Annotated in this window: 91 protein-coding genes (1 of these 91 running past the window's edge); 57 read left to right on the top strand and 34 right to left on the bottom strand. The window is 66.7% G+C overall.

The features are described 5' to 3' along the window. Nucleotides 1–1,528: the 3' portion of a tetratricopeptide repeat protein gene (locus AAF604_06115; protein MEM7049213.1), read on the top strand. Its footprint begins 1,562 nt before the window's first position; only the last 1,528 of its 3,090 coding nucleotides appear in the window; its start codon lies beyond the left edge, outside the window; its stop codon occupies nt 1,526–1,528. Here the strand turns inward: AAF604_06115 and AAF604_06110 are convergent. Then, nucleotides 1,499–1,999: an ECF-type sigma factor gene (locus tag AAF604_06110; protein MEM7049212.1), complete on the bottom strand. Its 501-nt coding sequence runs from the start codon at nt 1,997–1,999 to the stop codon at nt 1,499–1,501. The genes AAF604_06115 and AAF604_06110 overlap by 30 nt on opposite strands. A 1,242-nt stretch (nt 2,000–3,241) precedes the next feature. Next, entirely contained in the window at nt 3,242–3,433 is a 192-nt protein-coding gene (locus AAF604_06105; protein MEM7049211.1) for a hypothetical protein, read from the bottom strand. Nucleotides 3,434–3,752: 319 nt separating this feature from the next. Here AAF604_06105 and AAF604_06100 point away from each other — a divergent pair, with 319 nt between their 5' ends. The 3 genes from AAF604_06100 to AAF604_06090 all read left to right on the top strand — a co-directional run bounded on the left by AAF604_06100 (nt 3,753) and on the right by AAF604_06090 (nt 6,737). After that, nucleotides 3,753–4,997, top strand: a complete 1,245-nt coding sequence (locus tag AAF604_06100) for a HEAT repeat domain-containing protein (GenBank protein MEM7049210.1) — start codon at nt 3,753–3,755, stop codon at nt 4,995–4,997. 85 nt (nt 4,998–5,082) lie between these two features. Then, the gene (locus AAF604_06095) at nt 5,083–6,237 is read left to right on the top strand and encodes a hypothetical protein (GenBank protein MEM7049209.1); all 1,155 of its coding nucleotides are present in this window, start codon (nt 5,083–5,085) and stop codon (nt 6,235–6,237) included. A 17-nt stretch (nt 6,238–6,254) separates the two neighbouring features. Then, nucleotides 6,255–6,737, top strand: a complete 483-nt coding sequence (locus tag AAF604_06090; GenBank protein MEM7049208.1) for an SRPBCC domain-containing protein — start codon at nt 6,255–6,257, stop codon at nt 6,735–6,737. Nucleotides 6,738–6,769: 32 nt separating this feature from the next. Here AAF604_06090 and AAF604_06085 read toward each other — a convergent pair whose 3' ends face one another. After that, nucleotides 6,770–8,098 (bottom strand): cytochrome c peroxidase, encoded by a 1,329-nt coding sequence (locus AAF604_06085; protein ID MEM7049207.1) that lies wholly within the window; start codon nt 8,096–8,098, stop codon nt 6,770–6,772. Between the two features lie 129 nt (nt 8,099–8,227). On the opposite strand from AAF604_06085, the gene AAF604_06080 reads away from it, so the two are divergent. After that, on the top strand, nt 8,228–10,453 hold the full coding sequence (locus AAF604_06080) for a DUF5916 domain-containing protein (protein ID MEM7049206.1): 2,226 nt from the start codon (nt 8,228–8,230) through the stop codon (nt 10,451–10,453). Nucleotides 10,454–10,455: 2 nt separating this feature from the next. Then, entirely contained in the window at nt 10,456–10,842 is a 387-nt protein-coding gene (locus AAF604_06075; GenBank protein MEM7049205.1) for a cupredoxin domain-containing protein, read from the top strand. A 23-nt stretch (nt 10,843–10,865) separates the two neighbouring features. On the opposite strand, the gene AAF604_06070 is transcribed toward AAF604_06075, so the two are convergent. After that, nucleotides 10,866–11,648, bottom strand: coding sequence for a phytanoyl-CoA dioxygenase family protein (locus AAF604_06070; protein ID MEM7049204.1), 783 nt, complete (start codon nt 11,646–11,648; stop codon nt 10,866–10,868). Between the two features lie 122 nt (nt 11,649–11,770). Between AAF604_06070 and AAF604_06065 the strand changes: the two genes are divergently transcribed. Next, nucleotides 11,771–12,211 carry a hypothetical protein gene (locus AAF604_06065; protein ID MEM7049203.1) on the top strand — a complete coding sequence of 147 codons (441 nt, stop codon included), beginning with the start codon at nt 11,771–11,773 and terminating at the stop codon, nt 12,209–12,211. 18 nt (nt 12,212–12,229) lie between these two features. On the opposite strand, the gene AAF604_06060 is transcribed toward AAF604_06065, so the two are convergent. After that, nucleotides 12,230–13,507, bottom strand: a complete 1,278-nt coding sequence (locus AAF604_06060; GenBank protein ID MEM7049202.1) for an AarF/UbiB family protein — start codon at nt 13,505–13,507, stop codon at nt 12,230–12,232. A gap of 215 nt (nt 13,508–13,722) precedes the next feature. Beyond that, a complete protein-coding gene (locus AAF604_06055; GenBank protein ID MEM7049201.1) occupies nt 13,723–14,640 on the bottom strand; it encodes an SMP-30/gluconolactonase/LRE family protein in 918 nt (305 codons plus the stop codon). Nucleotides 14,641–14,769: 129 nt separating this feature from the next. On the opposite strand from AAF604_06055, the gene AAF604_06050 reads away from it, so the two are divergent. Then, nucleotides 14,770–15,627 carry an AraC family transcriptional regulator gene (locus AAF604_06050; protein ID MEM7049200.1) on the top strand — a complete coding sequence of 286 codons (858 nt, stop codon included), beginning with the start codon at nt 14,770–14,772 and terminating at the stop codon, nt 15,625–15,627. A 287-nt stretch (nt 15,628–15,914) separates the two neighbouring features. On the opposite strand, the gene AAF604_06045 is transcribed toward AAF604_06050, so the two are convergent. Further along, nucleotides 15,915–19,019: a hypothetical protein gene (locus AAF604_06045; protein ID MEM7049199.1), complete on the bottom strand. Its 3,105-nt coding sequence runs from the start codon at nt 19,017–19,019 to the stop codon at nt 15,915–15,917. A 161-nt stretch (nt 19,020–19,180) separates the two neighbouring features. Between AAF604_06045 and AAF604_06040 the strand changes: the two genes are divergently transcribed. Continuing rightward, nucleotides 19,181–19,666, top strand: coding sequence for a nuclear transport factor 2 family protein (locus AAF604_06040; GenBank protein MEM7049198.1), 486 nt, complete (start codon nt 19,181–19,183; stop codon nt 19,664–19,666). Between the two features lie 108 nt (nt 19,667–19,774). On the opposite strand, the gene AAF604_06035 is transcribed toward AAF604_06040, so the two are convergent. Together AAF604_06035 and AAF604_06030 are read right to left on the bottom strand one after the other, a co-directional pair. Then, complete coding sequence (locus tag AAF604_06035; protein MEM7049197.1) at nt 19,775–20,785, bottom strand: S41 family peptidase; 1,011 nt, start codon at nt 20,783–20,785, stop codon at nt 19,775–19,777. Between the two features lie 94 nt (nt 20,786–20,879). After that, on the bottom strand, nt 20,880–21,578 hold the full coding sequence (locus tag AAF604_06030) for a hypothetical protein (GenBank protein MEM7049196.1): 699 nt from the start codon (nt 21,576–21,578) through the stop codon (nt 20,880–20,882). Nucleotides 21,579–22,004: 426 nt separating this feature from the next. On the opposite strand from AAF604_06030, the gene AAF604_06025 reads away from it, so the two are divergent. Then, entirely contained in the window at nt 22,005–22,223 is a 219-nt protein-coding gene (locus AAF604_06025) for an amidohydrolase family protein (GenBank protein ID MEM7049195.1), read from the top strand. A gap of 1,115 nt (nt 22,224–23,338) precedes the next feature. After that, nucleotides 23,339–24,013, top strand: coding sequence for a tetratricopeptide repeat protein (locus AAF604_06020; protein MEM7049194.1), 675 nt, complete (start codon nt 23,339–23,341; stop codon nt 24,011–24,013). Nucleotides 24,014–24,031: 18 nt separating this feature from the next. Here AAF604_06020 and AAF604_06015 read toward each other — a convergent pair whose 3' ends face one another. From AAF604_06015 to polA, 4 genes are all read right to left on the bottom strand, one after another. After that, the gene (locus AAF604_06015) at nt 24,032–24,421 is read right to left on the bottom strand and encodes a type II toxin-antitoxin system VapC family toxin (GenBank protein ID MEM7049193.1); all 390 of its coding nucleotides are present in this window, start codon (nt 24,419–24,421) and stop codon (nt 24,032–24,034) included. Beyond that, nucleotides 24,418–24,657, bottom strand: a complete 240-nt coding sequence (locus AAF604_06010) for a hypothetical protein (protein MEM7049192.1) — start codon at nt 24,655–24,657, stop codon at nt 24,418–24,420. The genes AAF604_06015 and AAF604_06010 overlap by 4 nt, the downstream gene beginning before the upstream one ends. Nucleotides 24,658–24,838: 181 nt before the next feature. After that, complete coding sequence (locus tag AAF604_06005) at nt 24,839–27,664, bottom strand: TrlF family AAA-like ATPase (GenBank protein ID MEM7049191.1); 2,826 nt, start codon at nt 27,662–27,664, stop codon at nt 24,839–24,841. A 260-nt stretch (nt 27,665–27,924) separates the two neighbouring features. Beyond that, nucleotides 27,925–30,573 (bottom strand): DNA polymerase I, encoded by a 2,649-nt coding sequence (polA, locus tag AAF604_06000; protein ID MEM7049190.1) that lies wholly within the window; start codon nt 30,571–30,573, stop codon nt 27,925–27,927. A 335-nt stretch (nt 30,574–30,908) separates the two neighbouring features. On the opposite strand from polA, the gene AAF604_05995 reads away from it, so the two are divergent. The 7 genes from AAF604_05995 to AAF604_05965 all read left to right on the top strand — a co-directional run bounded on the left by AAF604_05995 (nt 30,909) and on the right by AAF604_05965 (nt 38,384). Continuing rightward, complete coding sequence (locus AAF604_05995; protein ID MEM7049189.1) at nt 30,909–31,163, top strand: GlsB/YeaQ/YmgE family stress response membrane protein; 255 nt, start codon at nt 30,909–30,911, stop codon at nt 31,161–31,163. A 19-nt stretch (nt 31,164–31,182) separates the two neighbouring features. Further along, a complete protein-coding gene (locus AAF604_05990; GenBank protein MEM7049188.1) occupies nt 31,183–31,422 on the top strand; it encodes a SelT/SelW/SelH family (seleno)protein in 240 nt (79 codons plus the stop codon). Between the two features lie 22 nt (nt 31,423–31,444). Then, nucleotides 31,445–34,006: a M1 family aminopeptidase gene (locus AAF604_05985; GenBank protein MEM7049187.1), complete on the top strand. Its 2,562-nt coding sequence runs from the start codon at nt 31,445–31,447 to the stop codon at nt 34,004–34,006. Then, nucleotides 34,003–35,490 (top strand): aminopeptidase P family protein, encoded by a 1,488-nt coding sequence (locus tag AAF604_05980; protein MEM7049186.1) that lies wholly within the window; start codon nt 34,003–34,005, stop codon nt 35,488–35,490. The genes AAF604_05985 and AAF604_05980 overlap by 4 nt, the downstream gene beginning before the upstream one ends. Before the next feature lie 111 nt (nt 35,491–35,601). After that, complete coding sequence (locus AAF604_05975) at nt 35,602–35,958, top strand: VOC family protein (GenBank protein MEM7049185.1); 357 nt, start codon at nt 35,602–35,604, stop codon at nt 35,956–35,958. Nucleotides 35,959–36,011: 53 nt separating this feature from the next. After that, nucleotides 36,012–36,701 (top strand): YafY family protein, encoded by a 690-nt coding sequence (locus AAF604_05970; protein ID MEM7049184.1) that lies wholly within the window; start codon nt 36,012–36,014, stop codon nt 36,699–36,701. A 156-nt stretch (nt 36,702–36,857) separates the two neighbouring features. Further along, nucleotides 36,858–38,384, top strand: coding sequence for a hypothetical protein (locus AAF604_05965; protein MEM7049183.1), 1,527 nt, complete (start codon nt 36,858–36,860; stop codon nt 38,382–38,384). A gap of 44 nt (nt 38,385–38,428) precedes the next feature. On the opposite strand, the gene AAF604_05960 is transcribed toward AAF604_05965, so the two are convergent. The 4 genes from AAF604_05960 to AAF604_05945 all read right to left on the bottom strand — a co-directional run bounded on the left by AAF604_05960 (nt 38,429) and on the right by AAF604_05945 (nt 45,395). Further along, nucleotides 38,429–40,969: a carboxypeptidase-like regulatory domain-containing protein gene (locus AAF604_05960; GenBank protein ID MEM7049182.1), complete on the bottom strand. Its 2,541-nt coding sequence runs from the start codon at nt 40,967–40,969 to the stop codon at nt 38,429–38,431. Between the two features lie 183 nt (nt 40,970–41,152). Beyond that, on the bottom strand, nt 41,153–42,214 hold the full coding sequence (locus AAF604_05955; protein ID MEM7049181.1) for a peptidoglycan DD-metalloendopeptidase family protein: 1,062 nt from the start codon (nt 42,212–42,214) through the stop codon (nt 41,153–41,155). 194 nt (nt 42,215–42,408) lie between these two features. Next, nucleotides 42,409–44,856: a von Willebrand factor type A domain-containing protein gene (locus tag AAF604_05950; GenBank protein ID MEM7049180.1), complete on the bottom strand. Its 2,448-nt coding sequence runs from the start codon at nt 44,854–44,856 to the stop codon at nt 42,409–42,411. Further along, nucleotides 44,853–45,395 carry a sigma-70 family RNA polymerase sigma factor gene (locus AAF604_05945; GenBank protein ID MEM7049179.1) on the bottom strand — a complete coding sequence of 181 codons (543 nt, stop codon included), beginning with the start codon at nt 45,393–45,395 and terminating at the stop codon, nt 44,853–44,855. Before AAF604_05945 ends, AAF604_05950 begins: the two co-directional genes overlap by 4 nt. 154 nt (nt 45,396–45,549) lie before the next feature. Between AAF604_05945 and AAF604_05940 the strand changes: the two genes are divergently transcribed. Then, on the top strand, nt 45,550–46,203 hold the full coding sequence (locus tag AAF604_05940; protein ID MEM7049178.1) for a hypothetical protein: 654 nt from the start codon (nt 45,550–45,552) through the stop codon (nt 46,201–46,203). Here the strand turns inward: AAF604_05940 and AAF604_05935 are convergent. From AAF604_05935 to AAF604_05920, 4 genes are all read right to left on the bottom strand, one after another. Further along, entirely contained in the window at nt 46,172–47,422 is a 1,251-nt protein-coding gene (locus AAF604_05935) for a class I SAM-dependent RNA methyltransferase (GenBank protein MEM7049177.1), read from the bottom strand. The two genes, AAF604_05940 and AAF604_05935, sit on opposite strands and share 32 nt — an antisense overlap. A 16-nt stretch (nt 47,423–47,438) precedes the next feature. Further along, nucleotides 47,439–48,278 carry an MBL fold metallo-hydrolase gene (locus tag AAF604_05930; GenBank protein MEM7049176.1) on the bottom strand — a complete coding sequence of 280 codons (840 nt, stop codon included), beginning with the start codon at nt 48,276–48,278 and terminating at the stop codon, nt 47,439–47,441. Between the two features lie 106 nt (nt 48,279–48,384). Continuing rightward, nucleotides 48,385–49,449 (bottom strand): hypothetical protein, encoded by a 1,065-nt coding sequence (locus AAF604_05925; protein ID MEM7049175.1) that lies wholly within the window; start codon nt 49,447–49,449, stop codon nt 48,385–48,387. Between the two features lie 143 nt (nt 49,450–49,592). Beyond that, nucleotides 49,593–50,048, bottom strand: a complete 456-nt coding sequence (locus AAF604_05920; GenBank protein ID MEM7049174.1) for a hypothetical protein — start codon at nt 50,046–50,048, stop codon at nt 49,593–49,595. 70 nt (nt 50,049–50,118) lie between these two features. Between AAF604_05920 and AAF604_05915 the strand changes: the two genes are divergently transcribed. Together AAF604_05915 and AAF604_05910 are read left to right on the top strand one after the other, a co-directional pair. Continuing rightward, entirely contained in the window at nt 50,119–51,027 is a 909-nt protein-coding gene (locus tag AAF604_05915) for a VWA domain-containing protein (GenBank protein MEM7049173.1), read from the top strand. A gap of 93 nt (nt 51,028–51,120) precedes the next feature. Beyond that, nucleotides 51,121–51,750, top strand: a complete 630-nt coding sequence (locus AAF604_05910) for an OmpA family protein (protein MEM7049172.1) — start codon at nt 51,121–51,123, stop codon at nt 51,748–51,750. 281 nt (nt 51,751–52,031) lie between these two features. On the opposite strand, the gene AAF604_05905 is transcribed toward AAF604_05910, so the two are convergent. After that, nucleotides 52,032–52,562 carry a TlpA disulfide reductase family protein gene (locus tag AAF604_05905; protein MEM7049171.1) on the bottom strand — a complete coding sequence of 177 codons (531 nt, stop codon included), beginning with the start codon at nt 52,560–52,562 and terminating at the stop codon, nt 52,032–52,034. Nucleotides 52,563–53,084: 522 nt separating this feature from the next. Continuing rightward, entirely contained in the window at nt 53,085–55,898 is a 2,814-nt protein-coding gene (locus tag AAF604_05900) for a vitamin B12-dependent ribonucleotide reductase (protein ID MEM7049170.1), read from the bottom strand. A 354-nt stretch (nt 55,899–56,252) separates the two neighbouring features. On the opposite strand from AAF604_05900, the gene AAF604_05895 reads away from it, so the two are divergent. The 3 genes from AAF604_05895 (at nt 56,253) to AAF604_05885 (ending at nt 60,832) form a co-directional block, all read left to right on the top strand. After that, the gene (locus tag AAF604_05895; protein MEM7049169.1) at nt 56,253–57,836 is read left to right on the top strand and encodes a methylmalonyl-CoA mutase family protein; all 1,584 of its coding nucleotides are present in this window, start codon (nt 56,253–56,255) and stop codon (nt 57,834–57,836) included. A gap of 96 nt (nt 57,837–57,932) precedes the next feature. After that, on the top strand, nt 57,933–59,063 hold the full coding sequence (locus tag AAF604_05890) for an FIST N-terminal domain-containing protein (protein MEM7049168.1): 1,131 nt from the start codon (nt 57,933–57,935) through the stop codon (nt 59,061–59,063). Further along, nucleotides 59,060–60,832, top strand: coding sequence for an EAL domain-containing protein (locus AAF604_05885; GenBank protein ID MEM7049167.1), 1,773 nt, complete (start codon nt 59,060–59,062; stop codon nt 60,830–60,832). Before AAF604_05890 ends, AAF604_05885 begins: the two co-directional genes overlap by 4 nt. A 19-nt stretch (nt 60,833–60,851) precedes the next feature. Here AAF604_05885 and AAF604_05880 read toward each other — a convergent pair whose 3' ends face one another. Next, nucleotides 60,852–63,191 (bottom strand): hypothetical protein, encoded by a 2,340-nt coding sequence (locus tag AAF604_05880; protein MEM7049166.1) that lies wholly within the window; start codon nt 63,189–63,191, stop codon nt 60,852–60,854. 206 nt (nt 63,192–63,397) lie between these two features. On the opposite strand from AAF604_05880, the gene AAF604_05875 reads away from it, so the two are divergent. Together AAF604_05875 and AAF604_05870 are read left to right on the top strand one after the other, a co-directional pair. After that, nucleotides 63,398–63,688 carry a putative quinol monooxygenase gene (locus AAF604_05875; GenBank protein MEM7049165.1) on the top strand — a complete coding sequence of 97 codons (291 nt, stop codon included), beginning with the start codon at nt 63,398–63,400 and terminating at the stop codon, nt 63,686–63,688. Between the two features lie 174 nt (nt 63,689–63,862). Next, a complete protein-coding gene (locus tag AAF604_05870; protein MEM7049164.1) occupies nt 63,863–64,252 on the top strand; it encodes a hypothetical protein in 390 nt (129 codons plus the stop codon). Between the two features lie 14 nt (nt 64,253–64,266). Here AAF604_05870 and AAF604_05865 read toward each other — a convergent pair whose 3' ends face one another. Together AAF604_05865 and AAF604_05860 are read right to left on the bottom strand one after the other, a co-directional pair. Then, nucleotides 64,267–64,713 carry a Dps family protein gene (locus tag AAF604_05865; protein ID MEM7049163.1) on the bottom strand — a complete coding sequence of 149 codons (447 nt, stop codon included), beginning with the start codon at nt 64,711–64,713 and terminating at the stop codon, nt 64,267–64,269. Between the two features lie 198 nt (nt 64,714–64,911). Beyond that, on the bottom strand, nt 64,912–68,634 hold the full coding sequence (locus AAF604_05860; protein MEM7049162.1) for a choice-of-anchor D domain-containing protein: 3,723 nt from the start codon (nt 68,632–68,634) through the stop codon (nt 64,912–64,914). A gap of 249 nt (nt 68,635–68,883) precedes the next feature. Here AAF604_05860 and AAF604_05855 point away from each other — a divergent pair, with 249 nt between their 5' ends. Continuing rightward, the gene (locus AAF604_05855) at nt 68,884–71,175 is read left to right on the top strand and encodes a winged helix-turn-helix domain-containing protein (GenBank protein MEM7049161.1); all 2,292 of its coding nucleotides are present in this window, start codon (nt 68,884–68,886) and stop codon (nt 71,173–71,175) included. Nucleotides 71,176–71,744: 569 nt separating this feature from the next. On the opposite strand, the gene AAF604_05850 is transcribed toward AAF604_05855, so the two are convergent. From AAF604_05850 to AAF604_05835, 4 genes are read right to left on the bottom strand one after another with little or no spacing between them, the layout of a single operon-like run. Further along, nucleotides 71,745–73,172 (bottom strand): DUF4340 domain-containing protein, encoded by a 1,428-nt coding sequence (locus tag AAF604_05850; GenBank protein ID MEM7049160.1) that lies wholly within the window; start codon nt 73,170–73,172, stop codon nt 71,745–71,747. A gap of 3 nt (nt 73,173–73,175) precedes the next feature. Beyond that, the gene (locus tag AAF604_05845) at nt 73,176–74,708 is read right to left on the bottom strand and encodes a GldG family protein (GenBank protein ID MEM7049159.1); all 1,533 of its coding nucleotides are present in this window, start codon (nt 74,706–74,708) and stop codon (nt 73,176–73,178) included. Between the two features lie 4 nt (nt 74,709–74,712). Continuing rightward, a complete protein-coding gene (locus AAF604_05840; protein ID MEM7049158.1) occupies nt 74,713–75,453 on the bottom strand; it encodes an ABC transporter permease subunit in 741 nt (246 codons plus the stop codon). Then, nucleotides 75,450–76,484, bottom strand: a complete 1,035-nt coding sequence (locus tag AAF604_05835; GenBank protein ID MEM7049157.1) for an ABC transporter ATP-binding protein — start codon at nt 76,482–76,484, stop codon at nt 75,450–75,452. The genes AAF604_05840 and AAF604_05835 overlap by 4 nt, the downstream gene beginning before the upstream one ends. A 182-nt stretch (nt 76,485–76,666) precedes the next feature. Between AAF604_05835 and AAF604_05830 the strand changes: the two genes are divergently transcribed. Continuing rightward, a complete protein-coding gene (locus AAF604_05830; GenBank protein MEM7049156.1) occupies nt 76,667–76,972 on the top strand; it encodes a hypothetical protein in 306 nt (101 codons plus the stop codon). 3 nt (nt 76,973–76,975) lie between these two features. Here the strand turns inward: AAF604_05830 and AAF604_05825 are convergent, their stop codons facing one another. Both AAF604_05825 and AAF604_05820 read right to left on the bottom strand, forming a co-directional pair. Further along, a complete protein-coding gene (locus AAF604_05825) occupies nt 76,976–78,574 on the bottom strand; it encodes an NAD-binding protein (protein ID MEM7049155.1) in 1,599 nt (532 codons plus the stop codon). After that, the gene (locus tag AAF604_05820; protein ID MEM7049154.1) at nt 78,571–79,905 is read right to left on the bottom strand and encodes an O-antigen ligase family protein; all 1,335 of its coding nucleotides are present in this window, start codon (nt 79,903–79,905) and stop codon (nt 78,571–78,573) included. Before AAF604_05820 ends, AAF604_05825 begins: the two co-directional genes overlap by 4 nt. Before the next feature lie 103 nt (nt 79,906–80,008). Between AAF604_05820 and AAF604_05815 the strand changes: the two genes are divergently transcribed. The 29 genes from AAF604_05815 to AAF604_05675 all read left to right on the top strand — a co-directional run bounded on the left by AAF604_05815 (nt 80,009) and on the right by AAF604_05675 (nt 112,815). Then, entirely contained in the window at nt 80,009–81,301 is a 1,293-nt protein-coding gene (locus tag AAF604_05815) for a hypothetical protein (protein MEM7049153.1), read from the top strand. Nucleotides 81,302–81,437: 136 nt separating this feature from the next. Then, on the top strand, nt 81,438–82,292 hold the full coding sequence (locus tag AAF604_05810) for a polysaccharide biosynthesis/export family protein (GenBank protein ID MEM7049152.1): 855 nt from the start codon (nt 81,438–81,440) through the stop codon (nt 82,290–82,292). Further along, nucleotides 82,289–84,628, top strand: coding sequence for a polysaccharide biosynthesis tyrosine autokinase (locus AAF604_05805; protein ID MEM7049151.1), 2,340 nt, complete (start codon nt 82,289–82,291; stop codon nt 84,626–84,628). Before AAF604_05810 ends, AAF604_05805 begins: the two co-directional genes overlap by 4 nt. Beyond that, the gene (locus tag AAF604_05800; GenBank protein ID MEM7049150.1) at nt 84,628–85,365 is read left to right on the top strand and encodes a CpsB/CapC family capsule biosynthesis tyrosine phosphatase; all 738 of its coding nucleotides are present in this window, start codon (nt 84,628–84,630) and stop codon (nt 85,363–85,365) included. Before AAF604_05805 ends, AAF604_05800 begins: the two co-directional genes overlap by 1 nt. Nucleotides 85,366–85,385: 20 nt before the next feature. Beyond that, entirely contained in the window at nt 85,386–86,711 is a 1,326-nt protein-coding gene (locus AAF604_05795) for a hypothetical protein (protein ID MEM7049149.1), read from the top strand. 103 nt (nt 86,712–86,814) lie between these two features. Next, nucleotides 86,815–87,714, top strand: a complete 900-nt coding sequence (locus AAF604_05790) for a hypothetical protein (protein MEM7049148.1) — start codon at nt 86,815–86,817, stop codon at nt 87,712–87,714. Nucleotides 87,715–88,027: 313 nt separating this feature from the next. Then, nucleotides 88,028–89,368, top strand: a complete 1,341-nt coding sequence (locus AAF604_05785; GenBank protein ID MEM7049147.1) for a nucleotide sugar dehydrogenase — start codon at nt 88,028–88,030, stop codon at nt 89,366–89,368. A gap of 34 nt (nt 89,369–89,402) precedes the next feature. Continuing rightward, a complete protein-coding gene (locus tag AAF604_05780; GenBank protein MEM7049146.1) occupies nt 89,403–90,317 on the top strand; it encodes a phosphoglycerate dehydrogenase in 915 nt (304 codons plus the stop codon). Continuing rightward, a complete protein-coding gene (locus AAF604_05775; protein ID MEM7049145.1) occupies nt 90,314–91,231 on the top strand; it encodes an NAD(P)-dependent oxidoreductase in 918 nt (305 codons plus the stop codon). The genes AAF604_05780 and AAF604_05775 overlap by 4 nt, the downstream gene beginning before the upstream one ends. After that, entirely contained in the window at nt 91,228–91,971 is a 744-nt protein-coding gene (locus AAF604_05770) for an NTP transferase domain-containing protein (protein ID MEM7049144.1), read from the top strand. The genes AAF604_05775 and AAF604_05770 overlap by 4 nt, the downstream gene beginning before the upstream one ends. 7 nt (nt 91,972–91,978) lie before the next feature. Continuing rightward, nucleotides 91,979–92,638, top strand: coding sequence for an HAD family hydrolase (locus tag AAF604_05765; GenBank protein ID MEM7049143.1), 660 nt, complete (start codon nt 91,979–91,981; stop codon nt 92,636–92,638). Beyond that, on the top strand, nt 92,635–93,759 hold the full coding sequence (locus tag AAF604_05760; GenBank protein ID MEM7049142.1) for a hypothetical protein: 1,125 nt from the start codon (nt 92,635–92,637) through the stop codon (nt 93,757–93,759). The genes AAF604_05765 and AAF604_05760 overlap by 4 nt, the downstream gene beginning before the upstream one ends. Continuing rightward, nucleotides 93,756–95,114 carry an oligosaccharide flippase family protein gene (locus tag AAF604_05755; protein MEM7049141.1) on the top strand — a complete coding sequence of 453 codons (1,359 nt, stop codon included), beginning with the start codon at nt 93,756–93,758 and terminating at the stop codon, nt 95,112–95,114. Before AAF604_05760 ends, AAF604_05755 begins: the two co-directional genes overlap by 4 nt. 166 nt (nt 95,115–95,280) lie before the next feature. Then, nucleotides 95,281–96,012 (top strand): class I SAM-dependent methyltransferase, encoded by a 732-nt coding sequence (locus AAF604_05750; GenBank protein ID MEM7049140.1) that lies wholly within the window; start codon nt 95,281–95,283, stop codon nt 96,010–96,012. A gap of 10 nt (nt 96,013–96,022) precedes the next feature. Further along, the gene (locus AAF604_05745; protein ID MEM7049139.1) at nt 96,023–96,760 is read left to right on the top strand and encodes a class I SAM-dependent methyltransferase; all 738 of its coding nucleotides are present in this window, start codon (nt 96,023–96,025) and stop codon (nt 96,758–96,760) included. Between the two features lie 31 nt (nt 96,761–96,791). Further along, nucleotides 96,792–97,916: an NAD-dependent epimerase/dehydratase family protein gene (locus AAF604_05740; protein ID MEM7049138.1), complete on the top strand. Its 1,125-nt coding sequence runs from the start codon at nt 96,792–96,794 to the stop codon at nt 97,914–97,916. A gap of 10 nt (nt 97,917–97,926) precedes the next feature. After that, the gene (locus AAF604_05735) at nt 97,927–98,958 is read left to right on the top strand and encodes a glycosyltransferase family 4 protein (GenBank protein ID MEM7049137.1); all 1,032 of its coding nucleotides are present in this window, start codon (nt 97,927–97,929) and stop codon (nt 98,956–98,958) included. Between the two features lie 21 nt (nt 98,959–98,979). Next, complete coding sequence (locus AAF604_05730) at nt 98,980–100,125, top strand: glycosyltransferase family 4 protein (GenBank protein ID MEM7049136.1); 1,146 nt, start codon at nt 98,980–98,982, stop codon at nt 100,123–100,125. Beyond that, complete coding sequence (locus AAF604_05725) at nt 100,122–101,312, top strand: glycosyltransferase (protein ID MEM7049135.1); 1,191 nt, start codon at nt 100,122–100,124, stop codon at nt 101,310–101,312. The genes AAF604_05730 and AAF604_05725 overlap by 4 nt, the downstream gene beginning before the upstream one ends. Further along, complete coding sequence (locus AAF604_05720; protein ID MEM7049134.1) at nt 101,300–102,367, top strand: Gfo/Idh/MocA family oxidoreductase; 1,068 nt, start codon at nt 101,300–101,302, stop codon at nt 102,365–102,367. The genes AAF604_05725 and AAF604_05720 overlap by 13 nt, the downstream gene beginning before the upstream one ends. Beyond that, a complete protein-coding gene (locus AAF604_05715; GenBank protein ID MEM7049133.1) occupies nt 102,354–103,523 on the top strand; it encodes a hypothetical protein in 1,170 nt (389 codons plus the stop codon). Before AAF604_05720 ends, AAF604_05715 begins: the two co-directional genes overlap by 14 nt. After that, the gene (locus tag AAF604_05710) at nt 103,516–104,901 is read left to right on the top strand and encodes an O-antigen ligase family protein (GenBank protein MEM7049132.1); all 1,386 of its coding nucleotides are present in this window, start codon (nt 103,516–103,518) and stop codon (nt 104,899–104,901) included. Before AAF604_05715 ends, AAF604_05710 begins: the two co-directional genes overlap by 8 nt. Beyond that, nucleotides 104,879–106,153: a glycosyltransferase family 4 protein gene (locus AAF604_05705; protein MEM7049131.1), complete on the top strand. Its 1,275-nt coding sequence runs from the start codon at nt 104,879–104,881 to the stop codon at nt 106,151–106,153. Before AAF604_05710 ends, AAF604_05705 begins: the two co-directional genes overlap by 23 nt. Beyond that, nucleotides 106,146–106,766, top strand: coding sequence for a sugar transferase (locus tag AAF604_05700; GenBank protein ID MEM7049130.1), 621 nt, complete (start codon nt 106,146–106,148; stop codon nt 106,764–106,766). Before AAF604_05705 ends, AAF604_05700 begins: the two co-directional genes overlap by 8 nt. Continuing rightward, nucleotides 106,763–107,416, top strand: a complete 654-nt coding sequence (locus AAF604_05695; GenBank protein MEM7049129.1) for a transferase — start codon at nt 106,763–106,765, stop codon at nt 107,414–107,416. Before AAF604_05700 ends, AAF604_05695 begins: the two co-directional genes overlap by 4 nt. Next, nucleotides 107,417–108,547: an aminotransferase class I/II-fold pyridoxal phosphate-dependent enzyme gene (locus AAF604_05690; protein ID MEM7049128.1), complete on the top strand. Its 1,131-nt coding sequence runs from the start codon at nt 107,417–107,419 to the stop codon at nt 108,545–108,547. Nucleotides 108,548–108,550: 3 nt separating this feature from the next. Next, a complete protein-coding gene (locus AAF604_05685) occupies nt 108,551–109,702 on the top strand; it encodes a nucleotidyltransferase family protein (protein MEM7049127.1) in 1,152 nt (383 codons plus the stop codon). Between the two features lie 83 nt (nt 109,703–109,785). Then, nucleotides 109,786–110,754: an NAD-dependent epimerase/dehydratase family protein gene (locus AAF604_05680; GenBank protein ID MEM7049126.1), complete on the top strand. Its 969-nt coding sequence runs from the start codon at nt 109,786–109,788 to the stop codon at nt 110,752–110,754. 132 nt (nt 110,755–110,886) lie between these two features. Then, a complete protein-coding gene (locus AAF604_05675) occupies nt 110,887–112,815 on the top strand; it encodes a nucleoside-diphosphate sugar epimerase/dehydratase (protein ID MEM7049125.1) in 1,929 nt (642 codons plus the stop codon). 834 nt (nt 112,816–113,649) lie between these two features. On the opposite strand, the gene AAF604_05670 is transcribed toward AAF604_05675, so the two are convergent. Together AAF604_05670 and groEL are read right to left on the bottom strand one after the other, a co-directional pair. Beyond that, nucleotides 113,650–113,946 (bottom strand): CPCC family cysteine-rich protein, encoded by a 297-nt coding sequence (locus tag AAF604_05670; GenBank protein MEM7049124.1) that lies wholly within the window; start codon nt 113,944–113,946, stop codon nt 113,650–113,652. Between the two features lie 162 nt (nt 113,947–114,108). Next, nucleotides 114,109–115,343 (bottom strand): chaperonin GroEL (gene groEL, locus AAF604_05665; protein MEM7049123.1); only part of this gene is annotated, 1,235 nt, incomplete at its 5' end.

Raw genomic sequence — 115,343 nt, 5'->3', positions numbered from 1 at the left:
TGAGCTCGATCACGCCGAACAGCGCCTTCGACAAGCCATCGCAGGTCTTCGGCAGTCCAGCCCAAAGCACCGAACCGAGCTCGCCTACTGCCTCAACGAGCTGGCCAACGTCCACGAGCGCCGGTCCGACCTGGAGGCCGCCAACGAGGCCTACCGAGAAGCCTTCGACCTCGCATCCCGCGAGCTCGGCCCCGATGACAAGCAAACCTTGACCTACGGCATCAACCGGGCCCACCTGTTGACGCAGCGGGACCGGCACGACTCCGCCGAGAGTCTCCTCCTGGAGATGATCGACCAACTCGAAGGCGCCTCGATCGGCACCGTCATGCACGGCTTGGCGCTCTCCAATCTCGCAGTGTTGCGCTTTGAGAACGGCCGCCGGGAGGGCGCCGAGAAGTCCTTCCGCGAGGCTCTCGAGATCTACCGCCGAGTGCTCGGACCCTCCCATCCCAAAACCCTGGTCGCCCTCGCCAACCTGAGCACGGTGCTGCGCGATGCGGGCGACTTCGAAGAGGCCCGGGGACTGCTCGAGGAACGGCTCGAACTCGCCGGGGCCGGTGCGGGAGAGGCTTCCCCCGCCGTTGCCGACGCACTCGAGGATCTCGGCGCCTTCGAGCAGCGGCGAGGACGCCTGGAGGCGGCGCGAGAACACCTGACGAGAAGCCTGGAGCTCTACCGCCAGCATCATGGGGACGATCACCTGTCGGTCGCCCGAACCGCCAACAGCCTCGGCAGCGTGCTGCTGACCTCCAACCTTCCGGCAGAAGCGCTGCTCCTCTTCGAGCAGGCCGCGAAGGTGCGGTCCGAAATCCTCGGCGAGAGCCACCCGAGAAGCGCGATCAGCCTCGGCAATCGCGGCCGGGCCAGGCTATCCGTCGGCAGGAGCCAGGCCGCCGTCGCGGACCTCGAGAAAGCCCTCGCCACCCTCGACTCAGGGCTCGGAGAGGAGCATTGGCTCACCGCCGTGGTCACCTCCTGGCGAGCCCGCTCCCTCCGTCTGACGGGCGACCTCGACCGCGCCCGAGATTCTTTGGCGCCAGCCATCCGGCGGCTCGAGGCATCGCCCTCGTGGTCTCCGGTGGCGGAGCAGATCCGCATCGAGTGGGCGACTCAGCAGCTCGAGATGGGAGATCTCGCGGCCGCCGGAAAGGCCCTCGAGAAAGCCCTCGAACGCCTCGCGACGACCTATGGCGAGAGCCACCCCTGGCCAACCCAGGTCGGCTTGCTTCTCGCCGAGACAAAGGCGACGGCAGCTCCCGAGGAGACTCGCCTCCTTCTCGCCCAGATTCGCCGCCACTGGCCACCCCTGTGGCACTCCACCCACTGGCGACATTCACAGAGAGACGCCATCGAATCCCTGACGACGAAGCCGGGAGCGGCAGCCCCCAAGGGTCTGATCCCAAAGCTCGAAGCGCTGACCTCCAACTCCGACCCGTCGGTAGCCGCCACCGGGCGTCGACTGCTGTCACGGGTCAGCGCTCGCTACGACTCTCCGCGTTCATCGGCGACCCGCCAGATCGCTCGCTAGCCAACGCCGCGCGACTCGCCAATCGCGTTCGACGGTCGGTACCGACACCTCCAGCTCGACGGCGATCTCCGGGATCGTCAAGCCAGCGAAGTAGCGCAGCTCCACCACCCGTCCGCGCCGCGGATCGATCTCCTCGAGGCGGCGCAGGGCAGCGTGCAACGTGAGCACCTTCTCAGGGTCGAGCATCGTCGGTTCCGGCACCGCCCCCAGCAGCTCCGGCGGCAGGCGCACGGCGTCGCCGCCGCGCTTGGCAGACGATCGAGCCCGCAGGTGATCCACCAGCACACCTCGCAACACCCGAGCCGCCAAAGCAAAGAACTGACCGCGCCCCGAAAAGCCGCTAAGCGGTGAGCCCACCAGACGAAGGTAGGCCTCGTTCACCATCGCCGTCGGACTGAGGGTGAAGTCCGCCGGCGCATCGACGAGCTGTCGCCGGGCCAACCCCTTGAGCTCGTCGATCAACCTCGGCATGAGCTGATCGAGGGCGCCTCGGTCGCCTTGTGCCCAGCGTCGAAGCAGGGCCGTGACCTCTCCGTAAGAGCCCGAAGGCTTCGGCGCGGGAGATTCCACAGCCTGGTTTTCCGATGGCGAGAGGTCGGGCGGTTCGTCTTGATGGGTTTCGCTCACGGGTTCCGATCTACCCCATGAAGCCACGTCTTGCAGCGGCATCGAATGGACTCGAGCCGTCCCGGATCGCCGGCATCTCCGGCGGCCTGAACGGCCCAGATGACAAGCTGATCTGTGCCTGAACTCTATCGAAGGATCGCGACCGATCTCCCCCTCCCCTGCTCGCTGGCCGCCAGCGCGCCCCGAGTCACTTCAAGCCAGAAGCATCGAAAAGTCCCCCGAGACGAGGACTCCGATCTGTCCTCGTCATCCTGCAGCAGTCTGACAACCGAGTAGGAGTAAGAGATGAAAAAGTACTGGATTTTCGCAGTCTTCGCTCTTCTTGCAACCGCGAGCGTCCTGGCAGGAACTCGCGAGAAAGGTCGATGCGTCGGCGGGCCTGCGGAGGACCTGACACCGGGCATGTCAGCCCGCTTCGCGTCGGCACAAGAGGTGAAGAGAATGGGCCCGGAGGAGGTCTCCAAACCACGAGACGGCGTTCAAATTTCGACCGCGATCTTCCAAGTAAGGGAAGCCGACGGCAACACTTTCTTCGCAACGACCTCGTGTACAGGAGTCTGCACCGGCCTCTCTTGCCAGCTGAGAGGCTGCAAGGTAGACGGTGCCGGAGACTGCACTGGTTACAGCTGCACTGGCAGTGATTGTGTCTCAGGATCTTGTACCTCGGTTTCTTCGCCCTCACTCGAATAAGAGGAAGCAACTGCGCAAAGTCGTGGCCCATCCAAGAACTCTGGAGAGCAAGATGACCAAACACACCTACGCAATTGCATTGACCTGCGCTCTGCTGACAACGATGAGCGTCTCGGCGGACTCGGATTCTCAGAAGAACCGTCGATGCGCGAGCGGACCGGCGCAGGACTTGACCCCTGAAGTCTCCGCTCGGATCGCGTCCGCGGATGAGGTAAAGCAAGTGACGCCGATCGAGGTCTACTATCCTCGGGACGGCGTCAAGATCTCGACGGCGGTCTTCAAAGCCCGGGACGCAAATGGCGAGATTTTTATGGCTCGAACAACCTGCACCTTGACCTGCACAGGACTCTCCTGCTTGCTGACGGGCTGCAAACTCGATGGCGCCGAGTGTAGCGCCTACAGCTGCTCTGGAAGCCAGTGTGAGTCGGGGTCCTGCACCTCGGTGTCCACGCCGTCGATCGAATAGGCTCCCAGGGTGCATGGGGCTGGTGAGCCGAGAACGATGCCACCGGCCGAGGTCGCCTCGCCAGCCCCGTCTTCAAGACTCCAAGGGAGAGTGCCGAGAGCCGCCAAGCTCAAAATACTCATCGGTCCATCTTCATCCCTATTAATTTGGTTATGTGTATTTAACTTGATTTTTTTTTAAACGTGCGTACAATTGTCAACATTCGAACGTTTCGACCTCCACTGTCGGGGCGTGGCTGATCGCTGACCAGGTCGGCGCCTTCGAGAGTGGGGGAAAGCTCGCAAGAATGCGAGTGGTCTCGAACCCTCAAGGTCGCCGACCGCACCACGCGGATGGCCACAGGGTTTTCTGTACCCCCTCAACGGTGGAGCGCCGAATCGCCGCGCGCCTCGATGTGAGGAGCGCCCCATCGGAACTCCACAGAAAGGAGTCACGATGGCAATGAGAAAGACCGATTCGGTCAGGGCATCGTCTGCGATCGCGATTCGCGACGAGCGGATCTACACCGCACCGACTGGCCGCCTGTCCTTCACCGACCCGGCAGATTACCTGGATTTCGCTCGTCCCTTCGCGGCGCCGGACGCCGCTCGATTCGACAACCGCTCGGACCAACGCCTCGAAGAGGCGGCATTCTCGGACGCGACCGCTCTGCTGCGAGAGCGCGCCCTTTGGGAGCTGGTCGATCGCCGCGGCTCCGAGGCCCACCCGGTGGTGGAACGGTTCTTGGCCGAGGAGGAAGACCGAGCCTGCCGGGCGCACGCCCTCTGGCTGCTGCAGAAGACCGCCGATCGCGACACCACGGACCGCCTCGCCGGCTATTTCTCCGATGACGATCCGGAGGTCGCCGAATGGTCCCGCCTGCTGGTCGAGGAGCTCAGCGGCGAAGCCGTCGATCCGGGTCCGCAGCGCGACGTGATCGTGCACGAAGACCGCACCTTCGACCAGACTCTGCCGCTCTTGATCTCGGGTCACACCCTGATCACGGTGCCGCAGCTCGGGCGCATCAAGGTGACCCTCTCACCGCTCTGGTTCGAGCAGATCCTGGGGCGGGTGATGGCCTGCACCAACAAGGCGACCTTCGACAACACGCTGGTCATCGAGAAGGCTCTCGACAACCTGCACCCGGACGGCACCCAGCATTACGAGGCCTTCCTGTTCAAGGGGATCTCCTACGCGCTGGTGCCCGGAAAGCTCTTCGAGCACCACTACGAGTCCGTGCAGATGCGCCCCTTCTACCCGAGCGGCACGGTCGAGGTCGGCAAGTCGATCCCGGTCGCGGTGCCCCTGGCGCGCGTCGCCGGCACCACCATCGACACCGGCCGCGGCGGTGGCGACAAGGACGTTCGCAACTGCATCGGCGACGGCGAGCGGGCCGACCGCATCCGGGAGCAGGGCTTCGTGTCCAGCGTCCGGGGCCGGTACTCGGGCTGGGCAGCGGTCAATCTCGAGACCGTGCTCGAAACCAACTTCGTGCCGCCGGGTGCGGTCCAGCTCTCCAATCCGACCCATCCGGAAGCCGGACCGATGACCAACGCGGTGCTCTTCGGTACCTTCCGCGGCAAGATCTCCGACCACACCGGCGACGGCTTGCGCGACGTCAACACCATCCCCAGCCACTGCACGCTCGATGGCGAGCACGACCTGTACGCGGACGGCACCGGCGTTCCGGACCCGTTCCTGCAGTAATGAGCGAACCAAAGACCGAACCGAGGCAAATCCGCGAGGTCCGGTGGCGCCATGGCGACCGGAGCCTCTCGAGAAAGGGGACCCCATGACCGATTCGAAGAAACCCACCACCAATTCCACCCTCAGCCGGCGGAGCATCGTTCGCTCGATTGTCGGCTTGGCAGCGGGCGGCGCTGCGGCCAAGTTCGTCCCTGCCGCAGCGGCCTCGGGCCTGGGCAGCGATGAGACCTGTTACGACAACGGCCGGCAAGCCCCGGTCGTGCGGGAGCCGCTGGCCCTCGACGTCACCCCGCGGCGACTGCGCAGCGGCGACATGCTGGTCACCGACCAGTACAACGCCCGCATCTACCTGATGCGGAACAAGCAGGTGCTACCGTTCATCGACGTCAACAGCTGGGGCCGCTCCCACGTCTGGGACGCCATCGCCAGCCCCGACCGCAAGCGGGTCTACCTGTCGATGAGCGGCCTGCGCGGACCGAGCCTCGACTACGTCGGCATCAAGGGCATGGCGATGATCATCGAGGTCAATCCGACCACCGGTGAGGTGCTGCGCACCTTCTCGTCCGTCAACGACGCCGGCTGGCCGCGCCATCGCGAGTTCATCGACGTCACCGGCATGGTGCTGACAGCGGATGGCAAACGCCTGCTCGCCAACGACTTCATCGGCTTTGCCCATCGCGGCATGCTGCTCGCCTTCGATCTCGAGAAGGATGGCGAGATGAGCGTGTTCAGCGATGGCCTGATGGAGCCCTCGGGCTTGTCCGCGGATGGCCCCGATCACGTGCTGATCGGCAACGCCCGGATGCCGGGAGGCTCGGAGCTGGGTGGCGAAGTGGTCCGCCTCAACGTCCACAGCGGCGAACGCGAGACACTGTTCAACATCAACCGCACCACTGGGGCGATGATCGGAGTCATCCGGCTCGCCGACGGCACGCTGATCGGTTCGATCAGCGACTGGCCGGACCAGGTGAAGAGCGAGGTGATTCGCATCGACGGTGCGAGCAAGCACACCACGCTGATTCAACCGGACCTGGCCTTCTTCAGTGCTCAGATGGCGCCGGATCCGGAAGAGGGATTCTGGGTCGCCGAGTCGGTCAGCCGAACCCTGCTGCGCCTCAACACCGATGGCAAGGTTCTCGACCGGATCGCCGTCGACGGCTGTGACGACCGCCAACGCGCCGCCACTCAGCCGCTCGCTCGCGCCTTCGATACACTGGAGAGTGTCCGCTTGGTTGCGTAATTTCGAGGAGATCCAGAATGCATCCCGTGGTCGAACACAGCACCTACATCGCCGCCTCGCCCACCGACGTCTATGACGCCCTCGCCACCGGCCAAGGCCTCGACGGCTGGTTCACCAGCGGCGCCGAAGTCGACGCCCGCGAGGGAGGCAAGATCCGCTTGCGCTGGCGCAACTTCGGAGTCGATGGTATCGACGCCGAAGACGGCGGCCCGGTGCTCGAGGCCGAGCCCGGTCGGGTCTTTTCCTTTCAGTGGTTTCCTGCCGGCGAGGGCAGCGCGAGCACGGTTCGCTTCGTGCTGCAACCCTTTGCCGACGGAACTCGGGTGGATGTCACCGAAAGCGGCTTCGATGCCGCCGCCGAGAAAAGCCTGGAAGCGGCGATGATGTGTGCGGTCGGCTGGGGAGAAGCTCTGACCCTGCTGAAATACCATCTCGAAGCGCCGGCGGCCTTTCGCCATCCGTGCGCTTGGAAGCCAAAGCCGGAGACGGCTTCCGCTTAGCAGCCCTATCGCCCGCGCTCGCCGTCGGTCCCTCAGCGGCCGGCGGCGGCGCCGGGCGCCTTGCCGGGCTCCGCCCGAACACCCTCCCGAGCACCTCGGCGATGGCGCTCCTCCTGTTCCGCCAGTGCTCGAGCCGCCGCCGCCTCATAGCGCGCGTCGGTGAGCGCCGACAGAAAAGCGACCAGTTGATCGACCTCCTGAGCATCGAGCTCGAGGGGCGTCAGGATCTCGCTGAGATGAGGATTGGGGTTACCTCCCTCGACGTAGAACTCCACCACCTCACGCAGGGTCGCCATCGATCCGTCATGCATGTATGGAGCGGTCAAAGCGACGTTGCGCAGGGACGGCGTCCGGAAGGCTCCGAGATCCTCACTGCGGCGCGTGACCACGAAACGACCGAGCCCCGACAGCGCCGTTCCGAGAGCGCGACCATCGAGGCCGGTGAGGGAGACGATCCGGTTCAGCGACCGCGGCGCCCGCTGGACCAGGGAGGGAAAACCGTCTTCCCGCGCCGCCACCCCGAGGTTGTGGAATTGCTGGTCGGTGGCGAGGGGATAGCCCTCACCGAGGACATGACAGGCACCGCACAGGGCACGACCCCGAAACAGCTCCCAACCGGCCCGCTGCTCGGCCGTGAGGGCATCCTCATCGCCGGCCAGAAAGTCGTCGATGGGAGCCTCGAAAAACGCCAGCGAGCGCTGGAACTCGGCCAGCGCGCGACGCAGGTGATACGGCGTCGGGGCGCGGCCGAAGAGCTTTCGGAACCGGCCGTCGTAATCGGCGGCGAGCCGTTCGATCGCGGTGTCGAGATCGGGCAAGGCCATCTCGGAAGGCGCCAGAATCGGCATCGCCGCCTGCTGTTCCAGGCTGCGCACCCGGCCGTCCCAGAAAAGCTCTTCGAGATAGCCCGTGTAGAGGACACTCGGCGTATTGCGCCGGCCCGATCGACCGTGCATCCCCGACGCCAGGGCGCGACCATCGGTGAAGGCAAGGCGAGCGTCATGGCAGCTGGCGCAGGCCAACGAGCCATCGGCCGACAGACGAGGCTCGAAGAACAGGTCTCGCCCGAGATCGACGAGAGCACGGCGGGTCGCCTCGTCCAGGGTTTCGTCATCCACCGCCCGTTGCAAGCTCGGCGGAGCGACTCGAGGCGCCGCCGGAGTCGCCAGCAGCCGATCGAGGGCAGCTCGCTGGCTCTTCAGCTCCTCGGCGCCTCGTTCCGCTTCCCTCGGCGCCCCGTAGACAGCCAAGGCCAACAGGCCCAACAGGAAGCAGAGAACCCCGCGACCGTAGGAGCGTGCCCGACCGGCGAGTCGCCGCGGAACCCGTTCACCTCGCCCCGCCGCGGCGGCCGAGCCCACCGGCCCTCGGTCCGCGGAAGGGACCCCGGCATCGAGGCGGCGCATAAGTTTCGGACGTATCACTATTTATTATTCAGTATACTCGATCTCTAATGATTCCTCATGCAGCTCCCGGCCAAGGCAAGCCCCTTGAAAGCTGAGCGCACCGCCTCGGGCGGTGACCGGAGTCCTGCCGCCGACCGCCTGGTCGTCGCCGTCCTGGGCCTCGCGGTCCTGGCCTTTCCGACCCTCGCCGAAAGCCCGGCGCCGGACACCGCCGTCCCGGACCTCGTCGCCCTCGCCGACACCGTCGGCGTGCGCGTCGACGGCGTCCTCGACGACCCCCTGTGGCAGCGCGCCCGGCGCGCCGAGACCTTCGTCCAGCGGGAACCCGAGGTCGGCGCTCCGGCGAGCGAAAGTACTTTTCTCCAAGCCGGCTACGACGACTCGACCCTCTACCTCGCCGTGACCTGCAACGACTCCGAGCCGGATCGCATCATCGCCCAAGAGATGCGTCGTGAGATCTCCCTCGGCGGCGACGATTCCGTCGCCATCCTGCTCGACACCTTCCACGACCACCGCAACGGCTACCTCTTCGAGCTCAACGCCAACGGCGCCCGGCGCGACCTGCTGATCACCGACGAGGGCCAGGATATCCAGGCCTCCTGGGACGGTGTCTGGTTCGTCGCCACCCGCCGAACCGCCACCGGCTGGACCGCCGAGCTGGCGATCCCCTTCACCACCCTGCTCTTCGACCCCACGGCCGACACCTGGGGTCTGAACGTGCGGCGGATCATCCGACGGAAGAACGAAGAGGTCTACTGGTCGCCGTTACCCCTCGACGCCGGCATCACCCGCGTCTCCCTCGCCGGCCACCTGAGCGGCCTCGAGCTGCCGAAACCGGGTGTCGACCTCCAGCTCAAGCCCTTCGCCGTCGCCGACTCGCGAGACGATCGCTTCGCCGAGGGGCAGCCCGACGAGGAAGGTGAGATCGGCCTCGACGCCAAGTGGGGCATCACCCGCAGCCTGACCCTCAATGCCACCGTCAACACCGACTTCGCCGAGACCGAAGTCGATGCTCTGCAGGTCAACCTGACCCGTTTCTCGCTCTTTTTCCCCGAGAAGCGCGAGTTCTTCCTCGAGAACGCCGGCCTCTTCGACTTTGGATTCGGCTCCTCGGCCCTCGGGCCACCGCTTCTCAAGGTCTTCCACTCGCGCCGGATCGGCATCGGCCCGGGAGGCCGTGAGATCCCTCTGGAATGGGGCACTCGGCTCACCGGCCGGGTCGGGCCCTGGGGTATCGGGGCGCTGCACGTCGCCAGCGAGGGTCTCGACCTCGACGGCCAACAGCTGGCCTCACCGGACCGCTCCTCGGTGTTGCGCCTCACCCGCAACGTCGGGGAACGCTCGCGCCTCGGCATTCTCGCCACCGAACGTGATCCGGAGGGACGCGGTAGCAGCCGAACCTACGGCATCGACGCCTATGCCAACCCGCTGCGCCAGCTCCGCCTGAGCGGCTTCGCCACCCGCAGCGAATCCGCCGACGGTCGCGGCGACGGCGAAGCCTGGGGAGCCTCGGCGAGCTGGACCGGCTCCCGCTGGTTGGCGAGCCTGTCGACGACGGAGGTCGACGAAGACTTCCGGCCCGAGCTCGGCTTTCTGCTGCGCCAAGGAGTCCGGCAATACCTGCCGAACGTTCAGTTTCTGCCCCGCCCCGACTGGCGCGGCGTGCGCAGCCTCGACTTCCAGATTTTGGGGGAGATCGTCACCGACCTCGAGGGCGAGATCGAAACCGTGTCCTCTTCGGCCACCCTCTTCGGCACTCGCTGGCAAAGCGGCGCCTACACCTCGGTGTTCTACGACTGGAACTTCGAAGACCTCAGCGGTCCCTTCGAAATCGCTGCGGGAGTTGAGATTCCGGCCGGCGACTACGTTTTTCCAGCCGCCGGCGTGTTCTTCATCACCAGCTCCCGGCGGCGCCTCTCGGCGGACGGCTTCGTGCGCTATGGCGACTTCTACAACGGCGACCGCTACGACCACGAGCTGCGCCTGATCACCCGTCCGAGCCGCTTCGTCGGCACCGAAACGGTGTGGAGCTACAACGACATCTCGCTGCCCAGCGGCGACGTCGAGGTGTCGCTCATCCGCCAGCGTGTGAGCCTCTCCCTGCGACCGGATTTCACCATCGACACCTACCTGCAGTTCAACGCCTTCGCGGACCGCGCCACCGCCAATGTCCGTCTGCGCTGGACCTACCGCCCGGGCGCCGACCTCTTCCTGGTCTACAACCACAACTGGGACGCCCCGTCGGTCGGTGACCTCAGCTCCCGAGACTCTCAGATCCTGGCCAAAGTCACCTACCGGTGGGACGTCTAGCCATGAGCTCCCTGTTCGTCCTCTGGCTTCTGCTGACCGTCCCCGTCTCACCGGCCGATGACGGCGCTACCGCACCGCAAATCGTCACCATCGACACCGCCGACTTTCAGTTCACTCCGTCGGAAGTCACCGTCGAGCGCAGTCGCCCGGTGCTCTTCCGGGTGATCGCGCGCATCTCACCGCACGCCTTCCAGATTCCCGACCTCGAGCTCGAGCAGGTGATCTTTCCGCCCGAAACCGGTGAGCTCCTGGCCACCTTCGACGAGGAGGGCGAGGTTCTCTTTCGCTGCCGCTTCCACCACAAGCAAGGCATGGTGGGGACGGTGCGAGTGGTCGAGCCTGGAAGCCTCCTGGAGGGCGCCGAAGACAAGGTTCGCGGGCCGCGATGAACAGAGCGGCCGGCAACCGTCTCTCAGTCGTCGCCGCGCGGATGAAGTCCGTACAGGCGACGGCGCCGCGGGCTCGAGCGCTCCAAGATCTCCGTCGGCAGACGGTAGTTCATGAACGGATAGAAACGCTGCGCGATAAAGCGCGAGCCATAAGCCGCATGCAGGGTGACGCGAGTTCCGGCGCTGTTCGGGCCGCCGCGATGCCAAACCGCGTGGTGGTAGAAGACCAGGTCGCCGGCACGCCCGACGGCCGAAACCGGACCCTGGCCTTTGTAGCTCGGCTCTTCGTAGGGCGCGGGCTCGAACCCGGAGCGATGACTGCCCGGAACCAGTTGCGTCGGCCCCAGCTCCAGCGGCACGTCGACCAGGTAATAGATCAGGTGGACTCCGGTGCAGGGCATCGGAATCTCAGGCGGCAGCTCGTAGCCCGACGGCAGCGGGAAGCGCACATCGTCGTCCACGTGCCACTCGCCGATGGTATTTCCGGGACTGGTCTTGGCCGCGGCCTGAGCACAGAGGTGGCAGTTGGTGCCGAGGATCGCCTCCAAGAGATCGATCACCCCCGGGAAGTCCACCATGTCCTCGAAGATCGGATCGCGCTCGAACATCTGAACCCGGATGATCGAGCCATAGCCGTCGTCGGGCTCGTCGAAGGCGGCGAGCACACCCTGCTTCAAAACCTCGATCTGATCGGCATCGAGCACGTTGCGCAACACCAGATATCCCTGGCGATGAAATTGCGCCAGCAACTCGTCGCGGTGGCGATCAACCTGCTGAGAAAATCCCACTCCTTCTTTAATCGACATATTCAAATTCTATCAGATGTTATTTCCCGCGCCGGCTCGCCGGATCGGCTGTGCCGCGAGCCATTGATGCACTCGATCGGTGAGCTTCCCTCGCGCTCGCCACTTCCCGAAAGGAGCACCCCATGAGCCCGAAGTTCGCGCCCTCCGTCCGGATCGTCTTGACCTCTATCCTCGTCGCGATGACTGCCATCGCCGGTGCCGCGGCAAGCGACGCCGGCCTCTCCGCCGAGGAAGGCGCCGCGGCGGTGCGCAAGCACATCGAGACCCAGAGCGCCAAGCACGGCAGCTTCTGGGTCTACGACGCCGTCGCCAACGAGTCGCTGCGCCTGAGCTTCAAATCCCTCGACCAGGAACGTTTCGGGCTGACCGAATCCACCACCTACTTCGCCAGTGCCCACATGACCGACGAGTCCGGATCACCCTTCATCGTCGACGTGTTTCTTCGCGGAACCGATCCCGAGAAGCTCGAAGTGCTCGAGGTGACGATTCAGGAGCGCGACGGAGCCGCACGCTACGACTGGCAACGCGAAGACGGGCTCTGGTCTCGCAGCGGCCAAGACTAGCGCCGCGGGCCCGCGGTCTCATGGATCGCGGTTCAACCGATGGCGCACCAGAAAGGCCATCGCCTGACGCTGAAAATCGAGGGTTGGGTGAGTTTGCTTGACGATGCCTTCGTACACCGCCAGCGACAGAATCGTCATGGTGAAGGCCGTCGAGCCCCGCAGATCGTGACGACGCTGGAGCTCGAAGAGCTGGGCGACGAAGGCGGCGACCTCGAAGTCGTCGGTCACCAGCCGTGAGTGATGCGCGATCAAGGCCACCATGGCTTGCGTAAACCGTTGCGAATCGAAGGCCGGGCCCTTGAAGACCGCCATTCGCTCCACCACCGCGGCGCAGCGCCGACCGTCGTTGGCGACCATGCCGGAGAAGAAGGTCTTGAACTCGCGCCGATCGGGGTCGGGCAAGAGCGCGACCAGCCCGGTGTCGACCAGAACCACCTCACCCCGGTGGCGAAAGAAGACGTTGCCGGGATGGAGATCCGCATGCACGAAACCATCGATGAAGATCATGCGGAAGAGGGTCCGAAGGCCGGTGAGGGTCGCCTCTTCGAGGGCGGATCGATCGAGAGACGAGCGGTCGAGGCGCTCGAGGTCCGGGAGATACTCCATGGTCAAAGCTCGTCGGTTCGACCACGGCGCGATCACTTTCGGCAGGCACACCGCCTGGTGCTCGAGGTTGGCACGAAAGCGGCCGTTGCTACGCGCCTCGCCCTCCAGGTCGAGCTGCTGCTCGACAGCGGCGCCGACTTCGGCGACCGCCTCGCGCAGCGGCAGCGGCCGCAACGGCGGCAGCCAGTCGATGGCCCGAACCATCAACCCCAACAGGCGCAGGTCGCTGCGAATCTGCCACTCGACCTTGGGACGAAGGAGCTTGACGGCGACCTCCCGCACCCCATCGACGGGCTCCCTCAAAGTGGCGCGATGAACCTGCGCCAAGCTGGCGCTACCGACCGGCCGGAGATCGAAGTCAGCAAAGATCTCACTGGGATCGCGCTCGAAGGCGTTCTGTAAGAGAGCCGGTATGCGGTGAGCGGGGATCGGCGCCACTTCATCCTGCAGCCGCCGCAGCTCGCGAACCAAATCGGCCGAAAGAAGATCCGGCCGGGCGCTCGCCACCTGTCCGATCTTGACGAAGGCGGCACCGAGTCCCTCGCACAGCTCGACCAGCGTGCGCCCGATCAGTCGCGCCGAAGGCGTGGCAGCACTTCGCCCTCTGAAAGGCCGCCGAGCGGCGAGCAGCCGCCCACCGCAGCGCAGACTGTGCCAGGCAAGGAGTCCGGCGACTTCGGCCGCGCGCAAAATCGCACTCGAAAGGCCCAATCGGCTCATGCGATGGTCAAGGAAGACTTGCTCCAAGGCTTCGAATCGAGGCTGGCGCGGATCCGGTGATGCAAATCGTCCAACTGCTCGTCAATCAGCTTATAGCATAACTAAAATTACTTCTTCCTCGAAAACGATCCGCCGCCGACCGCCTCGCCGCGGAGAAACAGAGAGGATCAGGTCGACCCGAGCTCTCAGCGTTCGAGGATGCGGATGCGGGTCGGCGCGAGTTTGCGACCCTCTGAGGTTTCATCGGCGACCTCGTTGACGTAGAGGCGGCGGCCGTCGGGGCTGACGGCGATGTCGTTCGGGAAACAGAAGCTCGCCTCCAGGAGCGCGCCGTCGGCACCGCCCTTCTCGCCGCTGCCGGCGAACAGGGTCACCTCGCCCTCGAGACTGACGGTGTAGATCTGGTGGGCCTTGCGAGCCACGACGTAGAGCACTCCGTGGGCGAAGACGATGTGGCCGTTGTTGCCCCCCGGCAGGGTCGCCAGCACCGTCGCTTCGCCCCCGGGCGTGATCTTGATCACGTCACCGCTGTAGAAGTTGGCGACGTAGAGGTTGCCGCGCGGGTCGAGAGTGATGCCGTTGGGACACTTGAACAACGGGCTCTCGACGAAGCGAGACGAGGATCCGTCGGCGGTTATTTTCTGAATCGAGTTGCCGCCGCAGTTGGCGATCCAGAGAACCCCCTGGTCGTCGACCACCACGCCCACCGGCCCGCTCACCCCTTCCTTCACGAAGGTCGTGACCTGACCGTCCGGGGCGACGCGACTGATGAAGCCGCCCCGGATGTTCGACTGGTAGAAGCTGCCGTCGGCACCGAGGGCGACTCCCGAGGCACCATCGAAGCCGCGAGCGAAGACCGAAGTCTCGCCGTCCGGAGCAATTCGGAAGAGACGTGTCCCGGCGGTTTTCGGATCCCCCAGGATGGCGCCGAAGTCGGCAGAGTAAACGAAGCCATCGCGGTCCACCACCAAACCACCGGTGCCGCCCGGCACCTCCGCCAGGGTGGACACTCGACCGGCGCCGGCATCGCCAGCCGCCGTGTCGGAACCCGATACCAAACCGGCGACCAGAACCATCGGCAAGAGAAAATCCCGCTGCTTCATGCTGAACCTCCCTCCTCCATTCATCCTCGGACGGCGAGAACGCTACGCGGATCGGCAGGGACTTTCTATCGAGATCTTGACCTCCATCCATGCAACCCGGTCGTCGGAGCCGCCGTACTCTTCCCCAGCGTGAAGGCTGAATCCGACGTCCAGACGGTGGTGTTCACAGGCCCGGGCCTGACCCTCTGCCGATTCCGCTGCCCGCAGGGGCATGAACGGTGGCGGCGAGAGAACCGCATCGTCGATGGCCACAACATCGCCTTCGCCGAGGTGCCGGTCGAGATCCGCCATGCCGACCAACCGGCCGTCCGGATCGACCCGAGCGTCGCGGCCTATTACAACCACGGCGATCCCTTTCGACGCCGACAGCTCCATCCGGCCGGGGACTCGGGCAACATCTTCCTCTTCGACACCGAGACCCTTCTCCCGGCCCTGGCCCGGCATGACCCGGAGCCGGACCGGGACCGACCGCTGTCGCTGCAAGCGGGCCCCGTCGACTCTGGCACCTATCTCAAGCAGCGACTGCTGCTGGCGACCGTCGAGGGGCGGTCGACAGTGGATCCTGATTGGGTTCTCGAGCAAGCCCTCGAGATCCTCGAAGAGGTTCTCGCCACGAGCTACGAGGCGCGAAGCGTTCCGCCTTCCGAGGATCGGCGAGGGCGCGACCGGATCGAGGCGGTCAAGGATCGCCTGGCCTTCGAATGGCACCGACCGTTGACCCTCGCCGAGCTGGCCACCGAGGTCGGAACGTCGGTGTTCCATCTCTGCCGCAGCTTCAAGCGCTACACCGGAGTCACGGTGCACACCTATCGCCAATGCCTGCGCCTGCGAGCCGGGCTGGTGCGGCTCGAGCAGAGCGACACATCGCTTGCGGACCTCGCCCTCGACCTCGGCTTCTCGCATCAGAGCCACTTCACCGAGACCTTTCGGAGAGCCTTCGGCGCTCCCCCGGGCAAGGTCCGGAAGATCCTCCGCGAGGCGGACTAGCCCGGGATCCCAGACTCCGGCACGCTGGCGGCGGCGTCCCGACATCAGAGCTCCCGGAGGTTCCCTCAACTTGACCGGCGACACCCTGTTGCGAAACCCATTGGTTTTCGCCGAAGGCTTCGAAACCGGCGACACGGGACAGTGGAGCACGGTGGCACAGTAGAAGCATGCCGTCGAGCCTCGACCCAGAGCGAGACGGCTGCTCCTGGGCCTCGGCTCGAAGCACCAAACCGCCGGCCTGCATTCGCAGAACCGGCGGTTCGGTAGCTCACGAAACTCCTGACGTCCTAGAGATCCGTCACCTCGACATCGGTGTTGTTGACCGGATTGGGGTCATCCCCAGCACTGGTCAGGAAGACCGTGTTGACCACCGTCGAAGGCGCCTGACTCAAGTGGCGTGCGCCAATCGTCCAGAAGCCGATACCGGTAGTCTCGCCAGCCCCGAGGGAAGGAATCTCGCCGGTCAACTCGAAGGTTCCCGACGACCAGGGAATCGGAGTCCACTGATCGAGGGTCAGGGTGCCGCCGTTGCCGGCGACGAAGGTGTCTTCGACCGGAACGACGACGAAGGCACCGTCCCAGGCGAGGAAATCCTTGACCACGAGATCGTAGGCCTCGGAGTCGCCGAGATTGGTCACCGTCACCCAATAACCGACAAAGAAGTACTCCCACTCATCCGCGGCGAAGATCGACGGCAGTCGGAAAGCCTGCTTGGTGATCGCGAGGTCGGTGGGCTCGATGCGATCCCGCTCGGAGACCTCTTCGACATCGATCGAAGCGTTGTCCCCGGCAAGACGCGAAGCGTCGAGAGCGGCGCTCGAGTACACGGCAGTGACATCCAGCGGATGGGTGCTCTGGAGCACCAGAAAGCCCTCGAAGAAGTCCGCCGCCTGGGCGCCAGATTCATCGTTCGGGTCGGCCGCGGCGAGACGCTGCCGCAGATCCTCACAGTCCGAGGCCAGCGCCTCGTCATAGTCGAGGGAATCGAAGGACAGCGGCACGATCGGCCCCGGCTGCTGGAATCCGGGCGGAATCGACAGCGCGAGCTTCTTGCGGAAGCGCGACCGTTCCCGGCCCGGGCTGTGGACGTTCACCGTGGTGGCGTAAGCACCACGCGCCAGCACCAGCTCCTCCGCCTCGGGCTGCTCGCCGCACACCACCTTGGTGGCATACTCGTAGCGAAAATCGACCAGCGATTCGCCCAGCTTGGTGACCACGGCGTCGATTTCGCCCAGCAGCTCACCCTGGTAGGGATCGCGAACCGGATAATCGTCCGAGAAGGTGAAGCCAGTGAGGTAAGTCGAGCCCTCGTGGTCCACCGCCACATCGGTGCCGACCTCTTCCGAAGTCCCTCCGAGATAGGTCGAGAACAACAACGCGTCGGCCTCCGTGGTCAGCTTGGCGACAAAGGCATCGCGCAGGCCAGCGGGGGTGTCCTGGATCGGAGAAGCGAGCGGCAGCTCGCCCCCCGAGGACTCGCCGGCGATGACCGCCGCACCGTAGGCGTCGACGGCAATTCCCCGCGCCTCTTCGAAGTTTGGGCCTCCGAAGTAGGTCGAATAGAGAACGGTCTGCCCGGCGCCATCGAGCTTGACCACGTAGGAGTCGGAAGAGCCACCGAAGCCCGGCTGGAAAGCATCGGGGGAAGGCTCCGGGAAGAGATCTCCACCGGTCGTCCCGGTGGCGAAGATCTGACCTTGATTGTTGACCGCAACCGCCAGGCCGTCGTCGGTCTCGGGTCCACCGAGCAAGGTGACGAACACCGGCTGACCGGTGGACTCGAAGCTCGCCAGGAAGGCATCCTGGAGGAAGTTGTCGTTGACCGCCTTGAGGGCGTTGACGGTGGGCAGAAGGTCGGGCCCCAAGGCCGGACTGAGGGTCGTGCCGATCACCACCACCCGACCGAACAGGTCGATCGCGACGTCCTCGGCAGAGTCATCCATCGCGGAGGCCAGGAGAGTCGAAAAGACCAGGCCCGAAAAATCTGGCGCGATGACGGTGACGAAAGCGTCCTCGGCATCGATGTAGGTCTGGAACGGCTCCTCCAGCGGGAAGTCCTCGGAGTTGGTGTCGCCGACGACGGCGATCTCACCCTCGGGCCCAATGGCAACGCCCAGACCGCGCTCGTGGTCGCTACCGCCGAGATAGGTCGAGAACTCCAGGGTGTCGCCGCTGGCATTGAACACGGTGACGAAGGCATCCTCGGCGGTGGTGCCCATCGAAAGCTCGTTGAAGAGCTCGTCCTCGAGGGGGAAATCCTCCGAGACCGTGCTGCCAGCCACGGTCACGAAGTCTCCAGGGCCGATCGCAACCGCATTGACCACGTCGTAGTCCGCACCGCCGAGGTAGGTCGAAAACTCCAGGGTCTGACCGTCGGGGGCGAAGCGGGTCACGAAACCATCGGTGTGAGACTCGAAGGTAACGCTGGCGAGGTCGCTCTGAAAGGGATTCTCCACCGGAAAATCGATGGCACAGGTGCGCCCGCCGATCACCGCCCGGCTCTGCCCATCGACCGCAATCGACTGGGCACTGTCGAGCTCGCCACCGACCGAAGGGCAGGTGGTGCGATCGACGGTCTGACTGCCGCCGAGATAAGTGGAGTAAAGGATCTCGGGATCGATCACCAGCGCGCGATCCGGGTTCCGGCCTTCCACCACGAAGCCCACCGAGCCGTCGGCCAACAGAAGATAGGCCACCTCGACCTCTCGCCGGCTATCGTCCATCGACTCGAAGGCAAAGGGCCTCTGGTGCACCACCTCGCGACCTGGCACCGCGACGATCAACTCGCCGTCCTCACCGAGGCGAACGTTCTCGGCCCCTTGGAATCGCATGCGAATGACCGACGGGTCGACGCCCGCCGCGACCAAGAAGTCGTACTTCAAATCGCCGTCTCCGCCGCGATCCCGGTAGACCAAGTCGATCCCCGGATAGACCTCATCAAAGAGCACCTCGCGGTAGCGCGAAACACCGGTGATCGACTCCGATCCTCGGAGATAGTTGAAATGACCGGCCGCCGGCCGGCGACCCTCCGTCCGCGCCTGCCGCGAGCCAACGAGCTCCATACGCAGAAAATCGGCCTCGAAGCGGCCTTCGACCGAGGTCGGCTCGGCGTCCAGGAGCACTACACTCGAACCGTCTTCAAGAATCAGCGTCTCGCCATTCCAGAGGTAGGCGATGTAGGCGGGATACTGGCCCCGGTTCTCCTCGAAAGTCCGTTCCGCGTGCTGCGGCTGAGGAACGAGAGGAGGGAGATTGGCCCCGGCCGCGACCTCTTCCAGCGGGATCGGCGGCTCGAGATCCGACAGAGGACTGGGGCTGCCCGGTGGCTGGGCCAAGGCAGCGCCGGCCAACAGGAACAAACTGAGGAATACTGCGCTTCTCGATATCGACATCACACACCTCCGTGCGAGATTGGTTTGCTTGAAGGCCGCGAAGCGCCATCGCTTCTCAGGCCCACTCGCCAAGCAACGAAACTCGGCATGGGAATGTCTCAATCGGGGGTAGCAGTGCGCTCCCGTGGACGAAACCGCCGTCTCCGGGATAGGGTCACTGCATGAGCATTGGAAAGAAAGGTCAGATCTTGCTTGCCGCGCTGCTCGTCGCAGCGCTGTCCACCATCCCGAGTTTTTCTGCCCCTTCGTCCTCGAGCACGGACACGGCGATTGATCAGGCACCCGCGACCGTCGACCTGCCGCCAGAGCTGGCGCGTGTCCTGACCGACTACGAGGCCGCCTGGCGAGCCCGCGACCCACAGGGCCTGGCGGCCCTGTTCACCGAGGATGGCTACGTCCTATCCCACGGACGGCCCCCGGTCGTCGGCCGCAAAGCGATCACCGAACGGTACAAAGGCAGCGGCGGTGATCTCTACCTGCGTGCCTTCCGCTATCAAACGTCGGGAGATATCGGTTACATCCTCGGCGGCTACACCTACACCGAAGGCGGCGAGGACAACGGCAAGTTCACGCTCACCCTGGAGCGTGATTCCGACGGTCACTGGCTGATCGTCTCGGACATGGACAACTCGAACCGGAGCCGGTAAGCCGACAGCTCGGCATCGTCCGTCAAGGCCGCCCCGGTCCCAGTCCAGCACATCTCCCAAGAGGTCGAATCCCATGGCCTCTCCCGGCCTGAATCCCGTGCCTGCCGATCACTCCAGACTGGCCAAGACCTTCTTCAGAGTCTTCTTTTCGGCGGGCTGCGTCGCTTGTTCGAGCAAGGTTTCGACGGCAAGGCGATGAGCGGTGCTCAAGGCGCGATCGGCCGGGACCTTTTCGTCCGGCTCGACGCCCACTCCTTCCCAGTTCGTGCCGGTGCGAGGATTGATCGCCCGGGCGGTGGGAATCGCCACCCGGAAGCGCTCCCCGAGCGGAAAGATCTGAATCGGATGAGCCGCCCCGGCCGTGGTCTCGCCAACCAGGGTAGCGCGCTCGAAATGCTTGAGGTGATAGCTGAAGCCTTCCGCCGCCGAGGGAGTGGCAGCGCTCGTCAGCACGAAGACGGGACGATCGTTGTAATGGGGAGACGGAAGGTCAGAGCGAGTGCGGAACTCCATCATCTCGTCGCGGTTGCGCCAGTAGATGCGGCTCAAGACGAACGGCTCGCCGGTGAAGAGGTAGCTGGCCAAGTAGGCAACCATCGCCGGGTGGCCGCCCCGGCTGGCGCGAACGTCGATCACCAGTGCGTCAGTCCCGGCCAGCTCAGCGAAGGCACCGTCGACCGCGTCGGCACCGACCGCCGGATCCACAAAGGCGGCGATCTCGAGATAGCCGACGTTGCCCGCCAGAACCTCGGTCCGCCTTATCCCGCCCGGCGCGCCGGAGGAAGGAGCCGCAACGAGGCCGCCGGCGGTTGCCAGCGGCCGCACCTGAACCCCGAAATGTAGATCCGAGCTCGCCGCCCGCAGATCCCGAGTCAGACCGAAGGCGACGCCCGAGTCCGGTCCCTGGTAAGCGTTGTTCTCCAGTTGCTCCCGGAGCGCTCGCTCGATCTCGGGAATCCGCTGCTCGAGGATGTAGTGCTCCTGAATCAAGCCGATCAGCTCCGCGACCAGCGGCGCCGCTGTCGCGTCGCTGTGCGCTTCCTCGCCCGCGAAAGCCGTCGGCGAGCAGATCAAGACCGCGAGGAGGGCCGCCGCAGCGCCGCGTCGAAGCCACGCCACGAGGGCACCGCCTGGAGTCCGAGCCCCTTTGCAAACTGTCGAGCTCGCCGATCGAGTGTCAGGAGCGTCCGGCATCTTGGCTTCTACTGAGGAGTCATGGGTCTTTGCTGCAGAAGAACTTCTGCTCGCTCCCGTCGCGGATCGTTCGAGGGTCGACACTTTCACCATTGCCTTCTGACCGCAGCTCATGGCTACCGCCAGCGGGATCCAGGTTCTCGCAGTTCCCTGAGCCAACCCAAATCCAGGCATGCCCTTCGACGTCCGGGACCCGCAAGATAGACTGCTTGCTGTCGCTGGGGTCCTCCGACGGCTGATGGCTCCAGCAGTCATCAAAGGTGCTGCTCTCCCCCTTCTTCCAGGGGCCCTGGGCGTCCGGGCGCGAGCCTCTGAGATCGGAAACCAGGGGACCTGACTCGCGGACATGGAGAGTGTCCGATCCGCTGCAGCAGGAGTAGACCCTCGGCAGGGTAGTCGGGTCGTTCTCGTCAACGACGTCCCCGATCACCTTGGTGAGAGTTCGACGCGGGTGATCGCGGGCCACGATGGACATCTTCCAATCCCCCTGCGCAGGCCAGAGGGATTGCGAGGCTTCATCGTCCTGCTGCCGCCAGTAGTCGCCAATGTTGGTGGATTCCGTCTTCCATTCACCCTTCGGATCCAACAGGTGGTTGGCGAAGGGCTCGCTGGTGAGAACCTCGAAACAGTCGATCGGCTGGGCATCGACAGGCTGGGCCCACGCCATGCCGAGCATCATGCAGGTAACCGCGACAAGCAGTATTTGGACTCGATTCATCTTCGAATGGCTCCCTCTCCGCAGATCAAAATACGACCTCCGCCATGGCCTCGGGAGCTCAAAGGAACCTACCGCTGCTGCTCGCAGGCGCCCTCGACGCTCTCAGGGGTTGGGGGAAATCAAATAGTGCAGTCGATAATTTTCGACCGTTAAGGAAATAATCTTCTCGACTATATATGAGCTCAGGACTGCTTTGGCGCAGAAGAGAGGGCGGTTGGGGGGCAATCGCTTGGTGAGCCGTGGGGACGGGCTTCGCAGCCTCCACGGCCGCGCGAAGCCGCTCCCTCTTCGAGCGATCCCGACGCACCCGAGAGCAGGTCGGCGGGCAAGACGGGCGCCGAGCCACCGCCGCGGACGTGCCCCTCGCCCTCTGCACCGACACCAACTATCCGCGGGTCTTCCCGGGCTACTCGGCCCATCAAGAAAATGACGCTGATGGTCGCCGCCGGCCTGACGTCGGCCCAAGTCCTCACCGCTACCACCGTCGGCAGCGCGTCCCTTCTCGAAGAGGGAGAGCGCCTGGGTCAACTCCAGCCGGGCTATCGAGCCGACCTTCTACTGCTCGCAGGCAATCCCCTCGAAGACATCCAGCACACCCGATCGCTGCGTCATGTCGTGATCGGCGGCGTCGTGCACGAGCGGTGATCCGGGAGGCGGCCAGGGGCACCTCGCGGAGTGCCAGCCTCCCGTGCGGTTCGAATCGCCCTCCTGAGGCGAACCGCCTTCAAAGCTCGAAATCGCTCCGCCTTCGTCAGGCTGTCGCCTCGGAGAGTCCCTTCTCGCCCCACTCGGCAGCCAGCGGCCCCCGAGGGATCCTTCCCATGCCACCTTAAATCATTGCAAAAATTACGCTTGCCTCTTGATGTTCGGCTACTACGCCCTCGGTGGTGAGCGCTCGAGTCGTCGCTTGCCTTGCCAGGAACCAGCCTCTAACATATTCACAATGTCTAACTCTCTAAGATCCCAAAGCCTGTGGCTGATATCAATCGCCATGGCGACTTGCCTAACGGGCTTGCCCTGTCATGGAGGAATCTCGATCAGCTTTTGTGGCCCGGAATGCCTCTGCATCGACTATTCGACAGGGTTTGGCAGCACGATCGAAGTTCGTTGCAATTCCGGCGGCGAGGGAGGCTGGGCGACCGAACCTTCGGAGGATCTTGAGAACGTGCCCGATGGGCCCGGCAGCTTTGGTGGAGATGGAGAGCCCGGCGAGGGATCAGAGGCGAATGCGCCGTGTAGTAGTGTCGTCCTAGAAAACAAGATCCGTTTAGGGCAAGCCCTCTCTCGAGCCCGCTCGAAGCTTTCCTGGAAGGGCCGCGGTGTCAATCGCTCCCCGACTACCTGCACGACGCTCTTTAGGAATTCTCCGCTCAGACTCGTTCCTAAAGATGTTCTCGCCGATAGTGGATCTGGGTTTCGGGCAGTCTTTCGAGAGGCGGAGAACTGCAGTCTGCCTGGTGGTCAAGCCAATCCTTGCAGCACCGGCTCCGCAGCATTCACTACTTGCTGCACTCACAGCCCCTACATCTACCTGTGCAGCGAGTTCTTCGAGATGGATGCAACGGAGGCCTCGGAAACCCTCATCCACGAGCTCCTTCATGTCTTCGGTCAGCGAGAAGACAATACAACCGACACGGGCCCTGGGAACCCTCCAACCACTCACCAGCTCAACGATGTCGTACGCGCAGCATGCCGCAACCCCACCGTGATCCCACGACCCTAGATCAGGACGGCAACCCATGATCCTAAGAATCTCTCTGATGCTGCTAGCCCTCGCCATCTCACAACCGGCGATCGGGGATTCGACCACTCCTTCTCAGGACCAGGTCTGCGAGACCCTCGTCAGCAAAGCCAAGGCCTTGAAGGGCCTCTCGCGGCAAGAAACACTTCAGCACGCATTGGCTCGATGCCAGCAGCCCGAGGTCTCGCCGGAGGTCCGAGCCAAGGCGGTTGTCGAGGCTGGATGGATCCTCGACCTAAATGAGCAGATCCGGCTCTACTCGAGCTCCGTCCAGCTTCTAAGGGAAGAAGCGCCGAACAGCGAGTTCATTCCGAAAACCCTCGTCAAGCTGGCAACCGCCGTCACCAAGCAAGGACGCGCACAAGAAGGTCTTGAATACGCCGAAGAGTCTCTCGCCGAACGCGAGCGCCTCTTCGGCGAGGCCAGCCGCGAGTACCTTCGCGGCCTCATCGTCGTAGGAGTCGCCCACTCCACGTCTGATGGCGATGCTCCAACAAAGCCTCACTTAACCACAGGCTACGACTATCTCCAGGAAGCCGTCCGTAGCGCCACAGAGCACTTCGGTCCCAAAGACCCCACAACGGTCAGCGCCAAGATCCAACTCGCCCTAATCCTGCGCGAGATGGGGCGGTACGCCGATGCCGAGGCGTTGGACGACGAGATTCTCGACCTGGAGTTCGACGAGGGTTGGTAGAAAGGAAGTCCTGAACCCTCAGCCCTCAGCCATGGGCTCGAGGCGAAGACCCGCGATCCGGCCGAAGTGCTGGTGATTCCTCGTCAGCAGCGACGCTCGCCGGGCAACGCAGCAGCCGGCGATCAAGTAGTCCGCCATTCCGATACCACGACCGGAGGACTCGAGCTGCGTACGAACCGAAGCGGCAGCCTCCATCGAAGCCGTGTCGAAAGGAATCACCGTCAGTGCGGCGAGGAGACTCGCAATCGCCTGGAGCTGCTTCTCGCTCCGCCCACCGCTGCATAGCTCGAAAGCGATCACCGCCGTCGTCGCCAAGCCGTCTCCAACAAGCAGTTCCCGAACCTTGGCCGCTCCTGGATCACGGCCCCTCAAGGCATCGATCAAAACATCCGTGTCGACGACGATCACCGCCAGGTCCGCCGCAGCTTCCGCACGTCCCGCTCCAAGGCCTCCGCCTCCTCGGCGGCCAGGCTTCCCAGCGCTTCGAGCGCAGCGGCGACCCGTTCCCTACGATCCAGCTCCGCCTCGAAGTAATGGTCCAGAGCCTCCTGAACCACTCCAGAGAACCCCTTCTCCCTCCGCTCGGCCGCCAGCTTCAAGAGCTTCGCGCGCTGCTCGTCCGTGATCTCGACTGTCGTTCGCATGGCCCCATCATGACCTGCATGCACATGCATGTCAATCTTAGTCCTACCCCAGAAACACCCTGGCGAGTTAACTTAAGTACCAATAAACAGGACACTTGCCAAATGGGCGGCACCTCTATCGGCCGGCCGGAGGGTTGCCAAGTGGGTGGCACCTCTACCCGGCACATCTACCGGTTTGGCATCAGAATCGGTACTTTGCTCTTCGCAACTCGAACGCCGCCTGACCACCATCCATGATCTCGACCACAGCACTTCTCAATCGAGGTGTCTCCAGTGCACCATCAACCCAAACGCTAACCCTAGGTACTCCACCGTCACCACCGGCCAACACTGAAGACCGAAGGGCTATTACTTTATCCGCATCACCATTGACCACGACATTTGGGTTATGAGTTGCAAATATCACCTGCCTCTTCTGCTTAGTCTTCCTTAGCAGCGAGACAATCCGCATTATCACTCCGCTATCCAGATCCTCTTCTGGCTGATCAACAATTAGGGTACCGGCTTCCTGGATGAGCAGAAGCTGTAGTAGAGCACCCGCTTGCTGGCCGGGGCTCGCAGCCTCAAATTGGATATAGGCGTCGCCATCCAAATACTCAAATTCAACGACTTCCCTTGGATCGGCAGCCAATACTGCCACGACTTTCTCCTCCGACATCCTGAGGAACATCTGCTCAACCTGCCGCTCTGTCAGGCCAGAGAGATTGGCTCCAAGGCACTCCTGAAGGACTCTGACGTCAACAGCACCCCTTTGATCTCCTTCCACAACATGAAGCCGGAAGAGTCTCAACAACCGATTCCCGAGCGCTTGCCATTCATCCCTCTCAACTAGTCGCCGAGTCCACTCGTCAACCTTAAACTCTAAATCGTGCACCATCGCTCCAGCCAGCAAACCCTTCAGCGCCTCAGAATAGGCACGGGGAACATCTGGACTAACGACAGTTGCTCTCAGCACCCCCTCTGACACATCAGAAGTCTTCGCCGCCGCCTCACTCAGAACTGTCCTTCGCTTCGCGAACTCCGAGCTCAGAGCCTCGCGTGCCGCCAAGAGCTCCTCCCCTGCACCGCCCAACTTTGCGATCCTGCCGCGGACCTCCTTACCTTCCCGCTCGGCATCCTCCAAGGCTTTCTGCAATTTCGCCTGCTCATCTACTAGCCTTGCGAGTCCGGCCTGGCGTTGCCCTGCCGCCTTTCGATGCCCCTCAAATGCTGACTTTAGAATCTCAAACCGCTGAGCCCCAGAGTTCAGGCCCTGAGTCAGTTCATCAAGGATTCGACCAGCATCTTCCAGAGAGTTCTTCACAGCCTCTTTCGAGTTAGTCACCTCTCTTGCTATCGACTTGATAATTTCAAAGTCCTGATCATCAGGAATATCACCTGTTCCAATTGAAACAGATGAAACTCTCTTGACCAAATCATCAACCTGCCGCCCTAGACCAACTAGGTCAGCCCTTAACTCAGCGAGCAGCGAGCCACCCCGAAGGAAGTACTGAGCACGAGACAGGATCTCGCTATCGGCCTCCGACACCCCCTGCTGCACCAATTGATCGCTGATTGACTTCAATCGCCTCCTCAGATCCCTGTAGCGTGCTGCAACCACGTTGCGGCCGGATTCAAGGGCCCAAAGATCAACAACCTTACCGAGAATTCGACGAATGCTTCTCCGGTGCTCCTCGACACTTGCCTCTACTGCATGCCGCTTCTCCCACAGCTCAGCAGCTGCGATACTCGACACTTGCCTCATCGCGTCAAGGCGAGAAGGTTTAATCGTCGACAGCTCTTTCTGCTCGTAGGCACGAGCGCGGAACCTTTCTTGGGCAACGGGGACTGAAATCTCCTCCTTAGGTTCTTCTGCAACCTGCACCTGAATGGTCTCGCGATCACGGAGGGTTCGGCGCCACGTCTCGAATACCCCGTCTCGATCGAGATCGACTTCTACATAACCGTTTGCCAGGGTAGTTTCCAGAAGACTCTTAAGTCTCGACTTCTCAGGAGACTCGCCGGGAACATCTAGACTGCTGCGCCCCAATCCGAACCGAAGAAACTCAAGGAGAGAAGATTTTCCCGATCCCCGCCCGCCAATTATCGCCGTGAAGCCGTCATTGAAGGTGATTCCCGTTAGACAAGTCAGCGTCGAATCGACCCTGACCGCCAGAACTCTCTGCGATGGGACTGTTGGTCGCTCAAAGCGAATGCGCGCCTCGTCAGCCAAGAAGGCCTGTCTAAGTGACTCAGCCGTCGGCTCACCCAATCGAATCCAGCAAGGATTGACACCGAGATCGGAAAAATCAGCCCTGCGATTATCTCCAGTAACGACGAGGCCCCGTCGCCGACCACCCCATTCCTTGTCCTCGCCATAGATCTTCCGTCTCGCACTTTGGCTAAGCCTTGAGAAGGCTGTTTCAACATAGAAACCGACGCAGTTCAGGTTCCTAAACCTGGAATGGAACTCACGACGCAAGACACTCTTATGAGCCCCATCGCCACCAGCGTGCGGAACTACGACGCAAATCGGATCGAGGACTGCGTCAAGACCGATTTCATCGACCAACTCTTCGACTCTTAGCCCAGCATTCGAGGCCGGCGATGCCACTAGCTGATCATCACCAATCTGGTCGACCTTCTTGAGTTTTCCAAGCAATCTATGCAGACGGGCGGGTTCGACTCCAACATCAAAGATCACCAATGCTTGGCAAGCATCATCACAGGTCACCTCAATCCCAGGAAACAACCAGAGGTCTTCTTCCAAGTTAAGTCTCTTGATTGCATCGACCACATAGGGAATCATGCAAACATCATGATGATCAGTCAAAGCGATCGCAGAGAGGCCTATCGCACGACATTCCAGGACAAACTTCTCAGACCATTCCTTGCGGGCCTGCTCTAGATCCGTTACCTCACGCCCCTCAAAACGGCGGCCTTTCCAATTCGGATCGCGAATACTGTGAACCTGTAGATCGACTCGGCGCCAAGTAGCACCTGGATGTTCACCGGGTGAAAGTGTCATCAATTCGCAGACCCCAAACGATGGCTGAGCTCCAACCTTAAGCCTTTCATAGCACAATCACTTTACCAACCGAGGCAGCGCTCTTCAAATCCAAGTCTTCACTCGACAGGGCCAGAATCGAAGCCGGGAGTTAGCGTAGAGTCAACCTAATCACTACAGGGCGACCGAAGCGTCCTGTGTACGCTTCGCCTCAATCCAGGAAGTGGTTCCGACCGAGAGGCGTTGCTGAGTTTTGGTTGAGGGTCAGAGGAGCTGCCCCCTCACCCCTTAGCCCCATACCAACTCCCCCCCACCCCGAGATCCACCACCAGCGGCACGGCCAGCTTGGCCACTCCGCTCATCTCTTCTTTCACCAGCGCCCCCACCGCTTCACTCTCGCCCTCCCCTGCTTCGAGCACTAGCTCGTCGTGGACGGTGAGGAGCAACCTCGCATCGGGTTGCTCTTTCTCCAGCCGATCGGCGACGCGGATCATGGCCATTTTCATGAGGTCTGCGGCGGTGCCTTGGATGCGGGCGTTAATTGCCATGCGCTTGGCGTTTTCGCGTAGGTTGCGGTTTTTGCTGGTGATGTCTGGGAGCCAGCGGACACGGCCGTAGAGGGTCTCGACGTTGCCTTGGGATTTGGCCGATTCGAGGGTGTCGTCCATGTACTGCTTCACGCCGGGGTAGCGGCTCATGTAGGCGTCGATGAACTCCCCGGCTTCTTTGGTGGAGATGTGGAGGTTCTTGGCGAGGCCGAAGGGGCTCATGCCGTAGAGGATGCCGAAGTTGATGACTTTGGCGGCTCGGCGCTGGTCGGCAGAGACCAGGCCGGGGTCGACGCCGAAGACGGTGGCGGCGGTGGATTGGTGGATGTCTTCACCGCCCAGGAAGGCGTCGATGAGGGCCTGCTCTTCGGCGATGTGGGCCAGGATGCGCAGCTCGATCTGGCTGTAGTCGGCGACCAGAAGCTGGCGGCCCGGCGGCGCGACGAAGGCCTTGCGGATGCGCTGCCCCATCTCGGTTCGAATGGGGATGTTCTGCAGATTGGGATTGGCCGAGGACAGACGTCCGGTGGCGGCCACCGCCTGGTTGAAGCGGGTGTGAAGACGGCGGTCTTCCCCCACCAGGGTGGGCAGGGCGTCGACGTAGGTCGACTTGAGCTTCGACAGCTCGCGGTACTTGAGGATGTGCTCGGGCAACGGGTAGCCACGGTTGGCGAGCTCTTCGAGGATGTCCGCCCCGGTGGCGTAGCTCTTGGTCTTGCGGGTACGGCGGATCACCGGGTAGCCGAGCTTCTCGAACATCAGCACGCCGAGCTGGCTGGGCGAGTTGATGTTGAAGGTCTCGCCGGCGATCTCGTAGATGGTGCTCTCGAGGGTCGAGAGCTCGCCCTCGATCTCCTGCGACATTTTGGCGAGGAAGTCCGTATCGAGCAGGACGCCGGTTTCTTCCATCGCCACCAGCACCGCCATCAGCGGCTCTTCGATCTCGTGGTAGATGCGAGCGAGATCGCCGCGATCGGCGGCGGCCTCGGCGTCCCCCAGCTCTTTTCGCATGGCCGACGCCAGGCGCGGCACCAGAGCGGCCCGTTCACCGGCCAGGGCGAGGAGGCGTTCATCCCCCGGCGGTGGCTGGTGGCCGCGGTCGAAGCCGCAGTCCTTGGCGGTCAGGGCGCGGTGGCCGCGGCGCTCGAGGGCGAGGTCTTCGAAGTGATGGGCGTGGGCCGCCGGCCGCAGCAGGTAGGAGGCCAGCATGGTGTCGAAGAGGTGAGCCTTGGCGGGCGTGCCAAGGGGTAGCAGGCGAAGGGCCTCCTTGAGATCGTGACCCAGCAGCTCGCAATCGGCGTCCTGCACCCAGCCCTCGAGGCTGACCAAGACGGCCTCTCGCAGGCCGTCGCGGCGGAAGTCGGCATAGACCGACTCTTCGCCGGTCCACAGCGACAACCCCAGCGGTTCTCCGAAGCCCACCAGGGCCAGCTCGACGGACGCGCCGACCGCCTCGGCAACGGCCTGCCACTCGGCGGCATCAGCCAGCTCGCGGGCCGGTTCCGGCGCCTCGCCGGCAGCTCCGCTGCCCAGCTCCTCGGCGAGGGAGAAGAACTCGAGCTCAGTGAAGAGGGTGCGCAGCGCCTCGTCGTCCGGTGGATCGCGGCGCAGGCTCTCCGGCTCGAAGGGGATCGGCAGATCGCGGTGAATAGTGACCAGCTCTTTAGAGAGACGCGCCTTGTCGGCGTGCTCCTGCAGGCCTTCGCGGTAGCTCTTGCGCTTGAGGTCCGGCGCCACCTCGATGAGCTTCTCGACGCTGCCGTGCTCCTTGACCAGCCCGACAGCGCCCTTGGCGCCAATGCCCGGCACGCCGGGCACGTTGTCGCTGGCGTCGCCCATCAGGGCCAGCACGTCGATCACCTGCTCGGGGGGAACGCCGAAGTCCTCGCTGACGAGGGCGGGATCGTAGGTCTTGTCGCGCCCGGTGTGGAACATCGAAACGTTCTCACCGATGAGCTGGAAGAGATCCTTGTCGGCGCTCACCAGGACGACGTCGAAACCCTCTCCGGAGGCGCGGTCGGCGAGGCTACCGAGAACGTCGTCGGCTTCGTAGCCCTCAGCTTCCAGAATGGGGATCTGGTAGGCCTCGAGCACTCGCCGAATGTTGGGAAGCTGGGCCTTGAGATCCTCCGGCATGGGTGCCCGGTTGGCCTTGTACTCGGCGTATTTCTCGGTGCGCACCGTCTTCTTGCCAACATCGAGGGCGACGCCGATGTACTCCGGATCGTGATCCGCCAGCAGCTTGCGCAGCATGTTGACGAAGCCGAAGACCGCATTGGTTGGCTCGCCCTTCGAGCTCGACAGATTGCGGATGGCGTAGAAGGCGCGGAAGATGTTCGAGTAGCCGTCGACGAGGAACAGGCGGGGGCGCGATTCGGGCATGATGGCGGCATTCTATCGGCAGGAAACGGCCTCAGGGAGGGGGGACTCCGGGCCACCGGTCGCCGGTCGGCGAAGGTCCCGAAGGTGCCTCGATTCGGGGGCATCCCGGCTCAAATCGGGACCGAGGGGGAGGTTCGGCGGTGGCTTTTCCGTCCCCCACCCCGGGGCTGTAGGGAACGGGGCTCTAGCGAACGGGGCTGTAGGGAACGGGGCTTTAGCGAACGGGGCTGCTGGGACGACCTCCGACGAGATCCGGTCCCCCACCGGACCTCCGACCCGCACCGAGGTAAGCTAGCCCCGCCCACCCCGAAGCACGACTTTCGAAGGAGGATGGAATGGGAATCGTCTATTGGATTGTTCTGGGACTTGTCGCCGGTGCGTTGGCGAAGTTCATCATGCCCGGCAAGGATCCCGGCGGATGCGTCATGACGACCATCCTCGGGGTTGTGGGAGCGCTGCTCGGAGGGTTTCTCGGGAACTTTCTCGGTTTCGGTGGCCTCTCCGGCTTCAGCCTGCAGAGCCTCTTGATGGCGGTGGGCGGATCGGTGCTCCTGCTGTTGCTGTTCCGCATCATCCGTGGCAAGAAGTGATACCACCCAGGAGATTCCCGTGAGTCAGAAAGTCCGCATCGAATACTGCGTTGTTTGAAACTACAAGCCCCGAGCCGCCGGTCTGGCGGACGCGATCAAAGAGCAGTTCGGCCTCGAAACGGAGCTCGTGAAGGGTTCCGGCGGGGTCTTCGAGGTGACCCTCGGAAACGAGCTGCTGTTCTCGAAGAAGGCCCTCGGCCGTTTCCCCGATTCGGGCGAAGCGGAGGCCGCTCTGGCCGCCCGACTGAATGCTGCCTGAGCCTTCGAGGCTTACGCAACTCATGAGGCGGTGGGCCCTTGGGCTCGCCGCCTCGCTGTTTCTTGGCGCTTTTCTGAGCCTCGGCGCCCTCGCCGAGGACGGCTCCGACCGTCGCCCCTTCGCCCCTGAAGGCACGCCTGCCGACTACATGCCGGCGCGAGCCTTCGACCTCCTCCATGTCAAGGCCGAGGTCACCCTCGACTGGGACCAGCGTTCGGTCGCCGGCACCGCCACCAACGTCTTGACGCCGCTGCCGGCGGGCCTCGACGAGATAACCCTGCACGCCGCCGGGCTCTTGGTCTCGGAAGTTCGCCTGGTGAGCGAGCGGCGTACCCTCGCCTTCCGCCTCGACGAGGCGGCCCAGACCCTCACCGCCGATCTCGGCCGCCGCTTCGAGCCCGGGGAACGGTTGGAGGTCGCCATCACCTACCGCGCCGAGCCGCTGGCGGGCCTCTACTTCGTGGGACCGGACGACGCCTTTCCGGACAAGCCGAAGCAGATCTGGTCGCAGGGCGAGTCGACCTTCAACCGCTACTGGATTCCGACCTGGGACCATCCCAACGACAAGGCCACCAGCGAGCTGGTAGTCACCGTCCCGGCCCCGCTGACGGCGGTGAGCAACGGGCGCCTGGTCGCGGAGCGCAGCGACCGGGACGGCTGGCGCACCTTCCACTGGACGATGGAGCAACCCCACGCCACCTACCTGATCTCGGTGCTCGCCGGAGAGCTGGTGCGGCTGGAAGACTCCTGGCAGGACATCCCCCTCGCCTACTGGGTGCCGCCGGGGCGTGAGGTCGAGGGCCGCCGGTCGTTTTCGGAGACGCCGCGCATGATGACCTTCTTCTCGGACATCACCGGCCACCGCTATCCCTACGTCAAGTACGACCAGACCTGCGCCGTCGACTTTCTGTGGGGCGGCATGGAGAACATCACCGCCACCACCCAGAGCCTCGCCACGCTGCACGACGAGCGCGCTGCCCTCGATTACTCGAGCCGCGGCCTGGTGGCCCACGAGCTCGCCCACCAGTGGTTCGGCAACTGGGTCACCACCCGCCACTGGCGCGACGCCTGGCTGAACGAGGGCTTCGCCACCTACTTCGAGACCCTCTACCGCCTCGAGGCGGAGGGCGAGGAGGGCTTCGCCTGGCGCCTCGACGAGCTCGCCCAGCGCTACTTCGAGGAGGACGACGAGGAGTACCGCCGGCCGATCGTCACCCGCCGCTATCCGTTCCCGATGGCGATGTTCGATGCCCACCTCTACCAGAAGGGCGCCCGGGTGCTGCACATGGTGCGGGATCTCACCGGCGAGGCCGGCTGGCGCGCCGCCATCGCCGAGTACCTCGAGCGCCACCAGGACGGCTCGGTGACGACGGCGGACTTCCAGGCAGCGGTCGAGGAAACCACCGGTGTCTCTCTTGGCGCCCTGTTCGAGACCTACGTCTACGGCGCTGGCCACCCCGAGATCTCGCTGAGTTGGGAGTACGTTCCGGCCCGCGGGGAGGCCGACGAGCCCGGGGAGGTGCTCGTCGACGTCGCCCAGCAGGGGTCCCGACTGCGGTACCCGGTCGAGCTGATGGCGATCTTCGAAGATGGCCGACAGGAGAGCGTCCGCCGGCAGCTCCTCGACCGCGAGCAGCAGCTCCTGCGTTTCCCGGCCGGCGAGCGACCGGCGACGGTGGTCTTCGACCCGCACGGCACCCTGCTCGCCGAGATCAATCCCCTCCAGACTCTGGAGGAGTGGATCCTGCAGCTCGACCAGGCACCGTTCGCGGCACAGTTGCGGGCCGCCCGGGCGCTCAGCGAGCGGCGCGGCGCCGCCGTGGAGGCCCTCGAACGCTTGATCGACAGTCGGCGGTCCTTCCGCCTGCGCAAGGTGGCCGCGGACAGCCTCGGCACCATCGGCACCCGCGCTGCCTACCAGGCCCTCGACGAAGCGCTGCGCGCCCCGGAGAGCGCCGTCCGCGCCGCCGCCTTCGACGCCCTCGGCGATCTGACGGTGCGCGATGAGCTGGCCGACGAGATCCTGCCCCAACTCGAAGGCGCTCTGCGCAGCGACCCGAGCTACCGGGTGCGCGCCGCCGCCGCCCGCAGCCTGGGCAAGCTCCGCGCCGAGCGCAAGGCGGCGATCGCCCTGTTGCGCTCCGCCCTCACCCAGGAGAGCTACCGCGAGGTCATTCGCCGCGCCGCCCTCGCCGGCCTCGCCCGGCAGCAGGACCGCGATTCCTGGGAGGTCATCCTGACGCTGGCTCGCTACGGCGCCCCGCCGGCCAGCCGCAAAGCCGCCTTGGCAGCCTTGGCCGAGCTGGCGGAAGGCAGAGAGAAGCGACAGCAGGAGGTTTTCGCCCTGCTCCGCGACGTCCTCGGGGATCGCCGCGACTTGCGAGCCCGGATCAGCGCCGCCGAAACTCTGCCCAAACTCGGCAAGCCGGAAGCCCTGCCGCTGCTCGACGGGATCACCGCCTCGGCCCTCGATCCCCAACTGCGCCGGGCCGCGATAGCCTCGGCCTGGAAGCTGCGCCAGCAAACCAAGGGCGCCGACGACGACACCCGCTCAACGACCTCCCGAAAGAAGCGACGCCCATGAACCGACCGACCTCCCGTCTCGCCCTCCTTTTGACCGTCGTGGTCATCCTGCCTGCCAGCCTGGGAGCGGCGTCGATTCCCGCCGAGGAGTATGCCGAGCGCCGCGCTCGCCTGGCCGAAGTGATCGGTCCTCACGGCATCGCCGTGCTGCTGCCGGAGCACGCCAAGCACCGCAACGGCGATGTCGACTGGCCCTTCCGCCAGGATGACTCGCTGCTCTATCTCACCGGCATCGACCAGCACGACACCGCCCTCGCCCTGGTGCCGAGCGAGAAGCAGCACTCGGAGGTGCTGTTCCTCCTCGACCGCGACCCGCTGACGGAGGTCTGGAACGGTCGTCTGCTGTCGCGGGAAGAGGCGACGGCGGTCAGCGGCATCGCCGAGGTGGCCTCGGCGGACCGCCTGGAGCGCTTCCTCGACGCCGCCTTCGACGGCCTGCCCTGGGGTGAAACCAAAACCTACCGCTACTACCGTCCGGTCGGCCTGCCCAGGATTCACTCGGCGGCGCGAGCTGGCCTCGCGACCCTCTGGCTCGACCTCGAGTTCCGCACCACTCCTCAGGGTGAGGAGACGCCCGAGCAGCACCTCGCCGCGGAGCTACGGCAGCGCTATCCGGAAATCCAAATCCGCGACCTCTCGCCCCATCTGCAGGCCCTGCGCGAGCTCAAGAGTCCCGCCGAGCGCCAGCTCCTGCAGCGCGCCGTCGACATCACCGTCGAAGCCCTCGAAGCCAGCATGCGCCGAGCCAAGACGGCGACCCACGAGTACCAGGTGGAGGCCACCGTCGAGCACGGTTTCCGCGACCGCGGCGCCTGCTGCTGGGGCTATCCTTCGATTGTCGCCGGTGGCTTCAACGCCACCACCCTGCACTACAACAGCAACAACGATCCCCTCGACCGCGATGGCCTGCTACTGATGGACGTCGGGGCCGAGGTCGAGGGCTACACCGCCGACATCACCCGCACCTTCCCGGTGGACGGCACCTTTTCGGCACCCCAGCGGGAGATCTATCAGGCGGTACTCGCCGCCTTCGACGAGTGTCTGGCGACGATCCGGCCGGGCATCCTCTATCTCGACGTCCACGAGAAAGCCATCGAGGTGCTCGGCCGCGAGCTGCTCGCCCTCGGCCTGGTCACCGAGGCCAGCCGCGAGCAGACCGAGATGTATTACCTCCACGGTGTCGGTCACCCCATCGGCCTGCAGGTGCACGACGCCTTCGACCGCTCCCGCAAGCTCGAGGTCGGCATGGTGTGGACCCTCGAGCCGGGTGTCTACGTACGTCGTGCCGACGTCGAGGCCAGCGCCACCTTCCAGAGCCTCGGCGAGTCCGACCAGGCCAAGATCCGCCGCGCCCTCGAGCGCTACCACGGCATCGGCGTGCGCATCGAGGACGACCTCTGGATCGGGCCCGAAGGCGCCGAGGTGATGTCCAAGGCGCTGCCACGGACGGTGGAAGCGATCGAGGCCTTTATGGCGGGGGAATAGGCGGGCGCGACGTCAAACCTCCTGACACAACCCTGTCAGGAGGCCTTTGGGAGAGTCTTCCCAGCGGCGGCAGGGAGCCGTCGCGCGACTCTCACCAAAGGAGAATCTGCGATGAGCCACTCCGTCCAGTACACCGAGCTCCACACCCCGAACCCGCAGGAAGCCACCGCCTTCTACGGCGCCCTGTTCGACTGGCAGTCGAAAACCATCGAAACGCCGGCCGGCCCCTACATGGAGGTCACCAATGGCGACGGCCCGGTGGGCGGCATTTTCAACCGTCCCGACGGTGGCGACCCCCACTGGCTGATCTACATCACCACCGCCGACGTCGACGCCTCGGTGACGCGAGCTAAGGAGCTCGGCGGCTCGGTGCTGCAGGAAAAGCAGGAAGTCCCCGACATGGGCTACTACGCCATCCTCGAAGATCCCCACGGCGCGATCTTCGCCCTCTGGCAGGCCAAAGGCTGAGGATTCTTCGGAGCGATCGAGCAGCGATCCGGTCGCCTCGATAGCATCGAGCCATGCGTCGCGCCGATCGCCTCTTCCAAATCATCCAGACGCTGCGGCGACGGCGGCGGCGCCTGGCCACCGCCGCCGAGCTCGCCGAGCGTCTGGAGGTCTCGGAACGCACTATCTATCGCGATATTCGGGAGCTGGTGGATTCCGGCGTGCCGATTCGCGGCGAGGCCGGCGTCGGCTACCTGCTCGATCGCTCCTACGACCTGCCGCCACTGATGTTCGACGAGGACGAGATCGAGGCGCTGGTGCTCGGCGCCCGCATGGTGCGCACCTGGGGAGATCCGGCCCTCGCCTTCGCCGCCGAGAGCGCCCTGGCCAAGATCGACAGCGGCCTGCCCGGGGAGCTGCGCGAGCGTCTCGAGGCGGCCCCTCTCTTTGCCGTCAACTTGAGCCTCGACGACCCCACCGGCGACATCCTCGGCCGGCTGCGCACGGCGATCCGGGAGAGCCGCCGCGCCGTGCTGGCCTACGAAGACGCCCAGCGACGAGCCAGCCAGCGCACCGTTCGGCCGCTGGCTCTCTTCCACTGGGGCCGGACCTGGACCCTCGGCGCCTGGTGCGAGCTGCGGCAAGACTTCCGCAGCTTCCGCCTCGATCGCATCGCCGAGCTGTCGCCGGGCTCGATCTTCACCGCCGAGCCCGGCAAGACCCTGGACGACCTCTTCCGCCACTACCGCGAAGAGAGCGGCTGACGCCGCAAAACCTTTCTTTCCTCGGCGACCCTCTTCAACATTGCCGTTTTTTTGGCAATGCCATCGGTCCGGTGCGCATATCGCGATAACCGAGATGCGTAGCGTTCTCATGCAACTTATGATGAGCACCTCATAAACAACAGAAAGTAGGATGCCATGGACCAAGGCAAATTGTTGCGATGGGGAGCCCTGCTCGTCATTCTCCTGTCACTGCTGGTGACCCCAGGTACCGAGGCCCAGGAAGAGCCTCTCGGCTTCGGGGACAAGACCTGCTTCTGCTGGGTGGGTCTCGAAGGAGACGACGAAAAGCTGCTGCCGCTCAAAACGGACCTCGTGTTCCCAGGGCCGTTCAACGAAAGCGAAAAGAAGCGCAAGTGCTCCAAGCGATGCTCCGAGCTCTGCCGCGACGCCTTTGGCGACACGCAGAACCTCTGCGAGCAATTTGGACGACCGATGAGCCCGGACGAGGTCGACCGCTTGGGGTGCTTCAGCGTCGTCGGTGCCGACGACAACGACAACAACAAGTGGGACTACGACGGTCGCCCGTGCGCCGGCTTCGAAGGCTGTACGGTCGAATGCGACTGTCCGCCGGGCACCTGGTACGACCCCAACCGCGGTAGCTGCGTGCGCGGCGCCTGTCCGGTACCGGGGATGCCGAACGGCGACAAGGGCGGTGGTTTCTTCGCCTGGCAGGGCCAGCTCTACCAGGACGTGGCCGGAGCCCGAAACTGTCGCACCACTCCCCTGTGCACCGGCGGCTGCGACGAGGAGCCGGAAGAGGAAGAAGAGGTCGTTCCGTTGACTGCCACGGCGACTTCCGACTCGCAGCTGGGCTGCGATCGGATGGGTGCCTTCAACGGCGAGGTCACCGTCAAGGCCCAAGGCGGCACCGCCCCTTACGAGCTCAGCGGACCGCGCAGCGAGCAGGCGACCGAGACCGGACCCGGGACCTGGACGATCATCGGTATCGAGATCGGCACCCACACGTATGTCGTCACCGACGCCACCGGCGCCAAGAGGTCGGTTGAGGTGACCGTCGAGGATCCGCGTCCGCGGCTCGAGGTCGTGGATATCCAGCCGCCTTCGTGCTGCTACTGCAACGATGGCTCGGCCACCGCCACGGCTCAGGGCAACGGTCCCTTCACCTATCGTTGGCAACCGACCGACATACAACTATACGAGGCGCAGGCGACAACTTTGCCCAGCGGGGAACACCAGATCACCGTGTTCGACGATCTCGGCTGCCAGACGGTGAAGACCGTCACCATTCCCGTACCCGAAGGCTGCCCTACCGAGTCTGATGACCCCGGCACCGCACCGGGCGAAGGAGAGCCCTCGCAATCCGACGACTCCCCCCTCTGGAGACTCGGCCGCCTCGAGACCGGCCGCACCTATCCGACGAGCGTGACGGCTCGCAACGCCAACTGCCGCGGTCGCCGCGACTTCACCGTGAGAGCGGTCGATACGCCATGGCTACGCATCGTGGGTTCCGACCGTTTGCAGGGCATCAAGCGGGGCCGCGAGAAGAGCACCGAGGCCGAGATCGATCTGCGGGACGTTCTCCCGGGGGAGTACCGCGGACTGCTGCTCGTCGAGTGCGTCGACTGCCCCGCCAACTGCCGCCAGGACCGGCAGGAGATCGAGGTGACCGTCGAAGCCGTCGCCGGAGAGGGGTATTTCTAGCCTTTCCCAGGGGCTCGCGGCGTCCGCCTCGAGCCCCTCGAGCTCTACTGCCCGCAGTCGAAGAAGGCCCCGGTATCGAAGCGCGGCGGATAGGCCGTGCCCTGGGGGTTGAAGTACTCCTTCATCTCGCCGGTGGCGGTATCGGTGACTCGAATCGTCGTCTCGACGTTGGTCAAGCCGGTAGAGAACACCCAGAAGGCGTTGAAGGGCTCGACCTGGCAGCCATCGAGCACCTTGACCAGCAGCTCGACGTTGTTTTCGTCGAAGAACCAGAAGTAGCCCGATTCGGAGGTCAGCTCTCCGGCCCCGGCGATGCCGGCGGTGCCGTTGGGGATCTCCCAATCGGCCTCGACCGCGAAGCGCCCACCCTGCAGGCAGAGGCGATTGGCGCCCGGCGTGCAGTTGCCGGCTCCCTGGGCGAAGCTCTGAATCGCTCCCTGGGCAGTGCTGGTCCGCGGCACCCAACGCCAGCCCGGCGGCGGCTCGGCGTCGCAGGAGCGGAAGGCCTCGGTGTCCTGAGTCGGCACGAAAGACACCTCGAGGGCATTGCGCCGCAGCCAGCTACGGCCGGTCCAGGAGTCGACGACCTCGAGGGCGACGTCGGCGTTGGTCAGGCCAGCGGCGAACACCCAGTAGGCTGGCGAATCCTCCGCACAGCCGTCGAGAACCTTGAGGATCAGCTCGACGTTTTGATCGTCGACGAACCAGAAAGTGCCGGTGTCTCCGGTGAGCTCCTCGGCCCGCGCCAGACCGCGCCGCGGCGTGGCGTCGAAGGTCCAGCTCGCCCGCACCCGGAATCGCCCGCCCTGCAGGCAGTGGGTGAAGTCGTCCTCGATGCAGTCGAAGGGCTGCCCCGGAGTGACGACGAAGTCGATGTCGTCGACGGCCCCGGCGTTGGCGATGACCACCGGATCGCCGGCGGCGATGTCGCACACGAAGCCGTTGCAGGGCTGCCCTTCCCAGAGCTGGCCCTCGTAGGGGTCGAGCTCGAAAGGCGTGAAGATCACCCGGTACTCGCCATCGGGCACGCCGCGCACGCGGAAGCCGCCTCCCTGGCGCGGGCCGGCGTCGACCAGGAAGAGACCGTCTGGCGCGAACAGGCTGACCTGTCCCCCCACCAGCTCGCCGGTGGCGCCATCGCGCACCGTGCCGAGAATCTGCCCACCGACCTCGAGGCGAAACTCACCCTCCGAGCGCAGGCCGGGAGAGACCACGATGCCAGCTCCGGCGAAGGGGTCGCAGGTCGCCTGGAAGCAGGGCTGATCGGGGTAGGCTTCGGCGATGTAGTCGTCGAGGGGCCGGGCCGGATTGAAGCGCATGTAGTAGCGCCCCGGCACCAGGTTGTCGAACAGCACCCGGCCGGCGGAGTCGGTCCCCAAACCGATGAGCCGATCTCGGCCGGGCGACCAGAGCTCGATCACCTGGTTCTCGAAGGGAACCTCGGTGTCGCCACGCAAAGCGGTGATCAGGATCTCGCCACGACGATCGAGGGCGAAATCGATATCCGCCGTTTCCTGACCGAGAGCCACGGGGACCGCATCGCCGAGGGGTGGCACGCCGGAGAACCCCGGGTAGTAGTCGCCGCCGAAGGCTTCCGAGACCAGGCCGCCCCCGCTTGCCCGCAGGAAGTAGTCGCCGCTCTCCAGGCCGTCGATGCGATAACGACCATCGTCATCGGCAAACACTCGGTGGAAGGTGTTGCCGGCCCCGTCCGACAGGAAGACCAGCGCCCCGGCGACCGGAAGGCCATCCGACTGTCCGGTCACTCGACCGCTGATCACACCGCCGACGACGAGGGCGAAGTCGATGCCGGTGGTGGCATCGAAGCCCTCGACGACAACCTCGTCGGCGTCCTCCAGGGCAGGGCACAGCACCTGACCGCCAATGGTCTCGCCGCGAAAGCACGGTTTGTCGTCGTAGATCTCGTCGACATAGCCGGCGCTGTTCTCGGTGGAGACACGGTAGCCGGTCTCGGTCAAGCCGTAAAGGACGTAGCGACCCTCCGCATCGGTCTCCGCTCGCGGACCGAATACCGGGTTCGCCAACACTTCCACCCCCGCCAAAGGTGCGCCCGTCGACTCATCCGTGACTCGTCCCTCGATCGCCGGTGCGAGCGCCAGCTCGAAGGCCACCGCGACGGTGCCGCCCGCGACGATGATGATCGCCGTCGCCGCGGCGAAGTCGCAGTCGAGACCCGAGAGCAATAAGCGACAGGGCTCCGAGGGATAGGCCACCGTTCGGCGAGCGAAAGCACTGGCGGTGACGAAATACTCCCCGGGCTCGACGTCGTCGAGGGCGTAGCCGCCGTCGAGGGGCCGCGCGATCGCCACCGCGACACCTTCCTGCCAAAGCCGGACCACCCCTCCGACGATGGGCTCCCCCTCCTCGGCCGTCGTGATGGTGGCGCGGAAGGAACCGCCGGCCACGATGCCCCGGTCGAGCTGCGGCCGAGCATCCCCGCTCAGACCACGATCGCCAAAGGCGGCTTCCGCTGGGGTGTCGCCAACGGCAGGCAAACCCCAACCCGTACACAGCAGCACCAGAACGAGGGCCCCGCGGCCCATCCAACGTCCAGAGTCGTGCATGTCGAATATCTCCTCGACCGGTCTGGAAGACCGGTCGGCAAGGTCATCTATGGAGCAAAGCAAGCTGCATTTCTGCTCACATCTTAGTCGCCGGAGGGCGGTTCCGGGTTTATGGAAGGCTGAACAGAGGAAGGGATTCCCCCCGCGGGATCGGCGCCCGCGGGGGAAGGCACTGCGAGGGTTCTACGGCGTCAAGCCGCGGTCGAGCCGCTGCTCGCGAATGGCGTTCGGCGACAGGTCGACGCGCCCCTGACCCGGCACATCGATCCAGATGCGCAGGTCGACGTGGGCACCGTAGTTGCCACCGGTACCACCCATCACGCCGATGTTTTCGCCCTTCTCGACCCGCGATCCCACCTGCAGATCGGAGTTGTAGCTCTCGGCGTGAGCATAGGCGGTCTGGACCCGATAGTCCTGACCGTTGTAGCGGTAGGTGATGTCGGTTTCGACGTGGATTCGGTTGCCATAACTACCTTCCCAACCGACCTGAGTCACCCGACCGCCCCACCAGGGCCGAACCAGGCCGTCGGAGGTGGTGTAGTCGATGCCCAGATTGCGGTTGGCGCCGGGCAGGTTGGTGATCGTCTGAGGAGAATCCCCGAAGATCGCCTTGCTCGGACCCTTGTAGCTATGGTCGTGGTGCGGTTCCTGGAAGCCGCCGGTGGCGGTCATGTGATGCGGAACCCCGGGATAGGAGTAGACCGGATAGTTGGGCGAGGCCACCGCCCCTTCCGGGAACAGGCGCGTGCCGCCGCCGTTGAATCCGCCGTCGGAGGCGTCGAGCTTGCTCAGGGTGGTCTGCCCCACATCGCCCGTCGCCTGCAGCCGGTAAGCGGTCTGGAAGGCACGCACGGCGGAGGCCGTCTCGGCGGTATAGGCGTCACCGGACGGCGCGTTGAACCCGATCGCCCCGAGCCGGTTGTGGAGCTCCTGCACCGAGGCCCCCTGGGAACCAACGGTCAAGATGCCGCGACCAGCGCGGATATTGTCCGTGGAGGGGGCGTTGTAGCGCGCGCTCTGGGCGACGAGCAGATCGTTGCCCGGCGAGCCATTGGTCGAGAACGGCGATCCAACCTGCTGGAAGAGCGACGAATTCGGGTCCCCGACGAGGGTCCCGTCCGTGACGTTGCCACCGAGGGCGTTGGTCGTTCCGGCGTCCGTCTGAATTCCAAGGTCGCCATCGAAGCCGACGGCACCGGGATCGGCGCCCTGGCCGATCCTCTGGGTTATGGCTTCTGTAGACATCAATACCTCACTTTCACGATTCCCACCGGAAAAGGAGGCAAAGCGGTCACCGCCCTCCCCGGCAGGAGGTTTCGGAGCCTGCGTTCATTCTACTTAAAATATTCTGTTTCATCAATATATTGCCCGCCGCGACGAACACAGCTCGGCTCTCCCCGATCGAGGAGAGCCGAGCAAGAAGCCACCGCCGGGCGGCCCTACCGGGACAGCTCCGCCGCCCGCGCCGCGAGCCGGGCGAGCTCGATGGCCTCGGGGTTCTCAGGGCGCTCGGCGACCAGGGCGCGGGCCCGGCGGGCGACGTCTTCGAGGTCGCCCTCGCGAGCCCAGAAGGAGCCGCGCAGGATCTCCGCCAGCTCGGCCGCCAAGGCGGCTTGACGGAAGGCCGGAGAGGCCTCGTTCCAGCTCGTCTCCAGCTCACCGGCGGTGACCGTCACCGTTTGCTCGCGCCAGCGCTGATCGCGCGGGGCGCGATAGCGTAAGGTCAGGGTCGCCGCCGTCTGGCTCGAGCGCACCCCGGACTTCAGGCGCACCTCGTAGAGGGCGGTGACCCGATGGCCGGAGCCGATCTCGCCGCCATCGGAGGCGGTGTTGCGGAAGTCCTCGTCCGCCAGATCGCGGTTCTCGTAGCCGATCAGCCGGTAGCGGTCGATCACCTCGGGGTGAATCCGCACCTGCACCCGGGCGTCTTCGGCCACCGTCACCAGGGTGCCGTCGAGACCCTCGGCGAGAAGCTCGCGAGCCTCGGCGAAGGAGTCGATGTAGCCGTAGGTGCCATCCCCCTGATTGGCCAGGCGCTCGAGCAGGACGTCGTTGTAGTTGCCCATGCCGAAGCCGAGGGCGGTGAGCTCGATACCCGCTTCGCGCCCCTGGGAGATGGTCTCGAGCAGAGAGTCGGCATCGGTGGCGCCGACGTTGGCGACGCCATCGCTGCACAGCACGACGCGATTGACCGCTCCGGGACGAAGGTGCTCGAGGGCGAGCTCGTAGGCCAGCGCCAGCCCCGCCTGGGCGTGGGTCGATCCGCCCGCCTGCAAACCGGCGAGGGCGCTGCGCACGGCGAGCAGGTCGGAGGTCGATTCGACCAGGACTCGGGCGCGCTCGCCGAAGGTCACCAGCGTGACCCGATCACCGGCCCGCAAGCGGTCGAGCAGCAGGCCCAAGGAGCGGCGCACCAGATCGAGACGCCCGCCGCGCGACATCGAACCGGAGACATCGACCACCAGGGTGAGCGCCACGGCGGGGCGCTCGACGTCGCGGGCGGCCATCCGAAAGCGCAGCAAACGGTAAGCATCGGACTCTGTGAAAGGCGCCCGGGCACCCTCCGCGGTCCAGCGGAAGTCTTGCTCCACCGGCGCCTCATCGCCACGGTCGAGGGCGTTGACGATCTCTTCCACCCGCAGCGCCGCCGCCGGCGGCAAATCGCCGCCGTCGAGGTAGCGCCGCAGCAGGGTGAAGGAAGCTCGGTCGACATCGAGGGCGAAGGTCGAGAGCGCATCCTCGGCGCTGTCGAGGAAGGGGTTGACGCCACTGTGCTCGAAGAACATGTCGCCTGCCGGCTGGCCGTTGGGCTCGGCAGTACCACCGGTCGATGGCGGTGCCTCGCGATCATCCCGACGGATTGGAGAACCACCCCGAAACACCACTCCCTCCGAGGGCCGAGGCGGCTGTTCGATGACGATCTCCTCGAAAAGCGCTGCCTGCATCTCATTCTCGGGCAAGCCAGGCGGCTCCTCCAGCGCCTCGAGCTCCTTCTCGAGGGCCGCCTGCTGCTCCGCGAGGCTGGCGATCATCTGGTCCTGACCCATGACGCTGGTGTTCTCCCGCGACCGCTGATCGCTCTTCTGCTTGCGGGAACGTAGCGCTTCGTTGCGCTGCCGCAGCGGGGCGCGGGTCGACGGCCGGGACGGTGGCGACGGGGGGGGCGGCGGCGGCGGTGCGACTCGCCGCGATTCTTCGGCCGCAGGCGGCACCGCCTGGCCGTCCAAGAGAGCCGACTTCTTGGCTGCAGCCGGCGGCTCGGCCGGCGCAGGAGCCGGGCCCTGCGGCGCTCGCAGCGCCGCTTCGGGCGCCGCCGCCAAGGAACCGACGGCGAGCGGAGCTTCCTCCGCATCGCTGGGTTGCGGCGTCGGATCGCCCGGGGAAATGACGCGTCGACGCTTCGATTCTTCGCGGAAACGGTCGGCCTCCGGCGGATCTGCGCTCGGAGCCGCCACCGGTATCTGAACCGCTCGCTCTCGTCGCCCTGCCTCGAGCTCCTCGGACAAACCAACCGGGGAATCCTCGGCGGCCGATTCCGTCGCCACGTTGTCGGCAGCCTGACCTTCGGCGGCCGATGCGCCAGCCCGGCCTTCGACCATCGGCTCGCGCCAGGCCGACTCCGACTGCGCCGTCGACAGAGGCGGCGCCTGCTGCGAAACCCAATAGCCCACGCCACCACCGAGAATGGTCGTGGTGAGCACGGCGGCGAGCTGCCAGCGACGAGGCCGTCGACCGAAAGACTCCTCGAGCTGGGGCCGCGGAATCTCCGCCGGGATGTCGGCGCGCAGGCGCTCGAGGAGCTCGGACGGTGGCTCGGCGACCGACGGCGGTGATTCCAGCCGCCGCTTCAGCTCTTGCGAATCGTGGTGACGAGGATCCGCCGTCATGACGCCTCCTTGGCGAGCGCCCCGGCGAGCAGGGCGAAAGCCTTTTTCAGTCGTTTCCGAATGGCGACCGGGGTCACCTCTTCCTGGCGCGCGATCTCCTTGACCGGCAGCTCGCCCCAATAGTGCGCCGTCACCGTGAAACGCAGCGATTCCGGCAGCTCGAGAACGGCTCGGCGCAGCGCGTGGTCCTGGCTCGCCCGGCCCACCAGCTCGTCTGGCAAGGGCTGGGTCGAAACCGCTTCCAGCTCGTCGACCCCAACCAATCGGAAGGGCCTTCTCCGGTGGTTCAAGAAAGTGCGGTAGGCGATGCTGTAGAGCCAGGTGGAGAGCTTCGACCGGCCGTCGAAGCCGTCGAGGGCGGCCCATGCCTTGCGGTAGGTTTCCTGGGTGAGGTCGGCAGCGCGCTCGACGTCGCCGCCACAGAGACGGCTGAGGTAGCCGAAGATGCGGCGGTAAGTGCACTCCACCAACCGATCCGCCGCAGATCGGTCGCCGCTGGCCAGCTGTCGGGCCAGGCGTCCTTCGTCGACCTCGCGCATCGGCGCTGCCCTCCGGGGACTCGATTCGATGGCCTGGATTTCTTGCATGCTACCGGCTTGAGACACGGCAGCCGGCGGAAAAGAAACCGCTCGAGGGAAAAAACTTCGCGGCCTCCGATTTCGGCCTCCCTTCCGGGTTAGCATCGCCACGACGATGACCCAAACCGCTCAAGAACCCGATACCCAGCTCTGGGTTCGCCCCTTCGAGGCGGCCGACGTGCTGCCGGTGATTCGCCTCTACGGCCGCCTCAACCGGCGCCACGAGCCACTGCCGAGGAGCCTGCTGCTGGTCGGCCTCGAGGAGTTTTCCGAGGGCCAGATGGTGGCGATGGAGACTTCCCTGGCCGCCGATGGCGGGGAGCGTCTGGTGGGAGCCGCCTGCGCTCGGAGGGTGGGCTGGAACCAGGATCCGCCGCCGGACTGGAAGGGCTGCCTGGCGACGGCCGAAGAGGAAGCCAAGGCTCCCGACACGCTGTTCTCGATCCTCCGCCTGGAGGAGCCGGCGGGTCCGCGCGAGGCGGTGCGCGACCTCCTCCTCGAAGCGCAGCAGCGCCAGACCACCGAGATGGGATTGGCCCAGATGGTGACCGCCGCGCCCCTCAATGGCTATGCCCTGTTCGCCGCCGAGGAGGATCCCAACACCTACCTCGAGCGCGTGCTGGCCGGCCATCGCCACGACCCCGCTCTCGCCTTCTACCTCGAGCGCGATTTCGTTCCCGCCGGCATCGTCGCCGGCTACCCCGGAGGCGGCGGTGACGAAAAGTTCGGCCTGCTGCTCAGTTGGGCTTCCCCGACGCAGGTGAATTGACCGGGTCCAGGGCGTCGTCGGCCAGCACGAGCTGCGCCACCACCTCCATGTGGCCGGTCTGGGGAAAGAGGTCGACCAAGACCAGAGATTCGATGCGATAGGCCACCGCCAGCGCCTTGAGGTCGCGGGCGAAGGTCGCCGGATGGCAGGAGACGTAGGTCAGCCGCCGCGGTCGAGAGTGGAGCAGCACTTGACGCACCCGCGCCGCCAGACCTTGGCGAGGGGGGTCGACGACGACGCGGTCCGGCCGGTCCGCCAGATGGCCGATCCAGGTCTCGAGGGCCTGGGCATGGACCCGGGCGTCGGCGACACCGTTGGCGCGCAGGTTGCGACGCGCATAGCGCACCGCGACCCGATCGCCCTCGACGGCGGTGACGCGACGATAGCGCTGGCCGAGGGGAACCGCGAACAGGCCGACGCCGGCGTAGAGATCGAAGGCTTCTTGCCCTCGCCACGGACCGACCACGCGATCGATCAGCGCTCCGACCAGGCCACGATGCCCCTGGAAGAAGCAGCGCGCATCGAACTCGTACCCGAACCGCCGGCCGAGAGCGCGGACGGTCACCCGCAGAGCCCCCTGCGGTAGCCCCTCGACCGGCGGCGCCGTCGACACCCGGCCGCCATCGCCACAGACGAGGTCGACGCGCTTCGGTGCTCCGACCTCGAGGTGGGCCGGCAGCTTCGCCAACCAACCCTCGAGCGGCGGCGCCAACACCGGACACTGCTCGACCGGCACCAAGACCTGGCTACCGCGGGCGTAATAGCCGACCTCGGGCCGCTCGTCCCCGGTGATGCGGGTGTGGAGCTGGGTGCGCGAACGATAGCCCCAGGCATCGCCGGCGAGGATCTCCGGCACCGGCAAATCGAGACCGGAGAGGTGGCGCAGGGTTTCGGCCACCGCCAGGGACTTGTGACGCACCTGGGCGCGATCCTCGAGATGCTGCAAATCGCAGCCGCCACACTCGGCGAAATGGGAGCAGGGCGGGTGGCGCCGATCCGGACCGGGCTCGATCACTTCGACGATCTCGGCGCGCCCGAAACCGGAGCGCCGCTGCACCAGGCGAGCGCGCAGGCGATCGCCCGGCGCCGCCCGCGGGATGAACAGCGGGATGCCCTCGAAGCGCGCCAGGCCCTCGCCGCCGGCGATCAGCTTTTCCACCGTCACCTCGACCTCGTCGAGCTCGGCTAAGCGCGCCGTCAGGTTCTTGCGATCCTTCACCGCTGCTCCCTTCCGTTCATTCTTGATCCGGAATCCAATGAACCCGAATCGGCCGTTCGCCGAAGCTCTGCCGCACCCGGTGGGCGAGATCGGCCAGACGATGCCGGCGACTGAGGTGATGGAGGATCAGATCCTCGTTCTCGAGCCGATCGGCCCACGCCTCGAGATCCTCGAAGGCGAGGTGCTTGTAGCGCGCCGCTTCGGCCCGCCGGTCGCTCCCCAAATAGGTGCACTCGATGGCGAGGGCTCGAGTCCTCAGCAAACGCGGCTCGGACTCGAACACCGCCACGCTGGTATCGCCGCAATAGGAGAAACGATCGAGCTCGAACGCCTCCTCGATCTCGATCCCCTGACGGCGCAGCTCCGCCAGCTCCGCCGGGGCGCGACCGCGCAGCTCTTCGGCCAGGCGGTGGCGCTTCTCCACCAGGTGGTACCCGAGGCTCGGCAAGACGTGGTCGGTGGCAAAGGCCTCGACCCGGTACCGCCGGGTCAGGGTAACCCCATCACCCGCCTCGAGTCCCCGCAACTCGTAGCGGAAGGCGTGACCATCGAGCCGTTCCGCCGCCGCCACGAAGCGCCGTAGGTCCTCGACCGCCGCCGCCGGACAGTAGACCCGCGTCGTCTCAGCGCCGTCTCGGGCGTGACGCGACAACAGGAAAGGCAGGCCGAGCACGTGATCGAGGTGCACATGGCTGAGAAAGACGTCGCGCACCCCGGAAAGCTCGACGGCTCCCCGGCCGACATCGAAGGCCACGCCGGGAGGCTGAACCCGCAGCCAGGTCGCTTCCCCGGCGCGCGACCAGCCTTCGACGCACAGTCCCTCGAGCTCGAGACGATGCGGGATGTCTCTCGGCATGAAGTCGCGGTCCAGGGTAGAGGTTGGGCCGCAGCGGCTCGCCGGACCGGCTCGCCACGCTGGGCGGTGCCGATCCCCAAGGGAAACCGGCGCCACCCTGCAGGGATCAGATCTCGCGATAGAGCCAGCGACGAATCGGATCGAGGCGCTTCTGCAGCGACTCGCGATCGGGGTCGATCATCCACAGTGCCGCGGCGATCGACGACAGCAGCGAGTTGCCGTCCTGGGGCGTGAAGCAGAAGCCGACGATCTCCTGGTCGCGGCGCACCGCCAGGGTCGGCTCCACCACCACCGTCTGGGAGAGGATGCGGCCGTAGTAGCCGTGGTCGCGGCCGAAGCTGAAGATCAGATTGGCGTGCATCTTGTCGGTGATCGCCACCCGGTGATTGGAGCGCAGGCGCTCCATGACCTCTTCCTTCGAGGTCGCCTTGTCGAGCTGGAGATCGAACCAGATCGAGTGCATGTACTGGGTGTTGAGCTTGACCGCGCTCGAGAACAGATTGAGGTCGAACCCTTGAGTCCTGAATAGGTGATTGGCGTCCTTGGCGTGGTGGGTGCCGAAGTCCGGGTCGCTGTGCTTGCCCACCGTCGGCGCCGGCACGAAGCTCGACACCTGGGTGATGTCATTGGCCCGCCGCATGCAGACGAAGGTGCCGCGCTCCAGGTGGTTGGTGCCGTCGGCGTCCATCGCCAGGGTCTTGATCAGGGTGGTGATGTTGTGGGTGTTGCAGGACACCACCATCACGAAGCGGTCCTCGCCGGGCACCAACACATCGTCGTTGACGCCGCGCGCATAGGGCTTTCCGAAGCCGAACTCGCTGCCCTGGGCAAGGAAGCCCTTGGGCCCCTGGAGGTCCTTGTAGAAGGCCTCCTTGTTCTTATTGCCGGCCGGAGTGCAGTCGATCACCACGGTGGCGCGCTCGAGGGCCTGGTCGGCATCGAAGCTGACCTCGTGGCCGAGAGCTTCGAAATCCTTCTTGACCTCCGGATCGACGGCGAGCTTGGCGCCGCGGGCCATCAGGTGCCCGATCTTGGCGCGATCGGACTCCAGCGGCGTCCGCTTGTGGAAGGTGACCTCGTCGATCTCGAAGTAGTGCGCGAAATCGGTAAAGAGGCCGATCAGCGGTTCTCCGATCGTGCCCGTCCCGACGATATGGACAACCTTTTTCATCCCATCTTCCCCTTATTTGGATTGGTTCCGAAGGCCCTGGAACAAGAGCCTGGGCAAGGCTAGCACAGGGAATGCCGCGAAAGCCGGGGGGCCGAGCGGTCGTCGCCGCCGCTGCCGCCGCGCCCTCCTTCGACCGTCTCGCGCTACGACTTGCCGCCCAGGACGACCAGCGCATCGCCCGAGGGCTCTTCGGGCTCCTTGGCGCCGGCATGGCGAGCACCGCCGCGCCAGGCCGGGTCCCGGCGGGCGAACTGATCGAGAGGCTCCGGAACGGTCAGCTCTCGGCGCCGCTGGCAGGAGGCTCCCTCGCACTCGTAGGTGTAGACGTTGGCTTCGTCTTCGCGCCGGAAGGCGGCGAGGGTCGGGTAGGTCTCGCAGACCATACAAACCAGCGACAGATTGCGCAGGTGGATGCGATCGCCGGGCAAGCCGCGGGCCAGCGCATCGAGGGCCTCCGGCACTTCGATCTGAAGCCCGCCAGCGCAGCCACAGTCGAAACCGTAGACGTTCCAGTCGTCACGCCGGTCGCGGTCGTCGGTGATCTGCGCCGGCCGGCCACAGTCGAGACATTGCAGGTTGAGCTGAGCGATGTCGAACAAGAATCCTCTCCTCGACGCAGCCTACCAAGGGATTTCGTCCTCGGCCAGGCATGCGATAGCTTCCCCTGTCATGATGCTGCGACGCGCCGCGATCCTCACCCTGACGACCCTCCTCGCCGCCACTTCCCTGGCAGCCCAGGAGGGTGAGTTCTCGTCCGAGATCTCGGTCAATCTGGTGCTGGTGCCGGTGGTGGTGCGGGACAGCCGGGGAGGGTTCGTCAGCGGCCTCGAAGCCGACGATTTCCGCCTCACCGTCGACGGCAAACCGGTCGAGATCGAGACCTTCGACGCCGGTGCCGACGCTCCGATGAGCCTGGTCTTCCTGCAGGACCTGTCGGGCAGCATGGGCAACGGCGGCAAGCTCGAGGCCAGTCAGCGCACCCTCACCTACTTCCTCGCCCGCGCCCAGGAAGGCGACGAGCTAGCCCTCGCCAGCTTCGCCAGCGGCCGTTTGGGGATCGACATTCCGTTCACCCACGACCTCTCCGTCTTCCGCGAGGCGATGGCCCTGTGGAAGCCCTACGGCACCACGGCGCTGCACGATGCGGTCGCCTGGATCCCGGAGATCAGCGATGACGGCCGCCACCCCAAACGCGCCGTGGTCCTGGTCACAGACGGCGTCGACAACGCCAGCACCCTGACGCCGGCGCTGGCCCGCAACATGGTTCAGAAGGCCCGCCTGCCGGTCTACATTCTCGGGCTCGGCGAGGGCTCGCCGACCGCCGAGGGGACCTTCGCTCCGCTTCTCCAGCGGCTCGCCCGGGCCACCGGTGGGCGCTTCTTCTCGGCCACCTCGCCGAGCGACATCTCGCGCGCCTCGGTGACCGTCATCGGCGAGCTGCGCAGCCAGTTCGTGCTCGGCTTCCATGCCACCAGCAGTGGGCCGCGGGCCTACCGGCCGATCCGCGTCGAGGCCAAGAAGCGAAGCTACCGGGTGACCCACCGCCAGGGCTACCGGGGAGGACCTCCGGCACCTTGACGTACACTCCGCGTTGGACAGACTGATAGAATTGTTGGACTTTCTCTAGTGGCGGCCCTCCGGCCGTCTCCCCAGAGCAAGGAGGATTTGATTATGCGAAAGCTGATGACGATTACGCTGCTCCTGGCCGTTGCGGCCACCGGCTGTGCCACCAAAAAGTACGTTCGCGACCAGGTTTCCGAGGGCACCGACCCGCTGGCGACGCGCATCGACGGCGTCGAAGGACAGGTCGAAGCCAACCAGACCGAGATCGGTGAGCTCGAGAGCGGGCAGGAAGCCATGCAGGGCGAGCTGACGGGCGTGTCGAAGACCGCCCAGGAGGCCCTCACCCGGGCCAATGACGCTGGCAAGCTGGCCGAGGGCAAGTTCCTTTTCGAGACCGTGCTGGCGGACGACAAGGTGCGCTTCGGCTTCGAGAGCTCGAAGCTCTCCGACGAAGCCAAAGCGGCCATCGACGAGTTTGCCGCCCAGCTCAAGAGCCAGAACAAGAATGTCTTCATCGAGATCCAGGGTCATACCGACTCGACCGGTAACGAGGCCTACAACGAGAAGCTCGGCCTCGAGCGCGCCAACGCCGTGCGCCAGCACCTCAGCAAGGCCCACGGCATCGCCCTCCACCGGATGAACGTCATTTCCTACGGCGAGGCGGAGCCGGTGGCCGACAACGGCGACCGCGACGGTCGCGCCCAGAACCGCCGCGTCACCCTGGTGGTTCTGCAGTAGCCTCCGTCCCAGCGACGGATCTCAGAACGGGCGCCTCCGGGCGCCCGTTTTTCATGCCTTCAAGGGCCCTCGGAGCTCTCCTCGGGATCGCTGTGACGGTGCGCGGTAAACAGAGGAAGATCTATGCCCCGACAGCCAATCCTCGGAACAAAGAGGATTCCTCTGGCGCTGAAAGATTGGGCCCAGATCCCGCGATTCGCTGCGTCAAGCCCTGGCGCAGATCGAAGCGGAGACGCCCGAGCCGCTGCTGAGCGACTGGTATCGGCTGAAGGTAGGCGGGGTCAGCCCGCCGGGATCTCGCCGCTGACGGCCTCGTCGAGCAGGTCGCGGATCTCGTCCGCCTCCATCACGCCCGGGCGAAAGTAGGTCACCCGGCCCTCGGCGTCGGCGATCAACAACGTCGGCAGCGCCACCACGCCGAGCTCGAAGGCGAGCTCTTCGACGGGATCGAGCAACACCGGGTAATCGAAGGGCTTGCGGCTGACGAACTCCCGCACCGTCGACTCGTCCTCGCCGATGGCGATGGCGAGGAACTGCACCTGATCGGGATCGATCTCCCGGTACAGCGGCGCCAGGATCTCGGCCTGCTTGTGGCAGGGCACGCACCAGGTGGCCCAGAACTCGAGCAAAGTGACCTTGCCCTGCGCCTCGGCGAGGGCGAACTTTCCGTCGTCGAGGCTGTCCAGCTCGAAGGGCGGCAGCGGGCTGCCGAGCTCGATGGCGCCCTCGAGGAACGGCGGCTCCGGCTCGGGAGCGGCACAGGCGGCGAGGACGAGGGCGAGGGCGACGAGGAGTGCGTGGGAAAGGCGCATAGCCTTGGCAGCATAACCCGAGCGCCCGAGGGAAGGAACCGCCCGCCGAGCGAAAGCGGGAGCGGCGACCCCGGCTCCGGCGACGGCAACGCCGACGAGGTCGGTGACGCCCTCGAATGAGCGGCCCTGCATTTGGGGAGAGGACGCGCGACATGCGCGTCCGGCCAAAGGGGGGCGCCCTGAACTATCGATGGAAGATAGCGAGCCGTCTGCCAATCAGCAGACGGCTTCCGAGCCCACCGAGCGAGGCGGCGCCGGAGGCGCCGAGGTTGGAGGGTGAGCCCGCACGACATGTGCGGGCGGGCGAGGCGGCGCCTATACATCCACGAAATCGGTTGATAACAGCAAGCCGTCTGCCAAACAGCAGACGGCTCCCGAGCCCACTGGGCGAGGCGGCGCCGTAGGCGCCGAGGTTGGGGGTGAGCCCGCACGACATGTGCGTGCGGGCGAGGGGGGCGCCTTTAGCCCCCCTGAAACGACCGAGCGCTGACGAAGCCGCAGGGCGGCTTCGTCAGCAGCCTGCTAGCTGCAACCGCTGGTGGAGCCGCAGTTGTTGCACTTGTAGCAACTGCCGTTGCGCACCATGATCGCGCCGCAGGAGTGACACGGCGGCGCGTCCTGCTGGTAGAGGAAGGTCACCTTGGCGTTACTGGTGGTCGCCGCCGCGGTGTCAGCCACCGTCTCGGCGAGCTGGCGCGACGGTTCGGCCTTCTCCACCGCGTCGAGGGCCGCCGACGCCTCGTTGCTGAGCGACGCCTCCTCTTCCCGCAGAACCACCCCGGCCGCCACCTTCTCGTCGCGCGCCAGGAACTTCGACGCCAGCCAACGGAAGATGTAGTCGGTCACCGACTTGGCGATCGGGATCTCCGGGTTGCGGGTGAAGCCGGACGGCTCGAAGCGCGTGTGGCTGAACTTGTCGACCAGGGTCTGCAGCGGCACGCCGTACTGCAGGGCGATCGAGATGGCGGTGGCGAAGGCGTCCATCAAACCCGAGATGGTCGACCCTTCCTTCGCCATGGTGAGGAAGATCTCGCCCGGCATGCCGTTCTCGTAGAGACCGACGGTGATGTACCCCTCGTGGGCTCCGACCCGGAACTTGTGGGTGATCGCCCGCCGCTCGTCCGGCAGCTTGCGCCGCCGCACCGACGGCGCCGTCGCATCGCTCGTCTCGACCTCGTCCTGCTTGGTCGAGAGCGGCTGGCTGCGCTTGCTGCCATCGCGGTAAATGGCCACCGCCTTCAGCCCCAGGCGCCAGCTCTCGAGGTAAGCGTCCTGGAGATCTTCCGGCGTCGACTCCTCCGGCAGGTTGACCGTCTTGCTGATCGCGCCGGAGATGAAGGGCTGGGTCGCCGCCAGCATGCGGACGTGCCCCATGTAGTGAATCGACCGCTGGCCGTTGGCCGCCTTGAAGGCGCAGTCGAACACCGACAGGTGCTCGTCCTTGAGCGCCTCGGCACCTTCGATGGTGTCGTTCTCGTCGATGTACTCGACGATCGAACGAATGTCTTCCTTGTCGTAGCCCAGGCGCTTGAGGGCCTTGGGCACGGTGTTGTTGACGATCTTGATCATGCCGCCGCCGACCAGCTTGCGGTACTTGACCAGGGCGATGTCGGGCTCGACGCCGGTGGTGTCGCAATCCATCATGAAGGCGATGGTGCCGGTCGGCGCCAGCACCGAGATCTGGCTGTTGCGCAGACCGTCGGCGTCGCCGAGCTCGATGGTGGTGTCCCAGGAAGCCTTGGCGGCCTGCAGCAGGTCCATCGGCACGTGGGCGACGTCGATGTCCTTGAGGGCATCGCGGTGCTTGCGCATCACCCGCATCATCGGCGCGCGGTTGATTTCGAAGCCGGCGAAGGGCCCCTTGACGGCGGCGATGCGGCCGGACTGGGCGTAGGCCGAACCGGACATCAGGGCGGTGATGGCGCCGGCGTAGTCGCGACCGGCATCCGAATCGTAGGGCAGGCCACGGGCCATCAGCAGCGCGCCGAGGTTGGCGAAGCCGATGCCGAGGGGACGGTAGAGATGGGAGTTCTCGGCGATCTTCGGCGTCGGGTAGCTGGCGTTGTCGACGATGATCTCCATCGCCGAGATCACCACCTCGCAGGTGTGGCGGAAGCTATCCGTGTCGAAGCCCTCGTCCTCGTCATAGAACTTCAGCAGGTTGAGGGACGCCAGGTTGCAGGCGGTGTCGTTGAGAAACATGTACTCGCTGCAGGGATTGCTCGAGTAGATGCGATCGGTGTTGGCGCAGGTGTGCCAGTCGTTGATCGTGGTGTCGTACTGCATACCCGGATCGCCGCACACCCAGGCCGCCTCGGAGATCATGTCCATCAGATCGCGAGCGCGGTAGGAGTCCATCGGCTGGCCGTCGGTGACCGCCCGGGTCTGCCACTCGTTGTCCGCTTCGACCGCCTTCATGAAGTCGTCCGAGACCCGCACCGAGTGGTTGGCGTTCTGATACGAGATCGAGTCGTAGGCGCCGCCCGGAACGTTGAAGGCACCGTCGTAGCCGGACTCGATCAGGGCCCAAGCCTTCTTCTCCTCGATCTCCTTGCACTGCACGAACTCGACGATGTCCGGATGGTCGACGTCGAGGATCACCATCTTGGCGGCGCGACGCGTCTTGCCGCCGCTCTTGATGACGCCGGCGAAGGCGTCGAAGCCCTTCATGAAGGAGACCGGGCCGGAGGCCGTGCCGCCGCCGGCGAGATGCTCCTTCGAGGAGCGCAGGGACGACAGGTTGGAACCGGTGCCGGAGCCGAACTTGAACAGCATGCCCTCGGTGCGGGCGAGGCCGAGGATCGACTCCATGGTGTCTTCCACCGAGTTGATGAAGCAGGCCGAGCACTGCGGCAGCTCCTCGATGCCGACGTTGAACCACACCGGCGAGTTGAAGCAGGCGAACTGATTGAGCAGGATGTGCTTGAGCTCGGCATGGAAGGTCTCGGCATCGACCTGACTGGCGAAGTACCCCCCATGGCGTCCCCAGTCGGTCATCGTGTCGACCACGCGGCTGATCATCTGGCGCACGCTCGACTCCCGCTGGGGCGTGTCGAGCTGCCCCCGGAAGTACTTGCTGACCACCACGTTGGTCGCCGTCTGGGACCAGAACTTCGGGACCTCGACATCCTTCTGCTCGAATACCGACTCACCCTTTTCGTTGGCAATCAGGGCATCACGCCGTTCCCATTCGACCGCGTCGAAGGGGTCGACGCCGGGCTCCGTGAACTTCCGCTCGAACACGAGCCCGGGGGAGGCGGCGCGCGGCGCTTCGTCTCCCAGGGATCCCGACCGATTGCTCGGGTTATGCGACTGGATGGTCGGTTCGGTCGCCATCTTCTCTCCTTAGAATTCTCAACTGAACGTTTCGCTCTACGCCGACACTTCTCGAGGTCACGGAATGGACTGCAAGAACTACAGAAAACAACGAGACAAGGCAGAGCCGCGCGGGGCCTAGCCTCGCCGCTCGTTCTGCCCAATCCGGGGTCCCACTTCCCGGAGACGCAAGTTCGACTCGAAAGTCGAGGTGTAGGATAAGCACTACATCTTGTGGTGTCAAGAGCGAGAAAGCAGACATCTTGTGTCACGGCGCGGCGTTGTCGAGCGCGCTGCAAACCCTTGGAGGGGCTTGCCTAGCGGCGATTCGAGGGCACTTCCGGCCGCTTTCGAGGGGTGCATATAATCCGCTCCATGGGGAGCCCATCGAAGAGCGCCGAAGAGCGCCGTACGACATCCGACATCACGGTCGAGCCGAGCTACGGCTCGGCGACCGAAGGAGGTGAGGCACCGGGACGCTTTCCCTTCACCCGCGGCCTCTATCCGGAGATGTACCGCAAGCGTCTCTGGACCATGCGGCAGTATGCCGGCTACGCCAGTGCCGACGAGTCGAACGCCCGCTACCGCTACCTGCTGGCCCAGGGCACCACGGGCCTGTCGGTGGCCTTCGACCTGCCCACCCAGATCGGCTACGACTCGGACGAGGCCATCGCCCGCGGCGAGGTCGGCCGAGTGGGCGTCGCCATCGACTCGATCGACGACATGCGGCGCCTGTTCGACCAGATCCCGCTGGATCAGGTCACCACCTCGATGACGATCAACTCGACGGCGGCCATCCTGCTCGCCCTCTACCTGGCGGTGGCGGAAGAGCAGGGCGTCTCCTGGGAGCAGGTCGGCGGCACGGTTCAGAACGACATCCTCAAGGAGTATGCCGCCCGCGGCACCTACATCTACCCGCCCGGTCCCTCCCTCCGGCTGGTCACCGACATCATCGCCTTCTGTGCCGACCGGGTACCGCGCTGGAACACCATCTCGGTTTCCGGCTACCACATCCGGGAAGCCGGCTCGACCGCCGTCCAGGAGGTCGCCTTCACCCTCGCCAACGGCCTCTGCTACCTCGAGGCGGCGATCGAGCGCGGTCTCGACATCGACGCCTTCGCGCCGCGGGTTTCCTTCTTCTTCAATGCCCACAACAACTTCCTCGAAGAGGTGGCGAAATTTCGCGCCGCGCGGCGCCTGTGGGCCCGGCTGGTCAAGGAGCGCTTCGCGCCGCGCAACGAGCGCTCCCTCTGGCTGCGCTTCCACACCCAGACGGCGGGCTCGACGCTGACCGCCCAGCAGCCCCAGAACAACGTCGTGCGGGTGGCGCTGCAGGCGCTGGCGGCGGTCTGCGGCGGCACCCAGTCGCTGCACACCAACGCCCTCGACGAAGCCCTCGGCCTACCCACCCAGCAAGCCGCCCAGATCGCCCTCCGCACCCAGCAGGTGATCGCCCACGAGAGCGGCGTCGCCGAGGTCGCCGACCCCCTCGGCGGCTCCCACGTGGTCGAAGCCTGGACCGACGAGATCGAGGCCCGCGCACTCCAGTACATCGCCAAGATCGACGAGCTCGGCGGCGCCCGCGCCGCCATCGAGCAGGGCTTCCAACAGGGCGAGATCGCCGACGCCGCCTACGCTCACCAACGCGCCCTGGAGGACGAGAAGACGCGCGTCGTGGGGGTCAACGCCCACCGCGTCGAGGAAGAGGAGCCCACCGACATCCTGGAGATCGATCCCCGCCTCGAGGTCGAGCAGGTCGAGCGCCTGCGCGCCTTCAAAGAGCAGCGCGACGCCGGCGCCGTCGACCGAGCGCGCCACGGTTTGCGGCAGGCGGCCGGCGAAGATCACAACCTGATGCCTCCGATCCTGACGGCGGTGCGCGCCGGCGTCACTCTCGGCGAGATCTCCCACACGCTGCGCGAAGTCTTCGGCGAGCATCGCGACACCGGCTTCGACTAGAACGACCCAGCGCTCCCCACGACGACCCTCCGAAACTCTCGCCCTCGACACCCGCCACAACCCGATCACCACCGGCACAACCCGATCACCACCGGCATGCAGAGCCTCGTCATAGCCCTCGAGCCGGATCGCCCGCTGGCCGACCAACTGGCTGAGATCGAGTGCGCGCAGCCCGATCTGGTTCTCGCCTGGCTGCCTCCCGGCGACGGCCTGCAGGATGCCCTCGAAGCCCTCGCCAACCGCTGGCCCGAAAGTCCCGTCTGCGGCAGCGAAGCCGTCCGTCAGTTCGTCGACGGCCACACCTGCCGTGACGGCGTCCTGCTGCTCCTCGAGCTCGAGAACCCCGCGAGCCGGGTCACGGTGGAGGTGTTCGACGAGGCCACCGGCGCCGCCGAGTTCGGCCATCGCCTCGCCGACGGCTCCCAGCACCACCAGAGCGGCCTGATCCTGGTCGACGGCCTGCGCTTCTCCCTCACCCGGGCCCTCGACGCCCTGCAGTCGAGCCTCGACGGCGGCTCCTGCCGTACCGTGATGGCCGGCGGCAGAGCATCCCAGGGAGCCCGCTTCGAAGGTCCTGGGGCGCGCGTCTTCTCGAGCCGCCGAATCCTTCCCGCCGGCGCCCTCGCGGTGTGGTTCGACGGCATCGAGGCGTCCCTCGAAGTCTTCGCCGAGTGGCAGCCGGCAGGGCCCTTCTACACCGTCACGGCGGCCGACGGCAGCACCCTCTACGAGATCGACGGCGAGCCCGCCACCACCTGGTTTCGGCGCTTCTTCGAGGTCGAGGGAGAGCTCGCCCCGCTGCCCTTCTCGGCGCTGCGGTTCCCGCTCATTCTGGAGGGCGCCGACGAGGATCGCCGCGGCCTCTTCCGCACCTTGCGAGCCTTCGACGATCCCCCCGGCTGCGTCACCTTTTGGGGTGACTTTCGCATCGGCGAGCGAATTCGCTTCGGCATCCCGAGCGACAAGTCTCTGCTCCAGGCCGGCTACCGCCGCGCCCTCGCCTCCTCCTTCCGCAGCGAGGTCGGTCTGCTGTTCTCCTGCTACGGCCGCGAGGTGCTCCTCGGCGAGCGCGCCGAGGAAGAGCCGGCCGATCTCCACCGCGCCCTCGGCGGCGCCCCGCTGGCCGGCCTCTCGACCTTCGGCGAGATCGGACCCAGCCGTTCCGGGTCGATTGCCCTCTACAACCAGACAGCGATTCTGCTGCGCCTCCGGGAGCTGCCGCGATGAGCGATCCCAGGACCGAAAACGCCATTCTGCGCAATCTCCTGGCGCACACCACCCACGCCTACGAGCAGCAGGTCAAGGCCCTCTCGGCGGAGAAAGAGCTCGCCCTGGTGACCCTCGCCTCGATCGCCGACGGCGTCATCACCACCGGCCCGGACGAACGCGTCGAGTACCTCAACCCGGTGGCCGAGCACCTCACCGGCTGGAGCGCCGACGAGGCCCGCGACCGGCCCCTCGACCAGGTTTTCCGGCTGGTCACCGAATCCACCGGTGAGCCCATCGAGCCGCCCCCCGGTTGGAGCCTCGCCAAGCACGGCACGGTGCGGCTGATGGATCGCACCACGCTGCTGCGCCGCGACGGCGCTCGCTTCGCCGTCGAGAGCTCGCTGTCGCCGATCCGCGACTCCGAGGACCGCCTCCTGGGCACCGTCATCGTCTTCCAGGACGTCTCCGAGAAGCGCCTTCTGGCCCTCCAGCTCGCCCACCAGGCGACCCACGACGCCCTCACCGGCCTGCTCAACCGCCAGGCCTTCGACGCCCGCCTCTACGCCGCCCTCGACAAGGCCCGCAGCTCGAAGCGAACCCAAGTGCTGGCCTACATGGATCTCGATCAGTTCAAGGTGGTCAACGACACCTGTGGCCACTTCGCCGGGGACGAGCTGCTGGTCCGGGTGACGGCCCTCCTGCAGGAGACGATCCGAGAAGACGGCATCGTCGCCCGCCTCGGCGGCGACGAGTTCGGCCTCCTGCTGTCGGCCGACAGCCGCGCCAAGGCCTTCGATCGCGTGACCGCCATCCACCGCTCCCTCGACCAGCTCCGCTTCCTGTGGCAAGACAAGTCCTTCGCCTGCCGCGCCAGCATCGGCCTGGTGCCCCTCGGCCCGCAGTTCGAGAGCGTCGCCCACCTGATGAGCGCCGCCGACCACGCCTGCTACGTGGCCAAGGACAAGGGCCGCAACCGTATCCAGGTCTACCAGCCGGCGGCCGCCGAGTTCGTGCGCCGCCACGGCGAGATGAACTGGGTGGTGCGCATCCAACAAACCCTCGAAGAAGACCGCTTCCGCCTCTACGGCCAAACCATCCGCCCGACCGTCCAGGACGGTCGGAGCAAGCGCTCCTTCGAGGTCCTGCTGCGCATGGAAGAGGCCCCCGGCGAGGTCCACAACCCGAGCGAGTTCATTCGCGCCGCCGAACGCTACGGCCTGATGCGCAGCATCGACCGTTGGGTGCTGCGCACCACCCTGGCGACCCTCGCGGAGCTCGAGCCGGCGGAGCTCGACGGCGTCGAGCTCTGCTGGATCAACGTCTCGGCGGTGTCGATCGGCGACGAGAACTTCCTGCGCTTCGTCCTCGAGCAGCTCGCCGAGACCGGCGTGCCGACGGACAAGCTCTGTCTCGAGATCACCGAGACCGCCGCCATCGCCAACCTGCATCAGGCCAAGGGCTTGATCCAGGAGCTGTCGAGCCGCGGCTGTCGCTTCGCCCTCGACGACTTCGGCAGCGGCATGTCCTCCTACGGCTACCTCAAGGACCTACCGGTCGACTTTCTCAAGATCGACGGCCACTTCATCCAGGACATGGTCACCGACCGCCTCGACCGCGCCATGGTCGAGTCCATCCACCGCCTCGGCCACCTGCTCGGCATGAAAACCGTCGCCGAGTCGGTCACCAGCCCCGCCGCCGAGAAGCTCCTCGCCGAGATCGGCGTCGACTTCATCCAGGGCCACTGGGTCGCCGAGCCCAAGCCCCTGGAGGCCCTGGCGCGGGATTGAGCCGGCGCCCGGCGGACGATCAGGAAACGCTCGCCGACCAGGCCAGGGTGTCGCCGGACTCGAAGCCGTCGACGAAGATCGGACAGGCGTTGGCGGGATCGCCGTCGTCGCAGTCGACGTCCGCACACAGGCCATCATCGTCGCCGTCGCCGGTGGCGTCGTCGCCGAAACAGAGATCACAGCCGTCCGGAACCTGGTCGCCATCCTCGTCGGCACCATCGTCGAAGCCCGGGCAGACATCGGAGCCATCGCACACCCGATCGCCATCGCTGTCGCCGGTTGCGTTGTCTCCCATGCAGAGATCGCAAGCGTCGCCGATCTCGTCGAGGTCGCCGTCGGCCTGGTCCGGATCCGCCACCGCCGGACACAGATCGGCGGCATCGGTGACTCCATCTTCGTCGCCGTCGCGGGCCTCGAAGGCCCCCGCATCGCAGGCATCGGCGAGGTTGGGCACGCCGACGACGTCCTCCCGCCGCAGCTGGCCGCGGGCATCATCGAAGACTCCGGACTCGCCACAGCTTCCCCAGTCCACCGCCCAACTGGTCTGGTCAATCGCCGCCGTCGGCAGGCAGGAGCCATCGGGCAGGGTCCCGTAACAGCCGTAGTCGGCCACCGGATAGAGCTCGGGATCGAGCCCGACGATGTCTCCGAAGGCCGCGAACTCACAGGTCGCATCCGGTTCGAGCACCAGGTTGTAGCCGGAGGAGGAGACGACGCCGGCGGCGAAGCAGTCCTCCGCCAGCGGGTCCTCCTCGGCTCGCGTGATGGTGTTTCCGCTGACGATCGAGTTGCTGATCGCGAGCTCATCGCTAGCGGCGATGTAGAGGCCGCCGCCCTCGGCGTCGCCATCCGTCAAGCCGGGATCGGCATCGCCGGCGATCGCCTGGTTGCCGGTCAGGGTGAGATGGGCGGCGTCGAGACGCCCGCCGCTCTGCTCACCATAGAAGATGGCGCCGCCCCGCGCCGACCCGCCGGAGCGCTCCTGGCCCTGCCCGTCACCGGCCCGGGCCGAGCTGTCCGCCACCGTCACGTTGCGCAAGGTGACCTCGTCGCTGATCCAAAGAGCCCCGCCCGCGGCGTCCCCGGCGGCCGCCGAGTCGAGCGGCGAAACCCCGCAGCCGAGGAAGGTCGAGCGCTCGATCCGAACGCCATCGAAAGCCAAGATCGCGCCGCCGCGCCCATTCGAGGTCGGTCCGCCGAAGCGTGCCTGGTTGTCGCGGAACAGGCTGTCGAGCACCACCGTGTCCGGCGAGCTGCTAAACAGCCCGCCACCCTCGGCGAACCCGGCTCCCTGGCAGAGGGTCTCCGCCACCACCACTCGATCGAGCAGCGGATCTCCCGACGAGGTCGAGTAGACGGCTCCGCCGGAACAACCCGACAGCGAGATGGCTTGAATGCGAGCGAAAACGGTGTTGCGAATCTGGGTCTGCTGATTGGTGTAGAGCGCGCCCCCCTGCACGCCATTGCCGCTCGCCACCAAATCCGTCACGGAGGAGCCATCGAGGATGAAGGAGACGAAGGAGCTGTTGCTGGCGTAGAGGACTCCCCCCTGGAAGGAGCGAGAAGACCTCATCTCGAGGTCGGTGAAGGAGCATCCTGAGACTTCGGTGTCGGTGCTCGTGGCGAGAACCCCGCCCTGAAAGGTGTTTTCCCCCTCGACGTCGAGATCACGAAAGGCCACCCCACGCAGAGCGATCGGCCCCGAAAATGACTCGCCGAAGATCACACCACCGCGGAGGTTGAAGACCGCGATCGTGATCTCCTCGAAGACACCCCCTTCGATGACCACCTGAGAGCTACGGCTGTGGAGAAAGCCACCATCGAAGTTGACTCCAGTCCCGAGGGTGTGGTGATCGCGCACCGTCACGTCGACCAGCGTCAACTCGGTCCCGGAGGCGGTCGCAATGCCGCCCCCGAAGCCATTCGCGGAGGCTACGAAACAACCCTCTTCGAAGCTCAAGCCCTCGAGCACCAGCGAACCCGCCTCGAGATTGAAAAAGCGGAAGCCCAACCCCGCCGCGGAGCAGGTCGCGCCCAGGGAGCTGCGAATCACCCGACCGAGCCCGGCTCGGATGGTGAGGTCGTCGGTGATGTCCGGGAGGCCGGCCTGCCCCCCTCCCTGGTTCGTCGAGCCGGCATCAGGCCCGGTGAGGGTGACATCGGCATCGAGCACGATGGTGTCGGCGCCGAAGTCGCCCTCGGGACAGCCGCCGGTGGCGGTGTCGCTATTGGCCGCGACGATGGCGTCGGCCAGGCTGCAGGTGACGCCGTCGGCGTGAATCTCGGCGGCCTCCGTCTCGCCGCCGGGGATAAGAAGGAGACCGCACAGAAGGGCAAGGCAAAAGGCAATGGACCGCATGGCATTTCTCCGGGGAATTGGGCATCAGCGCCACAGCACCCGGTACAGCGCAGAATCGCTGCAGGCAGTCTCACGGCGATCCCCGCAGGCGTCCTCAGCGGTTTCGAATCGCCTGCCCTCCACTTCGCGCCGCCCCCTTGGTCCTCGGCATCGGCTGGTGGATACTGCGCCCGACGGATCCCATCCCAAGACCAGGAGAAGCCGAAATGCCCAAGCTCACCATCGTCGCCCACATCACCGCCCATCCCGCCCAGGTCGACTTCGTCAAGGCGCAGCTCGAGGGCCTGGTGGCGACCACCCGCCGGGAGGCCGGCTGCCTGCAGTACGACCTGCACCAGGACAACGACAACCCGGAACACTTCATGTTCTACGAGAACTGGGAGTCTCGGGAGCTCTGGCAGGACCACATGAACGCGCCCCACCTGCAGGCCTACAAGCAGGCCACCGAAGGCGCCGTCGCCGAGTTCGCCCTCTACGAAATGACCCCCGTCGACTGAGCGCCGGCGGCAGTCTCCGGTGCCGATCGCCAACGGCGCTGAGTTCGGTGTAAGAATCAGGCGTCTGGAGATCGAGAGACTCGATCTCCGCCACGACCTTCTCCGCCAGGCCAGGACCGGCCCGTCGGCCTTGGCTGGCGACCCGATACGCCCAACCCATCCGAGGAAATCGTCATGACGTCCAATATGCCCGTGACCACGATCGCCTATGGCCTGATCCTGATCATCATCGGTGTCGTCGGATATTTCGCCACCGGCCAGGCCAGCGTGACCGCCTTGATCCCCGCCTTTCTTGGCGCCCTCGCCGCCCTTTGCGGCTTCATCGGCCGCAACGAGCGCTTCCTCAAGCACGCCATGCACGGTGCCGCCATGGTCGGCCTGCTCGGGGCCCTCGGCACGCTGCGCGCCCTGCCCCAGCTCCCCAGCCTGTTCAACGGCACCGCGGAGCGCCCGGCGGCGCTCCTCTCCCAGATTCTGACCCTGCTGCTGTCGGTGATCTTCGTGGTGCTCTGCGTGCGATCCTTCATCGCGACCCGGCGAGCCCGCGCCGCCGCCGGCGGTTAGGCGGCGAAGGGCGCCTACTCGAGATGGCTGCGCAGCATCCAGGCGGCCTTCTCGTGGACGTCGATGCGTCGCACTCCGAGGTCACCGCTGGCGTCGTCGCCGACCGCTTCCGCGGCCCGCACCAGGGCGCGAGCTGCGGCGACGATGGTCTTGGCGTCGGCGGCGAGGTGTTCGATCATCGCGATGGCGGAGGGCACGCTGGCATCTTCCTCGACCGTCGCCAAGGCCTTGAACTGCGAGTAGCTGCCGGGCGCCGGATGCCCCAGGGCGCGGATTCGCTCGGCGATCTCGTCGACCGCCACGGCGAGCTCCGAGTACTGCGTCTCGAACAGCGTGTGCAGGGTGGTGAACATCGGACCGGTGACGTTCCAGTGGTAGCTGTGGGTTTTCAGGTAGAGCGTGTAGGTATCCGCCAACAGGCGTTCCAGAGCTTCGACGACACTCTGCTTATCGTCCACCATTGGGATCTCCTCCGCGGCTCGCGTCGAGCCCTCTCCAAGAATCGGGAATGGCGGCCTGCGGCCGCCAAATCGGGGTACGAAAACAGCGCCGACCACGAAGGTCGGCGCCTTTCTTAAATCAACAGCGCCAGCGAGAGGGACATTCCTGCTCTCTCCAAGCCGTCCCGTCGACGCCGAGAAACGCCGCCCGCCGCGAGATCAGAGCCCCGTCCCGGTGAGAGTGACCGCATGGGAGCGGAGATTGGAGTCATAGTCCTTGATCACCAACGACGAGACCGCCGTCCCCACCTGATCCGGCGCAAAGCGCACCGTCAGGTCGGTGCAGGAACCGGCCGCGACCGTGGCACTGGGGGCCTGGTCGAGGTAGAAGGCCGCGACCAATCCCTTGATCGACACCTGGTCGAGGAGCAAGGTGCTGGGGCTCGGACCGTCGTTGCAGACGGTGAAGGTCTTGCTCGTCGAAGCGGAGCCCACCGTCACCGGGCCGAAGTCGACGGAGCCACCATCCGGGATGACCGCACCGCCGTCTCCTTCGAGCCGAAGCACCGGCGGGTTGCAGCTCACCGTCACGTTGCGGTTCAGGCGCGTACCGAACCAGGCGACGCCGGAGCGCAGAAGCTGCCAGTCGCTCAAGGAAGTGCCGGCAATCGGCGGCGCCATGATCGGCCAGATGAAGGTGTGGCTCTCCCCCGGCGCGACCGTCACCCCGGCCGGCAGGCGATGCCGGATGGTCTCCGTGAAAGGATCGCTGTTGCCCACCGCTCCGAGCTGAATGCCCTCGTCCCGGCTCCAGGTGGTGGTGCCGGTGTTCTCGAGGGTGAGCGAGGCGGTGGCGGTTTCGCCGCAACCGATCTGATCCGAGAAGCTCAGCGAGAGAATCTGCGCATCATCGACCGGATTCGCCACCTCGAAGGTCATCTCGGCGATGCCTTCGAGGGGGGTTCCGTTGCCGTTGATCGCTCGCACCAGGAGCGTGTGCATGCCGGGAGCGAGGCCGAGGTCCGCTGGATCGAGACGCCCCGAGAAGGCACTATCGCCATCGCAGCGCGCCCCCGGAACCTCAGCGCAGGTCCAGGCGTCCGGCTGATGGGTGGCAAAGCCCTCGAGCTGGACCCGCTGGCCGTCGATGTAGGTTTCGACCCCGGCGATACCGTTCCGGTCGTCGCGGGCCACGCCTCGGATCACCAAGTCGCCAGCCACCGAATCCTGCAAGTTGGTTCTCAAGTAGACGATGGGACCCTGGTGATACGTGGACGGTCCCTGCGATCGACCCACGGAGCAATAGACCTCGTAGATCAGATAGATCGTGGTGTGACTTCCGATGACTTCACCGGCGGAGCCGGTCGAGAACACCGTTGCCTCCTCGAAGCGAAAGCCCTGCAGCTCACAGGTCGGCCCGGGACGCTCCTCCCGGCACAACTGCGGCGAGACCAGGCAGGCATCTCGTCCCGGCAGCAGGCAAAACACCTCGATGTCGTCGATGTCCTGATCTTTCACCGTGCCCGAGCCATTGGCCACCGAGCAGATGGTGCCGGCCGACGATGCGACCGCCGAGACCCGGTAGGTCACGCCACGTGACACCGGTTCCGGAAAGGTGTACGAGCCGGGGCCGCTGACCTCGACGAGCTGCTCGCCCTCGCAGCTCTCGAGCTTGGCGACGAAGTCTTCGGTCCCGGTCGCACCCTGGAGACGCCGGAACGCGGCAGTGAAGCCAATGCTCTGTCCGGAGGCACGCATCGGGCAGGGATCCGGTACCCCATTGCACTCGACCTCGGCAATCTCCACCGAGCTCCCCGCCGGACCGACCAGGGGCGTCCCCAGGTTCTTTCCCTCCACCGTGCAGTCGGCGCCGGTGGTCTCCTGTACGAAGGTCACCACGGAGCCCCGCGGCACGCTCGGATGGAAGGCGAAGGAGCCGTTGGTCGAGAGAGTGCGCGATGCAAAAAAGTCCGGGAAGGTCTCGCTGCTGACATTGGCGATGACGCGGATCTGCTGGCCCGGGGTGAGCCCTGAAACGGTTCCCGTGAGTCGGGTTCGCGGACAGTTGACGGCGTTCGAGCAGGAGCACTCGAAGGAGGCGGTGAAGCCTTCGCCTCCCGGCGTCAAGGTGCGGTGATAGCCGCTGGTCGGTGAGCATTCGCGGTCCCTCGAATCGACGATTCCCGGCGTCTCGACCTTGCTGGCCATCACCTCGAAGGAGGACCCTTCGGAACAGACCACGATCTCCTGAATCTCGACCGGTGCCGAGCCATCGAAGGTCACCGTGTTCTGATGTTGTACCGGGCCGCCGAGGCAGGTCGCGGTGACGTCGACCGTCTCGCCGGCGCTGAGCCCCTCGACCTGAGCGCGAATCGGCTGACCCTCGCAGCTTCCACAGAGGTTGTTGTACTGCAGGAAGTTGTCGCAGTAACAACACTCGGCCTCGTCCTTGATCTGGTTGAGCTGACCTATCGCCTCACTTGGTGAGATCGGCGTGCAGCCCATCAGAGTCGAGTCGATCGAAGAAAAGCATCCAACCATGCACGAGAGGGTGGGATCCGGTGCGAGCGCGCAGGGACACGAAGCCAGCACACCGGCGATCGATACGGCGCAGTTGCGCGAGAGAAAAAAGAAGAAGTCTTCGACCACCTGAGCCGATCGATCACAGAAGGTCGCGCCGCAGGAGTCGAGCGCCGTCGGATCATCACAGCCGTCCTCGAGAAATGCCGGCGGAAGGCCCGAAGTTTTCTGCGGACCGCCCAGCATGCCGTCCATCGAACCGGCCAGGAAGCTCGGCAGGGACTCCGCCGCCTGGAACAGTCGGCCGGTTTCTGCAATCAGCAGATCGAGATCTCGGTGGGTTTCGATCGATTCGAGGAACCAGATCGAACCGGCGCCCTCCACCTGCCACTCCGCCAGGACACCGGCGACCACGCTCGCGCCCCCTTGCGCCTCCGTCAGGGTACCGATCACCCGATGCCAGCGCAGGTGCATCTCACGCTCGTCGGCGGCCGTGAAGGAGTGCGAGTCGATCAAGAGCCGGGTTCCGCCGATCTCGCGGAACGACCCCTGCAACACCTCCGTCGAGGTGGCCCCGTTCCAAGCCATCACCTGCCAGTCGCGAGCATCCACCGGTAGCTCACCGGCAAAGGGCGCGCCGTCCTCGAGCCACGCGTTGTGCAAGACCAAAGGACCGATGACCCGCCGAATGCGGAATCGAAAGGGCACCGCCGCGTCGTCCGCATAGTCGATGGTGACAGTCTCGGTCGCGAGGCCGAAGCCGCTGCCGGTGGTGCGCAGCGCGAACCAGCCCGCCTCGCCGGGCGGAACCTCCGAGGGAGGACTCTGAGGAAGCTCGAAGGCTCCGCCGGCGAGGGTCAGGCCGTTGCCAAGTCGAATGGTGTCGCTGCCGCGATTGCGCAGCGCAAAGGACAGCGCTTTCAGCTCGCCGGGCTCGATCCGGCCGAAGTCGATCACTTCGTCGTAGCCGATTTGCTGGCCCTGGTGCTTGACTTTGATCCGATTGCGCACTTTTCGGCGAACCCGAAACTCGAAGGGCTCTGCGGGCCCGCCCTCGAAGTGCAAGGTCACCGTCCGGGTCGCGATACCGAGGCCGGTGCCGGTGGTCTTGATCGCAAACCAGCGGGATTGGCCCTGGGGGACGACGGTGGGAGTATTGGGAATGGTGAACTCGGAACCTTCGAGGCGCACCGAGTCCGGCAGGACCATGTCTCCGGGTCCGTTGTTCTTGAGCTTGAAACTGAGTGACCGCTGCTCCCCGGGGTCGATGTCGCCGAAGTCGATCTCGTCCCCCGGGTAGACGCGCTCACTGCCCTGGCGTAGAACGAGCTGCGTCGCCTGAGCCTGCGAGACCCCGAGCACGGTCAGGGCGATCACGATGAGGAGAATCGTCTTGAGACGGAAGGCCGAAAGTAGATACATGTAGCTCTCTCCGAGATGAGGCCCGCTCCATCGGAGCGGGCACCGCGTTGAAACTTCGGCCTCCGGCCTGGGTTGATCCGGCCGCCCCTCGGCTGTCGGTGCAGGCACTCGGCCTCGTCTTCGTGTGGGTACCTGACGCGAGACGATAGGAAGCACCCATCTCGGAGTCGCCATGGGATGGCGATTTTTTGGCGATGAAGTTGCGATTCAAGGGGAGTCAATATGGGGAAACCCTATAATCCAGCCGAAATGGCAGACCCGATCGGAGCCTCAGAAGAGTCCCCTCCCAGCCTGCGCATCGGCGAGTGGACGGTCGACCCGAGCAGCGGAGAGCTGCGCCACGGGGATCACACCGTGCGACTCGAGCCCAAGCACATGGCGGTCCTCCTCCACCTGGCGCAGCGAGACGGAGCCCTGGTGTCCAAAGAGGAGCTGTTCGACAACGTCTGGACCGACGCCGTCGTGGGGGACAAGGCGCTGGTGCGCTGCATTGCCGGCCTGCGCAAGGCCTTCGGCGATGACCCGCAGCAGCCGCGCTACATCGAGACTCTGCATCGGCGCGGCTACCGCCTGATCGCGCCGGTCTCGCAGGCCACTCCCTCGGCCGGCGATCTCGCCCCACCCACCGCCGCCAACCCTGACCACCGTCGGCGCATCGCATGGCTCGGCGGTCTCGCCGGTGTCCTCGCCCTGGTCCTCCTCGGCAGCCTCGCCGCCCGGCAACCGGAGCAAGCTCAGAACCACTGGACCGACACGGCGAGCACCCTTCCCGCCGTTGTCGAGCTCGATATCCCCGTGGCCGGGCCAGACTTCGCCGTCATCGCCGCCTTCGAAAACCTCACGGCGCAGGACCGACTCGACTCTCTCGCCACGGTTTTCCGCATTGGCCTCGAGCAGTCCCACCACCTCGGGGTCATTCCCGACAGCCGCCTGCGCGGCGCCCTGGCGCGCATGGAGCGCCCGACGGACACCATCATCGATCGCCAGGTCGGCCTCGAGCTCAGCCGCCGCGAAGGTGCCGACTACCTGATCCTCGGTCAGTCGGCCCTCATCGGCGGCGTGTTCAGCCTGAGTGCGGTGGTGGTCGACCCCCAGACGGACCAAACCCTGGCAACCACCGAAGCCCGTGCCAGCAGCGAGGCCGAGCTGCTGCCGACCCTCGACGAGCTGATCTGCCAGATTCGCCGCGACCTCGGCGAGAGTCCGACCAAGCAATCACCACCGCTCGAGCGCGTCACCACCCCCCACCTCGCCGCCCTCGAGGCCTACACCCTGGGCCGGGAGGTCTGGGGACGAGGGCACTTCGAGGAAGCGGCCACCCACTACCAGAGCGCCCTCGAAATCGACCCGGATTTCGCCATGGCCCGCATCGCCCTCGGCCTCGGCTACCTCTCGGCGGAGCGACCGGAGGGCCGCCCAGAGATCGAGCGCGCTCTCGCCTCGGCCGACCGGCTGCCGCTCTTCGAGCAGCTCTACGGCCGCGCCTGGCTCGCCATGGTCGACTTCGACTACGCCGAGTCGGTGCGGCTCTGGGATCTCCTGGCCAAGCTTTTTCCAGAGAACGCCGTCGGGGAGTACAACCTCGGATTGACTCACGGAACCTATGGCGGCAACGCCGAGCTCGCCGCCGCCACCATGGGTCGCGCCGCCAGTCGTCTCGGCCCGGCCTTCAACCTCCGGCCCGCCCTTTTCGAGCTTCGATTGGGAAATGTCGACCGAGCGCTCACCCTGTTGGGACCCCAATCGGACCCACCCAGTCGCGGCCTCACCGGCTACCAAGTCCTCATCCAGCTCGCCGCCGAACGCCAGAGCCAGGCGGTGGAGCTGCTCGAGAGGCCCGAGCTCTGGCATGGCGAGGATCGCGCCTGGGGCTGGTTCTTCTACCACCTCGACCAAGGCCGCATCCCGGAAGCCCTTGAAGCTCTCGAAGAAGTTCAGCCGCCGCGGCCGGGAAGCTACTCCCAAATGCACGGCCTGGTGGCTCGTGCCCAGGTCCAGCATCTCGCCGGCGAGGTCGATGGGGCCCAGATCACGGCCAACGCCCAGACCGTGTTGCAGCATGCCGACGAGATCGCCGAGCTCGGCAACTCCCCGGTGCCGATGATGGTGGTACTCGGCACCCTCGCGGCCCGCGGCGGTGAGCTCGCAGTCGCCCGCGACCTCCTCGCCAGGGCCGGCGAGCTCAGCCAGGGTGGCGCGCCCACCCACCTCGCCCTGATCGAAGCCCTCGCCGGGGAAGTCCTCGCCGCCCAGGGCCGGCACCTCGAAGCCATCGCCCGCTTCCGAGGCGCCCTCGAACGGGCCGAAAATCTCCAGGCCATCGAGGGCCTGGCGCGCTCCCACCAAGCCATCGGCCAATCCGCCGAGGCCACCCAGCTCTTCGAAGACCTCGTCGCACGACGCGCCCAAGCCTTCGGCGAGTGCTTCGAGCTGCGCTACTACTGCATCGGTCTCGAAGCCAACATCCTGCGCTGGAATGAGGCGCGGAGCCGGCTGGCAGAGCGCGTCGAGGGCGCACGACCCCCAACCGAAGCCGAATAGCAGGTTGCTGAAAAACTCATTGGCAACCTGCTCCCGGGCCCGGAAGGGCTGGGCGCCCCCGGCCCAGCGGTGGCGCAGCCGCCGCGACGGGAGAGGAGGCCCAAGAACCACGCTTCTTGAGCCGGTGAGGGGCGCTCAGCCCGGGACGCGCAGTCAGGGGCGCGTAGCCCCTCTCGAAGAAAATGTCTAGCAGCGCTGGAAAAGTCGCAGAGCGGACTTTTTCAGCAGCCTGAAAGGGTCCGCGCCAGATAGCTGCCGAGAGACGGAGAAGAGAAGGTCAGGCTAGGGCCAGTCGCAGGATCACGGCCTGTGATCGTCCCTTCCTACGGAGAATCCTTGCAGCTCCTCAACCACCAGATCGAGGCTCGACGACTCCTCTGCATACACTCGATCGAGCCGCTCCGTCACGTCGTCATCCCGCCAACGCGCCATCCAATCGGCCAGAGCCTGGACGAGGTCAACCCACTTCATGCCGGAATAGTCCTTGCCATTCATCTCAACCTGAGGATTGCCAACGTTTCCACAAGCCCCAGTCTCCGAGACTCGACGCTGAGCTCGAGCTGCCTCCTTCAGCCAGCGCTGTCCTTGGTCTCTTCCTCTTCCACCACCGGCTCCGCTGCCCGCACTTCTTCCAGGCGATCGAAGATGCCCTGTGCGACCGATTCGGCGAGCTCGAGGACCACGGTGCGATCACCGGCGCTGGCCTGGAGAGCACCGCCCCCGCCATAGAGGGCGAGGCTCTGCTCGCCGTCTTCGCCGGCGAAGGCAATGGTGAGGCGCGGCTCGCCGGTTGGGGCGGGGCTATCGAGCACGCGCTCGGCCTGGGCCTCGGTGACGGCCGCCAGAAGCTCGCTCACCGGGGTGTAGGAGAGGCGTTCGCCATTGCGCAGCCAGTCTGTATCGGATCGTTCGAGGACGGTTTCGCCACCGGCGTCGGTGAAGGTGGCACGGTCGATCTGGAAGGAGCGCCAGCCGGTGAGATGGTGGTCTTGCCAGCTGTCGGCAGTCCCACCCAGGAGCGACGGCAGGCTGCTGCGGATGACGAGGGTGCGCTCGCCGAGGCGGGCGTAGTGACTGATGGTGCCGTCCGCGGCGAGGCCATCGCTACCGGAAGCAGCGCGGCTGCCACCGGACTCGGCACCGATGGCCAATCGCAGCAGCTCATCGCCGGCCTCGTCCGTGAGAACGACGCTGCCGCGCGATGGTTCCAGACCTCGGGGATTCTCGCCACCCTCCTCATGCGGCGCCGCGCTCGCCGCCGGCGTGTCGATGAAGCGCTCGACGGTGAGCAAGGTGAGGTCCGAGAGCAGGCTGTCGAGACGCTCGCGATCAGCGCGGTCCTGGACCGGCCGATCGAGCCAAAAGCGCTCGCCCCGACGGCTCAGGGCCACCTCGGAGCCTTCGGAAGAGGTCAGGGTGAGACCGTGGATGTCGTCCCGATCACCGCGGAAGAGCTGCCGGTCGCGCCAGTTGCCGGCGGGCCGCTGGAGCTGGGCGACGACCGTGCCCGGGATGACGTACAGGGTGTCGTCCCCCGCCAGCGCCGCGAGCACTTGAGTCGACGCCGGCACTTCGGCACCGATCTCGAGGGTCTTCTCGCCACCGTCGGCATAGGCCAGAACGGCCCGGGCGCGCGGCGCATCGAGGCCGGTGGCGGCGCGGTCGCCGTCTTCCAGCCGGCGGCTCCAGGCGAGCTCTCCCAGGGCATCGACCAGGCTATCGACAGCGCTAGCGTCGGCCCGCGCCGGTGCGATCTCAGCCGGCCCGGTCAAGGTCCATTCGGCGTCGTCCCCTTCACCCTGGCGCTCCAGGCGAACCGACTGCCCTTCGGACTCGAGGGTTACGCCGACCAGATCGTCGCTTTCGAGACCGGCGAAGAGCTGCTTGCTGCGGGTGGCGCGCTCCTCGCTCGACGGCAGATCGCGCTCGACGAAGTAAATGTAGGCCCCGAGGCCGGCGACCAGCAGGAACAGAATCAGCAGATTGCGCGGCTTCATGGCCTACCTCCGCCGACGCCGGTAGACCAGCACCCCGAAGATGATGCCCAGCCCGGGCAGCACCAGCAGGGCGAGGGCGTTGGTCCAGGCGAGCTGGGAGCCGGTCATCGAAAGGCGCACCCGCTCCGGCTCCTTGGGGGGAATTCCGAGCAGCGTCTCGCGCTCGACCAGCCAGTTGAGGGTGTCGATGAGGAGCACGACGTTGGCGTCGCGCGCCTGCAGCAGGCCATCGCCGACGAAGTCCGAGTCCCCGAACACCACCAGCCGGCCACCGCTCGCCGCAGCCGCCGCGAGCTCGTCGCCCTCGCCATCACCGGTCACCGCCTCACCGCCGGCATCGAGCCCGCTGTCGGCGGGGCTGTCGTCCGCCTCGATCTCGACCACCACCCCCAAGGGCACCGGTCCGGCGAGGTCGCCGGCACCCTTCTCGACGTTGAGCAGGTCGGTCTCCCCCCAGCCTTCACGGGAGGTCTCGAGGAGCTGGGTGACCCGCAGCCCTTCCTGGCTCTCGCCGGCGCCCACGGAGCGCGCCATGCTGACCAGCACCGCCAGACCACCGTCCTGCACCGAGCGGGTCAGCGGGTGGGTGCCGTAGTCGGCGACGAATAGAGTCTCGGCGCCATAGAAGGGCAGCGCCGCCGCCGGATCGACCACCGCGTTGCGCCCCACCTCGACGCTCCAACCGGCGAGCCATTCTTCGAGGCCGATGTCGAGCAGCTCACCGCTGCCGGTGGGCGACAGGACCGGATCGAGCAGCAGCAGAATGCGGCCGCCGGCCTCGAGATAGCTTGAGAACATCGCCGTTTCCGGCGGAATGAAGCCGGAGGTCGGCCCGGCGATCACCAGCAGATCGGTACCCTCCGGGACGGTCTCCTGCCCGAGCGAGGCCCACTCCTCGATTTCGAAGTTGTCGTCCTGGAGCAGTCGGCGCAAGGCCGACAGGCCGCCCCCGGCGATCTCGCCGCCGACGATCTCGCCGTGACCGGTGGTGAACAGGACCTTCGGGCTGACCTGCTCTTCGAGGTCGATCAGGGCGCTGGTGAAGCGCTGCTCGCCCTTGAAGGCGGAGATCTCGGCAGTGCGCCCCATCTGCACCCCGGAGTAGTCGTACTCGGCGAGGTCGTCGCGCAGCACGATCTTGCGGTCGTCACCGCGCACCAAGACGATGGCGTCGCTCTGCAGGTCGAAGCGCTCGGCCAGGGTCTGCGCCTCGAGGGGATTCCGCGCCGCGTCGACGGTGCGCACGGAGAAGCGCGAGCTCGCCGCCTCGTAGCGCGCCAACAGCTCCTCGACGGAGTCGAACAGGGGATCGACGGGGTTCAAGAACACCACCGCCTCGACGTCCTGCTCGAGGTTGGCGAGGACGTTCTTGGTCTTGTCCGACAGGCTGTAGATCTCGGTGGCGGTCCAGTCGAACCGCTGGTGGTACTTCCAGCCGAAGTAGTTGACGATGGCGAGCAGCGCCACCAGCAGAAGCAGCGACGCCGACTGCATTCCGGTCTTGAAGATCGTGCCCTTGGAGTCTCGAGTCGTCACGCCATCACCTCCACTTCTTCTCTTCGAGGGTCCGGCTCGCCAGGTAGAGCAGGAAGACGGTGGTGCTGAGGTAGAAGACCAGGCGCCGGGTGTCGACGATGCCGCGGGCGAACTCGTCCATGTGCTCGACGACGCTGACATAGGAGAAGAGCTGCTGCAGGCCCGGGTCGTTGACCAGCCCGGGCAGAAACACCAGGACGAAAACCAGCAGCGAGAGCGCGAAGCTGATGATGGCGGCGACGATCTGGTTGCGGCTCATCGCCGAGCCGAGCACGCCGAGGGCGAGGAAGAAGCCACCGATCAGGGCGATCCCGAGGTAGCCGCTGGCGATGGTGCCCCAATCGATGTCGCTGGCGCGGTCGACGATCACCGCGTAGAGCACCGTCGGCAGCCACAGGAAGCAGTAGAAGGCGAAGGCCGCCAAATACTTGCCGATCACCACCTGATCTTCGGTCACCGGAGCGGTCATCAGCACCTCGATCGAGCCCGATTTACGCTCCTCGGCGATCAAGCGCATGGTGAGCACCGGCGTGGCGAAAAGCAGAATCAGCCAGAAGAAAATGCTGCCGCCGAAGAAGATGTCGAAGGGCCGGCCGGCCTCCGCCAGGGGATTGTTGAGGTAGTTGACGATGAGGGCGAAGACGGCACCGTTGACCACCAGGAAGAAGAACAGGACGACGTAGGCCAGCGGCGAAAAGAAGTAGGCCTTGAGCTCGCGCAGGAAGGTGGCGACGATGGCGTTCACGACGGCACCTCCTCGGAATCGGACTCGACATCGGCCTCGGACTTGGGCTCGACGTCGGGCCCGGACTCGGGTTCGGAGGAGTCCGCTACCGCCAGGCTCGAAGCCTCCTCCGCCACCTCTTCCTGGGTGGTCAAGCGAACGAAGATGTCTTCGAAGGAAGTCTGCTCCTCGACCAGATGGAGCAAGACCATTTGATGGGCGACGGCGGCGCGGAAGATGTCGCCGCGGCAATCGCGTGACGCCTCCACCACCCAACCGTCTGCCGCGGCCCGGGCGCGATGGACACCTTCGACCGAGGTGAGCATTCCTTCCACCCCCTCGGGCTCGCCCTCGACCGCGATCCGAATGCGCCGCTGTCCGGCACTCTCGGCACCGCGTAGCTCGTCCGGCGTGCCCTGGGCGACGAGCTTGCCCTGGTCGATGATCAGCACGCGGTCGCAGAGCAGCTCGACCTCCGGCAGGATGTGGGTCGAAAGCAGCAGCGTGCGGCTCTTGCCGAGCTCGCGAATCAGCTCGCGGATGGCGATGATCTGGCCCGGATCGAGGCCGACGGTGGGCTCGTCGAGGACCAGCACCCGCGGCCCGTGGAGGATCGCCGCCGCCAGGCCGACGCGCTGCCGGAAACCCTTCGACAGGGTGCCGATGATCTGGCCTCGAACCTCTTCGAGGAGGCAGCGCTCGATCGCCTCACCGATGCCCGCCTTGGCGGCACCCTTCTCCATGCCCTCGAGGCGAGCCCGGTAGCTCAGGTACTCCTCGACTCGCATTTCCGGATAGAGGGCTACATTCTCCGGCAGGTAACCGAGCTCGCGGCGCGCCTGCCGCGGGTCTGAGAACAGATCCCGTCCCGCCACCGTCACGCGACCAGCCGTCGGCGGCAGAAAGCCGGTGATCATTCGAATGGTGGTCGTCTTGCCGGCGCCGTTGGGCCCCAGAATGCCCACGATCTCCCCCTCGTCCAGGGTGAAGGACACCCCCTGGACGGCGTGGAAATCACCGTACTGCCGGTGTAAGTCGATCGCTTCGATCATCGCTTGACTGTCCCTCCTGGCATGCAACTCTGCAGTTTTGAATCCGGTCCCCTTCGCAGCAAATCCGATGCCGACTCAAAAGCCCCGATCCACCGACCAACAAAAGCCTTACCGCGCTACTCGAAGGCCAAATTGACGCTCCCCGGCGATCACTTTGACCCAACGCTGCTAGCATCTCGGACATGAGCGATGACGAGCGCGCCCAGGGAATGAAATCGGCCTACGAGCTAGCCCTCGAACGGATGCAGTCGGCGGGTATCGAGCCGCCGCGGGAAGGTGCTCTCTCGGAAGAGCTGCGGGCCCGCCTGGCGGAGATTCGACAGCGCGCCGAAGCCAAGCTGGCGGAGCTCGAGATTCTCCACCGGGATCGCCTGCAGAAGGCCGCCGACCCGGCGGCCCGCGAGCAGGAGGAGGAAGAGTTCCAGCGCGAGCGTCGCTTCATCGAATCGCAGCGCGACCGCCAGATCGCAGAAGCGCGCCAGGGCTGACCCTCAGCCCACCCCGTCCGGTCCGAGGACATAGACCGCATCGCCGGCCTCGAAACGAAATGGCGGCGCGAAGTCCACCAGGACTTCGCCAGCGCGTTCGACGGCGACCACCGAGCAACCGGTGAGGCGCCGCAGGTCGAGCTCCCCCGGATTTCGCCCCACCAAGCCGGCGGAGGAACGTCGGCGCACTTCGAGCTGGGGATCGATCGCCACCGCCTCTTCGCCCAATAGTCGCTGCGCCAGAATCTGTCCCGAGACCTGGCTGACGGAGAGCGCGAAGTCGGCACCGGCGTGGTGAATTCGATCGACGTTCTCGGCCTCGTTGACGCGCGCGATGACGGCGAGGGCCGGCGCCACCTTCTTGGCGATGACCGTTCCGAAAAGGGCGCTGGCATCGTTTTCGACGGCCAGGATCAGGCCCTGGGCGTCGGCCAAGCGGGCGGCGATGAGAGTTTCCTCGTCGAGGACGTCGCCGACCACGTCGACGCCGGGAGACGCGACGCGATCGATCACCGTGGTCTCTTCGCCGGCATCGTGCAGTAGCTGGACCACCTTGCGGCCGACCTCGCCGAAGCCACCGATCACGAACCGACCCTGGCGCGGCACTTTGCCGCCGCCGGCGAGGCTCGACAGGCGGTCGAGACTGGGGCGGTCGCCGAGGGTGACCAGGATGCCGTCGGCCACGATGCGCAGCTCGCCCGCCTCCGGGGTCTCCAGGCGGCCCTTGTTCCACTGGCCGATGACGGTTCCTCCGGTCCGTCCGCCGAGCTGCGCCTCGCGCAAGGAGCGGCCGACCAGCTCGCTGTCGGCGGCGACTCGCACCTCGTCGACCTGCAGCACGTGCCCCAGGTCGTGGATCCCGGAGACCCGCGGACTGATGCGGGCGCTGGCCCGCGCCGCCAGGGCGGCGCCGAGCATGTGCTTGGGAGTGAAGGCGACGCTGGCACCAGCGAGCTGCATCGGCTGGCGATGGAAGGGATCGTCGACCAGCGCCAGAATTTCGCCGCCGAAACCCATCTGGCGTGCCGCCAAAACGAAGGCGGCGTTCTGGTGATCGTCGTCGTTGGCGATCAGGGTCTCGGCCCGCAACAAGCCGACGCCATCCAGGGCCTCTCCCTCGAGCCCTCCCAGGACGACGCGCCGGCCCTCCTCGAACAGGCGACGGGCCCGGCCTTCGTCCGGCTCCAGCACCACGAAGTGCCGTTCGAGGGCCTCGAGGCGATCCATCAGGGTGGCGACGGCAGGGCCATCGCGATAGATCACGACATGGTCGACGAGATCATCGGCACGGCGCGGCAACCGCACCTCGAAGCGCGCCTCGAGCACCGGGATCAGGTAGATGGGGATGATCAAGAAGACGAAGAAGACGCCCAGGAACTGCAGGCCGATGGTGAGCCCGATCAAGGCCGGGTGCCGCCAGCGGCCATCGTCGCCGTAGCCGGTGGTGGTGAAGGTCTCGACGGCCCACTGCAGGCTTTCCGAAAAGGTGCGCGGATCCTGCTCGAAGCGCTCCATGCCGAGCCAATAGAGCAGCGCGGCGGTCAGCACCATCACCGGCAGCGCCGCCAGCAGCATCAGGAGGCGCCGGCGCATCGTCTTCATCGCCCTCCACCTCCCGCCAGGGTGGGCTCCTCATCGGCGGTCTTGGCGACCAGAGCGGCGCCGCAAAGCACCGCGAAGGCGAGACTGTTCGACGGCACCGTAAGCCCGAAATCGAAGCATTCGTGGACCGCCATCGTGGCCACGGCTCCGAGCGCCGCCAGGGCGGTGGCGCGGTCCTCGGAGCGCTCCCCGAAGCGCAAGACCTGGAACTGACGGCGAACCAGCCAGAAAGCTCCGGCGACGAAGATCAAGATCCCCAGGAGGCCGTGGGTCACCAGCAGCTCGAGCGGGTCGTTGTGGGCATGCAGCCAGGTTCCCGGCAGGGTGGCCGGCTGAACCAGGGGAAAGGCGTCGCGAAAGCTGCCGGCGCCGCTACCGAAGATCGGAAAGCGCTGCCAGAGCTCCAGGCAGGCTTCATAGGCTTGAGCCCGACCACCGCGGACGACTTCGAAGACGGAGGTCGACAGCAGGCGTCCGAAGCCCTGGCCGAGGCCGGCGAAGACCACCACCAGGATCCCGGCGAGGGCCGCCACCAGACCCACCGGCGCCCACCGCGCTCGCCCCGAAGCCACCGCCAGCAGCACCCCCTGGAGCCCGGCGCCGACCACCGCCGCCACCAGACCGGCTCGGGAACCAGTGAACGCCAGGCCGGCGAAAACCGCCAGCCAGAGTAGGAGAGGCGGCGCTGCCAGCGCCAACCGACGCTCGATGGAGCTGGACCAACGGCCGCGGCGCAGAGCCCACCAACCCCACGCGAAGGCCATCGCCAGCACCAGCTCGAAGAGGGTCGCGAGGTGATCCGAGTTGACGAAGGTGCCGCGCAGGCGGGTGTCCGTCGCCGGCGCCGCCCGGCCCCAGATCTCGGCGCCACCGGAGAGCCAGCCGCTGGTGCCGTAGAAGATCTCGAAAAGAGCCACCGCGGCAACCGCCAGCGCCAACCCGCGGCGGTTTCGGCGCCGGCAGGCGACCCAACCCCCGGCCAGCAGATAGAGCCCCACGAAGGCCCAGCCGAGGGCGGCCGAGCGCGAGGCCGACGGGGCGAGGGAGAGGGCCGCCGTCACCGGCTCGCCCAACAGCTCACCGGCGGCCGCGAACAAACGGCCGTGCTCCGGCGACAAGGTGGCGACCAAACCGCCGGGCAGGGGCAGCGATTGCACCAGGGCGAGAAGGGCGAGGGCGGCGCAGGCCAGCAGAGGCCAGCGCAGGTGGCGCAGGCGCCCGCTGCGATAACCGCGCAAGGCGATCAGCAACAGCACGGTACAAACGGTCAGGCGCTGGACCAGCTCGGCCAGGGGCTCGGCACCGCCGAAGGGCAACGGCGCCCAGAACAACAGCAGCGCCAGCAGGAGCGCCGGCGCCGAGGGCTGATGCCTTAAGATGCGCGCTGCGAAAGTCCCCCGGGACGCGGACCGACTTTTTCCTCGGAGAGCCTCCATGCGATCGAAAACGATGCTGATCCTGTGCGTGTTGTGGGCCCTGGCGGCCCTGCCGGCCGCAGCGCAGTGGCGCCAGTATACGCCGCCCGGGGGCCCCGACTCGCGCGACACCGACCCTGAAACGGTGATCGAGCAGGAGATGGAGAACGCGCGCTGGAACCTCGGCCCGCTGCGCCTGTCGCCCTGGTTCGGCATCAACCAGCTGGCCTACGTCGACGATGTCTTCGCCGGCTCCGGCAGCGAAGAGGAGTCGTTCTCCGATTTCAACGCCGTGGTCGGCGCCGGCCTCACCGGCTACTTGCCGAGCGGCAGCGACACCTATTGGGTGTTCGACCTCACCCCGGAGTACATCTACTGGCAAGACCTCAGCGAGCGCCGCCTGCTGGCGGGCCGCTACGGCGCCGGCTTCTTCGGCTTCTACAACCGGCTGCAGATCCAGGCCACCGCCGGCCGCCAGGAATCGCAGCGCACCTTCAGCGCCGAGTTCCCGCAGCCGACGGTGCTGCAGGAGGATCACGTCACCCTCGACGCGGCGCTCCGCCTGACCGGCAAGCTGAGCCTCGAAGGCCGCGCCGAGAGTCGCCGCATTCGCGACCAGAGCGACGAGTTCGAGGACCCGCGACAGGCCGATTTCGCCGCCCTCGACCGCGACGAGCAGAGTGTCCGAGTCGGTCTGCGCTTCCGCCCGTCGGAGCGCGTCGGGCTGTTCCTCGGCGCCGAGGACAGCGAGCTCGACTCGACCTCCTCGGCCCGCGACCTGTCGAACGAGGGCACCTCGCCGGTGATCGGTCTCGACCTCGAGGGCGGCCGCTCGTCCTTCAACGTCGAGCTGGCCCAGCGCGATCTCGAGCCGATCGGGGCCTCCGAGTTCGGCACCTACGACGAAGTCTCCGGTTTCGCCCAGGCCTTCTTCGAGATCGGCTGGCGCCTCGACCTGCGGATCTACGGCAGCAAGACCCCGGTGCTCTCCCTGCTGCCGGAGTACGCCTACTACGACGAGCAGCGCGTCGGCGTCGCCTTGGGCAGCAAGCTCGGCCGCCGGGCGCGCCTCGAGATCTTCGCGGACCAGGGCGAGAACCGCTACGAGCGGCGCTTCCCGACGGCTCCGGAGCGCACCGACGACCTGACCTCCTTCGGCGCCGAGCTGCGCTTCGAGATCACCAAGTCCCTCGCCCTGACGGTGCGCGCCGAGGATTCGCAGTACGACTCCTCGGTACCCGGCCAGGATCGCGACGTCTTCAACGTGCGCACCGGCCTCGCGCTGTCGGCGGATCGTCTCCTCTGGCGCTGATAAAAGTCTCAATTTCCGCATTTTTCGAGGCGCGCGAAACGGCCACCCGGCGCGGTCCCGAAACGCTCCACCGTCCGGCGATCACCCCAAGACAAGCCATGGACTTGTGCCGATGGCCTGGACTAAGATCCTGAAAATGCGGTGTCTTGTACCCATCCGTCGCCTTCCGGCCTGCCTCGCCGCCCTGCTCGCGGCTTTCTGCCTGCCTGCCTTAACGGCAGCGCAGCAGGTGTCCGACTACCGCATCGGGCCGCGCGACCTGGTGGATATCAAGGTGCTCGAGGTGCCGGACCTCAACACTGAGCAGCGGGTCTCGGCGACCGGCACCGTCAGCCTGCCGATCATCGGCGAGGTGCGGGTGCAGGGCTACACCCGGCGCGGCCTCGCCGCCGAGCTCGAGCGCTTGCTCGAAGCCGACTACGTCGAGAGCGTCACCGTCACCGTCGAGCTGCTCGAAGTGCGCTCGCGGCCGATCTCGATGCTCGGCGCCGTCGCCAAGCCGGGAGACCTGGAATTCTCCGGTCAATGGACGCTGTTGGAAGCGATTGCCGCCGCCGGAGGATTGGCGGAAGGCCATGGAGATTCCATTCACGTTCTTCGCCGGGCCAACAACGGGCTGACGGACCAGATCACGATCCGGGCACAGGATCTGCTCGGCCGCGCCGACCCCAAGGTCAACCTGCCGCTCTTCGCCGGTGACCTGGTGACCGTCGAGCGCATGGTGCAGGCGAAGGTTTTCTTTCTCGGAGAGGTCGCAACTCCCGGCGCCCTCGAGGTGCCGAGCACTTCCCGCATCACCCTGCTGTCGGCGATCGCTCAGGTCGGCGGCCTGACCGATCGCGCCTCGCCGCGCATTCAGATCAAGCGGCGCACGGCGTCCGGCGGTCAGCAGGAGATCGAGGTCCACTACAAGCGCATCCTGGGCGGCCAGGATCCGGATCCGGAGCTGCGTGACGGAGACATCGTCTACGTCAAGGAGTCGTTCTTTTGAGCAATCCCGGGATCTACGACCTCGAAGACAGCGCCCCGCCGGCAGCACCGATGCCGCCCTCCGAAGGCGGTTTCGATCTGCGCGAGACGGCGCTGCGCTTGACCCGTCGCTGGCAGCTAATCCTGGCCGTGATGCTGGCGGTGCTCGCCCTCGCCCTGGTCAAGTACAAGCTGACGCCGCCGGCCTACCGCGCCGAGGCCACCATCCAGATCGAACGCAAGAGCCTGACGCCCTTCGCCAGCAGCCAGACCCCCTGGCTCGAGAACTGGTGGAACATGGAGTACTACCCCACCCAGTACGCCCTGCTGCGCAGCCGAGGCCTGGCCGAGGACGTGATCCAAAACCTCAACCTGCTCGACGATCCGGCCTTTGTCGGGGAGGCGGGGCTGACGGCATCTTCGGCGGCCGACGAGAGCCCTGACTTCTATCAGGACAACGCCGTTCTGGGCCGCTATGCGAATCGCCTCCTCGGCGGCCTGTCGGTGGACCCCAAGCGCGGCACCCAACTGGTGGAGCTGAGCTATGTCGCCAACGATCCCGAGTTCGCGGCGCGGGTGGTCAACGGCTTCGCCAACACCTACATCTACCGCAGCATCGCCAGCCAGTCCGAAAACGTCACCCGCGCTTCGAACTTTCTCGATCAACAGATCACCACCCTCAAGGACGAGATCAAGACCGCCGAGCGCGAGCTCCAGACGGCCAACCACAGCCAGGGCATCGTCACCAGCAATCCGGAGTCGGACGTCACCCAGCAGCGCCTCACCTCCCTCAACGAGGACTACATGCGGGTGGTGCGCGATCGCATCGAGAAGCAGGCCGAGTACGAAGAGCTGGTGAATTCCCCCCTGGAGACCGTCGCCGACGAACAGTCGAACGGCCTGGTCAGCACGCTGCGCAAGGAGCTCGCCGTCAAGGAGCGCGAGTACGACTCGCAGCGCCAGAACTTCAAGCCCGACTGGCCGCCGCTGGTGGAGCTCCGAACGACCATCGAGAAGGAGCGCGAGTACCTCGAGGGCGTGATCCGCCGCGAGGCCGACCTCGCCAAGCGCGCCGCCAGCGCCGAGGTCCAGACCCTGCGCCGCCAGGAGTCCAAGCTGGCCGGCGAGATCGAGCGCGCCCGCGGCCAGGCGGAGCAACAGAACCTCGCCTCCGTCGGGGTCGAGAACTTGCGGGTCGAGATCGAGACCCGCCGTCAGCTCCTCGACGAGCTGCTGCGCAAGCAGTCGGAAACCTCGATGGCGTTCACGGTGCAGAACCCGGAGGTGCGCTTCAGCAGCCTCGAGTTCGGCACCGACGACTCGGGCTCGAACGTCAAGCTGGTCGAGCGCGCCCTGGTCCCGGGCGGCAAGTTCCGCCCCAGCCTGACCCGCAGCGTCGCCTTCGGCGGCTTCGGCGGCCTGCTCCTCGGCCTCGGCTTCGCCTTCCTCCTGGAGTTCCTCGACCGCTCCGTGAAGACCGTCGGCGAGCTCGAGAAAATCCTTGGTCTGCCGGTGCTGGCGGCCATCCCCGACGTCTCGGAAACCGCCCGCGGTTATGGCTACGGCTACGGATATGGCTACGGCTACGGCCGTTCGAGGGACAAGAAGAACGGCCGAGCGGCGGAAAAGAAGCGCAAGGCCGAACCGGTGCAGGTCGAGCTAGCGCCGCACAACCAACCGCGCCAGCTGATTTCCGAAGCCTACCGCTCGCTGCGCACGGCGGTACTGCTGTCGTCCGCCGAGGAGCTGCGCGTCATCGCCATCACCTCGGCCGAAGCCGGCGAGGGCAAGACCGCCACTCTCAGCAACCTCGCCATCGTCCTCGCCCAGCTCGGCCGTCGCGTCCTGCTGCTCGATGGCGATCTGCGCAAGCCGCGCCAACACCAGGTCTTCGGTCTGTCGAATCGTGAAGGCTTGGTGAGCTATCTCACCGGCAGCGCCGCCATCGAGCAGATCGTCTTCCGCACGGTGGTCCCCAACCTGTTCGTGGCGCCGGCCGGACCAACACCACCGAACCCGTCCGAGCTGCTCGCCTCGGATCGTATGGGCACGCTGGTGGACCAGGCCCGAGAGCAGTTCGACTACGTGCTGATCGACACGCCGCCGGCCCTCGCCGTCACCGACGCCACCATCGGCGGCTCGCTGGCCGATGGCGTGGTGCTCTGCTTCCGCGCCGGCAACGTGCCGCGGGAAGACGTTCGAGCCTGCCGTGATCGCCTGCTGATGGCCGACGTTCGACTGCTCGGCGCAGTCCTCAACCGTCATCGTTCGGGCGGCGCCCGCTACGGCAAACGCTACGAGGGCTACGTCGCTCCCTACGGCGAGGAAGAGCCGACTTCGACCCACTCGGCGGCCTGATGATCGACATCCACTCGCACGTCCTGCCCGGCATCGACGACGGTGCCGAGGACCTCGCCCAGGCGGTCGAAATGTGCCGTCTGGCGGCCGCCGATGGCGTGCGCATCATGATCACCACGCCGCATCAACGCTCACCGAGCTGGGACAACAGCGACGCCCGCCGGCTCCATACCCTGCGGCGCGATCTGCAAGACGCCATCGGCGCCCTGCCCCGGCTGCTGCCGGGCGGCGAGCTGCGGGTCAATGCCGAGTTCCTCGACGAGATGGCCGACCACGAGCGACACGGCCTGCTGCCCCTGGCCGGCTCGCGCTATCTGCTAGTGGAGCTCGATCGCCACGATCCCCGGCCCGACGCCATCGGTCTCGCCCACGAGCTGCTGGTCGCCGGCTGGCGGCCGATCTTCGCCCACCCGGAGTTCATTCCGGCGCTGCGCGAAGACCTCGACCTGATGCACCGCCTGCGCCAAATGGGAGCCCACTTCCAGATCACCGCCATGTGCCTCACCGGCGACGTCGGACGCCCGGCCAAGGACCGCTGCCTCGCCATGATCGACGAAGGGCTGGTGCAGTTCGTGGCCAGCGATGCCCACGGCGTCGACTGGCGGCCGCCGGGACTGTCGGCGGCGCGGCGCGAGATCGCCAAGCGCTGGGGCGACGAAGCGGCCCGTGACCTGACCGAGACCAACGCCACGGCGGTGGTCGAGAACCGCCCCCTGGCGGTACCAGCGAGCATCTGAGGAAGGTCGAGGACCCGAGCATGAGGCGACCGAACCGAGTCTTCGCCGCGCTGCTGGCGTGCACCCTGTGGCTACCCGCCGCCGTTGCCCAGTCGAGCGCCGATTCCTTCTACGAGCAGCGCTTGAGGGACGGCGCCCTGGCCCTCGAGCGCGGACGCCTCGAGCAGGCGGTGCGCGACCTCCGCCTCGCCGCCTTCGGTTTTCTCGAGCAACCGGACCGGCTGCTCGAGAGCCTGACCCGCCTCGCCCTGGCCGAGGATGCCGCCGGCGACGGATTGGCCTTCGATCAGACTTTCCAGCGCATTCAGGATCTCGAGGAAAGCCGCGGCTGGTACCGAGAGGCGGATCTCCCGGCCGACCTGCGTCAGCGCTTCGAGGCGCGGGTGGCGACGGTCGTGCCCCTCGAGACGCTGCGCCAAAGCCAGGCCTTCAGCCATCTCGCGCGGCAGCGGCTGACTGCCGGCATCGAAGAGCTGCCGCCGCGCCAGCGCCGCGAGCGCCTGACCCGTCTGATCGCCGAGGAGCCGACGTCCGATCGCTGGCCGCTGCTGTTGGCGCGCCTCGAGCTGCAGCAAAAGCGTCCGCAGCAGGCGGTGGTCCTGGCGAGCAGCATCTTGAATCGCACCCCGACGGAACAGGGCGCCCTGTGCGTCCGCGGCATCGCCCATTCCCGCCTCGGCTCCTGCGCCGCCGCCGTCCCCGACCTCGCCGCCTGCGAGCGCTCGCGCCTCGATCTGCCGATCGCCTACGCCCACGTCGACTGCCTGCGCCAGCTCGAGCGCTGGAAGGAAGCCCAGGGCGCCCTGCAGGCGCTACCCCAGAACATTCAGGGCGACCGCTCCTTCAATCGCCTGCGACGCCAGATCGAGCGCGAGGTCGCCAAGCTGCCGGCACCGGTCCCGGACGCTGTTCCTCCGACCCGCGAGCTGGAGGTGGCCGCGACTCTGACCACTAGCGACCGTCAGCTTCTCGACCAGGCGCGCCAAGCCCTGGCCGAAGCCCGCACCGCCAGCGACCTGACCGAAGCCTCGCTGCTGGCGGCGGACGTCGCGGACCGCAATCCGGCGATCGCCGAGGCCCAGCTACTCGCCGGGGAGATCTTCTACCGAGCTTCCCGCTGGAACGAGGCGTCACGCTATTTCCAACGTGCCGGCGACCCTCCCGAGGATCGCCACGGGCTGCTCTTCTACATGGCCGTGTCGTACTTCGAGGCCGGTCAGGCGGCGGCGGCTCGACAAGCCCTCGAACGCGCCCTGCCCAATCTCAAACGCACTCCCTTCGTCGAGACCTATATCGAACGGATTCTCGGCAGCGGTGGCGGGGACTCGAGCTCGGCAATCGAGTAATGCAGCACGTACTATCGAAACGTTAGGAATACCAAAGATCCGATAAAGTTGACGGCATTCCGCCGGACCGGTATAACTCGCATCGAACTGCCAGGAGGTTCGAATGAAAAGGACAGCTCTCTCCCTGAGCGTGCTCGGGGTGATTCTTATGGTGGCCCCGATGGCTGCCACGGCCCAGACCGTTGCGGTCGATGTCGAGCAGGTGGAATGCCTGCCGCTGGCGCGCAACACGGTGGTCAAGGCCACAGTGACCGGCGATCCGGCCGGCAGCACGGTGCGTCTGTTCTTTCGGCGGATGCACGAAGAAGTGGAAGATTTCTACTGGGTGGGAATGAACCCCAGCGCCGGAGGTTATTGGGGCGTCCTGCCGCGGCCCGAAGATCACAAGCTGCGCGAGCACGAGCTCGACGATCCGCCGGACGATGTCGAGTCGGACGAGCTGTGGGCCGCCTGGTGGCAGGCCAAAGAGGCTTCCGAGGACCGTGACCCCAACGATGACCTCGACGACGAGATCATCCGCGAGCGCGCCTCCGTGGGCGGCTTCCCGGAGGACCGGGCCTGGATGACGGCCCTCGACAACGACACCTTCCAGCGCTGGCTGGAGGATCTCGAGAACGAGCCGGCGGAGTACTACGCCGCCGTCTTCGACGCCAGCAACGAGCTGGTCGCCAAGTCGGACATGAAGGTCGCCCTGGTGCGTGAGGAGTGCGAGGTCGCCTTCACGCCGCAGGAGGCCGGCGAGGCGCTCAACCTGACGATCGGCGAGACCGCGCCTTGGCAGGAAGGTAAGAAGGTCTTCCACTGGCTTTGCGACGGCATCGTCACGCGCGTCAACAGCGCCTGGATTCCGCGCGCCGACGAGGTCTGTCGCTCCTGCGTGGTGGCGCTGTTCAACAAGCGCGACTTCCTGGTGCCGGCCACCGTGGTCGGCGTCGGCGGCATCACGACGATCATCATCTCGGACGACCCGGACCCGTCGCCCACCCGTCCGACAGGCTTCTAGCAGCCATAGGAGAAGTCGCGTAGCGACTTCTCCTATACGACTGCTAGATTTCTTCAGGGGGGCTCTGGGCGCCCCCCTCGAGCCAACGCACATGTCGTTGGCTCTCTCCCCCGTCCCCGGCGGCCAGGGCCGCCGCCTCGCGCTATAGCGCTCGGGAGCCGCGTGCTCTTCAGCACACGGCAACTCAAGGCATGGGCCGTCGAAGCAAAGGCCTACCTCCTAAGGAGGTCGAGCTGAGATAGGATCGCTCGCGTGTGAAGGACGGCACGCGGGCGATTTTCGTTTGCCCCTCACCCATTCCAACGAGCAATCCATGACGACGACACCTTCCGAGGTTCTCCTCGAATCCGAGCTGGCGACCAAAATCCAGCAACGGCAGGCCCAGGTCGGCATTCTGGGCCTCGGCTATGTCGGCCTACCGCTGGCCCTGTCCCTGGCGGAGCGCGGCTTCCCGACCCTCGGCTTCGACGTCGACGGCGACAAGGTCGCCACCCTGATGGCCGGCGACACCTACATCCGTCAGTGTCCGGCCGATCGCATCGCCCCCTTGGTGACCGCCGGCCGCCTCACCGCCACCGCCGATTTCGGCCGCCTCGGCGAGCCCGACGTGCTGCTGATCTGCGTACCCACGCCGCTCACCGCCCAGCGCGAGCCGGACATGAGCTACATCGAGGCCACCGCCGAGCGCATTCGGCCGACGCTGCGTCGCGGCCAATTGGTGATCCTCGAATCGACCACCTATCCCGGCACCACCGAAGGGTTGCTGCGCTCCCTCCTCGAGAGCGAGGCGATGACCTGCGGCGAAGATTTCTTCCTCGCCTACTCGCCGGAGCGCGAGGATCCCGGCAACGAGAGTCACTCGACCAGCACCATCCCGAAGGTGGTCGGCGGCGTCGGTGACGCGGCGGCCCGCCTCGCCCAGGCCTTCTACGACCAGCTCGTGCCACAGACGGTGCGGGTGTCGTCGGCGCGCACGGCAGAGGCCACCAAGCTGACCGAGAACATCTTCCGCGCCGTCAACATCGCCCTGGTCAACGAGCTCAAGATCATCTACGACCGCATGGGCATCGACATCTGGGAGGTCCTCGACGCCGCCGAGACCAAGCCCTTCGGCTTCATGCGCTTCAATCCCGGCCCGGGCTGGGGTGGGCACTGCATTCCCCTCGACCCCTTCTACCTGTCCTGGAAGGCGCGCGAGTTCGGCATGTCGCCGAAGTTCATCGAGCTCGCCGGCGAGATCAACGTCACCATGGCGGCCTACGTCCTCGACAAGCTGCAGAGCGCCCTCAACGAGCGCCGCCTGCCGGTGCGCGGCAGTCGCATTCTGATGCTCGGCATCGCCTACAAGAAGAACGTCGCCGATCCGCGCGAGAGCCCGGCCTTCGAGCTTCTCGAGCGTCTCCTCGAGATGGGCGCCGAAGTGAGCTATCACGACCCCTACATTCCCGAGGCACCGCGCATGCGCACCTGGCCCGATCTGCCACCGATGCGCTCCGTCGAGCTCACCGCCGAGACCCTCGCCGCCCAAGACGCGGTGCTGCTGGTGACCGACCATCGCGACGTCGACTACGACGCCGTGCTCGAGCATGCCGGGCTGGTTGTCGACACCCGCGGCATTTATCGCCAGCCCCACGCCAAGGTGGTCAAGGCCTGACCCGCGACGGCGGATCAGAAGAGAGCACCCGGCCATGAAACGCGTCGTCATCTCGACCTCGTCCTTCGGCAAGATCTCGCGCCATCCCCTCGATCTCCTCGCCGACGCCGGCTGCGAGGTGATCCTGAATCCCCATGGCCGCAAACTGACGCCGGCCGAAAGCCGTGAGCTGCTGGCCGACGCCGACGGCTTGATCGCCGGCACCGAGCGTCTCGACCGCGAAATTCTCGCCGCGGCGCCACGCCTCAGGATCATCTCGCGCGTCGGCACCGGCCTCGACAGCGTCGACCTCGACGCTGCAGAAGAGCTCGGCATCAAAGTTCTCAACACCCCCGATGCCCACGTTCCGGCGGTCGCCGAGCTCACCCTGGCGGGCATGTTGGCGGTGTTGCGCCAGATCGCTTTCGCCGATCGCCGGGTGCGCGCCGGCCAGTGGACCAAGCCGATGGGCAGGCTGCTCTTCGGCAAGAGAGTGGGCATTGTCGGCATGGGACGGGTGGGGCGCTACCTGCGCGGCCTGTTGCAGCCCTTCATGGTCGAGCTCCTGGCCCACGATCTCGAGCCCGATCCGTCCCTCGAGGACGTGCGCTGGGTTGGCCTGGCGGAGCTCCTCGAAAGGTCCGAGGTCGTGACCCTGCACGTTTCCGGAGGCCGACTGCTCGACGCCGACGCCATCGCCAGCATGCTGCCCGGCGCGGTGCTGGTCAACGTCGCCCGCGGCGGCGTGGTCGACGAGGCCGCCCTCGCCGAAGCCCTCTCCTCCGGCCACCTCGCCGGCGCCCACCTCGACGTCTTCGAAGACGAACCTTACGAAGGTCCCCTCACCGACCTCGACAACGTCCTTCTGACCAGCCACATCGGCTCCTACGCCGCCGAGTGCCGGGTGGCGATGGAGCTCGAGGCGACGGAGAAGGTGATCGCTCATTTCGCCGCGGGAGGAGCGGGATGAGCGACGTCCCCGACGCCCCCAGCGCTCTCGTCACCGGCGGCGCTGGCTTCCTCGGCAGCCATATCGCCGACACCTTGAGCGAACGCGGCTTCGCAGTCACCCTCTTCGACCGCCAACCCTCTCCCTATCGACGCCCTGACCAACAGATGGTCGAAGGCGACATCCTCGACGCCGACGCCCTGATGGCCGCCGCCGAGGGCTGCGACGTGGTCTATCACCTGGCCGCCCTCGCCGACCTCAACGAGGCCCGTTCGCGGCCCCACGACGCCGCCAAGCTCAATATCCTCGGGACCCTCCACGCCCTCGAAGCGGCGCGCGCCCATCGCGCCCGCCGCTTCGTCTTCGCCAGCACGGTTTACGTCTACAGCCGCGCCGGCGGCTTCTACCGCTGCTCGAAGCAGTCCTGCGAGGCCTTCATCGAGGAGTTCCAGCGTCAGTCCGGCCTCGCTTACACCATCCTGCGCTACGGGAGCCTGTACGGCCCGCGGGCCGATGCCAGCAACGGCTTCTACCACCTGCTGCGCCAGGCCCGCCAGGAGGGCCGTATCGTCCACAGCGGCCGGCCCGACGACCGGCGCGACTACATTCACGTCGGCGACGCCGCGCGCCTCAGCGTCGACGCCCTCGATCCGGCCCACGAGAACCAGCACCTGGTACTCACCGGCCCGACCTCGACCCGCCTCGAAGATCTCTTCACCATGTTCGAAGAGATTCTCGGCCGCCGGATCGAGGTCGACTACCGGGCGGCCGAGGGCGACGGTCACTATCGCGTCACCCCTTACGCCTACAGCCCGCGCACCGGCCACAAACTGACCTCGAACCTCTCCGTCGACATGGGGCAGGGCATCCTGCAGCTGCTCGAGCAGCTCGATGGCGAGAACCCCGAGAACCAACCCGCGGAGCCCACGTCGTGACCTCGACCTCCAACGCCGCCCCCTTCAATGCGGCGATCGTCACCGCCCGCGCCGGCAGCAAATCGATTCGCGATAAGAACGTCTTTCCGGTCGACGGTAAACCGCTGGTCGCTTACCCGCTGCAGGCGGCCCTCGACGCCCAGCGCATCGACCGCGTCTTCATCTCGACCGATGGCGACAGCATCGCCCAGGCGGCCCGCGACCTGGGCTGCGAGGTAATCGAGCGACCGGACGAGCTCGGTGGCGACACGGTCAATCACGGCGACGTCATCAAGCACGCCGTCGAATGGGTCGACGAGCGCTACGCGGGACTTGCCAACATCGTCCTCCTGCTCGGCAACACGGTGATGATCGACGGACCCTTGCTCGATCACTGCCTCGAAACCCTCGAGGCGGCCGACGACCTCGACTCGGTGATGACCGTCTGGGAAGCGGCCGACGACCATCCCCTGCGCGCCATGGAGATCTCCGACGGCCTGCTGCGCCCCTACGGTGGCGAGCGCAACGTCTCGACGGAGCGCCAGTCCTATCCGCGGGCCTACTACTACGACCAGGGCGTATGGGCGTTCCGCAAGGACTGCGTGCAGCGCCGCGAAGGTCCCAACCCCTGGTGGTGGATGGGCAAGCGCAGCAAGCCGATCGTGCGCAACTGGGTCACCGGCCGCGATATTCACACCCACCTCGATCTCAGCTTCTCCCAGTGGTGGCTGTCGCAACTGCCGAAGATCAAGGATCTGTAGGTCCGCGATGACGACCCCGCCCCTGCGCGCCGTGGTCTTCGATTTCGACGGCGTCATCCTCGAGTCGACCGAGATCAAGACCCGCGCCTTCGCCGACCTGTTCGCCGACCGGCCGGAGCACCGCGAGGCGATCCTGCGCCACCACCTCGAAAACGTCGGTCTGTCGCGCTACCGCAAGTTCGAGTGGATCTACCGTGAGCTCTTCGCCGAGCCGCTGAGCGACGAAGCCTCGCGCCAGCTCGGCGAACGCTACTCGGCGATCGCCCTCGAGCAGGTGATGGCCTGCCCGATGGTCCCCGGCGCCCGGCAGGTGCTCGCCGACCTGGTCGGCAAGCTGCCCGCCTTCGTCGCCAGCGGCACACCGCAGGTAGAGCTGCGCCAGATCGTCGCCGAGCGCGGCCTCGGCCCCTACTTCGCCGAGGTCCACGGCGCGCCGCGGCCCAAGGAGGCCATCCTCGAAGACCTCCTCCAACGCCACCGGCTGGCACCGCGGGAGGTGGTGATGGTGGGGGACGGCATGACCGATCTGCGCGCCGCCCAGGCCGTCGGCACCCGATTCGTGGGTCGCGAGCTGGGCTCCGTCTTCGCCGCCGAGGAGGTGCCGCGGGTCGCCGACCTGGTCGGGCTGCGGCCACACCTCGGCCTGCCCCCGGGCGAGGGCCCATGAGCCCTCGGGAGCGCACCGCGCCACGCCTCGTCGGCGCCTATCGCGGCTGCGCCCTGATGGTGCTCAACGGCCTGCTGACGCTGCTCCTGATCAACCTGGCGGCAGCCCTGCTGTTGGCGCTGCTGCCGCAGAGGTCCGGCTCCCAGCTCTACCGCGACGAGGTCCTGGCGCAGGCCTATCCGGGCTGGAGCGAAGACGATCGCCGCCAGCTCCTCGACGAGACCTGGAACCGGACCTACCGCTACGAGCCCTACGTCCAGTTCCGCGAGCAGGCCTTCAGCGGGCGTTTCGTCAACGTCTCATCGGCGGGCTTTCGGCAGGGGCCCGAAGACCCCGACTGGCCGCCCCGGGAAGGCGAAGAATCGGTCTTCGTCTTCGGTGGATCGACCGCCTTCGGCTACGGTGTCGCCGATCACGAGACCCTGCCGGCGGCCCTCGGCCGCCACCTCGAAGCCACCTGCGGACGGCCGCTGCCGGTCTACAACCTGGCGCGCTCCAACTACTACAGCACCCAGGAGCGCATCCTCTTCACCCAGCTCCTGTCGGCCGGCCAGGTGCCGCGCGCGGCGGTTTTCCTCGATGGCCTGAACGACACCCTCTACGACCGCGACGAGCCCAAGTTCACCGGCCGCCTGGCGGCGTTGATGGACGAGAGCGACACCTCCGTGCGGCGCCGCGCCGTCAAGACCCTGGCGCTGTTCCGTCTCCTTCGCCGGCTGCAGCCGACCGGCCCCGACGCGGTGACCGCCGGCGATCCCGGTCGCGCCCCGCAGGTCCTCGAGCGCTGGCGACGCAATCGCCAACTGACCACCGCCACGGCCGAGGCCGCCGGAGCTCACGCTCTCTTCGTCTGGCAGCCGGTACCGGCCTGGGGCTACGACCTCGAGCACCACCTGTTCGCCGACACCGGCATTCCCGCCGCCGAGCTGCTGGCTCGGGTCTACCAGCGGATGGACCGCGAGCGCGATCCAGAAGATCCCCAGTTCCTGTGGCTCGCCGACGTCCAAGAAGGCCGCCAAGACCTCTTCTACATCGACCGGGTGCACTACTCGGCCGCCTTCAACGCTGAGCTGGCGGGCCACATCGCCGAGCGCCTGAGCCCCGTCCTCTGCCCTCCATGAGCGCCGAGCGGTCGGTCACCCGCCGCATCCTCGGCAACACCCTCTGGCTGCTCAGCGCCCGCGGCCTGTCGATGCCGCTGGCCTTCGTCGAGAGCATCGTCGTCGCCCGCCTGCTGGGCGTCGCCACCTTCGGCGTCCTCGGCATCGTCATCACCATCGTGACGGTCACCAAGCGCCTGCTGTCTTTTCGCATGAACGAGTTCGTGGTCAAGTACCTGGCGGAAGCCCAGGAGAGCGAAGACCCCAAGCTCGGCGGGGCGGTCCTGAAGGGCGCCCTGCTCACCGAAGGGGTCACCGCCGGCGTCGCCTTCCTCCTCATCGCCGCCCTCGCGCCGTGGACCGCCGACCGCTTCCTGGGGGACCCGCAGGCGGCCCGCTGGATCATCACCTACGGTCTCATCGTGCTCGCCGAAGCGATGATCGAATCGACCACCGGCGCCCTCCAGGCCTTCGATCGCTTCGCCCTCCAGGCCCGCTTCAACGTCCTGCGGCGCTTGATCATCCTGCTGGCGGTGGTCGCCGCCAGCCTCCTCGACGGCGGCCTCGGCGAGGTCATCGCCGCCTATCTGCTGGGCCACGGCACCATCGCCATCGCCAGCCTCGTCGCCACCCACCGGGAGGCGGTCCGGCAGCTCGGTGCCGATTGGTGGAAGGCCTCCTGGAGCCTGCTTGGCGAGCGCTGGCGGGAGATGCGCCGCTTCACCCTGTTCACCAACTTCGGCGCCACCCTGAGCCTGATCATCAAAGAAGCCGACCTGCTGTGGATCTCCTTCTTCCAGACCCCCACCGAGGCCGGTTACTACAAGCTCGCCATGTCCCTCCTCAAGGTACCCTTCGCCGCCGCTTCGCCGATGGTCAAGTCGGTCTATCCGGAGCTTTCGAAGGCGGTGGCCCGACGCTCCGCCGGCGCAGTGCGCAAGATCCTGCTCCGTAGCACCCAGATCAGCGCCCTCTGGGTGGTGCCGGTCTGCCTCGCCCTGGCGCTGCTGGCGCCCTGGATCGTCGAACGCTTCTACGGCCCGGAATTCTTGCCAGCGGTGGCCGTGGTACGCCTCCTGCTGATCGGACTCGGCCTGTCGAATCTGCTCTTCTGGACCCGGCCGGCGCTGCTCGCCTTTGGCCGCCCCGACGCCGCCTTCAAGATCGCCATCGTCAATGCGGTGCTCAAGGTCGCCCTGGCGATCACCCTGCTGCCGATCGCCGGCTACCTCGCCCTCGCCGGCATCCTCTCGGGCCTCTACCTGGTCGGCATCGCCCTGTCGCTGGTGGTCATCGCCCGCGAGCTGAAACGGCTTCGAGGTCTTCTCGCGGGCGGCTCCGAGGATGGTCCCGAGGAGACGCAAGCTCCGGCCTGAGAATGGGCGTGATCCCGCAACGAGGAAAGCCCTTGCCGGCAGCCTTCCGGGGCTCCTGAAAAGCTCTGGGAGAGGGCACGATCTGTTAGACTTTCGGCACCAACGCGAAGCTTTCAGCGGATTCACGGCGTTGGTGCTCCCCCATTTCGGGCTCAGAGAGAAAAGCATGACCGATCGCTACAGCTCGGAGGTCTTCGGGCATTACCTGACGACTGCCTCGGCCCATCGCAGCGACCTTTCGGAGGAAGGGATCGCCAAGTCGCGCCAGGCCTATCAACGGGAGTTCGGCGCCTTCCTGCCGTCGGACAAGGACGCCCCGATCCTCGAGATCGGCTGCAGCGTCGGCGGCTTCCTCGACTTCCTCGCGGAGAGCGGCTACCAAACCGTGCAAGGGGTCGAGATTTCCCACGAGCTGGTCGAGGTCTGCCATCAGCGCGGTCACGAGTCGGTGGTGTGCGCCAGCGGCCTCGATTTCTTGGCCGGCAGCGACCAGCGCTGGGCGACGGTGGTGATGATCGACGTCCTCGAGCACCTCCCGAAGCAGGCCGGTCTCGATCTCCTGAAGGCCATCGCCGCCTGTCTGCAGCCCGAAGGCCGACTGGTCCTGCGGGTGCCGAACATGAGCAATCCCCTCAACCTGCAGGCGCGCTACGGCGACTTCACCCACGAGGTCGGCTACTCGAAGGAAGCCCTCGAGCAGATGCTGCGCATCGCCGGCTTCGAGGTCGAGTCGGTGCACGCCGCCGCCGGCCAGCACCGCAACCCGCTCGCCAAGCTGGTCTTCGATCGCATGGCGTGGTGGGCCTTCCAGCAGTTCTGTCGTCGCACCATGCAGATCCGCGCCCAGGTCCTGCGCGGCAAGAACATCATCGGCGTCGCCACCCCGAAGGCATCGTGAGGCGCCGACCGTGAGCCCAGCCACCTACCGCGACGAGGCCTTCGACCAGTACCTGTCGTCGATCTACGCTCACCTGCGCAACGATCTGTCGGAGGCTGGCCTGGAGCGCTCCATCGGCACCTATGACCGCGAGTTCGGCGCCTACCTGCCCGACGACCGGCAGGCCGCCATCCTCGAGATCGGCTGCGGCAGCGGCGGCTTCCTGCGCCTCTGCAAGAGCCTCGGCTACGAGCGCGTCCAGGGCATCGACATCTCCCAGGAGCAGGTCGACTTCTGCAACCGCAACGGCCTGCCGGAGGTCGAGTGCTCGGACGGCCTGAGCTTCCTCGAGGGCTCGCCGGGGCGCTTCGACCTGATCTTGATGAGCGACGTCCTCGAGCACTGCCCGAAGGCGGAAGCCCTCGGCCTGCTGAGAGCCATCCACGGCGCCCTCGATGTCGGCGGCCGGGTGGTGGTGCGGGTGCCGAACATGAGCAATCCCCTCAACCTGCGCACCCGCTTCGTCGACATCACCCACGAGCTCGGCTTCACCCGCAGCAGCCTGGCGCAGGTCTTCGAGCTCACCGGCTTCACCGTCGACCGCGTCGAAGGCGCCGTCAGCCGGCACTCGAATCCCCTGGCCCGGCTGGTCTTCGACCGCTTCCTGTGGGCCGCCTTCCGGCTGCTCTACCGGCAAGTGCTGTGGCTCGATGACGAAGCCCTGCAGGGCAAGAATCTGATCGGCGTCGGCCGCAAGGCGAGCGCCTGAAGGTTGTCTTTTTCTTTCGCGAGGACTTGAGATGAGCGAAACCATTCTGGTCACCGGCGGCGCCGGTTTCATCGGCTCCCACCTGGTCGACAAGCTGGTTGCCGACGGTCACCGGGTGCGGGTGCTCGACGCCCTCGACCCGCAGGTTCACGAGGGCGGGCAGCGCCCCGACTACCTCAACCCGCAGGTCGACTACACCTTCGCCTCGATGTCCGACGACGCTGCCCTGGCGGCGTGCCTCGAGGGGGTCGACGTGGTGGTCCATTTCGCCGCCAGCGTCGGCGTCGGCCAGTCGATGTACGCCATCGAGAAGTACGTCGAGTCCAACACCCTCGGCACCTCGAAGCTCCTCGACCGGCTGGTCAACCAGGGCCGCGGCCAGATCCGCAAGCTGGTGGTGGCGTCGTCGATGAGCGTCTACGGTGAAGGCCTCTACGACTGCGCCACCTGCGGCCTCCAGGCTCCCGGTGATCGCAGCATCGAGCAGCTCGAAGCCGGCCAGTGGGAGCCACGCTGCCCGAGCTGCGGTGAGGCCCTGGCTCCTCGGCCGACGGACGAGTCGAAGCCCCTCGACCCGACCTCCGTCTACGCCCTCACCAAGTACGACCAAGAGCGCCTCTGCGTCGCCATCGGCAAGGCCTACAAGCTGCCGGTGGTGGCGCTGCGCTTTTTCAACGTCTACGGACCGCGGCAGGCGCTCTCGAACCCCTACACCGGGGTCGCCGCCATCTTCTCGTCGCGCATCAAGGCCGGCAACGCGCCGCTGGTCTACGAGGACGGCCAGCAGCGCCGCGACTTCGTCAGCGTCTACGACATCGTCGCCGCCGTCCAGCTCGTCATGGAGCATGCCGGGGCCGACTACCGGGTGTTCAACGTCGGCAGCGGCCACACCGTCTCGGTGGTCGAGCTCGCCGAGCTGCTGATCGAGCTCTACGGCAAGCAGGGTGAGTTGCAGCCGGAGATCGCCGGGCGCTTCCGACAGGGCGACATCCGCCACTGCTTCGCCGACATCTCGGCCCTGCGCGACCTCGGCTTCGCGCCCGCCATCGAGCTCGCCGACGGCCTGCGCGACCTCGCCGCCTGGGCCGATGGCCAGCAGGCCGAGGATCGCTTCCAGGCGGCCCAGCAGGAGCTGCGCAACAAAGGCCTGGCGTAGTTCCGTCGCCATGAAGATCTGGTACTTCTCGAAGGGCGACGAGAACGTCCCGAGCAGCCGCTACCGCTGCTTTTTCTTCGCCGAAGAGCTGCGCCAGCAGGGCCTCGAGGTGGAGATTTGCGATCCGCCACCGCGGCGCTTCGGGCTGCGCATTCCGCGCGGCGGGCTGGCCGAGCTGTGGCGCCTCCACCGCCAGCTCCGCAAGGCTCGCAAGGGCGACGTCATCTACCTGCAGCGCCCGATCCACAATACCCTGTTCGTGGGCCTGGCGGTGCTCCACAAGTGGCTCTTCCGGCGCGCCATGGTGTTCGACTACTGCGACCCGATCTTTCTCCACTCGCCGCGCAAGACCGCCCTGCTGGCGCGCTGGGCCGACGCCGTGGTGGTGAGCTGCGAGGACCTGGCGCGCTTCGCCCGGCGCTACAACGACGAGGTCCACATCGTGCCCAACAGCGTGCGGGCGGGCGAGATCCACGACCTCTCCGCGTCGCGGCCGGAGGCCCCGCGGCCGGTGGTCGGATGGGTCGGCGGGGCGCGCCTCCACGAGAAGAACCTGCGCCTGCTGATGGCCGTCTTCCGCCGCCTCGAGACGCCCTTCACCTTCCGCCTGATCGGCGCCAAGGGTGCCGACGATCTGGTGGCCGACTTCCGCGCCGTCCCGGATCTCGACCTCGACGTCATCGAGTGGCTCAGCCCGGAGAAGGTGCCGACGGAGATCACCAAGTTCGACATCGCGGTGTTGCCCCTCGAAGCCACCGACTGGAATCAGAAGCTGGTCACCAAGCTGCTCGAGTACCTCGCCGGCGGCGCCGCCGTGGTCGCCAGCCCGGTGGGCGACAACCGCTTCGCGATCGAGGACGGCGTCAACGGCTTCCTGGCCACCCACGAAGACGAGTGGGTGACCAAGCTCGACACCCTGCTCGCCGACGGCGAGCTGCGCCGCCGCTTCGCCGAACGCGGTCAGGAGACGCTGCGCCAGCGCTATTTCCTGACCGCGAACGGCCAGCGCCTGGCGCAGATCCTGCGCGACCTCGCCGCCTGAGGCGGGAGCCGAAACGCCGTCATGCGCCTGCTCTACCTGTCCCTGTCCTACGTGCCGTCGCGCCGCGCCAGCGCCGTCCACGTGATGAAGATGTGCGCCGCCCTGGCGCGCCAGGGGCACCAGGTGGAGCTGATCACCAAGCGCTGTCCGCCGCGCCAGGAGCCGGGGGTCGAGGACGATCACCGCTTCTACGGCGTCGAACCGATCTTCCGCCTCGACAAGCTGCCCCGGCCGGCGTGGCGCGGCGGCGGCCTGGTCTACAGCCTCGCCCTCGAGCGCCGCTTGCGGCGAGCCCGCCGCGAGGCCGGCACCACGGTCTTCAGCCGTGACCTGTTCGGCGCCTGGCGCTCCGTTCGCCTCGGCCTGCCAACCATTTTCGAGGCCCACGGCCTGCCCAAGACCGCCCGCGCCACGCGCTGGCACCGCGAGCTTTTCGCCAGCCCCCATCTCGAGCGCCTGGTGGTCATCTCGCAGGCCCTGGCGGAGCGCTTCGAGGGCCTTGGCCTGCTGCCCCCCGCCGACCGGCTGCTGGTAGCCCACGACGCCGCCGACCCGATGGCCGTCGCCGAACCACGAACGCCGCCCTGGAACGAGCCGCAGATCGGCTATATCGGTCACCTCTACCCGGGGCGCGGCGTCGAGGTGATCGTCGCCCTCGCCGAGCGCCTGCCGCAGTGCTCCTTCCACCTGGTGGGCGGCCGGCGCGAGGACGTCGAGCGCTGGCGCGCCACCACCGCTCTGCCCAACCTGACCTTCCACGGCTTCGTCGCCCCCGGCGAGCTGGCGGACCACTACGGCCGCTTCGACATTCTGCTGATGCCCTACCAGCGCAAGGTCGGCGTCGCCAGCGGCAAGACCGACACCAGCGGCTGGATGTCGCCGATGAAGATGTTCGAGTACCTCGCCACCGGCCGGCCGATCGTCTCCTCGGATCTGCCGGTGCTGCGCGAGGTGCTGCGCGACGAGGACAACGCCCTGCTGGTGGCGCCGGAGGACGTCGACGGCTGGGCGCAGGCGATTCAGCGGCTCCTCGACGACGGCCCCCTGGCCCGCCGCCTCGGCGAACAGGGCGAGCGCGACTTTCGCGATCACTACACCTGGGATGCCCGGGCGCGGGCCGTGCTCGATGGGCTCGGATCTTCGGCGGCAGAAAGTCCTCGGCGATGACCGACGCCAAGCCACCCCTCGCCACGCCACCCCTCGAGGTCTGGCTATTCCGCCCCACCATGGGCCACGGCGGCGCCGATCGCGTCACTCTCACCCTGCTGCAGCACCTCGACCGCCGCCGCTTTCGGCCGACGCTGGTGCTGATGCAGCGCTCGGGGCCGTTTCTCGAAGGCATCCCGGAAGACGTCCCCGTCCTCTCCCTCGACGCCCCACGGCTGGTCTCGGCGGTGCGGCCGCTGGCCGCCCTACTGCGCAATCCACCGCCGGCGGGGCCGCCGGATCTGCTGTTTTCGACCGCCAGCGGCACCAACTTGGTGGTCACGCTACTGCCGCGCCACCTGCGCCGGCGCTTCGGACTGATGCTCTCCGAGCGCAGCACCCTGCAGCGCGACGACCGGGCCGCCTGGAAGAACCGCCTGCTGCTGTTCGCCAAGAGCCGCCTCTACGGCCGCGCTCAGCGCATCGCCGCGGTTTCGGCGGGCATCGCCGACGATCTGGTGGCCCGCACCGGCTTCCCGCGCCAGCGCATCGACGTCGTCTTCAACCCGGTGGTCAGCGACAGCCTGCATCAACGCGCCAGCGAGACGGTGGCGGAGCCTTGGCTCGCCGAAGCCGATGACGACGACGGCCCACAGGTCATCTTGGCCGCCGGCCGGCTGGTGCCAGTGAAGGACTACGGCAACCTGCTCGCAGCCTTCGCGCGGCTGCAGCGCGAGCGACCGCGAGCCCGCCTGGTTGTGCTCGGCGAAGGGCCCGAACGCACCACCCTCGAAGCCCAGGCCGAGGCCCTCGGCATTGCCGATGTGGTCAAGCTGCCGGGCTTCGTCGACAACCCCTTCGCCTGGATGAGCCGGGCCACGGTGTTCGCCTTGAGCTCGCGTTTCGAAGGGCTTCCCGGGGTCCTTATCCAGGCGATGGCCTGCGGCGCCGCGGCGGTGTCGACGGACTGCCCGACGGGCCCCTCGGAGATCATCCGTGACGGCGAGAACGGCCTGCTGGTGCCGGTGAGCGACCCCGCCGCGCTGGCCACCGCCGTCGGTCGCCTGCTCGACGACGCCGAGCTGCGCCGGCGTTTGTCACGACAGGGCCGCCGAGACATGCGACAATTCGGACTCGAAGCGTCCCTGCGGCGCTACTCGGATACCCTCGAAAGAACCGCTTCGGAGCGCGCGCAATGGACATCCTGAAGGTTGGACTGATCGGAGCAGGACACATCTCCGAAACCCACCTCAAGGCCTGGCATCGGTCCCAGGGCTGCCAGGTCACGGACATCTTCGACCTCAACCGCGAAATGGCCGAAGAGCGCGCCCGGCGCTTCCGCATCGAGCGGGTCCACGATCGCCTGGAAGACCTCCTGGACAAGGTTCAGGTGGTCGACATCTGCACTCCGCCGTCGACCCACGGAGACCTGCTGCGGCAGGCCGCCGAACGCGGTCTCCACATCCTGATCGAAAAGCCGATGGTGATCTGGGCGTCCGAATGGGAGGAGCTGGCGCCGCTCTTCGCGCGCTCGCCGGGCAAGCTGGCGGTGCTCCACAACCTGAAGTATGCGCGCAGCGTGCAGAACGCCAAGAAGTGGGTCGACCAGGGGCGCATCGGTCGCATTCTGCGTCTCACCCGCCGCTTCCTCACCCACCCCGAGAGCGACCGCATGCTGGTCGGCGACCGCCACTGGTCCCATCGCCTGCCGGGGGGCCGCTGGTTCGAGACCCTGCCCCACGAGCTCTACCTCATCCACAGCTTCCTCGGCCCCCTCGGCCTGGCCCACGTCGACGCTCTGCAGACGGCGGCGGCCCCGCCGGGAGCACCGGCCGACGAGGTCCAGCTCACCTTCACCGGTCGGGACGCCATCGCCACCGTCCACTACTCGGCGAGCTGTCGCCTCAACCACCGCAGCATGACCCTCTACGGCGAAAAGGGCATCATCGATATCGACCTGCTGGGCGACTCGGTGAAGGTGCTGAGCCACGGCGATGCCCAGTGGCGGCGCGCCGCCGGCGGCACCTTGCTCGATGCCGGCTCGGAGCTCGTGCAGTCGGTGCCGGACCGCATGGCCTACTTCGGCGAGCGCCTGCAGGGCGCCTCGCCCCACTTCAAGCTGATCCAGGACTTCGCCGGCTACCTCCACGATCGCAACCCCTCGCCGACGCCGATGGACGAGGTCGAGTACGTGGTGCGCCACTGCGAAGAGGTCGGGCGAGCCATCGACGCGCGGCTGGAAAGCCTCCGTGCCACAGGTTGATTTCCTGATCTCGAACCCCGGCCATCACCTGGCCATGAGCCAGCCGGTCGCCGCCGCCCTGGCCTTCCGGGGAGTGCGCTGCCGCATTCTGTCGCTGTGCGAGTTCCGCGGTCTGAAGACGCCCGCCGAAGCCCCACCGGCAGAGCTCTGCCAGGTGGTGCCGATGCGCTTCCGATCGCCCTCCTCGAGTCTGCCGACGACGGGCTCGTCGAGGACCGCCGGTCGCGGTCTCAAGCCGCTCGCCAAAGGCGCGGCCTGGAGTCTGCTCCTGGAGCGGCCGCTGCGCCGCCGGTGGCGCAGCGCCTGGCCCGACCTGGTGGTGCTACCCAACGACGCCGCCTACCCCTACGACCGCATCGTGGCGCTCCTCGGCCGCCTCGACATTCCGTTCGTTCTGCTCCAGGAGGGGATCCGTTTTCCGCTCCCGGGGGTCACCGAGGAAGACGCCTACGGCCGCGGCGACGCCAACGCCATCGCCGCCTGGGGCGAATCGAGCGCCGCCTACTTTCGCGCCACCGGGGTACACCACGATGCCATCCACGTCACCGGCAGCCCGCGCTTCGACCACCTGGTGGCGGATCGCCCGGCGCTCGCCGACGAGGGCCCGCTGGTCCTGCTCTCGAACCCGATCGACGACCAGGGCTTCTGCACCAAGGTCGGCAAGCTCGACCTGCTCGAGGAGTTCGCCCGCGGCGCGGCGCCGCTGTTCGAGGATCCGACCTTCCGCCTGGTGATCAAGCTCCACGCGCGCGAGGACCCCGAGGAGGTCCGCCAGCGCCTGTCCGACGTCCCCCACACTCAACGCATCGAGGTCACCGTCGACGCGCCCCTCCACGACCTCCTGCGCTCGGCCCGCGGCGCCGTCGTGCTGGCCTCGACCGTCGGCCTCGAAGCGCTGCTCCTCGGCGTCCCCCTGGCGGTGCTCGAGATTCCGCACCACGGCTTCGTCTTCGACTACGTCGAGTCGGGGGGCGCCTACGGTCTGTCGCGGCGCCGCGAGCTCGCCACTCAAGTCAGGGAATGGCTGGCCGATCCGCCGACGGCAGCGACCTATATCGACCAAGCCCTGGCCCACCACGGCCGTGCCGACGAAGAGGTCGCCAGCCTGATCGAACGCCTCGCCGATCGTCCCTTCGAGAAGGCCGGCTTTGACTGATTCGGCCCTGCGTCTGCCTCGCCCCCTCGCCCTGGTGCTGCCGGTGTTCGTGTTCTCGGCCTTCCTCACCCAGGTGAAGTTCATTCCCGGGGTGCGCAACAACATCGGACCCTTCGAGGTCCTCGGCGGCTTGCTGATCGCCACCTTCTTCCTGTTCTACCGCCGGCCCGAAAAGCCGCTGCGCTGGAACCCGATCATGGGCCTGGTGGCCGCCATCCTCGCCCTCGCCGCCGTGTCCCAGAGCTGGATGCCACCCACCCACACCCGCCTCGGCATCATCCAGGTCGCCATCCTGGTCTTTCTGCTGCTCTTCCTGATCACCCTCTACAACCTCATCCTGCAGTACCAGATCCATCCCGCCGCGATCCTGCGCCTGATCACCCTGTCGATCCTGATCGTCGGCCCTTGGGTGATCCTCTCCGGTGTCCAGGCGGCCGGCGACTACCAGGCCTCGGGGCCCTTCCGCAACCGTGCCCACATGGGCAGCTACATGCTCTCGGCCTTCTGGCTGGTGCTGCTCTACACGGTGCAGCCCAACCTCAAGAAGCTCGACCGGCTGTTCGCCAACGGCGCCCTCTGCCTGACCCTCTACGGCGTCGCCGTCTCCGGCCGGCGCTCCGTCTACCTGTCGCTGATCTTCGGCCTGGCGGGCCTCGCCGTCGGCTTCCTGTTCGCCCATCGCGGCAAGCGCCTGACGCTGGTGCGCAGCGCCGTCGTCACCTTCGGTTTTCTGGCCATCTTCTACACCTTCGGCGCCCTGCTGGTGCCCCAGGCTTCTTTCTTCAAGGAGCGCGTCGGCATGATCGGCTCGCGCCTCCAGATGGTGTTCGCACCGGAGGAGGACCTGCAGCAGGGGGACAGCTTCTTCACCCTGCAGCGCAAAGGGGTGATGATGGCCTTCGACGAGAGCCCGCTGTTCGGCATCGGCTGGGGCGGCTTCGCCAAATCGCGCTTCTCGCCCACCGGCCACGAGGTCCACAGCACCCCGCTGCGCTTCCTCGCCGAGCTCGGTATCGTCGGCCTCGCCCTCTACCTCCTGCTGATGGCCTACCTGCTCTACGGCTCCGCGCGCATGTTCTGGGACATGCGCCGCACCGCCTACGGCGGCGTCTATCTGATTCTGATGGTCAGCCTGTGGAGCCTGTCGGTGAGCTACGTCTACAACCGCCACATCACCGAGCGCGCCTTCTGGCTGCTGCTGTTGATGTTCTTGATCCTCGAGGCCTTCGCCCGCGCCCAGCGCCGAGCACCGCAGAGAGCCCACCGTCCAGCGGTGCTCCAAGGCCGCCAGCGGCCGGCCCTCGGCACCGCCATGGCGCTGCCCCGCGCCTCCCGAACTCCAGGTGTCTCCGCCCGTGGCCAACCGCCCTCCTGGTGAGGTCGCGGCGCCGGCCGCGCGGTCGGGGCAACCCCGCGATCGGGCCGCGGCATCAACGCCTTCGGAATCGCCGCCCTCGGGCCCCCTGGTGTTCGTGGTCACCCACGGCGTCACCGCCCGCTTCCTGATGCTCGACCTGCTGCTCTACCTGGCGCGGCAAGGACACGACGTGCGGGTCTTCGCCGCCGGCGGCCACGATCTCGACGCGGTGGCCGCTGCCGGCATCGCCGTCACCGCCGTGCCGCTGCAGCGCGAGATCCGTCCCCTCGCCGACCTGCGCGCCCTCTTCCGGCTCTACCGGGAGCTACGCCGGATCAGGCCGGCGCTGGTCAATGCCGGCACCCCGAAGGCCGGTCTACTGGCGATGATCGCCGCCTGGCTGCTGCGCGTGCCGCGCCGCCTCTACACCCTCCGCGGGCTGCGCCTCGAGACCGCCCGCGGCGCCAAGCGGCTTTTGCTGACCACCACCGAGAGGGTCGCCGCCGCCTGCGCCCAGCGGGTCGTCTGCGTCAGCGCCAGCCTGCGGCAGCGCGCCATCGACCTGCGGCTGGTCGCGGCGGAGAGAGCCACCGTGCTCGCCGACGGCTCGTCGAAGGGGGTGGACCTCGAACGCTTCCGGCCCGCCAACGAGAATGACCTAGGCGAACCAGGTACCGGCGAGAAGGATCCGGCGCTCCGCCGCTGGCGCGACAAGCTCGGCCTGACCGACGACGAGCCGGTGATCGGCTTCGTCGGTCGCTTCGTGCGCGACAAGGGCATCGAAGACCTGCTCGCCGCCTTCGACGAGCAGGTCCTGCCGCGCCACCCCCGGGCCCGCCTGTTGCTGGTCGGGGACTTCGAAGATGGCGATCCGGTGAGCCCCGCGACGCGCCAGCGCATCGAATCGGGAGCCGCCCTGCTGCGCCCCGGCTTCGTCGACGACAGCGCCCCTCTCTACCGCCTGATGACGCTACTGGCTTTCCCGTCCTACCGCGAGGGCTTTCCCAACGCGCCCCTCGAAGCCGCCGCCTCGGGCCTGCCGGTGGTCGGCTTCCGCGCCACCGGCGTGGTCGACGCCGTGGCCGAGGGCGAAACCGGCTTGCTGGTCGACATCGGCGACCGCCACGGCCTCGGCGAAGGCCTGGCGGCGCTGCTCGATGACCCCGCTCGCGCCCGCCGCCTCGGCCAGGCCGGGCGCCGCCGGGCCGAGGAGCGCTTCTCACAAGAACGCCTCTGGCGGGCCTGGGCCGAGGAGCTCGCGAGCGATGGCTGAGACCTTCTACCGCCGCCACGGCAAGCGCCTGCTCGATCTCGCCTTGACCATCCCGGCGAGCCTGGCGGCGCTGCCGGTCCTCGCATTGCTCGCCCTGCTGGTGCGCTGGCGGTTGGGATCGCCGGTGCTGTTTCGGCAAGCCCGCCCGGGCCTGGATGGTGCCATCTTCGAGCTCTACAAGTTCCGCACCATGACCGATGCCCGCGACGACGACGGCGTTCTGCTGCCCGATGGCGAGCGCTTGACCCGCTTCGGCCGCTTCCTCCGTCGCAGCAGCCTCGACGAGCTGCCGGAGCTCTGGAACGTGCTGCGCGGCGAGATGAGCCTGGTCGGGCCGCGCCCCCTGTTGGCGCGCTATCTCGAGCGGTACACTGCCGAGCAGGCCCGCCGTCACCAGGTGCGCCCCGGACTCACCGGCTGGTCGCAGATCAACGGCCGCAACGCCTTGAGCTGGAGCGACAAGTTTCGCCTCGACGTCTGGTACGTCGATCACCTCGGCCTGGGCCTCGATCTGAAGATTCTGTGGCTGACCGTGTTTCGGGTGCTCCGCCGTCAGGGTGTTTCGGCCCCCGGAGAGGCCACCATGCGGGAGTTCATGGGGGAAGAGGAATGAGCACCGTCCGCGACATCGTGGTAGTCGGCGCCGGCGGCTTCGCGCGCGAAGTTCGCTGGCTGATCGAGGAGATCAACCGGGTCGAAGAGCGCTTCCGCTTCCGCGGCTACCTGGTCTCGGACCTCGGACGCCTCGGCGAGCACGACAGTCGCGACGAAGTCCTCGGCGACTTCTCCTGGCTCGGCGACAACCGCGTCGATGCCGCCGCCATCGGCATCGGCACACCCAAGCCCCGCCTGGCGATCAGCGCCGAGCTGACGGCAGCCTTCCCCAATCTCGAGTGGCCGATCCTGGAGCACCCGACGGTGATCTACGACCGCGCCACCAGCCGCGTCGGCGAGGGATCGATCCTCTGCGCCGGAGTCCTCGGCACGGTGCATCTCGAGATCGGCGCCTTCTGCAATGTCAATCTCGCCTGCACCCTGGGCCACGAGGCCCGTCTGGGCCGCGGCTGCTGCCTCAACCCGACGGTCAACATCTCCGGCGGAGTCGACCTCGGCGAGGGCACGCTGGTGGGCACTGGCGCGCAGATCCTGCAGTACCTCCGGGTCGGCGAGGGCGCCACCGTCGGCGCCGGTGCGGTGGTCACCAAGGACATCCCGGCCGGCGCCACCGCCGTCGGCGTACCGGCCAAGGCCCTGGCACGATAGATGGCACGCATCTTCCTCTCCCCGCCCCACCTCAGCGGCCGCGAGCGCGAGCTGGTGGCGGAGGCCTTCGACAGCAACTGGGTGGCGCCCATCGGACCCCATGTCGACGCCTTCGAGCGCGAGGTCGCCGCCTGGGCCGAGGTGCCCCACGCCGCCGCCCTGTCCTCCGGCACCGCCGCCCTCCACCTGGCGATGGAGCTGCTCGGTGTCGGTCCCGGCGACGAGGTCCTCTGCCCCTCGCTGACCTTCGCGGCGAGCGTCAACCCGGTGCTCTACAACCGGGCCCAGCCGGTTTTTCTCGACTGCGATCCCACCACCTGGACCCTCGACCCGGACCTGCTCGAGGCCGAGCTCGAGGAGCGGAACCGCCAGAATCGCCTCCCCAAGGCGGTGATCGCCGTCGACCTCTACGGCCAGTGCGCCGACTACGATCGCCTGCTCGCCGCCTGCGATCGCTGGCAGCTACCGCTGGTGGAGGACGCTGCCGAGGCCCTCGGCTCCACCTACCGCGGGCGACCGGCCGGCGGCTTCGGCCGCCTCGGCGTGTTCTCCTTCAACGGCAACAAGATCATCACCACCAGCGGCGGCGGCATGCTGGTGTCGAACGACCGCACTCTGGTCGAGCGGGCGCGCTTCCTCGCCACCCAGGCGCGCGATCCGGCACCGCACTACGAGCACTCGACCCTGGGCTACAACTACCGCCTTTCGAACCTGCTGGCGGCCGTCGGGCGCGGCCAGCTCGAGCTGCTGCCCCAGCGCGTCGCGGCGCGGCGCCGCAACTTCGAGCGCTACCGCGAGCTGCTCGGCGGGCTGCCCGGTCTCGAGATGATGGCCGAGGCGCCCTACGGCCGATCGAATCGCTGGCTCACCTGCCTGACCATCGATCCGCAGGCCTTCGGGGCCGATCGCGAGGCGGTGCGCCGCGCTCTGGAAGCGGATGACATCGAAGCGCGACCGGTGTGGAAGCCGATGCACCTGCAGCCCCTCTTCCGCGACTGCCCGATGATCGGCGGCGCCGTCTCGGCCGACCTCTTCGCCCGCGGCCTGTGCCTACCGAGCGGCTCTTCCCTCAGCGATCAGGACCTCGAGCGGGTCGCCGGCCTGGTCGCCGGCTGCGCCCGCCCCGGCTGAGCCATGCGCTTCGCTCCGCCGGCGAATCTGGTCGATGCAGAGGTCCGCTGGCTGCTGGTGCGCGCCTTCGGTCCGCGCGATCAAACGCTTCCAGAGATCGCTGCCGAGCGCGCCTGCGACCTCGCCGAAGGCCTCGGTCTGGGATCGCCGATCAGCGCCCGCCACGACGGCGAGCGCTTGCAGCAGGAGATCGGCGCCGAGGGCGCCGCCCGCCTCGGCCAGGCGCGTCATCGCGCCGTCGCCGCCGCCCTGATGTTCGAGGATCTCGCCCAGCGCCTGCTCGCCACTGCCCAGCGGCTCGAGATACCGGTGCTGTTCCTCAAGGGCTTCGCCCTCAACTTCGCCCTCGACGGCGCCGCCGGCTGGCGGCCCTTTGGCGATCTCGATGTGCTGGCGCCGCAATCCCGCTCCCAGGAGCTCTTCGCGGCCCTGCTGGAAGAGGGCTTCCGCTCTTCCGAAGTGCTCTCGAACGACCAACACCTGCCGCCGCTCCTCGGCCCGACGGCGGGCTCCGTCGACCTCCACTACCGGCTGCGCGGCATCACCCTGGGCCAGGGACGGTGGGCCACCGCCGAAGAGCTCGCCGCGGCGGGCCTGGTTCGCGCCTTCGACGGCGGTCGCGAGACCTTGGCACCGGAGCTCCTCGCTGCCCACGTCCTGAGCCACGGCCTCGAGCAGCACGGCGACCGGCCCGACAGCTACCCGATGCTGCGCCTGGTCGGCGATCTCCTCGCCCTGACCGGACCCACCGGCGACCCTCGCACCACCGTACGACAAGCCCTCGAGTGGACGACGGACTCGCTGCGACGGGATGAAGCGGAGGCCCTGGGCGAGCTCTGCGGCCACCTGCAGCGGGGCGAGCTACCTTTCCCGGACCGCGACGCCGACGTCCTGCTGCGCCACTTCATAGCCGGCGCGCTGGTGCCCGGCTACGGCGACGGGCGACGCCTCGATCATGCCCGCGGACGGCTGCGTGAAGCCCGCCGCCAGGGGCGCCTCGGAAGGCATCTCTGGCGCAAGCTGTGGCTCAACCGTCGCGAGCTCGAGCTGCGCTACGGCAAAGCCCGCTCGCCCTGGTCCCATTGGGGGTGGCGCCTGCGGCGTCCCTTCGACATACTCTGGTCCCTGGTTCGGCCTGGCGCCGACCGTCCGTAGTCGACAACTCGCAGAGCCCGGCGGCCGACCCACCGTCGGCCTCGGCTGCAACCGCCGCCCCGGTCGCGGCAAGGAAGACCCCCATGGCCATTCCCGATTTCTCGTCCCACCCGGTGGTGGTCACCGGCGGCGCCGGCTTCATCGGCTCTCACCTGGTCGACGCCCTGGTCGATGGCGGCGCCCAGGTACGGGTGCTCGACGATCTGTCGAGCGGCAAGCGCGCCAACCTCGAGCATCACGGCGCCGGCGTCGAGCTGATCACCGGCGATATTCGCGACCTCGACACCTGCCGCCGGGCGCTCCGGGGGGCCCGCTATGTCTTTCACCAGGCTGCCCGCGGCTCGGTGCCACGCTCCCTGGCGGAGCCCAATCTCACCCTCGACATCAACGTCGGCGGTACCGCCACGGTGTTCACCGCGGCGCGCGACGAAGGCGTCGAGCGCATCGTCTACGCCTCGTCGTCGAGCGTCTACGGGGACAGCGCCGCACTGCCGAAGCGCGAAGGCGAGGAGGGCGCCCCGCTCAGCCCCTACGCCGCCTCGAAGAAGATGAACGAGGATCTGGCCCTGGTCTTCGGCCGCTGCTTCGACCTCACCATCGTCGGCCTGCGCTACTTCAACGTCTACGGACCTCGGCAGGACCCGAAGGGAGCCTATGCGGCGGTCATTCCGCGCTTTTTCAGCGCCTGTCTGGCGGGCGAAGCGCCGGTGATCTACGGCGATGGCGAACAGAGCCGCGACTTCACCTTCGTCGCCGATGCGGTGCGCGCCAACCTGCTCGCCGCCGGTGCTCCGAAGGCCGCCGGGGGACGCGCCTTCAACGTCGCCGCCGGCCGCCGCACCACCGTCAACGAGCTCGCCCAGAGGGTGCGCTCCGCCGCCGGACGCGGCCTCGAGGCGCAGCACGAGCCGCCTCGACCGGGGGACGTCGCCCACTCCCTGGCCAGCCTCGAGGCCGCCGGGGAGGTTCTCGGCTACCGGGCCGGCCTCGACCTCGAGCAAGGCCTCGAACGCAGCCGCGAGCACTACGCCGCCCTCACCGCCGCCGGCTGACGCCACCTTCCACCGCCTTCGAGACCGCCGCTTCGCGGCGCGAGAGAGATCTTTGCACTTCTCTCTAAAGAGACGATTCTTCTGTACAATGAGGTCGAGGGAGTCTTCTGTAGGTTTGGAGGTGACAAGGTGATGCAGGGATCTGAGGAGTCCCAGCCGGCAACCGAGAACAGCCGCCGGACTCTCGCCTCGTTCTTTCTGAAGCGTCGCACCCAGTTCGTTCTCGACTTGGCCGCCCTGGTGCTGGCCTTCGCGCTGGCTTACCTGCTGCGCTTCGAGTTCCGCCTCGCGGGCCAGGAAAGTCGCGCCCTCAGCCAGCTTCCCCTCGCCGTCCTCCTCCAGCTCACGGCCTGCCTGCTCGCCGGCATCCACACCTTCGTCTGGCGCTATGTCGGCCTGCGCGAGGTCGAAGCCTTCGCCCGCGCCGCGGTGTTCTCCGCGGTCCCGATGGTGGCGCTGCGCTACGGCCTGCCGGACGCCCTCGAGGTTTGGAAGATTCCTCTCTCGATCATCGTGATGGACACCATTTTCGCCTTTGGCGGTCTGCTCACGCTGCGCGTGCTGCGACGCCTGGTGTACGAGCGCTTCGAGCGCGGTCAGGCGTCCTCCAGCCAGCGCAAGGCGGTGCTCCTGATCGGCGCCGGCAAGGCCGGCGTGCTGGCCATGCGCGAGATCCAGAACCGCGGCGACATGGACATCGAGGCGGTCGGATTCGTCGACGACGATCCCTTGAAGCAGGGCATGGTGATTCAGGGAGCCAAGGTCCTCGGCACCACCCGCGAGCTCTCCCGCCTGGTGCGCGAAAACAGCATCGATCACGTCATTCTGACCATCGCCGAGGCCGATCCGCAGCGCTTGCAAAGGATCGTCGAGAGCTGCCGCCGGGAGGGCATCAAGGTGCGCACCATCCCGGGCCTCTATGAGGTGCTGCAGGGCAAGGTGTCGATCAGCCGCTTTCGGGACGTCGAGCTCGAAGATCTCCTCGGCCGCGACCCGGTGCGCCTCGACGAGGAGCAGCTGGGTCGCTTCCTGAGCGACGCGACGGTGATGGTCACCGGCGCCGGCGGCTCGATCGGCAGTGAGCTGGCGCGCCAGATCGCGCGTTTCCGGCCCCGCCGCCTCCTGCTCGTCGAGCGCGCCGAGCCGGCGCTGTTCCACATCGAGCAGGAGCTCCTCGCCCTCTGGCCGCAGCTCGAAGTGGTCCCGCTGGTGGCCGACGTCGGCGACGCCGAGCGCATCGCTCAGGTGCTCGACCAGTTGGCGCCGCGGGTGGTCTTCCACGCCGCCGCCCACAAGCACGTTCCGATGATGGAGAGCAACGAAGGCGAAGCGGTGAAGAACAATGTTCTCGCCACCCATCGGCTGGCTCAGGAGTGCGGCAAGCACGGCGTCGAGGCGATGGTGCTGATCTCTTCCGACAAGGCGGTGAGACCGAGCTCGATCATGGGCGCCACCAAGCGCGCCGCCGAGTTGGTGGTTCAGGACCACGACGCCCGCTACCCGGACACCCGCTTCCTGGCGGTGCGCTTCGGAAACGTCCTCGGCTCGGCCGGCTCGGTGATCGAGATCTTCAAGCGCCAGATCGCCGCTGGCGGTCCGCTGACCGTCACCGACCCTCAGATGGAACGCTTCTTCATGACCATTCCGGAGGCCTCCCAGCTGGTGCTGCAGGCGGCGGCCATGGGGCGCGGCGGCGAGATCTTCATCCTCGACATGGGGGAGCCGATCAAGATCGTCGATCTGGCGGAGAAGATGATTCGGCTCTCCGGCTTCGAGCCCGGCCGGGATATCGAGGTGGTGTTCTCCGGCCTGCGGCCCGGCGAGAAGCTCTACGAAGAGCTCGAGCTCGATGGCGAAGGCATCGCCAAGACCCGCCATCCGAAGATCTTCATCGGCCAGCTCAAGCCCTACCCGCGGGAGCAGATCGCGACCGCCCTCCAGGAGCTCGGCCGCCTCGCCGGCCGCGGCGACGGCGCCGCCATCCGCCGCCACCTGCGGGACCTCCTGCCGGAAGCTCGAATTCGCCTCACCGGCGATCACAGCGACCGCGTCGCGTCCTGAATCGGGCGTCTTATTTGAACTGGCATGACGGGTCGCCGAGCCGGTCAGTCTTCCAGCCACCTAAACCTCTGAAATCAAGCGTTTTGGCAGGCGAGTGACACCTCTTCCAGTGCGGCTGTTGCGAGTCTTCTTGGCAGGTGGGAGGCACCTGCTTAGCACTGACCTGAGACCGGACTCGGACGCAGGAGACGCTGCGCTTCTCGACTGCGCAGCCGAATGCTAGTGAGAAGTCCGGGCTAGCGTCGTCGCTGCCACTCGCGAGGATCGCGAGCTCCATGGAACACAGCGAAAACCTCCACGAGGTCATCGCGGAGCCGGTAGTAGATCTGGTACGGAAAGGGTCGGGGCAGGAGAGCACGCCGGAGATCTCGATAGGCCAGCGGAAAGCTCCGTGGCTGCTCCTCGATCCGGATCAGCGTTGCTTCAACTGCGTCGAGAAATCGAGAGCCGAGGCCAGGACGTTCGTCGTCGTACCAGTCTGCTGCCTCAGCAAGGTCCGCGAGAATCTCGTCGCGAAGGAGTCGCTTCATGCACGAGGGCGTTTTCCACGCAACGCGGCCACACGCTCTTTCACCTCGTCCCAGGTGAGCCAACCATCTGGAGACTGCTCAGCAGCCGCTAGGCGTTTGTCGAGTATCCGCTTCTGCCAGTCGTGAACCGGGAGGTTCTCGGCTTCGGCCTCAACGCTGTCCCAAAGCGTGGACGCGAGCTCGAGACGCTCTTCGACCGAGAGCTGCAATGCCTGGTCTTTGACGTTTGCGCTTGTCATACCACTTCAGTGTAGAGGAAAACAGGCGAGGTGCAAGCGAGAAACTGTCCCCAGCGATCAAACGGCTAGCACCTTCGAGGGTGATCCTTTGGCTTGGCCCCGCGGGAGCTCGAGCTCGCCTCCTCGGGAAGCGGTGGCCTCACATGGATCAGGAACTGGGGCTCGCTGGCACCGAAGCGCGCATAGTTACGCCGAGCTTGAGCCAGGCTTACCTTGTTCGCACCTCCCTCGTATTCGGGATTCCGGAACTGGACTGCGTCATCTTCCCAGAAACAGACGGGACAGAGCGCATAAGTACCGGGCGGCTCCTCGACGAGGGTCAGAAAGCCGCAGCAAGGGCAAGCGAAACGCGATTTGGGCACCCGCAACCCCCCAGTCGACGATGCGTTGGCTCTCCGCGAATTGGAAGAACTGTCTTATTCTCTCAAACGCACTGACGACAGGATGTCAGGAGTTTCGGCAGGGCACAAAAAAAGCCGGCTCCCGAGGGAGCCGGCTTTTCGTTTCGGTCGGCAGGACCGGTCCTACATCATGCCGCCCATGCCTCCCATGCCGCCCATGCCCGGGGCGCCACCGGCCGGAGCCGGCTCTTCCTTCTCCGGAATCTCGGAGACGAGGGCCTCGGTGGTGAGCATCAGGCCGGCGATGGACGCCGCGTTGATGAGGGCGTTCTTGGTCACCTTCGCCGGGTCGATGACGCCGGCCGAGACCAGGTCCTCGAACTCGCCGGTGGCGGCGTTGAAGCCGACATTGCCTTCCGTGCCGTGCAGCTCCTTGACCACCACGGAACCCTCTTCGCCAGCGTTGTTGGCGATCTGCCGGGACGGCTCTTCGAGCGCACGGCGCACGATGCCGACGCCGACGCCGAAGTCGTGGCTGTCGCCGTCGACCCCGTCGAGGGCCGCCAGGGAACGCACCAGGGTGACGCCGCCGCCGGGCACGATGCCCTCTTCGACGGCCGCCTTGGTGGCGTGCATGGCGTCTTCGACGCGCGCCTTCTTCTCCTTCATCTCGGTCTCGGTGGCAGCACCGACCTTGATCACGGCGACGCCGCCGACCAGCTTGGCGAGGCGCTCCTGGAGCTTCTCGCGGTCGTAGTCGGAGGTGGTCTCCTCGATCTGGGTCCGGATCTGCTTGACGCGACCGGCGATCGCCTCGCGGCGGGCGGCATCGTCGGAGTCGGTGACGATGGTGGTGTCATCCTTGTTGATGACCACCTTCTTGGCCTCGCCGAGGTCATCCCACTTGACGTTCTCGAGCTTGATGCCGAGATCCTCGGTGATCACCTTGCCACCGGTCAGGATGGCGATGTCCTCGAGCATGGCCTTGCGGCGGTCGCCGAAGCCCGGCGCCTTGACGGCGGCGATCTGCAGCGTGCCGCGCAGCTTGTTGACCACCAGCGTGGCGAGCGCCTCCTGCTCGAGCTCCTCGGCGATGAGAACGATGGGGAAGCCGCCGCGGATGGCCTCCTCGACGGTGATGGTGCCGTCCTTGCCGACCTTGTCCATCGCGTCGGCGATGATGTTGCCGATCTCGGTGTCCCAGTTTGCGGACACGGTGGCGACCTGGGCGATCTCCTTGGTGTTGTTGACCCGCTTGGAGATCTTGCCGAGTTCGGCCACGAGGGCCTCGGCGGCCTTCATGATACCGCGCTGCAGCGAGATCGGGTTGGCGCCGGCGGTGACGTTGCGCAGACCTTCTTTGTAGATGGACTCGGCGAGCACCGTGGCCGTCGTGGTGCCGTCACCGGCGATGTCGG

The organism is Acidobacteriota bacterium (assembly GCA_039028635.1).
Taxonomy (GTDB): Bacteria; Acidobacteriota; Thermoanaerobaculia; order Multivoradales; family JBCCEF01; genus JBCCEF01.
Note: the sequence above shows the minus strand (reverse complement) of the source record. Positions and strands in the feature narration are given on the sequence as shown.

What these genes read in the sequence shown, in the direction of transcription:
- AAF604_05735 (MEM7049137.1), top strand. Translation starts at nt 97,927, where the DNA reads ATGAAGATCTGGTACTTCTCGAAGGGCGACGAGAACGTCCCGAGCAGC.
- AAF604_05900 (MEM7049170.1), bottom strand. Translation starts at nt 55,898, where the DNA reads ATGGCGACCGAACCGACCATCCAGTCGCATAACCCGAGCAATCGGTCG.
- AAF604_06075 (MEM7049205.1), top strand. Translation starts at nt 10,456, where the DNA reads ATGAGCTCCCTGTTCGTCCTCTGGCTTCTGCTGACCGTCCCCGTCTCA.
- AAF604_05730 (MEM7049136.1), top strand. Translation starts at nt 98,980, where the DNA reads ATGCGCCTGCTCTACCTGTCCCTGTCCTACGTGCCGTCGCGCCGCGCC.
- AAF604_05790 (MEM7049148.1), top strand. Translation starts at nt 86,815, where the DNA reads ATGAAAAGGACAGCTCTCTCCCTGAGCGTGCTCGGGGTGATTCTTATG.
- AAF604_06105 (MEM7049211.1), bottom strand. Translation starts at nt 3,433, where the DNA reads ATGAGTATTTTGAGCTTGGCGGCTCTCGGCACTCTCCCTTGGAGTCTT.
- AAF604_05760 (MEM7049142.1), top strand. Translation starts at nt 92,635, where the DNA reads ATGAGCCCTCGGGAGCGCACCGCGCCACGCCTCGTCGGCGCCTATCGC.
- AAF604_05765 (MEM7049143.1), top strand. Translation starts at nt 91,979, where the DNA reads ATGACGACCCCGCCCCTGCGCGCCGTGGTCTTCGATTTCGACGGCGTC.
- AAF604_05925 (MEM7049175.1), bottom strand. Translation starts at nt 49,449, where the DNA reads ATGAAAAAGGTTGTCCATATCGTCGGGACGGGCACGATCGGAGAACCG.
- AAF604_05970 (MEM7049184.1), top strand. Translation starts at nt 36,012, where the DNA reads ATGCGTCGCGCCGATCGCCTCTTCCAAATCATCCAGACGCTGCGGCGA.
- AAF604_05685 (MEM7049127.1), top strand. Translation starts at nt 108,551, where the DNA reads ATGCGCTTCGCTCCGCCGGCGAATCTGGTCGATGCAGAGGTCCGCTGG.
- AAF604_05755 (MEM7049141.1), top strand. Translation starts at nt 93,756, where the DNA reads ATGAGCGCCGAGCGGTCGGTCACCCGCCGCATCCTCGGCAACACCCTC.
- AAF604_06010 (MEM7049192.1), bottom strand. Translation starts at nt 24,657, where the DNA reads ATGCGAACGACAGTCGAGATCACGGACGAGCAGCGCGCGAAGCTCTTG.
- AAF604_05930 (MEM7049176.1), bottom strand. Translation starts at nt 48,278, where the DNA reads ATGCCGAGAGACATCCCGCATCGTCTCGAGCTCGAGGGACTGTGCGTC.
- AAF604_06070 (MEM7049204.1), bottom strand. Translation starts at nt 11,648, where the DNA reads ATGTCGATTAAAGAAGGAGTGGGATTTTCTCAGCAGGTTGATCGCCAC.
- AAF604_05995 (MEM7049189.1), top strand. Translation starts at nt 30,909, where the DNA reads ATGGGAATCGTCTATTGGATTGTTCTGGGACTTGTCGCCGGTGCGTTG.
- AAF604_05910 (MEM7049172.1), top strand. Translation starts at nt 51,121, where the DNA reads ATGCGAAAGCTGATGACGATTACGCTGCTCCTGGCCGTTGCGGCCACC.
- AAF604_05775 (MEM7049145.1), top strand. Translation starts at nt 90,314, where the DNA reads ATGAGCGACGTCCCCGACGCCCCCAGCGCTCTCGTCACCGGCGGCGCT.
- AAF604_05700 (MEM7049130.1), top strand. Translation starts at nt 106,146, where the DNA reads ATGGCTGAGACCTTCTACCGCCGCCACGGCAAGCGCCTGCTCGATCTC.
- AAF604_05885 (MEM7049167.1), top strand. Translation starts at nt 59,060, where the DNA reads ATGAGCGATCCCAGGACCGAAAACGCCATTCTGCGCAATCTCCTGGCG.
- AAF604_05815 (MEM7049153.1), top strand. Translation starts at nt 80,009, where the DNA reads ATGCGATCGAAAACGATGCTGATCCTGTGCGTGTTGTGGGCCCTGGCG.
- AAF604_06110 (MEM7049212.1), bottom strand. Translation starts at nt 1,999, where the DNA reads ATGCCGAGGTTGATCGACGAGCTCAAGGGGTTGGCCCGGCGACAGCTC.
- AAF604_06025 (MEM7049195.1), top strand. Translation starts at nt 22,005, where the DNA reads ATGACGCTGATGGTCGCCGCCGGCCTGACGTCGGCCCAAGTCCTCACC.
- AAF604_05850 (MEM7049160.1), bottom strand. Translation starts at nt 73,172, where the DNA reads ATGAAGCCGCGCAATCTGCTGATTCTGTTCCTGCTGGTCGCCGGCCTC.
- AAF604_05880 (MEM7049166.1), bottom strand. Translation starts at nt 63,191, where the DNA reads ATGCGGTCCATTGCCTTTTGCCTTGCCCTTCTGTGCGGTCTCCTTCTT.
- AAF604_06040 (MEM7049198.1), top strand. Translation starts at nt 19,181, where the DNA reads ATGAGCATTGGAAAGAAAGGTCAGATCTTGCTTGCCGCGCTGCTCGTC.
- AAF604_05945 (MEM7049179.1), bottom strand. Translation starts at nt 45,395, where the DNA reads ATGCGCGAGGTCGACGAAGGACGCCTGGCCCGACAGCTGGCCAGCGGC.
- AAF604_05865 (MEM7049163.1), bottom strand. Translation starts at nt 64,713, where the DNA reads ATGGTGGACGATAAGCAGAGTGTCGTCGAAGCTCTGGAACGCCTGTTG.
- AAF604_05890 (MEM7049168.1), top strand. Translation starts at nt 57,933, where the DNA reads ATGCAGAGCCTCGTCATAGCCCTCGAGCCGGATCGCCCGCTGGCCGAC.
- AAF604_05985 (MEM7049187.1), top strand. Translation starts at nt 31,445, where the DNA reads ATGAGGCGGTGGGCCCTTGGGCTCGCCGCCTCGCTGTTTCTTGGCGCT.
- AAF604_05915 (MEM7049173.1), top strand. Translation starts at nt 50,119, where the DNA reads ATGATGCTGCGACGCGCCGCGATCCTCACCCTGACGACCCTCCTCGCC.
- AAF604_05810 (MEM7049152.1), top strand. Translation starts at nt 81,438, where the DNA reads ATGCGGTGTCTTGTACCCATCCGTCGCCTTCCGGCCTGCCTCGCCGCC.
- AAF604_05690 (MEM7049128.1), top strand. Translation starts at nt 107,417, where the DNA reads ATGGCACGCATCTTCCTCTCCCCGCCCCACCTCAGCGGCCGCGAGCGC.
- AAF604_05780 (MEM7049146.1), top strand. Translation starts at nt 89,403, where the DNA reads ATGAAACGCGTCGTCATCTCGACCTCGTCCTTCGGCAAGATCTCGCGC.
- AAF604_05725 (MEM7049135.1), top strand. Translation starts at nt 100,122, where the DNA reads ATGACCGACGCCAAGCCACCCCTCGCCACGCCACCCCTCGAGGTCTGG.
- AAF604_06090 (MEM7049208.1), top strand. Translation starts at nt 6,255, where the DNA reads ATGCATCCCGTGGTCGAACACAGCACCTACATCGCCGCCTCGCCCACC.
- AAF604_05975 (MEM7049185.1), top strand. Translation starts at nt 35,602, where the DNA reads ATGAGCCACTCCGTCCAGTACACCGAGCTCCACACCCCGAACCCGCAG.
- AAF604_06065 (MEM7049203.1), top strand. Translation starts at nt 11,771, where the DNA reads ATGAGCCCGAAGTTCGCGCCCTCCGTCCGGATCGTCTTGACCTCTATC.
- AAF604_05940 (MEM7049178.1), top strand. Translation starts at nt 45,550, where the DNA reads ATGACCCAAACCGCTCAAGAACCCGATACCCAGCTCTGGGTTCGCCCC.
- AAF604_05835 (MEM7049157.1), bottom strand. Translation starts at nt 76,484, where the DNA reads ATGATCGAAGCGATCGACTTACACCGGCAGTACGGTGATTTCCACGCC.
- AAF604_05905 (MEM7049171.1), bottom strand. Translation starts at nt 52,562, where the DNA reads ATGCGCCTTTCCCACGCACTCCTCGTCGCCCTCGCCCTCGTCCTCGCC.
- AAF604_05950 (MEM7049180.1), bottom strand. Translation starts at nt 44,856, where the DNA reads ATGACGGCGGATCCTCGTCACCACGATTCGCAAGAGCTGAAGCGGCGG.
- AAF604_05795 (MEM7049149.1), top strand. Translation starts at nt 85,386, where the DNA reads ATGAGGCGACCGAACCGAGTCTTCGCCGCGCTGCTGGCGTGCACCCTG.
- polA (MEM7049190.1), bottom strand. Translation starts at nt 30,573, where the DNA reads ATGCCCGAATCGCGCCCCCGCCTGTTCCTCGTCGACGGCTACTCGAAC.
- AAF604_05860 (MEM7049162.1), bottom strand. Translation starts at nt 68,634, where the DNA reads ATGTATCTACTTTCGGCCTTCCGTCTCAAGACGATTCTCCTCATCGTG.
- AAF604_05720 (MEM7049134.1), top strand. Translation starts at nt 101,300, where the DNA reads ATGGACATCCTGAAGGTTGGACTGATCGGAGCAGGACACATCTCCGAA.
- AAF604_06100 (MEM7049210.1), top strand. Translation starts at nt 3,753, where the DNA reads ATGAGAAAGACCGATTCGGTCAGGGCATCGTCTGCGATCGCGATTCGC.
- AAF604_05875 (MEM7049165.1), top strand. Translation starts at nt 63,398, where the DNA reads ATGCCCAAGCTCACCATCGTCGCCCACATCACCGCCCATCCCGCCCAG.
- AAF604_06045 (MEM7049199.1), bottom strand. Translation starts at nt 19,019, where the DNA reads ATGTCGATATCGAGAAGCGCAGTATTCCTCAGTTTGTTCCTGTTGGCC.
- AAF604_05830 (MEM7049156.1), top strand. Translation starts at nt 76,667, where the DNA reads ATGAGCGATGACGAGCGCGCCCAGGGAATGAAATCGGCCTACGAGCTA.
- AAF604_05895 (MEM7049169.1), top strand. Translation starts at nt 56,253, where the DNA reads ATGGGGAGCCCATCGAAGAGCGCCGAAGAGCGCCGTACGACATCCGAC.
- AAF604_06095 (MEM7049209.1), top strand. Translation starts at nt 5,083, where the DNA reads ATGACCGATTCGAAGAAACCCACCACCAATTCCACCCTCAGCCGGCGG.
- AAF604_05855 (MEM7049161.1), top strand. Translation starts at nt 68,884, where the DNA reads ATGGCAGACCCGATCGGAGCCTCAGAAGAGTCCCCTCCCAGCCTGCGC.
- AAF604_05870 (MEM7049164.1), top strand. Translation starts at nt 63,863, where the DNA reads ATGACGTCCAATATGCCCGTGACCACGATCGCCTATGGCCTGATCCTG.
- AAF604_05680 (MEM7049126.1), top strand. Translation starts at nt 109,786, where the DNA reads ATGGCCATTCCCGATTTCTCGTCCCACCCGGTGGTGGTCACCGGCGGC.
- AAF604_05980 (MEM7049186.1), top strand. Translation starts at nt 34,003, where the DNA reads ATGAACCGACCGACCTCCCGTCTCGCCCTCCTTTTGACCGTCGTGGTC.
- AAF604_06020 (MEM7049194.1), top strand. Translation starts at nt 23,339, where the DNA reads ATGCTGCTAGCCCTCGCCATCTCACAACCGGCGATCGGGGATTCGACC.
- AAF604_06005 (MEM7049191.1), bottom strand. Translation starts at nt 27,664, where the DNA reads ATGACACTTTCACCCGGTGAACATCCAGGTGCTACTTGGCGCCGAGTC.
- AAF604_05955 (MEM7049181.1), bottom strand. Translation starts at nt 42,214, where the DNA reads ATGTCTACAGAAGCCATAACCCAGAGGATCGGCCAGGGCGCCGATCCC.
- AAF604_05750 (MEM7049140.1), top strand. Translation starts at nt 95,281, where the DNA reads ATGACCGATCGCTACAGCTCGGAGGTCTTCGGGCATTACCTGACGACT.
- AAF604_05785 (MEM7049147.1), top strand. Translation starts at nt 88,028, where the DNA reads ATGACGACGACACCTTCCGAGGTTCTCCTCGAATCCGAGCTGGCGACC.
- AAF604_05800 (MEM7049150.1), top strand. Translation starts at nt 84,628, where the DNA reads ATGATCGACATCCACTCGCACGTCCTGCCCGGCATCGACGACGGTGCC.
- AAF604_05825 (MEM7049155.1), bottom strand. Translation starts at nt 78,574, where the DNA reads ATGAAGACGATGCGCCGGCGCCTCCTGATGCTGCTGGCGGCGCTGCCG.
- AAF604_05960 (MEM7049182.1), bottom strand. Translation starts at nt 40,969, where the DNA reads ATGCACGACTCTGGACGTTGGATGGGCCGCGGGGCCCTCGTTCTGGTG.
- AAF604_06030 (MEM7049196.1), bottom strand. Translation starts at nt 21,578, where the DNA reads ATGAATCGAGTCCAAATACTGCTTGTCGCGGTTACCTGCATGATGCTC.
- AAF604_05695 (MEM7049129.1), top strand. Translation starts at nt 106,763, where the DNA reads ATGAGCACCGTCCGCGACATCGTGGTAGTCGGCGCCGGCGGCTTCGCG.
- AAF604_05965 (MEM7049183.1), top strand. Translation starts at nt 36,858, where the DNA reads ATGGACCAAGGCAAATTGTTGCGATGGGGAGCCCTGCTCGTCATTCTC.
- AAF604_06055 (MEM7049201.1), bottom strand. Translation starts at nt 14,640, where the DNA reads ATGAAGCAGCGGGATTTTCTCTTGCCGATGGTTCTGGTCGCCGGTTTG.
- AAF604_05740 (MEM7049138.1), top strand. Translation starts at nt 96,792, where the DNA reads ATGAGCGAAACCATTCTGGTCACCGGCGGCGCCGGTTTCATCGGCTCC.
- AAF604_05675 (MEM7049125.1), top strand. Translation starts at nt 110,887, where the DNA reads ATGCAGGGATCTGAGGAGTCCCAGCCGGCAACCGAGAACAGCCGCCGG.